Here is a 115,343-nt window from a genome sequence, read left to right as displayed (position 1 = left end):
GTGCGCGCCGGTGCCGTCCGGGTCGGCGACCAGCACCCGCTCGGGGGCGCCGAGCCGGGCCGGCACCCGGATCGGGAAGCGGACCTGCCGCTGGGCCTCGGCGAGCGCGACCGGACGCTGCGCCGGCCACGGCGCCGGGGTGCCGGTGGGCGGCGCGGGCGCGGTGTCGATGACGACGCCGGAGAACCGCAGCAGCCCGGTCACCGCGTCGGCGAGCGCGGCGCGGCCCGGCGGCAGCGCCACCACCAGTAGGGCCACGAGCGCGGCGGCCAGCCAGTACCGCCACCGTCGACGCGGCGGCGCGGCGAGGCGGGCACGGACCCGGGCGGTCACGTCCGGCGGCCCGGACGGCTCCAGCCAGGCGCCCAGGTCGCGCAGTTCCCGCTCCAGGTCATCCACGGCGCACCGCCTCGTGGTCGAGCAGGCCGCGCAGCTTGGCCAGGGCGCGGTGGGCCCGCGACTTCACGGTGCCCCGGGGCAGCCCCAGCACGGTGCCGGTCTCGTCCTCGGTGAGGTCGAGCAGGTACCGGCAGGCGAGCACGTCACGGTCCCGGTCCGGCAACCGGCGCAGCGCCCCGACCAGCGCCGCGCGGCGTTCGGCGGCGAGGACCGCGTCGAGCCCGTCCCCGGCGGTCGCCTCCGTGGCCGGGTCGGCCGCCGCGGCCCGCAGCGCCAGCCCGTCCCGCCGGCCACGTGAGCGGTGCAGGTTCCGGCTCTCGTTCGCCACGATGGCCAGCAGCCAGGACCGGAACGACGCCTCACCCCGCCACCGGGACAACTTCCGGTACGCCTTCACGAACGCCTCCTGAATGACGTCCTCCGCGTCCGACCCGGCGCCGAGCAGCACCGCCGTCCGGTACGCGGACGCGGTGTGCCGGGCGACCAGGAGGTCGTACGCCTCCCGGTCACCGGCGCGTACGCGGGTGACGATCTCGTCGTCGTCCAGGGCAACCTCCACCTCGGTCCACTTCCCTGACACCGCTCGCGCCGCTCGGGTTCCCGCCCGAGTTTGGCCGGCGGCCCGGGCGGAAAGAGTGGCGGGATGAGCTGGGCCAGAAGAGCCGTACCCGCCGCCGTCGCCGCCGTCGCCGCCATGGCGGCCCGGGACCTGCTGCAACGTGACCACGCGCTGCGCCGCAACTTTCCCGTCCTCGGCCGCGCCCGCTACCTGATCGAGTCGATCGGGCCCGAGCTGCGCCAGTACGTGGTGGCCGGCAACGACGAGGAGCGGCCGTTCACCCGCGACCAACGGCGCTGGGTGTACGCCTCGGCGAAGCAGGAGAACAACTACTTCGGGTTCGGCACCGACAACGACATCGAGCACACCCGCGGCTACCCGATCATCAAGCACCGCACGTTCGGGCGGGCCGTGCCGCCGTCCGCGCCGGCCGCCGGGCACGACGTGGCGCTGCCCTGCGCCAAGGTGCTGGGCGCGGCGCGCGGGCGGGCGGGCGCGTTCCGGCCGGAGTCGGTGGTCAACATCTCCGGGATGAGCTTCGGCTCGCTCTCCGGCAACGCGATCGAGGCGTTGAACCGGGGTGCCGCGCTGGCCGGCTGCCTCCAGAACACCGGTGAGGGTGGCCTGTCGCCGTACCACCGCAAGGGCGGTGAGCTGGTCTTCCAGCTCGGCACCGCGTACTTCGGCTGCCGCGACGAGCGCGGCCGGTTCAGCCTGGACCGGCTCAAGGATCTGGTGGCGGACGCGCCGGTGCGGGCGTTGGAGATCAAACTCAGCCAGGGCGCCAAGCCCAGCCTTGGCGGTCTGCTGCCGGCGGCGAAGGTCTCCGCCGAGATCGCCGCCACCCGGGGCATCCCGGCCGGGCAGGACTGCGTCAGCCCGTCGCGGCACGCCGAGTTCTCCGACTGCGACAGTCTGCTGGACTGGGTGGAGCTGCTCGCGGCCGAGACCGGCCTGCCGGTCGGCATCAAGTCGGCGGTCGGCGACCTGGGCTTCTGGGAGGATCTCGCCACGCTGATGCGGGACACCGGCCGGGGCGTCGACTTCGTGACCGTCGACGGCGGCGAGGGCGGCACCGGCGCCGCCCCGCTCATCTTCAGCGACTCGGTGTCGCTGCCGTTCCAGCAGGGCTTCTCCCGCGTCTACCGGACGTTCGCCGAGCGCGGCCTGCACGAGCAGGTGGTCTTCGTCGGCGCGGGCAAGCTCGGCCTGCCGGACAACGCGGTGGTCGCGTTCGCGCTCGGCGCCGACATGGTCAACGTCGGTCGGGAGGCGATGCTGGCGATCGGCTGCATCCAGGCGCAGAAGTGCCACACCGACACCTGCCCGACCGGCGTCGCGACCCAGAACGCCTGGCTGGCCCGGGGCCTGGACCCGGCCCGCAAGTCGGTGCGGGCCGCCAACTACGTGCGGACGCTGCGCCGGGACCTGGTCAAGGTCGCCGAAGCGTGCGGCGTGGAGCATCCCGGCCTGATCGGCACCGACTCGGTCGAGATCGTCGACGGCCGGACCGCCGCCACCCCGCTGGACCAGGTGTACGGCTACCGGCCCGAGTGGGGGTTGCCGTCGGAGGCCGACCGGGCGCAGATCGTCCGGCTGATGACGGCCGAGGCGCCGCGCGGCGGCAGCGCGCCGCCGTCGGCCACCGCGGTCGGCTGACCCGGCGTCGCCCGGCTCAGAGCGCGTCGGCGAGCCGCCCCCGCCAGCCCCCGAGGACCGCCCCGGCATCGGTGTCCAGCACCCGCTCCAGCAGCGTGGCGTAGACGTCCCGGAAGTCGGTGGTGAACTTCAGGTCGCCGTCGTCGAGGTCGGTGAGGCTGGGCGGCTCGCCGTACAGGCCGCCGTCGACCGGCGCGCCCAGCAGCAGCACGTTCGAGGCGGTGCCGTGGTCGGTGCCGTCGGAGGCGTTGGCCCGGACCCGGCGGCCGAACTCCGAGTAGACCGCCACCACCACCTTGCGGCCGGCCTCGGTGCGCGACATCCGGTCGGTGAAGCGGCTCAACGCGCCGTCGAGCTGTCCGAGCAGCACCTGCTGGAGCTGCTTCTCGTCGGCGTGCGTGTCGAAGCCGCCGAGCGAGACGGAGAAGACCCGGGTGACGACCCCCGCCTCGACGCAGCGGGCGACCAGGTCGAGTTGCGCGTCCAGGGAGGCCCGGGCGCCGCCGGTCGCGGTGGCCGACGCGGTCTCCCCGTCGTCCTCGGCGTCCTCGGCCGCCGGCGTGGCCCGGACCTGCCGGACCATCGCGTCCACCGCGCCCAGGTCGGCGAAGCAGGCCGCCGCGCGGGCCCGCGCCGGTGAGTCGTCCGGCGCGACGGCCGCGAGCGCGGTCAGCGTCTCGGCGGCGAGCCGGGGTGGGCTCTCCCGCTCGGTCACCGGCACCGACGCCCCGGCCCCTCGTTCGCCGGCCAGCAGTGGCGGCAGGGCCGGTTCGAACGACACCGCCAGCCGGGGGTCCGCGCCGGCCCGGTCGAGCCAGCGGCCCAGCCAACCCGTGGTGCCGGGCCGGTCCGGCTGGGCGGTGTGCCAGATGTCCATGGACCGGAAGTGGCTCCGGTCCGGCTTCGGGTAGCCGACGCCGCGTACCACCGCGAGCCGTCCCGCGCCGTACGCGCGGTGCAGCCCGGCGAGCGCCGGGTTGAGGCCGGTGCCGTCGTCGAGCCGCAGCACCTCCTCGGCCGAGTACGCCAGGTCGGGCCGGGCGTTCCGGTAGGCGGGGTCGGCGTGGGGCACGACGGTGTTCAGGCCGTCGTTGCCGCCGTACAGCGTGACCAGGACGAGCGTGCGGGCCTGCGGGTCCCGGTCACCGGCGGTGGCGAGCAGGTCGTTCAGGCGGTACGCGGCGGCGCCGCCGGCCAGGGCGCTCGCGCCGACCACGCCACTGGCCACCAGGAACCGCCGTCGGGTCAGGACGTCCACGGATCGCTCCTCTCAACTGACCGCGTACTCGGGGCTGACCAGGCCGGCGACCAGCAGCCGGCGGGGTTGTCCGGCCAGCGGGACCAGGGCGGCCCGGGTGCGGTCGCTCCACCGGTCCACGACCAGCAGTCGCGCCAACGCGTCGGGGCGACCCGCCGGCGGCGCGGCGGCCAGCCGGGCCAGCACCGCCGGATCGGCCGCGCCGGCCACCTGGTCGGCGACCCGCATCCGGGCCTGCAACGACGAGGTGGTCAGCCAGGCCGTGCCGGCCGGCCAGCCGCCGACGCTCGGCGGTCGCAACGGCACCTGGTCCAAAGCGTTGAGCCCGGCCAGCAGCCGGCGCCGGCCCGCCTCCGACAACGTCGCCGGGCGCACCCCGAGCTGCCGGGCCGCGCCGACCAGCCACTCGACGGGTTGCTTGACGAGCGTGTCGCGGGTCTGCGCGAACGCCGGCGCGGTGAAGATCCGGCGCAGCGTGCCGACGGTGTCCGGGCCGGCGAGGTCCGCCGGCGGCGGCACCTGCGCGCCGGCGTAGCGGAACCACAGCCGGCCGGCGACGAACCGGGCGGTCTCCGGGCGGCCGGCGAGCAGCGCCGCGTACGAGCCGGCGTCGAAGGCGGCACGGCTGCCGAGGATCGTCTTCGGCCCGGGGTCGTGCCGCCGGGCCACGAACCGGGCGACGCCGGTACGCCGGTCCACCGTCCAGCCGGTGAGCGCCCGCGCGCCCTCCTTGACGTCGGCCTCGCGGTAGCCGCCGCCGATGCCGAGCGTGAACAGTTCCAGCAGTTCACGGGCCAGGTTCTCGTTCGGCGCCCGCCGGGTGTTCTGCTGGCCGTCGAGCCAGAGGATGAGCGCCGGGTCCCGGACCATGGCGTCGACAAGCGGCGCCAGCGGGCCTCGACCGAACCGTCGAAGCGTCTCCAACTGACGCAGCATCAGCGGCGCCGACCGGACCTTGCGCACGCTCGTGGCCCAGTGCCCGTGCCAGAAGAACAGCAGCTTCTCGTCGCCCTGGTGCTCGGCGGCGATCATCCGCGCCAGCCACCAGGCGGTCAGTGTGTTCACCTGCTCACGACGCTCGCGGTTGACTTGTTGGCGCTGCTCACGGGTGGCGTCCTGGGCGAGCGCCGCCGCCGGGTCGGGGCCGAGCGCGGGCGTCGGGGTGGCCGCCGCGCCCCGGTCCGGCCCGGCGGGGTCGAGCAGCCGGTCGAGGGTGGCGGCGAGTCCGGCCCGCTCGGCGTCGTCCACCTCGTCGGCGGTCGGCCCGAACGTCGCCCGGCGCAACAGGTGCGCCACCGCTTCCCGTTCCCTCATGCCGCCGACGTTAGCGGCGCGGTGTTCGAGGACGGTAAGAATCACGTCCGGGCCGGGTTTGTCACCGGTACGGCGTAGCGTGCCCCGCATGGCTGTCGACACCAGGCCGGCGGTGCGCGCCGGCCGCTTCCGGCTGCTCCCGCTGGCCCTGCTGTTCCTGACCGTCGGCACCTCCGTCGCCGTGGTGATGCCCTTCCTGTCGCTGTTCCTCGACACCGAGGTGCGGGCCGATCCGGTGCGGGTCACCGTGTTCCTGGTCGTCGCGCCGCTGTCCGGGGTGGCGGTGGCGGTGCTGGTGGGGCGGCTGTCGGACCGGTGGCCGATCCGGCGTCGGCTGCTGATCGGCGCGTCGCTGGCCGGGATGGTGGGCGCCGGCCTGATCGCGTTCGTCCGCGACTACTGGGTCCTGATGGTGCTGACCGCGACCGTCATGGCGCTGGCCAACTCGCTGTTCCCGCAGTCGTTCGCCTACACCCGCCAACTGCTCGACCGGGACAGTCCCGGGCGGGCCGCGCTCGGCGTCAGCGTGATGCGTACCGTCTTCTCGCTGTCCTGGGTGGCCGGGCCGCCGCTGGCCGCGATCCTGCTCTCCGTCGGCGGCTTCCGGCTGGTCTACGGCGCGGCCGCGGTCATGTACGCGCTGGCCGCGCTGATCGCCGTGCTCCGGCTGGAGGAGCTGCCGGTGCCGCCGCGACCGGCCCCGGACGAGCCGGCCGCCGGCCCGCCGGGCGCGTCGCGGTGGCGGTTGGCGCTGACGGTGGCGGCCTTCACCATGTTGCAGTGCCCGCTGACGCTCGGCGTGCAGGTGCTGCCGCTGTTCATCGGCCGGGTGCTGCGCGGCGACCCGGCGGACGCGGGCCTCGTGCTGGGCCTCTGCGCCGCGCTGGAGATCCCGCTCATGCTGGGGCTGGGCGCGCTCACCGCGCGGGTCCGGCTCCGGCCGTTGATCCTGGTCGGGGCCGGCTGCGGCGTCGCCTACTACGCGGTCGCCGCCGGGGCGACGAGCGTGCCGGTGCTGCTCGTCGCGCAGCCGGTAAACGCGCTGTTCATCGCCGCGGTCTCCGGGGTCGGCATCTCGTACGTGCAGGATCTGCTGCCGGGCCAGCCCGGCCGGGCCACCACGCTGTTCACCAACACGTTCCCGATCGGCGCGGTGCTCGCCGGCCCGCTGCTGGGGCTCTCCGCGCAGATCGGCTTCCGCTGGGCGTACGCCATGGCGGCGACGTTGTGCGCGGCCGGCACGCTGGTGCTGCTGCTGACCCGGCCCGGGGCCGACGGTCAGCGGCGGTGGGCCAGGACCACGTGGTCGACCAGCTCTCCCGGGTGACCGTCGGGGCCGGTGGCGGTGCGGCGTGCCGCGCCGAGCCGCTCGATCCGCCAGCCGTCCGGGTCGAGGTCGATCGCGGCGAGGATCCGCTCCGGGCTGGCGAACCGCGGGTCGTCGGCGTCGAGCCCGGACCACGGCGGCGGCGCGCCGTGCTCGACGACGAGCAGTCGGCCACCGGGCGCCACCGCCCCGGCCGCCCGGGGCAGCACCTGTTCCCGGGGCAGCACCAGCGGGGACTGGAAGAACTGCGCCGACACCAGGTCGAAGCGGCCGGCCGGGAAGTCCCGGGTCACGTCGTGCCGGGCGGTGGTGATCCGGTCCGCCACGCCGGCGCGCGCGGCCTCGACCGCGAGGCGCTCCAGCGCCACGGTCGAGATGTCCACGGCGGTGACGTGCCAGCCCCGGGTCGCCAGCCAGACCGCGTCGCCGCCCTCGCCGCTGCCCAGGTCGAGCACCGTGCCCGGGGGCAGGTCGGCGGCCACCTCGGCGAGCACCGGGTTGACCCGGCCACTCCAGATCCGGTCCGCCTGCCCGTACCGCTCGTCCCAGAACCGGGCCGGGTCGGTGTCCGCCGGCGGGTCCTGCTGGTGCTGCTGGTGGTGCCCGGTCATGCCTGTCTCCTTCGCCGCCGGGCACGTCGGCGGCCCGGCCCCGCCATCGTGCGCGAGGGCCGGGCCGGCGGCAAGGATCCTTGCCGTTCCGGCAAACGCAGTGGGACGGGGCCGCCGGTTTCCCGACGACCCCGTCCCGTACGCGGACGCGGTCAGGCGATGCTCACGCCGTAGACGCTGAGCGCCTCGGTCACCGGCTGGAAGTAGGTGGTTCCGCCGGAGGAGCAGTCACCGTTGCCGCCGGAGGTCAGGCCGATGGCGCTGCTGCCACTGAACAGCGAGCCGCCGCTGTCGCCCGGCTCGGCGCAGACGTTCGTGCGGATCAGGCCGGAGACGCTGCCCTCGGCGTAGTTCACCGTGGCGTCGAGCGCCTCGACCGTGCCGCCGTGCAGGCCGGTGGTGCTGCCGGAGCGCTGCACCGACTGCCCGACGAACGCGTCGGCCGCGCCGGTGATGGCCTGCGTGCTGCCGTTGTAGAGCGAGACGCTGCTCTCGGCCGCGCCGGCGTTCGTGTGCTGCACGATGCCGTAGTCGTTGCCGGGGAAGCTGCCGGTGCCACCGGTGCCGAGCTGGCTGCTCTGCCCGGAGTCGGCGTACCAGTTGGCGGCGATGGCGGTGCAGTGCCCGGCGGTCAGGAAGTAGTAGGTGCTGCCGCTGCGCACGTTGAAGCCGAGTGAGCAGCGTCCGCCGCCCTGGGCGTAGATGGCCTCGCCGCCGGCCGTCCGGGTGCCGAGCGTGCCGGCCTCACGCTCGATCCGGATGGTGCCGTCGAGCTGCTTCGCGACGGCCTTGACCCGGTCCAGCTTCGCGCCGGTGACGGTGCTGTCGACCGAGACGACCACCTGGTTGGTCGCCGGGTCGGTCCACCAGGCGGTGCCCGGGATGCGGGCGGACTTGTCCAGCGCCGAGGTGGCGCGGGCGAGGTCGTCCGCGCCCCGGGTGACGAGTTTGGGGGTGGCGCCGGCCGCGCGGACCTTCTGGGCGGCGGCGTCGTCGGTCACCGTGACGACCATGGCGCCGGCGGCGTCGGCGTACGTCCCGGCGGAGCGGTCGCCGAGTGCGGCGGCGAGCGCGGTGGCTTTCTCGGGGGTGGCGGACGTCTCGGGTGCGGCGTGTGCGGGAGCGCCGGCCAGTGAGCCGACGATCAGCGCGCCGGCCACGGTGAGGGCGGTGGCGGTACGCCGCGATGACCCGGAGAGTCGCATATGGATACCTCCTGGAGCTGAGCACGGGCGGCCTTTCGGCAGCCCCGGGCAGCCGTTCGGCCGGTGAGGCTCGGCCGATCGGGCTTCGTCGAAGTTGTCACACGTTTGTCATTGATGGCAAGAGTTCCGCTTGCGGCGACTGGCCCCGATCTCAGCACTTGGGTCGGGTAGGACCGATCGACGGCAACTCGGGCGGTTGGCGGCATTCACGCGCGTCCTTACTGGTCAGTAACACGTTTTCGCGCCACCCCGCCGGACTCCCGACCCGGCTCCCCGACCAGATACCGGGACGAGATCGAAACCCGCAAAATCGCGCCGCCCCGGCGCGCACACCCACCCACCCGACGCCGGTTTCCCGGAAAGAGTGGCCATTGCCGCCGGAATGGCCACTCTTTCCGGGAATCTGCGCGTGGTGGGGGTCGGGGTGGGGGCGGGAGGATTAGGGGGGCGGGGGTGGGGGCAGACATTCGTCATCGACCACGGATCCGAGGGGAGCTGACGACATGGCGACGGGTGACATCGACACCTATCAGCAGGACGGGCAGTGGAAGAACCGCCCGGAGGGCAACGAGCGCGCCAGCAGCCGGCACGACACGAAGGCCGAGGCGGAGGCCGCCGGCCGGGAGATGGCGGCCGAGCGCGGCACCGAGCACGTGATCAAGAAGCAGGACGGCACGATCGGAGAGAAGAACACCTACCCGCGCAGCCGCGACCCGCGCGAGATTCCGGGCTGAACCGCCCACGTCACCGCTGGACAGCGCCGGACCCGCTCGGGGACGGCGCTGTCCAGCGTATTGGCATAAAAACTTTTGTGTGGTTCCTACAACGGTCGCCGCTCAGGGTTCGGCGATTACGACATGGCGCGGCCCGCCGGCAGACGGAAGGGTGAGGCAGGCCGGGGGCACCGCCGCCACCCGGCGCACCACCGTGGGTCTACCGAAGGGGACGGTCACGTGTTCACCCGTGTCGCCATCGTCAACCGTGGTGAGGCCGCCATGCGGCTCATCCACGCGGTCCGGGAACTGGCCGCGGAGACCGGCAGCCGGATCGAGACCGTCGCGCTGTACACCGACGTCGACCGCACCGCCACCTTCGTCCGCGAGGCGGACGTCGCCTACGACCTCGGGCCCGCGTCCGCCCGCCCGTACCTCGACCTCAAGGCGCTGGAACGCGCGCTGGTGGAGACCCACGCGGACGCCGCGTGGGTGGGTTGGGGCTTCGTGGCCGAGGACCCGGCCTTCGCCGAGCTGTGCGAGAAGGTCGGTGTCACGTTCGTCGGGCCGAGCGCGGACGCGATGCGCAAGCTCGGTGACAAGATCGGCGCCAAGCTGATCGCCGAGGAGGTCGGCGTGCCGGTCGCGCCGTGGAGCCGCGGCGCGGTGGAGAGCTTGGAGGCAGCCGTCACCGCGGCGGCGCAGATCGGCTACCCGCTGATGCTGAAGGCGACCGCCGGCGGCGGTGGGCGCGGCATCCGGGTGGTCCGCAGCGACGCGGAGCTGACCGACGCGTACGAGCGCACCAGCCAGGAGGCGGCCCGGGCGTTCGGCAGCGGCGTGGTGTTCCTGGAGCGCCTGGTCACCGGCGCCCGCCACGTCGAGGTGCAGGTGATCGCGGACGGGCAGGGCACCGCCTGGGCGCTCGGCGTCCGGGACTGCTCGGTGCAGCGGCGCAACCAGAAGGTGATCGAGGAGTCGGCCTCGCCGCTGCTCGACGCGGCGCAGGTCGCCGAGCTGAAGGCGTCGGCGGAACGGCTGGCGGTCGCGGTCGGCTACCGCGGCGCGGCGACGGTGGAGTTCCTCTACCACCCCGGCGACCGGCTCTTCGCCTTCCTGGAGGTGAACACCCGGCTCCAGGTCGAACACCCGATCACCGAGTCGACCACCGGCTTCGACCTGGTCAAGGCGCAGCTGCACGTGGCCGGCGGGGGCCGGCTCACCGGTGCGCCGCCGGCCGAGCGCGGGCACGCCATCGAGGCGCGGCTCAACGCGGAGGACCCGGACCGGGACTTCGCCCCCTCCCCCGGGCGGATCACCCGCCTGGATCTCCCGGCCGGCCCCGGCATCCGGGTGGACACCGGGGTCAGCGAGGGCGACACCATCCCCGCCGACTTCGACTCCATGATCGCCAAGATCATCGCGTACGGCCGGGACCGGGACGAGGCGCTCGGCCGGCTGCGCCGCGCGATGGCGGACACCACAGTGGTCATCGAGGGCGGGGCGACCAACAAGAGCTTCGTGCTCGACCTGCTCGACCAGCCCGAGGTGATCGACGCCAGCGCGGACACCGGCTGGATCGACCGGGTCCGCGGCGAGGGCCGGCTGGTCGGGCACCGGCACTCCGCGGTGGCGCTGGCCGCCGCCGCGATCGAGGCGTACGAGGAGGACGAGAGCGCCGAGCGGCAGCGACTGCTCTCCACCGCGGCCGGCGGCCGGCCCCAGGTGCAGCACCGCAGCGGCCGGCCGCTGGACCTGAAGCTTCGCGGCGCGAGCTACCGGATGCGGGTGGCCCGGGTCGGCGCGCACCGGTTCCGGGTCGGCATCGAGGCCGGCGGCGACGCGCGTACCGCCGACGTCGAGCTGGACCGCTTCGACCGGCACACCGGGCAGATCGCCGTCAACGGCGTCCGCTACCGCCTGCTCACCGGCACCCACGGGCCGGTCCACCTGGTCGAGGTGGACGGCGTCACGCACCGGATCAGCCGCGACGAGGGCGGCGTGCTGCGCTCCCCGATGCCGGCTCTCGTCGTCGCCACGCCGCTGGAGGTCGGCGCGGAGGTCGAGGCCGGCGCGCCGGTGCTGGTGCTGGAGGCGATGAAGATGGAGACGGTGCTGCGGGCGCCGTTCCGGGCCCGCCTGAAGGAGTGCGCCGTCGCGGTCGGCACCCAGGTGGAGGCCGGCGCGCCGCTGCTGCGCCTGGAGCCGGTCGCCGAGGAGGGCGACGAGGCCGCCGCGCCGGCCGAGGCCGCCGTGGAGCTGGACCTGCCGGACGCGCCCGCGGACGTCCCGGCGCGGACCCGGGTCGAGCGCGGCCAGGAGGACCTGCGCGGGCTGCTGCTCGGCTTCGACGTGGACCCGCACGACGAGCGCCGCGTCCTCGACGACTACCTCGACGCGCGGCGGGCGGCCACCGAGGCCGGGCACCGGCCGCTGGCCGAGGAGCTGGAACTGGTCGACGTCTTCGCCGACCTGGCCGAGCTGAGCCGCAACCGGCCCGGCGGGGACGACGGTCCCGTCGGGCACCTGCACAGCGCCCGCGAGCACTTCCACATCTACCTGCAGAGCCTCGACGTGGAGCGGGCCGGTTCGCCGGAGGCGTTCCGAGCCCGGCTGGCCAAGGCGCTCGGTCACTACGGCGTCACCGAGCTGGACCGCTCCCCCGCGCTCGAGGCCGCGGTGTTCCGGATCTTCCTGGCCCAGCAGCGGGCCACCGTCGACGCCGCCGTGATCGCCGCGCTGCTCCGCTCCTGGCTGCGGGAGCTGCCGCCGGACGAGGCGCTGCGCGAACCCGCCGGCCTCGCGTTGGAGCGGCTGATCGCGGCCACCCAGGTCCGCTTCCCGGTCGTCGCGGACCTGGCCCGGGGCCTGGTGTTCGCCTGGTTCGCCCAGCCGCTGCTGCGTCGCAACCGGGCCCGGGTGTACGCGCGGGTCCGGTCGCACCTGCGTCACCTCGACCGTCAGCCGGACGCGCCGGACCGCGAGGAGCGGGTCGCCGAGATGGTCCGCAGCACCGAGCCGCTGGTCCGGCTGCTCGGTCAGCGGCTGGTTCGGGACAATCTGGACAACGCGACCATGCTGGAGGTGCTGACCCGTCGCTACTACGGCAACAAGGCGCTCACCGGCGTCCGCACCCGTACGGCCGGGGGTTGCGTGTTCGTGGTGGCCGACCGCGCCGAGTCGAGCGTGGTGTCGGCGGCGGTCCGGTTCGACGCGCTCGGCGACGCGCTGCGCGGGCTGGCCGAGGTCGCCGGCGACCGCGACGCGGTCGACGCGGACGTCTACCTGGTCTGGGAGAACCAGCCCGAGGACTTCGACGCCACCGTCGCCGCGCTGCTCGACGTGATCAACGCGCATCCGCTGCCGGACCGGGTGCGCCGGCTCACCACCACGGTGGCCGGGCGCGGCGGCGCGGTGATGCACCACCACTTCACGTTCCGTCCGGACGGGACCGCGATGGCCGAGGAGCGGCTGATCCGGGGCCTGCACCCGTACATCGCGCAGCGGATGCAGTTGGAGCGGCTGCACCGGTTCGACCTGACCCGGCTGCCGTCGCTGGACGAGGAGGTCTACCTCTTCCAGGCGGTCGCCCAGGAGAACCCGACGGACCAGCGGCTCGTCGCGTTCGCCCAGGTCCGGGACCTGACCGAGCTGCGCGAGCAGGACGGCCGGCTGATGGCGCTGCCGACCACCGAGGACGCGGTCACCGCCTGCATCGACTCGATCCGCCGGGCGCAGTCCCGGCGGCCGTCGAAGGTCCGGTTCCCGACCAACCGGATCGTCATCTACGTCTGGCCGCCGAGCGAGCTGACCCGGGAGGAGATGGAGCGGATCGCGGCCCGGGTGCGTCCGACCACGGTCGGCGCGGATCTGGAGGAGATCCTGTTCATCGGGCGGCAGCGGGACCGCCGGACCGGGGAGTTGACCAAGGTCGGCGTGCGGATCGCCTTCGACGTCACCGGGCAGGCCCGGCTCACCGTGGGCGAGCCGCCGACCGAGCCGGTCGAGCCGCTCGACGACTACCGGCTGAAGGTGCTGCGGGCGGCCAGCCGCAACACGGTCTACCCGTACGAGCTGACCGGGCTGCTCGGCGAGTTCACCGAGCACGACCTGGACGCCGAGCACACGCTGGTGCCGGTGGACCGGCCGAAGGGGCGCAACACCGCCGCGATCGTGGCCGGCGTGGTCCGTACGCCGACGCCACGGCACCCGGACGGGGTGACGCGGGTGGTGCTGCTGGGCGACCCGACCAAGTCGCTCGGCGCGCTCTCCGAGCCGGAGTGCCGGCGGGTGATCGCCGCGCTGGACCTGGCACAGCGGATGGGCGTGCCGCTGGAGTGGTACGCGCTCTCCGCCGGTGCCCGGATCTCGATGACCTCGGGCACCGAGAACATGGACTGGGTGGCCGCCGCGCTCAAGCGGATCGTCGAGTTCACCCAGGACGGCGGCGAGATCAACATCGTGGTGGCGGGCATCACCGTCGGTGCCCAGCCGTACTGGAACGCCGAGGCGACGATGCTCATGCACACCAAGGGTGTGCTGGTGATGACGCCGGACTCGGCGATGGTGCTGACCGGCAAGCAGTCGCTGGACTTCTCCGGCGGCGTGTCCGCCGAGGACAACTTCGGCATCGGCGGCTACGACCGGGTGATGGGTCCGAACGGGCAGGCGCAGTACTGGGCGCCGAACCTGCCGGCCGCGCACGAGGTGCTGATGGCGCACTACGACCACACCTACGTGGCGCCTGGTGAGGACGCGCCGCGCCGGGCCACCACCACCGACCCGGCGGACCGGGACGTGTCGACGTTCCCGCACACGGTGGCCGGCAGCGACTTCACCACGGTCGGGGAGATCTTCTCCGCCACCGCGAACCCGGACCGGAAGAAGCCGTTCGACATCCGTACCGTGATGCGGGCCCTCGCGGACCAGGACCACCCGGTGCTGGAGCGGTGGGCGGGCATGGCCGACGCGGAGACCGCTGTGGTGCAGGACGTGCACCTCGGCGGCATCCCGGTGTGCCTGCTCGGCATCGAGTCCCGGTCGGTGCCCCGACACGGTTTCCCGCCCACCGACGGCCCGGACACCTACACCGCCGGCACGCTGTTCCCCCGGTCCTCGAAGAAGGCCGCGCGGGCGATCAACGCGGCCAGCGGCAACCGGCCCCTGGTGGTGCTGGCCAACCTGTCCGGCTTCGACGGCTCGCCGGAGTCGATGCGCAAGCTGCAACTGGAGTACGGCGCGGAGATCGGCCGGGCGATCGTGAACTTCCGCGGCCCGATCGTGTTCTGCGTGATCTCGCGCTACCACGGCGGCGCGTTCGTGGTGTTCTCCAAGGCGCTCAACCCGGCCATGACGGTGCTGGCGATCGAGGGCTCGTTCGCCTCGGTGCTCGGTGGCGCGCCGGCCGCCGCCGTGGTCTTCGCCGGCGAGGTCGCCGCGCGCACCGCCGCCGATCCCCGGGTACGCGAGCTGGAGAGCCGGGTCGGGGCCGCCACCGGCACCGAGCGCGCGACGCTCACCGGGGAGCTGGACGAGCTGCGGTCGTCGGTGCGGGCCGAGAAGTTGGGCGAGGTGGCCGCCGAGTTCGACCGGGTGCACAGCATCCAGCGTGCCGTCGAGGTCGGTTCCGTGGACGCGGTGATCCGCGCCGCCGAGCTGCGGCCCCGGATCATCGAGGCGATCGAGGCGCGGCTGGGCTGACCCACGACGCGCCGACAGCGGCGGACGGGCTCCGGGCCCGTCCGCCGCTTCGCGTGTGGCGGTGCTTGACCGGGCCGAACCGGCCGTGATGTGCTCCACCACGTCAGCTTAATGGAAACGGTTGTCGTTTCCGGAAGTGGAGGAGACATGTCGCTCACCGTGCCGCCCGCCCTGCTCCGCGCCGCCGAGGCCGGTCCCGTGTCCGAGGAGGCGTTCGTCGCCTGCGTCCGCGACTCCCTGCCGTACGCCTGGGAGACCGTCAGCCGGGTGGTCGCCGACCTGGCGACGTCCGACGCCGACTTCACCGACAACGTCGTCCCGCCGCCGGGCGAGACCGAGCGCGGGCAACTGCTGCGCGCGCTCGCCAGCGACGCGATCCGCGCCGGCCTGGAGCGTCACTTCGGAGTGCGGCTGGCGTTCCAGAACTGTCACCGGGTGGCCGCGTTCCGGCCGTCCGCCGCCGGCTCCGAGGCGTACCGCCGGTTCACCTCCAGCCGGGGCCAACTGCTGAACCAGTCCCCCACGCTGCGCAACTGCTGAGCCGCGCACCACGCGGCGGGCCGGCGTGTGCCGTCGGCTCGCCGCGCCGGGTGACACGACCGGTCCCACCGACCGGAACTATCCGTCCCCTCGCTCCGACCAACGACAGGTACACCGATCTTCGAGGGGACAATGTCATGCTCAGCACCACCAGCGGCCGGTTCCGGCGCCCCGCGGCCCTGATCGGCGCGGTCCTGCTGGCCGCGTCCGGCGCCGCCTGCGGGTCGTCCGACGAGTCATCCACGGCGGTCTCGTCGGCGACGCCGACGGCCTCGGCCGACGCGGCGGCCGGGGTGCTCGGCATCCGCGACCCGTGGGTGAAGGCCGCCGACAAGGGCATGACCGCGGCGTTCGGCACGCTGGTCAACGACGGTGACGCCGACGTGACGATCACGAAGGCCGCCACCGAGGTCTCCCCGATGGAGCTGCACGAGATGACCATGAAGGACGGGACGATGGTCATGCAGCCCAAGCAGGGCGGCATCGTGGTCAAGGCGCACTCTCGGGCCACACTGGAGCCCGGCGGCGACCACCTGATGCTGATGGACCTCGCCAAGCCGGTCAGGGCCGGCGACGAGTTGAGCTTCACCCTCACCTTCGCCGACGGCCGCACCCAGACCTTCCGCGCGGTGGCGAAGCCGTTCACCGGCGCTCAGGAGTCCTACGCCCCCGGCCACGGCGACTCCCCGATGCCGGAGATGGACACGAGCCCGCCGGCATGACCGAACGCACCGAGCGAAGCGAGGGCCGTGAGGGCATGCCCAGCGGGCACGGCATGACCGAGGGTTCCTCCACCGGCCGTACGGTGAGTCGGCGTGGCCTGCTCACCGGCGGCGCGCTCACTGTCGGGGGCGCGCTGGCCGGCGGCGTCACGATCGCCGCCGCCCGACCCGATGACCCCGGGGTCCGCCCTGAGCCGGTACCGGTGGCACAGGTCGGCACCGCGGTCGAGCCGTTCCACGGCGCCCGGCAGTCCGGCGTGACCACCGAGCCGCAGGCGCACGCCGCGTTCGTCGCTTTCACCCTGAAACCGGATACCGACCGGGCCGCGATCGGCCGGATGCTGCGCCTGCTCTCCGACGACGCCGCCCGCCTCACCCAGGGCCGCCCGTCGCTGGCCGACACCGAACCGGAACTCGGCCTGCTGCCCGCCCGACTCACCGTCACGTTCGGCTTCGGCCCCGGCCTCTACACCGCCGCCGGGCGCACCGACCGCCGCCCGGCGTCCGTGGCCGAGCTACCCGCCTTCCGCATCGACCGGCTGCAACCCCGCTGGACCGGCGGGGACCTGCTGGTGCAGATCTGCGCCGACGACCCGCTCACCGTCGCCCACGCCCAGCGTGTCCTGATCAAGGACAGCCGGCCGTTCGCCACCGTGCGCTGGGTGCAGCAGGGCTTCCGGCGGGCCGCCGGCGCCGAACCGGGACGCACCCAGCGCAACCTGTTCGGCCAGCTCGACGGCACCGCCAACCCGAAACCCGGCACCCCCGCGGACACCGCCGTGTGGGTCACCGACGGGCCGGCCTGGCTGCACGACTCCACCACCCTCGTGGTGCGGCGGATCAGCATGAACCTGGAGACCTGGGACCTGCTCGGCCGCACCGACCGGGAGATCGCGGTGGGTCGACGACTGGACACCGGCGCGCCGCTGACCAGCACCGCCGAGTATGACGAGCCCGAGTTCGCCGCCCTCGGACCGGACGGGCTCACCGTCATCCCCGACTTCTCCCACCTGACCCGCGCCCATGTCACCGACGACCGACTCAAGCTCCTACGCCGGCCCTACAACTACGACGGCGTACCGACCGCCGACGGGCACGCCGACAGCGGCCTCATCTTCGCCGCATACCAGGCCGACATCACCCGCCAGTTCCTGCCCATTCAGCGCCGCCTCGCCGAACGGGACCTGCTCAACGAGTGGACCACCCCGATCGGCTCCGCCGTGTTCGCCGTACCGCCCGGCTGCCCCGACGGCGGCTGGATCGGCCAACAGGTGCTCGACTGACCACCACCAGGAAGGCTCCCGACCCGATGCGCACCCGATCCGCCGCCGTCGTGGCCCTGGTGTTCGCCGCACTGCTGCTGCCCGCCACGCCGGCCTCGGCGCACAACGCGCTCCAGACGGCCACACCGGCCCAGGACGCCCGACTCACCACCGCGCCGACCTCCGTCACGCTGCGGTTCATCCAGCAACTCAACCCGGAGTTCACCACCATCGTCCTCAGCGACGCCGACCGACGGAAGGTCCCCACCGGCGCACCCGCCGTCGGCGGTACCACCGGCACGATCACCGTCGACCAGCCACTGCCCAACGGCACCTACACCGTCGCCTACCGGGTGGTCTCCGCCGACGGCCACCCCGTGCAGGGCTCGTACCGGTTCACCGTCGCCGACCCGACCACCGGGTCGACCGCACCCGACGCGGCCGGCACGGCCCGCGGCGACACCGCAGCGAGCCCGGCGGCCACCACCGGCGGCGCCGACGACGGACCGCCGGTGGTGCCCCTGGCCGCCGGGGCGGTCGCCGGCCTGGCCGTGCTGGGCGCGTTCGCGCTGCTGACGCGACGCCGCCGCGCCTCCTGACGTCAGCGGCCGGATCCGACCCGGCACCCCGATTCGAAATCAGGTTCCGCACCGTGCATCAGCCCTCGTCGCCCTCGTCCCACCGGTCCGATCCCGCCGTGGCTGCCCCGGCCGCGACGGGCGTCGCCGCGTCCGCAACCGGCCCGGCTGCGACTGCCGACGCACCCAGGGCCAGCAGTCCCGGGGCCGGAGCCGGACCGCTGGGAGGGGGTCCGCATGGCTGGCTCGTTCTGCTACTGGCGACCGGTTCGGCGGTGGCCGTGCTGCTGCTCGCGCTGCGGACCGGTAGCGCGCTCGCTCCCGCGATCCCCGGCCTGCCCGATCCCGGACCGGTCACCACCTGGGCTCTACCGGCGGTACGGCTGCTCGCCGACGGGCTCGGCACGCTCACCGTCGGCTTCGCGGTGACCGCCGCGTTCCTGCTGCCCGGCGACGGCACAAGCGTCTCCGCACACGGCTGGCTGCTGCTGCGCCGCGCCGGCCTGGCCGCGGCCGGCTGGGCCGCGGCCTCCCTGACGCTGCTGGTGCTCACCGTGTCCGACCTGCTCGGCGTGCCGCTCGACCGGCTCGACGCGGTGAGCGTGGTCAGCTTCGGCGTCGACATCACGCAGGGGCGGTCGTTGCTGGTGCAGGCCGGACTGACGGCGGTCGTGGCGGTGGCGGCCCGGGTCGGCGTGTCCCGTCGCACGGCCGCAGTCGCCGCCGGGCTGGCGCTGGTCGGTCTGCTCCCTCCGGCGCTGACGGGCCATGCCGCCGGCGCGGGCAACCACCAGATCGCGGTGTCCAGCCTCGCGCTGCACGTGCTCGCCGCCGCGTTGTGGGCCGGCAGCCTCGCCGCGCTCCTGACCGTCCGTCGCAGCCGGCACCTGCCCGGCGCCGCTGGGCGCTACAGCCGGCTCGCCCTCGCCTGCTTCGTCGCCGTCACGGTCAGCGGCCTGGCCAACGCCGCGGTCCGCCTCGGCGCGGTGGACCAGCTCTGGCAGTCCCGGTACGGCTGGCTGGTGCTCGGCAAGCTGGCCGCGCTCGTGCTGCTCGGCCTGCTCGGCGCCGCCCACCGCACGCGTACCCTGCCAGGTCTGGCCGCCGGGCGGCGCAATGCGTTCGCCCGCCTCGCCGCCGGCGAACTGGTGGTCTTCGCCGCCACCATCGGTCTGGCGGTGGCGCTGTCGCGCAGCCCGGCGCCGGTCCCCGAGCCGGTCGACGCCGACCCGGTGACCGGCATGCTCGGCTTCCCGATGCCGGCCGCGCCCACCGCGGCACACCTGCTCGGGCAGCCGTTGCCCGACCTGCTCCTTCTGACCGTGACCGTGGTCGGCATCGGCGGTTACCTCGCCGGGGTGCGCCGGCTGCGCCGCGGCGGGCACCACTGGCCGGTGGCCCGCACCGCGAGCTGGCTCGGCGGGCTGCTGGTGCTGGCCGCCGCCACCGGCCTCGGCTTCGCCCGCTACGCCTACGTGCTGTTCAGCGCGCACATGGCCCAGCACATGGTGCTGTCCATGCTGGTGCCGATCCTGCTGGTCGGCGGCGCCCCGGTCACGCTCGCGCTGCGGGCACTGCGCCGTCCGACCGAACCAGGCGTACGCGGCGCCCGGGAGTGGCTGCTGCGCGCCCTGCACAGCCGCCCCACCCGGCTGCTCACCCATCCGCTGGTGGCGCTCGGCAGCTACACCACCGGTCTGTTCGGCCTCTACTTCAGCGACCTGCTCGGCACGCTGATGCGCTCCCACCTCGGGCACCTGGCCATGCTGGGGCACTTCGTGGCATCCGGCTACCTGCTGTTCTGGGTACTCATCGGCACCGATCCGGGCCGACCCCGGCTCCCCCACCCCGTCCTCGTGCCCATCCACCTGTGCTCGATGATGGCGCACGGCTTCTTCGGGCTCGCGCTGATGCAGACCACCACCGTCATCGCCCCGGACTGGTACCTCGGTGTGCACCCCGACTGGGCCGCGTCACCGCTGGAGGACCAGAGGCTGGGCGCCGGCATCGCCTGGGCGTTCGGCGAGATCCCGGCCGCCGTCGTCATGATCCTGCTGGTCCGGCAGTGGATCCGGGCCGACCGGCGCGAGCAGCGCCGCCTCGACCGGGCCGCGGACCGGGCCGAGGCGACCGGCGCGGAGGACGACCTGGCCCGCTACAACGCAATCCTCGCCGCCGCGCGCGAGCCTGACCGGAACTGATCGGAACACCGGCGGGAACTTCCGCGCGACCCGGCCCGACCATTCACCCGGGAGGCGGAAACCGCGCACCACGGCACGGCTCGACGGGCAGCGGGCCGGCCATTCCCCGTTCCTCGTTCCGATCGGAGTTGCCCACGTGTCCCTGACCGAACTGCCCGGCGACCGCGCGCCGGCTTCCCCCACCGCGCCAGCCGGGCCGGCCCGACCGGCGCGTCGGCCCACGCCGCTGACCGCACTGCTGACCCGCCTGCACTTCTACGCCGGCATCCTCGTCGCGCCGTTCCTGCTGGTCGCCGCGCTCACCGGGCTGGCCTACACGCTCACCCCGCAGCTCGACGACGCGTTCTACGGTGACAAGCTCACCGTCTCCACCGTCGGCGAGCAGCCCCGACCGCTCGCCGAGCAGATCGCCGCCGCCCGTGCCGTGCACCCCGACGGCACGCTCACCGGGGTGCAGCCCGGTCAGGGCGACCGGACCACCCGGGTGGTGTTCGCCCGCGACGACCTCGGCGACCGGCAGCACACCGTCTACGTGGACCCGTACACCGCCCGGGTGTCCGGCCGGTTGACCACCTGGTTCGGCTCGACGCCGGCCACCACCTGGCTGGACGACCTGCACCGCAACCTGCACCTGGGTGATGTCGGCCGGCACTACTCGGAGATCGCGGCGAGCTGGCTGTGGGTGCTGGCGCTGGGTGGCGTGGTGCTGTGGTGGCGTCGGCGCGCCGCCGGCCGGGCCCGCGTCCGGCACCTGCTGGTACCCGACCTGTCCGCCGGCCGGGGCGTGCGGCGCACCCGAGGCTGGCACGCCACGACCGGCGTCTGGCTCTCCGTCGGCCTGCTGTTCCTCTCCGCCACCGGCCTGACCTGGTCACGCTACGCCGGGGCGAACTTCGGCGCCGGCCTGGACGCGCTGCGTGCCGGTGCCCCCGAGATCTCCACCGCACTCGCCGGCCCGCCACCGGCCGCCGGTGGCGGACACCAGCACGGCGGGTCGTCCGTCGCCCCGGCGGCGGACCCGGCGATCTACGACCGGGTGCTGGGCAGTGCCCGCGCCGCCGGCCTGTCCGGGCCGCTCGCGATCACCCCCGCGGCTGAGGACGGCACCGCGTGGACGGTCGCGCAGACCGACGACGTGTGGCCGGTCGGCTACGACCGGGTCGCCGTCGACCCGGTCAGCGGCGCGGTCACCGCCCGCAGCGACTTCGCCGACTGGCCGGTCCTGGCGAAGCTCAGCAAACTCGGCATCCAGGCCCACATGGGCCGGCTCTTCGGGCCGGTCAACCAGGCTCTGCTCGCCGCGCTCGCGCTCGGTCTGCTCTGCGTCGTCGTCTGGGGGTACCGAATGTGGTGGCAGCGCCGCCCCACCCGCACCGACCGCCGGACCCCGCTGGGCGCGCCGCCGACCCGTGGGGCGGTACGCGGGGTGCGCCGGGGAGCGCTGCTGGTCGGGGTGCCGGTGGTGGTGGCGCTCGGCTGGGCGCTGCCCTGGTTCGGCGGCCCGCTGCTCGGCTTCCTCGTCCTCGACGGCGTGCTCGGGCTGCTCCGCCGGCGGCGCCCGGCCACGGTGCCGAGCGGGTCCTGAGGCCGCGCGACCGCCGATCCACGAACCGTCCGGCGGGCCGGTGCCACTGCCGGTCCAGCCGGGGCCGCCGTGCGGGTCGGCGCCGGTCAGCCGTGGCCGCGCACCAGGGGCAGGAACACCTCGTCCACGATCTCGACAAGCACCTCGTCGGGGACCGAGGGGATGCCGCGCATCGCGTACTCGGCGCGGAGCAGCATCATCGGCGCCGTCGCCACCCGGGGCCGGACGGCCGCCGCCGGCGCCTCGCCCCGGGCCGCGGCCCGGTCCAGCATGCCGAGCCACGCGCGGTCCATGGTGTCCGCGCCGGAGCGCTCCCGCATCAGGGTGAGCAGCTCCGGGTCGTCGGCCGCGGCGGCGAGCAGGCCGCGCAGGATCGTCCCGTGCGGCGAGGACCACGTCTCGTTGGCCCGGCGGAGCATCTCCAGCGCGTCGCCGCGCAACGTTCCGGTGTCCGGGTTCGGCATGGCGGCGTCGGACAGGTGGCGGTACGCCGCGATGCCCAGCGCCGCCCGGTGCGGCCACCGGCGGTAGATGGCGTTCTTGTTGGTCCCGGCGCGGGCGGCGACCCGGTCCATCGTCATCCCCGAGTATCCGGATTCGCGCAGTTCCGCTGCGGCGGCGTGCAGGATCGCCCGTTCCAGTTCCTCGCCCCGGCGCCTCGTGCCCATGGCTTGCAGGGTACTCGACGTACCCTGTAGGGTACGCGGCGTACCTTATGAGCGGGGAGGAAACGCGGGATGCGCGTCTTCGGCATGAACTACGACACCGGCTTCGTGAGCGCCGGGTCCACCACCCACGAACCCTTCGACCCGGAGACCGTACGGCGCGACCTGCGGGTCATCCGGGACGAACTGCACTGCGACGCGGTGCGGATCACCGGCGGCGTCCAGGACCGGCTGGAGCTGACCGCGCGCCTGGCGGCCGAAACGGGGCTGGAGGTGTGGTACTGCCCGTTCACCAACGGCCTGGACCGCGCCGGGCTCATGGCGTTCCTGCTCGACGGCGCCGAACGGGCCGAGCGGCTGCGACGTGAGGGCGCCACCGTCGTCTACCTCACCGGCTCCGAGATCTCCATGTTCACCGAGGGCTTCCTGCCCGGCCGCGACCTGACCGAGCGCCTGGCGCTGTTCACCGATCCGATGCGGATGCGGGAGGCGGTCCCGGTCGCGCGGGCCGCGGTGCGCGACTTCTTCGCCGACGTGCTTCCCGCGGTGCGCGAGCGGTTCGGTGGCCCGGTCGGATACGCCTCGATCCCCCTCGAAGGCGTCGACTGGACCCCGTTCGACATCATCGCCAGCGACGCCGGCTACCGCGACGCCACGAACGCGGCGGCGTTTCCGCAGAGCCTCGCGGCGGCGGTGGGCCAGGGCAAGCCGTACGCCGCCACGGAGTTCGGCTGCTGCACGTACCGGGGCGCCGCCGACGTCGCGGGCGCGACGGAACCGGTCACCTACGACGAGCACGGCCGGGCGGCGAAGCTCACCGCGACGCTGGAGCGCGACGAGGAGGGCCAGGCCCGCTACCTCGTCGACCTGCTGCGCGACTACGAGGCGGGCGGGGTGGAGGCGGCCTTCGTCTACACGTTCGCGAACCGGCACCTGCCCACCACCGGGGACCCGGAGCACGACTTCGACCTGGCGGCCCGGGGCATCGTGCGGGTGCTGCCGGACGGCTCGTGGACACCCAAGGCCGCCTTCCACGCCCTCGCCGAGTACGGCCGCGCCCGCGCGTCGAACCGGTCGGCCGGCTAGGCGTCCGCCCCGACGGCGGGCCCGCGCCGTCGGGGCGGAACTGGCAGTGTGGACGGATGACGGACATCGAGGCCCGCCTGCCCCACCCCTTCTACCAGGACGCCGACGGCGTCAACCGGCCGCCCGGCCCACGCAAGCACCCCGACTACGCCCGGTTCGCCGCCGGCTCTCCGGTGGTGCCCATCGTCCGCCGGGTCGGCGGCGAACCGGTGCCGGCGCTGCTGATCTGCCGGTACGCCGACGTGCGCGAGGTGCTGCGCCGGCAGGACGTCTTCTCCCGGGCCGCCGCCGCGTACGCCGACGAGGTCGACGTGTCCGGCACCATGCTCGGCATGGACGGGGCCGAGCACGCCCGGGTGCGCGGCACCGTGAAGGACGCGTTCACCAGGCCGGCCGTCGACGGGCTGCGCGACGCGGTCCGGACCGCGGCCGAGGAGCGGCTCAGCGCGATGGTGGTCCGGGGCGCTCCGGCGGACCTGGTCCGCGACTTCGCCGTCCCGTTCGCGCTGGACGTGATCTGTGACCTGCTCGGCCTGCCGGCCGACGACCGGATGCGGTTCCGCCGGTGGGGCGACATGTTCCTCGGCGCCGGCGACCTGAGCCGCGAGGAGGCCGCCCGGTCCGCCGAGGAGATGGGCGGCTACCTGTGGGAGCAGCTCGAACAGCGACGCGACCGACCCGGCGACGACCTGCTCGGCCGGATCGCGACCGTCGCCGCCGACCAGCCGGTGGACGTCCAGATCAAGCTGCCGATCTCGCTCGTGGTGGGCGGCTGGGAGACCACGGCCAGCTCGATCGCCACGTTCGTCCACGTGCTCCAGACCGAGCCGTACGGGCCGGCCGGCACCGGTTGGGCGCATCTTGTCGCGCACCCCGAACGGCTGGACGGCGCGGTCGCCGAGCTGGAGCGGCTGCACTCCACCGCGAACGGCGACGAGATGCCGCGGCGGGTGATGGCGGACGTGACGCTGCCCAGCGGCGCCCGACTGGCGGCGGGCGACATCGTGGTCCCCTCGCACGACGCCGCCAACCGCGACCCGGCGGTGTTCCCCGACCCGGAACGGATGGACTTCGACCGCGCACCCACGCCGCACCTGTCCTTCGGGCACGGCGCGCACTACTGCATCGGGGCCCACCTGGGCGCGCTGGAGGTGCGCACCGCGCTCGGCCTGCTGCTGCGGGAGCTGCCCGGCCTGCGCCTCGCGGTGCCGCCGGACGAGGTGCCGTGGAAGCCGGGCCACGCCATCCTCGGCCCGGTCGGGCTGCCGGTCACCTGGTAGCCGGCCCGCCCGCGACGCCGCCGACCGGCTCGGGAGCGCCCGGCGACATCGTGGTCACCGCGCCCGGCCGCTCGCGGTCGAGGTGCAGGCGCAGCAGCAGCCAGCCCAGCGACACGCCGCCGATGAACAGGTACGCGGCCTGCGTGCCGAACGTGTCCCAGCAGGTGTGCAACGTGACCGCCGCGGCGAAGGTCAGCAGGAACGCGGCGAGCCGGCGGCCGCCGGGCGCGGCGGCGAGGGCGAACAACGCGCCGGCCGTGAGCCCGGTCCAGGACAGGTGCGCGGCCGGCGCGGTGAGACCGCGGATCAGCAGTGTCTGCTCGACCGCGCCGAGGTTGCCCTGCGACCCGACCAGCGCGGTGAACGCGTAACCCATCGTCTCCAGCGCGGCGAATCCGGCGCCGGAGGCCACGCCGATCACCAGCCCCTCCCCCGGCGACCGGTGCCGCCGCCACAGCAGCAGGACACCGACCGGCACGATGAGCTTCGCGGTCTCCTCGATCAGGCCGACGAGGACCATCGGCAGCACGCCGAGCCGGTGCAACGTGTCGTACTCCAGCCAGCCGGCCGCGACGACACCGATCACCCCGCCGAGGAACGCGGCGAGGCCGACGATCGCGCCCGGGACCCGCCAGCGGCCGGACCGGCCCTCGGCGAACGTGAGGAACGTGGCCGGCGCGATCGCGGCGCCGAGCACGATGAGCGCGGGTACGAAGTTGATGTTCCGGGTGCCGATCAGGGTCTCCAGCACCAGCAGGAACAGTCCGACGCCGACCAGCAGGACCAGGAGCCACGCCCAGCGGCGTCCGAGATTCGCCATGCCGCCACTATCGTCCCCGGCTCCGGGGAGCGCCAACCGCGGGCGGCGTCCGTCCGGCATCGTGGACAGTGAGACGCAGCCGACACGCCCGACGCGACATCTGGTGTTGCCCGCCGGCCATCACCGCCATATATGGTGTCCCCGCAGCTGGTTCGGCCGCGCCTTCCAGGCACGGCCGAGGCAAGAGGGAACCCGGTGGAAGTCCGGGACTGCCCCGCAGCGGTGAGTGGGAACGACCGCCGTCATCAGCACTGGGCCACCGGCCTGGGAAGCGACGGCCAGTAGGCGACCTCGTGTCACGCCCGCGAGTCCGAAGACCTGCCAGCGCGCCGTGCGCTGCCGCGCGCGGCGGTCGACGGTCGCGCGGGACGACCTACGCCAGCAGCCGGGCCGGTCCTGCGTGCCGTGCCCGTTGGCGTTCTCCCGCCGGCCGAGACCATCGGTGACAGCGAGGGAGAGGTCATGACGGTCGTGCAGGAGAGTCCCCGGTCCGGTGCCACCGGGCCGGAGCAGCGCCGGCTGGCGATGCGGGTCCGCAAGCGGGACGGCGACACCGAACCGGTCGACGTCAACCGGATCGTCCGGGCGGTCGAGCGCTGGGTCGCCGACCTGGCCGAGGTCGATCCGCTGCGGGTCGCCACCCGGACCATCAGCGGGCTCTACGACGGGGCGAGCACCGCGGAGCTGGACCGGTTGTCGATCCAGACCGCGGCGGAGCTGATCGGCGAGGAGCCGCAATATTCCCGGTTGGCCGCCCGGCTGCTGGCCGCGTACGTGGACGAGGAGGTTCGCGGGCAGCAGGTGACGCGCTTCAGCGAGTCGATCCGGTACGCGCACGGGCTGGGGCTGGTCGGCGACGACACCGCCGCGTTCGTGGCCCGCCACGCCGACGAGCTGGACGACGCCGTGGACCCGGCCGGTGACCTGCGGTTCGAGTACTTCGGCCTGCGCACGGTGGCGGACCGTTACCTGCTGCGACACCCGGAGTCGCGGCTGGTGGTGGAGACGCCGCAGTACTGGCTGCTGCGGGTGGCCTGCGGGCTGTCGCACACCCCGGCCGAGGCGGTCGCGCTCTACCGGCTGATGTCCAGCCTGGCCTACCTGCCCAGCTCCCCCACGCTGTTCAACTCGGGCACCCGGCACACCCAGATGTCGTCGTGCTTCCTGGTGGACTCGCCCCGCGACGAGCTGGACTCCATCTACGAGCGCTACCACCAGGTGGCGAAGCTGTCGAAGTTCTCCGGCGGCATCGGCATCTCCTGGTCCCGGGTGCGCGGCCGGGGCGCGCTGATCCGGGGCACGAACGGGCGGTCGAACGGCATCGTGCCGTTCCTCAAGACGCTCGACGCCGGGGTGGCGGCGGTGAACCAGGGCGGCCGGCGCAAGGGCGCGGCCTGCGTCTACCTGGAGCCGTGGCACCCGGACGTGGAGGAGTTCCTGGAGCTGCGGGACAACACCGGCGAGGAGTCCCGGCGGACCCACAACCTCAACCTGGCCAACTGGATCCCGGACGAGTTCATGCGCCGGGTCGAGGCGGACGAGGACTGGTCGCTGATCGACCCGTCCGACGCGCCGGAACTGCCCGACCTGTACGGCGAGGCGTTCGACGCCGCGTACCGGGCGGCCGAGAAGAAGGCGGTCCGCACGGTCCGGGCCCGCGACCTGTACGGGCGGATGATGCGCACGCTCGCGCAGACCGGCAACGGGTGGATGACGTTCAAGGACGCCGCGAACCGGCTGTCCAACCAGACCGGCGAGCCGGGCAACGTGATCCACCTGTCCAACCTGTGCACCGAGATCCTGGAGGTCAACGACGACGCCGAGACGGCGGTGTGCAACCTCGGTTCGGTGAACCTCGGCGCGCACGTCACCGCCGACGGGGTCGACTGGGAGAAGCTGCGGGCCACGGTGCGTACCGCTGTGGTGTTCCTGGACCGGGTGATCGACATCAACTACTACCCGGCCGCGCAGGCGGCGGCGTCGAATCCGCGCTGGCGGCCGGTCGGGCTGGGACTGATGGGCCTCCAGGACGCGTTCTTCACGCTGCGCCTGCCGTTCGACTCACCGGCGGCGCGGGAGCTGTCCACCCGGGTGCAGGAGGAGATCCTGCTGACCGCGCTGGAGACCTCCGCCGGGCTGGCCGAGCAGTTCGGGCCGCATCCCGCGTACCCGCGGACCCGGGCCGCGAAGGGCGACCTGCACCCGGACCTGTGGGGCGCGACGCCGACCCAGGTCGACAGGTGGGCGGCGTTGCGGGCGCGGATCGCCGCGTCCGGGCTGCGCAACTCGCTGCTGGTGGCCATCGCGCCGACGGCCACCATCGCCTCGATCGCCGGCTGCTACGAGTGCGTCGAGCCGCAGGTGTCGAACCTGTTCAAGCGGGAGACCATGTCCGGCGAGTTCCTCCAGGTCAACACGTACCTGGTGCGGGAGCTGAAGGCGCGTGGCCTGTGGACGCCGCAGGTCCGCGACCGGATCAAGCGGGCCGAGGGCTCGGTGCAGGGTGTCACCGAGCTGCCCGCCGAGGTGCGGGAACTGTTCCGGACCGCGTGGGAGCTGCCGCAGCGGGCGCTGATCGACCTGGCCGCCGCGCGGGCGCCCTACGTCGACCAGTCGCAGTCGCTGAACCTGTTCCTGGGCGCGCCGACCATCGGCAAGCTCTCCTCGATGTACCGGTACGCCTGGCGGTCCGGTTTGAAGACCACCTACTACCTGCGGTCGCGTCCGGCGACCCGGATCCAGCAGGCCACCGTGGCCCCGGTGCCCGCCCCGGCGCCCGCCCGCGACGACGAGGCGCTCGCCTGCTCCCTGGAGAACCCCGAGAGTTGCGAGGCCTGCCAGTGACCACGGTGCCCGAGAACCGCCCGATGCTGCTCGACCCGGGCATGGACCTGACCCTGCGGCCGATGCGCTACCCGCACTTCTTCGACCGGTTCCGCGACGCCATCCGCAACACCTGGACCGTCGAGGAGGTGGACCTGCACGCCGACCTGGCCGACCTGGAGCGGCTCTCGCCGGCCGAGCGGCACCTGGTGTCGCGGCTGGTCGCGTTCTTCGCCACCGGCGACACCATCGTCGCCAACAACCTGGTGCTCAACCTCTACCAGCACGTCAACTCGCCGGAGGGGCGGCTCTACCTGTCCCGCCAGCTCTTCGAGGAGGCGGTGCACGTCCAGTTCTACCTCAACCTGCTGGACACGTACGTGCCGGACGAGCGGGAGCGGTTCGCCGCGTTCGCGGCGGTGGAGAACATCCCGTCGATCGCCCGCAAGGCGGAGTTCTGCTTCCGTTGGATCGACTCGATCCACGAGCTGCGGGAGCTGCGCACCCGCTCCGACCGGCGGGCGTTCCTGCTCAACCTCATCTGCTTCGCCGCGTGCATCGAGGGGCTGTTCTTCTACGGCGCGTTCGCCTACGTCTACTTCCTGCGGTCACGGGGGCTGCTCAACGGGTTGGCCTCCGGCACCAACTGGGTGTTCCGGGACGAGTCGATGCACATGGCGTTCGCGTTCGACGTGGTGGAGACCGTCCGCGCCGAGGAGCCGGAGCTGTTCGACGCCGAGCTGGAACGGCAGGTCCGGGACATGCTCGCCGAGGCGGTGGAGTGCGAGGCGCAGTTCGCCGAGGACCTGCTCGACCAGGGCGTCTCCGGGATGTCGCCGGCCGACATGCGCGGCTACCTGCAACACGTGGCGGACCGGCGGCTGGCGGCGCTGGGCCTCGCGCCGATGTACGGCAGCGGCAACCCGTTCGCGTTCATGGAGTTGCAGGACGTGCAGGAGCTGTCGAACTTCTTCGAGCGGCGGGTGTCGGCGTACCAGGTCGGGGTGACCGGCAGCGTCACGTTCGACGACGACTTCTGACCCCGGTCCCCGTCCCGGCCGCCGTCCGCGGCCGGGACGGGACCGTCCCCGGATACGCGCATGCGCGTATCGCCCGCGGCGCCCCCGATCCGCACAGTTGTCTGCGCCGATCCCCACCCGGGCGTCGGCGGACGAGGGGGGAACCGCACCATGAAACGGATACGTCGACGGCTGCGGCCGTTGCTGGCGGCGGCACTGGCCACTGTGGTCGGGGTGGCGTTCGCCGCCGTGCTGCCGGCCGCGCCGGCCGCGGCGAGTTACGGCTCCACGGTCACCGTCACGGCGAACGAGATGCACACCACGGAGTGCCTGGACCGGGTCTGGCTGGTCGTCTGCGACCCGCCGGAGCTGTTCGGCGTCGCGATCATCACGCAGGACGACGGCCAGCAGCAACGCTGTGAGATGGCGCTGCCGGCGGCCGCCGGCACGGACATCGTCGGCGACCGCACGGTCTGCGCCGGGCGGTCGGTAACCGGCAACTTCCGGGTCAACTTCGAGCTGTGGGAGGACGACTCCACCGAGGGCGGCAGCCGCGAGCAGGCCGACCTCAACCCGGGCACGGCGAAGGACTGGGCCACCACGAACCTGCTCGGCGGCCGGGCCGGGGTGTCCCGGTGGACCACCAGCGGCGGGCCGTCCCGGGCGATCTTCACGGTGACGGTCGCGGCCCGACCGACGAGCATCGCCATCTCGTCGCCGTCGCCGACCGGCACGCCGCGCGAGTTCGACCCGCGGCTCGGCGAGCGGCTGATGATCAGCGGATCGCTGTCGGTGCCGTCGGCGCTGCGGTTCACCGTCACCTCGCAGGCGACCGGGGCGTCGATCGTGCTGGCCGAGGCGCCGTTCTACGGCGGCGCGTTCAACGTCGACTGGGACGGCCGCTGGTCCGACGGGTCGTACGCGGCCGTGGGCGGGTACACGATCACGGTCGTCGACCCGGTCGACGCCGGCTCGGCCCGGACCACCCAGGCCCGGGTCATCCAGCGGGTCGGGCTGGCGTTCACCGGCATGACCAGCCAGCCGGCCACGAACTGGCAGTACCGCAGCGGCCCGATCGTGGTGAGCGCGGTGGCGACGGCCGCCGGCACGTTCCGGATGCGGGTGACGCGTGGCGGCGTCGAGGTGTTCCGCAGCGCCGACCAGCGCCGCGCCGCCGGCCCGATCTCGTTCTCCTGGACCGGCCGGCACGCCGACGGCTCCTGGGCCACGCCCGGCAGCTACGTGTTCACGCTGGAGGGCACCGCCGACGACGGGCGGGCGTTCCCGGCCGCCTGGCGTACCGTGCCGGTCAGCGACCCGCCGCCCGGCCTGGAGGTGTACGCGCTGGCCGAGCCGGGCGTCCCGGCGGTCAACCCGCAGGCGGCGCCCGGCACGTCGATCCGCGCCAAGGTGGTCGCCACCGACCACACCGCCCGACCGGCGGCCCGGATCACCGTGGAGATGAGCCCGGCCGGCTGGATCGGCCGGCCGGTGACGCTCGCGCCCCGCGTGGTGAAGACCTGCGAGCAGACCGACGAGTGCCAGGCGGTGATCCCGTCGGACATCCTGGCCGGCGCGGCGGTCGCCTACCGGGTGACCGCCAGCGAGGCGGACGGGGTGCCGGAGGCCCGCACCGCGACGGCGGACTGGCGGATCACCGACCTGAACCCGCCGGCGCCGTCGCAGACGCCGGAGGTGACCCTGGTGCCGCTGTGGCGGGCCAGCGTGCCGGCGGTGGTGGACGGCAACGGGCGGGTGAACACCCGGCCGCTGAACCAGAGCATCGACGTGGCGTACGCGCCGGGCACCGGCTACGACACCACCACACTGGACGGCGCGCGGCAGTTCGGCAACGCGGTGGACGACAACGCGTGGCAGTTGCTGGGCATCCGGTCGCGGGTGTTCCCCAGCTCGATCGGCACGCACTGGTCCCAGGTGGGAATCTGGGTGCAGAACGTGCCGGTCGAGGTGACGGTCAGCCCGGACGGCGACGCGTTGTGCCGGCGCGGCGCGTTCAGCCCGGTCAGCTTCGCCGAGACCAACGGCGTACTGCACACCGTCAACTGCCGGGACAACGCCTCCGGCTCGGTGTTCAGCGCCGACTCGCCGATCGTGGGCTGGCACGAGCTGCACCACAGCGCCTACCACGAGGGCGACGAGTACTGCTGCGACGGCGGCTACTGGTACGGCGAGGGGAAGAACACCTACCACTCGTTGACGGACTGCCGGCGGGGCGGGTCGGCCGCGGGCACCTGCAACGAGATCACCGACGGCGTGACCCCGACCGGTTGGTGGCGCAGCGACGGCCCGATGGCCGACGTCATGATCGACAATTCGGTCGAGCGGGCCGACGACATCCGGGCCGCCGAGGCGACCTTCGCACGATGCGGGAGAGGGCAATGCTGAACCGACGTCTCCGTACCCTGGTGGTGGCCGCGCTGGCGCTGCCGTTCCTGGGCGCCGTGGCGGTCGCCTCGCAGGCCGCGCCCACGGCGGCCGGCGCGGCGCCGGTGGTGCCGGCGCCGACCGTCGACCCGGCGAACCCGACCACCGGCACCCACCTGCGGCTCGGGCTGCGCGTGTCGGCGCGGGCCGCCGCGCCGACCCTGCTGGAGATCGACCGGGGCTTCGCCTCGTCGCTGCGCGACTCCGGCGGGCCGTTCCAGCTCGTGGTGCGCGACGCCGCCGGGGCGGTGCTGGACACGCTGGCGCTCGACGACCCGCTCGCGGTCCGGGTGTACGACAGCAAGCGCAACGCGCACGACACGCCCCGGGTCAAGGAGGCGGACGTGGTGGTGGACCTGCCCGTCGCCGACACCGCGGCCGTGGTGGACGTGATCCTGGCCGACCGGCGGGTCGGCCAGTTCGAGATCGGGTCGCTGATCCGGGCCTGCCAGGGCGCGTCGCTGCCCTGCGCCACCAGCTAGGACCGCCGGCCGGGCACCTCCAGGATGCCGAGTTCGACCGCCTTCATGACGGTGGCGACCGGCCCGGAGGTGCCCAGCTTGCGGTGCACGTGTTCCAGGTGCTTGCGGACCGTGCCGGCGGCCAGGCCCAGCCGGCGGGCGGTGGCCGGCACGGTCAGCCCGTCGGCGATGCCGCGCAGCACCTCCACCTCCCGCCCGGTGAGCGTCGCGCCACCGGGGAGGGCGACGCCGGCGGGCAGGCAGGCCCGCCGGTGCACCGGGATCAGCGCCGGTTGCAGGCGGGTGAGCAGGTCCATCTCGCGCGCGTCGAAGGCGCGGTCGCGGTTGAACTGGTACCAGCGCAGCACCGGGGTGGGCGCGACCACCACTGTGACGGTGTGCGCGCCGATGCCACGCGGGGCGAGCACCTCGCGGTAGAGCGCGTGCTGCCGCCACTGCCGTTCCGACAGCACGTCGGTCACCTGCGCCGGCTCCCCCGGGTACCGGTGCGAGCGGCGGACCGTCGGCGCGAACAGCGGATGGTCGGTCACCTGGTGGTGCATCCGGTGAACCAGCGCCCGGTCCACCGGCCGGTCGGCGGCGAGGTCGGGCAGGCGCAGCGTGGCCAGGTCGAGTTCGGCGTAGGTGGACAGCTCGCTGTCGAGCCGGCGGGCGACGGCGGCCAGCACGGTGTCGACGAGCGCGGCGCCGCGCAGCGCCCCGATCCCGGTCGCCGTCTCGCGTATCCACGTCTGGTCCGCCGTGGCGGTGGGAAGCGTCACGAGCGAGACCTTAGGAGCCGGGCCGGGATTCCCACGTCGCCAACCCGACACCCAACACCGAAGGAGGGGGCCCCGCTTAACGCATTCTGCATAAGCGGGGCCCCCTCCTAACACCTGCCTACTTGAGGAAGCGGTCGAGCGCCGCCTCCATGGTGCCGCTGTCCGGCGCCGCGTACGACTTCATCGTCACCTTGTTGTAGGAGATGAAGCTCGGGCAGCGGGCGGCCGGCGCGGTCACGGTGCCGCCGTCGCCGATCTTCTCGCCGGTCTTCGCCGCGTGGAACGTCAGCGTGTACCGCGAGGAGATGTAGTCGACCGTGACGGCCTTGCCGTCGCTGGCCTTGTACTGGCACTTCTTCGGCGTGCCCTCGCTGCCGTCGACCATCTTGAGGCAGCCGATCACCGACACGGTGGCGAAGTCCGCCGACTTGGCGTAGTACGGCTTCTCCGAGCTGAAGGACTTCTGCGACCAGTACGACGGCCGGTCCGGGGAGTTCGAGAAGACGTACGCCTTCGCGTTCGCCGGGCTGGTGTACGGGGCGGCGTTGAGGATCGCCCCGCCGTCGCAGACCGCGGACATCTCGCTGGAGTAGCGGGCGGTCAGCGCGTCGTTGTTGGACGGCTCGTCCGGCCCGGTCGACTCCGGCGCGGACTCGGTCGGGCCGGGCGTCGTGGCGCCGGGGCCGGGAGTCGTGCTGCCGGACGCGATCGGCGTCGGGTCGTCCTTGTCGTCCCCGCCGAACGCGACGTAGGCGAGCCCGCCGCCGCAGCACAGCAGCGTCAGCGTCACCGCACCGGCGGCGAGACCGACGATCAGGCCCTTCTTCGACTTGGCCGGCGGCGGGACCGGCGCGAACGGCGCCGGCGGGGGATAGCCGGGCTGCCCCTGGTACGGCGCACCCGGCTGGGCGCCGAACGGCGCGCCGGAGGCCGGCTGCGTGCCGTAGGGCGCGCCGGACGCGGGCGGCGTGCCGTACGGGGCACCCGACGCCGGCTGCTGGCCGTAGGGCGCGCCGGAGGCCGGCTGCTGGCCGTAGGGCGCGTTGGGGTCGGGCTGGTTGCCCCACGCTCCGGCGTTCGGGTCCGGATAACCTCCGTAGGGAGGGTGATTGTCACTCATCTGAGGTTCTTCCACCTGTCGTCCGTGGTTCCGGCGATCAACCACCCCGCAGCGTAATGACGGGTGCAAATCCGCGATCACCGAAGTTCGATCGGTCTTCACCACCGGTGCCGGGTCCGTTCCGGTGCGTGCCCGCCGCGGTGCGCGGCCCGTCCGGCGACCGCACCCCACCCGGCCGGATCCGTTGCGGCACAACGGATGTCGGCGTCGGGGCCGGTCACCCGAGGGATGCGAAAATGTGACACACGCTACATCGGTAATGCGCTCAGTGTGGGACGGGCACCGTGTCCCGGGCCAGCGCCAGCGCACCGTACAACGCCGAGTCGTCGGCGAAGCGGGAACGCACCACGTCGGGCGGGTGCGGCAGCGCCTCGGTCAGCCGGTCGACGAGCATCCGCCGGATCAGCGCGCTGCGCGTCACGCCGCCGACCAGCACGATCCGCTGCGGATCGAGCAGCAGGCAGCAGGTCACCAGCGTCCGGGCCGCCTCGTCGACGCGGGCGGCCAACGCGTCGCGCGCCGCGCCCGGCGTCTCGGCGGCGGCGGTGAGCCCGGCCGCCCCGTCCGGCACGCCGAGGTCGGCGGCGAGCCGGTCCAGCGCCCGGCCGGAGAAGTCCAGCTCCAGCATCGTCCCCGGCCAGGGCGCGCCGGCCACCGCGTACCCGATCTCGCCGGCCGCGCCGCGATGGCCCGGCAGCACCGCGCCGCCGACCGTCACGGCCGCCGCGATCCCGGTGCCGATGCCCACCACCAGCCCGGGGTCGACGCCGCGCAGCGCGCCCAGCCGCAGCTCGGCCAGCGCGGCGGCGTTCAGGTCGTTGTCCACCGCGACCCGGGGCACGTCCAGCGCGTCGCGGACCGCGTCGGCCAGCCGCAGCCGTTCCCAGCCGGGCACGTTGGGCGCCAGGTCGATGCCGTCCGGGCGGACCACGCCGGGCGACGCCACGCCCGCGGCGGCGAGCGGGCCGCCGACCTCGCCGACCAGGTCCCCGGCGAGCTTCAGCGCCCGGGACAGCGCCTGCGGCGCGCCCTGCTCGGCGTGCGTGGGCACCCGGCGGTGGGCCAGCAGCCGGCCGTCGGCGTCGGACACCCCGACCGCCATCTTCGTGCCGCCGAAGTCGATGCCGAGCAGCAGCCCCGGCGTGCGCGTGCCGGTGCCGGTGCCGGACGGATCGGACAGTCGCACGGTCATCGCGCCCCCAGCTCGGCGGCCACGGCGTCCAGCATGTCGTCCGCCTGACGCAGCAACGCCCGCACGGCGCTCAGCCGGTCGGCGACCGGGTCGAGCGCGGCGGAGAGCGCCCCCACCTGGGTCCGGACCGCGCGGGCGCCCGGACCGTCGGCCTGCGCCCGCTGGAGCACCAGCTCCGGCCGGACCGCGGCGGCGATGAGGTCGGCGACCGCCGTGTCGTCGAGCGCGCCGGTGATCCCGTCGGCGGCGGCGCGGACACCGTCCGGGGTCCAGGTGTCCGGCCCGCCGTCGCGCACCAGCCGGCCGACGAGCGAGTGCGCGGCCCGGAACGGCACGCCGTGGCGGGTCAACGCGTCCGCCGCCGCGGTGGTGGTCGCGCCGGAGGCGACGATCTCCTCCCGGCTGGGCGGGCTCAGCGGCGCGATCTCGGCGAGGAAGCCGCCGACCAGCGTGAAGAACCGCTCGGCGCGGTCGTTGCTCTCCCAGAGCCGCACCTGGACGTCGGTGGTGGCGTTGTTGGAGTCCTCCCACCAGGCGGCGCCCACGTTGTTGAGCACCGACGCGGCGTCCGCCGCGGCCTGCCCGGCGTACGAGACGAGGTGCTCCAGCACCACCGGGTTGCGCTTCTGCGGCATGATGCTGCTGCCCTGGGTGAAGTCCCCCGGTGTGGTGACCCACTGCCAGCTCAGCCAGTCCATCAGCGTGCGGGCCAGCCGGGCGCCGGTGGCCAGCGCCCGCGCGTTGAGCGTGCCGACCCGGACCAGGTGGTCGGCGCCGGCCACCGCCTCGTACGAGTTGGTGACCAGGCCGGCGAAGCCGAGCAGCTCGGCCACCCGGGCCGGGTCGATGTCCAGGTCGGTGCCGGCGAACGCGCAGGAGCCCAGCGGCGAGACGTTGAGCTGGTCGATCACGTCGGCGTACGCGGCGGCCTGGCTGACCAGCGCCTCGGCGTAGCCGGCCAGCGCGTGCCCGATGGTGGTGGGCTGGGCCGGGCGGCGGTGGGTGTAGCCGGTGATCACCACGTCGGCGTACCGGTCGGCCTGGGCCAGCGCGGTGCGGCCGGTGTCCAGCACCCGCTGGAGCACCTCGACGAGCTGGTCGCGCAGCAGCATCCGGAACACGCCGGCGTCCAGGTCGTTGCGGCTGCGGGCGAGCTGCACGTCCAGCTCGGAGGTGGGGATGCCGCACGCCGCCGCGAGCCGCTTCTCCAGCAGGTAGTAGGTGTCCTCGAAGCTGCCGTCGTACGCCGGCAGGGCGGTGGTGTCGGCGCGCAGCTCGGCCAGGCCGCGCAGCAGCCGGGCCCCCCGGTCGGCGGGGATCAGCCGCTGCTCGGTCAGCATCACCACGTGCGCCTGGCTGGCGCGCACCATGGCCGGGTAGAGGTGCCCGACGTGGTGGTCGTAGGTCGGGGCCAGGTGGTGGCGCTGGTAGGTGGTCAGCGTGCTCATCGGGTTTCCTTCCGGTTCGCGGTCAGGCCGAGCAGCCGCTCGGCGTTCCCGGCGAAGATCGCGCGCAGGTGGTCCTCGGACAGGCCCAGCTCGTGGCAGACGCGGAGCTGGTCGTCGAGGTAGCGGGTGACGTAGCCGCGCGGGAACCAGGACGAGTCGCTGCCGTAGACGATGCGCTGCGGGCCGATCGTCTCGTAGGCGCGGCGGAACAGGTCCTCCAGCGTGAGCCGGTACGGCATCCAGCGCACCCACTGGTTCGAGCCGGACGTGTCGATGGAGATGTTGGGGCAGCCCCAGGCGGCGAAGAACAGCTCCTGCACGTGCTGGACGCCGAAGTGCGGCACCACCACGTTCAGCTCGGGGAACCGGCGGGCCATCCGGACCAGCTCGTCCGGGCCGCCGTACCGGCCGACGGGCAGGCCGCCGGCGCTGCCGTAATGACCGATGTGGATCAGCACGGGCACGCCGAGTCGCTGGGCGGTGACCCAGAGCGGATCGAGGTCGGCGTGGTCGAGCGGGCCGCGCAGCAGCGGCGCGAACAGCTTCAGCCCGCGCAGCCCCCGCTCGGTGACCGCACGCTCCAGCTCGGCCGCCGCGTCCGCGCCGTAGGGGTCGTGGTGGGCGAGGCCGAGCAGCAGGTCGGGGTGCCGGTCGATCACGTCGGCGAGCGCGTCGTTGCCGCCGCCGGTGACGAAGACCGCCCGGCGCACCCGCACCGCGCGCAGTTCCTCGGCCCACCGGTCCGCCTCGTCCTGCCAGCGTTCGGCGGGCGGCTCCGGGTCGGGGAAGCTCCAGGCCCGACGCCACTGCCGGGCGTACGGCGCGGACCCGGCGGCCCGCACCTCGCGTTCGTGCGGGCCGCCCGGGTGCATCCCGGCGGCGTCCTCGCAGGCGTGGATCGTCTCGTCGGCGCCGATGCGGAAGTGCAGGTGGAAGTCGACGACGTCAAGTCCCCGGTCGACTGTCACACGTCCTCCTGGGGTAGCGGGTCGGCGGTGGGCGGGGCCGGCAGCGGGGCGGCCACCCAGGCGGCCACGATCTCGCGCAGCCGCGCGCCGGCCGTGGCGCGCACCGTCCGGCCGGCCTGCTCGCTGGCCCGTGACACGTGCCCGGACCAGCCCTGCCACGGGTCGGGCCGCGACTCGACGAGCACGTACGGGTGGGTCACCGGCAGCTTCGGGCGCGGCGGCAGGTCGGTGGCGGCGGCCAGGCGTACCGTCTGCGGCGCGAAGCCGAGCACGCCGGACGTCTCGTACGCGCCGCCGTGCCCGCGGGCGACCACGTCGCCGTAGAGCGCGCCGGTCTCCGCCGGGGTGACCAGTTGGAACCAGTTGACCAGCAGCAGACTGGCGGTGCGCCGCCCGGAGACCCACTCCATGGCGGCCCGCACGGTGGACATGTTGGCGTCGTGGCCGTTGACCACCAGCAGCCGGGGGAAACCGGCCGCCACGATGCCCTCGATCACGTCGGCGAGGTAGCCGACCGCGATCTCCGGCCGGATCGCCACCGTGCCGGGCCAGGGGCGGGTCTGGCCGGGGCAGGCCGCGTACGCGACCGGCGGGAACAGCACGCCGCGCGGGCCGGGCCCGGGCGCGGCGCTCTCGGCGGCGAAGCCCTCGGCGAGGATGAGGTCGGCGCCGAGCGGCAGGTGCGGCCCGTGCCACTCGACGGCGCCGACCGGCAGCACCGCGAAGTCCGCCGCCGCGACGACGTCGGCCAGTTCGCCGCCGGGGACCTCGGCGGCGGGCAGCAGCCCGCCGCCGGCCGGCCACAGCTCGGTCACGCCGTCCACTTCGTCGCCTCCCGGGCGGCCCGGCCGCCGTTCTGCAGGCGGCCGGAGACCACCATCACCACGAAGATCAACACAACCTGGAGCATGCCGTACGCGGCGGCGGTGCCGACCTCGAACGAGTACATCCGGTTGTTGATCTCCACGGAGATCGGCGCGGTCTCCGACGTGTAGATGAGCACCGAGGCGACGAACTCGCCGACGCCGTTGACGAACGCGAGCAGCGCGCCGGCCAGCACGCCCGGCAGCATCAGCCGCAGCGTGACCGTGCCGAACGCCCGCGCCCAGGACGCACCGAGGTTGCGGGCGGCCTCCTCCAGCGACGGGTCGAGCTGGGCCAGCGTGGCCGAGCTGGACCGGAACACCAGCGGCAGGAACCGCACGAAGTACGCCAGCGGCATGATCCAGAACGTGCCGATCAGCACCTGGCCGAAACTGAACGCGTTGCCGGTGCTGAACGCCGAGATCAGGTTGATCGCCACCACCGTGCCGGGCAGCGCCCAGGCCAACATGACCGCGACGTCGAGCAGGCCACGGCCGCGGAAGTCGAGCCGGCGCACCGCGTACGCGATGAGCACGCCGACCACGACGCAGCCGACGGTGGCCAGCAGGCTCATCTGGAGCGAGTTGACGATCGGCCGGTACGCGTCCGGGTCGGAGAAGATGGTGACGAAGTTCTGCGTGGTGTAGCCGGACGGGATCACCTCGGTGGTCCACGTCCCGTCCTCGGAGAACGCCACCAGCGCGATGGTCGCCACCGGGGCGAGCAGCACCACCACGGCGAGCAGCGAGGCGGCCAGCGCCAGCCAGCGGGCGAACGGGTTGGTCAGCTCGCGGCGGTGGCTGGCCACGCCCTTGGACTGGGAACGGTAGCTGCGCCGCCCCTCGTACCAGCGCATGCCGAGCAGGAACAGCACCGACACCACCGCGAGCACCGACGCGTAGGTCGAGGCCATCGGCAGGTCGCCGTTGGTGCGGTTGATGTAGATCTGCATGGTCATCGTGCGGTCCACCCCGAACAGCAGCGGAGCGGTGTACGACGCCAGCGACGTCATGAAGACCAGCAGCGACGCGGAGACCAGCGCCGGGGTGAGCATCGGCAGCAGCACGGTCCGCCACACCCGCACCCGGCCGGCGCCCAGGTTGTAGGCGGCCTCCTCCACCGACGGGTCCATGCCCATGAGCGCGGCGGACGTGGCCAGGTAGAAGAACGGGTACATGGTGAACGTGTGCACCACCAGCACGCCGGCGATACCGCTGAACGGCAGCACCGGGTTCTCGGTGCCGAGGAGCTGTTGCAGCGCCCGGGGCAGGATGCCGGTCTCGCTGTAGAGGAGCTGGAACGAGATCGCCCCGATCAGCGGCGGCAGCGCCGCCGGCACCAGGATGATCGCCTCGATGAGCCGCCGGCCGGGGAACGAGAACCGCTTCAGCAGGAACGCCATGGCCACGCCGACGACGCCGCACAGGAACACGCTCGCGGCGCTGATCATCAGCGAGGTGAGCAGCGCGGAGCGGGCCACGCCGTCGCCGGTGAGGAAGCTGGCCCAGTTCTCCGGGCCGTCCACCCCGACGCTCTCGCCGAACGTGGCGAGCATCGGCTGCACCACGTAACCGAAGAGGACCAGCGCCAGCGGGAACACCAGCAGGTACGGGAACCAGCGCGAGTTGGCGTTGAGCTGCGGGCGGCGGGACCGCCGGCCGCCCGGAGGCGTCGGGTCCTCGGTGATCGGCGGGACGGTGGCCGCGCTCGGGGTCGCGGGGATGGTGCTCATGCACCCACCACCCACATCCGCTCCGGCGGCAGGCGCAGCCCGACCTGGTCGCCCACGGCCAGCCCGGCCGGGACGTCGATCGCGGCCACCTGCACCGGCTCGCCGGCCACGTCGACCAGCAGGTTGGTGGCCATGCCGGTGAACTCCAGCTCGGTGACCCGGCCGGGCAGCGCGCCCTCGTCGGTGGCCGAACCGAGCGTGATGTGCTCGGGGCGCACGCTGACCAGCGCGGTGCCGCCCTCGCGGAGCCCGTGCTCGGCGGGCGCGGCGACCGGGACCTCCCAGCCGCCGGGCAGCGCCACGGTCACGCGCTCCGGGCCGGCGGTCACCACCGGCAGGCTGAGCACGTTGCTGCGGCCGATGAACCGGGCCACGAACGAGGTGGCCGGCCGGTGGTAGATCTCCTGCGGCGTGCCGACCTGCCGGACCCGGCCGGACTCCATCACCGCGATCCGGTCCGACATGGCCATCGCCTCGGCCTGGTCGTGGGTGACGTAGAGCGCGGTGGTGCCGGACTCCTTCTGGATCCGGCGGATCTCGACCCGGGTCTCCTCGCGCAGCTTGGCGTCGAGGTTGGACAGCGGCTCGTCGAGCAGCAGCGTGCGCGGCCGGATCACCAGCGCCCGGGCCAACGCGACGCGCTGCTGCTGGCCGCCGGAGAGCTGGTCGATGCGGCGGTCGCCGTACCCGGCGAGGTGGACCTGCCCGAGCGCCTCGTCGATGCGACGCTTCGCCTCGGCCCGGCCGACCTTGCGGATCTTCAGGCCGTACGCGACGTTCTGGGCGACGCTCAGGTGCGGGAAGAGCGCATAGTTCTGGAACACCATGCCGGTGTCGCGCTTGTTCGGCGGCCGGTTGGTGACGTCCTCGGTGCCGAACCGGATCCGGCCCGAGCTGGGGAAGTAGAAGCCGGCGACCATGCGCAGGGTGGTGGTCTTGCCGCAGCCGCTCGGGCCGAGCAGGGTGAAGAACTCCCCCGCGCCGATGCGGAGGTCGACGTCGTCGACCGCCGCGGTGTCGCCGGCACGCGGGAAGCGCTTGCTCACCGACTCCAGCGTGACATCGATCATGATGTCTCTCCTTGCGTCCGGTAACCGGATCGGACCGGTGACGGGGTGGGTGGTGGTACGGGACGGCGACGGCGGGACGCCGGGTGCGCGCGGCACCCGGCGTCCCGGCCGGTCAGCCCTTGTTCTTGATCTGGCTGTTCCAGTGGTTGATCCACTCGGTCTCGTTCTTGCCGATCACGTCCCAGTCGACGTCCAGCGGCTTGAGGTTGAGCTGGGCCAGCCACTCCGGCTTCTCCGCGATGTCCACGGCCGGGATCTGGTAGTAGTCCTTGGCCAGCTCGGCGCGGAGCGAGTCGTCGAAGAGGAACTCCAGGAACTTCTGCGCGCCCTCGCTGTTGCCGCCCTTGACCTGGGCCAGACCGTCGACCAGCACCGGGGCGCCGGAGCTCGGCATCACGTAGCCGAACGGCATGTTGGCCTGGTTGGCCTGGAGCAGGATGTCCTGGAGGTTCCAGGCGCTCAGCGTGCCCTGCTGACGGGACAGCTTGAGGTACAGGTCGGTGGGGTTGGCGGCGTACGCGCCGGTGTTGGCGTCGAGCTTCTTCAGCCAGTCGTAGCCGGGCTGCGGGTTGCTGCCGTCCGGCGACTGCCGCACGATCATCGCGGAGTAGATCGACCGCATGGTGCCGGACGCGGCCACGTCCCGGATGATGATCTTGTCCTTGAACTCCGGCTTCAGCAGGTCGTCCCAGTCCTTCGGGGCCTGCTCCGGGGTGAGCGCCTTGTTGTTGTACATGATGACCTCGGGCAGCAGGATCTCGCCGAACCACCGGCCCTGCGGGTCCTTGTACTTCTCGTCCATCTTGTCGGCGAACGACGGCTTCCAGCCGGTGAGCAGGTCCTCGGACGCGCCCGACGCGAGACCCTGCTGGGTGCCGCCCCACCAGACGTCGGCCTGCGGGTTGGCCTTCTCCGCCCGGACCCGCTCCAGGATCTCCTGGGCGCCCAGGTTGAGCACCTCGACCTTGCCCTTGTACTCGGGGTACTTGGCGGTGAACTTGTCGACGACGAAGGTGGTCACCTTCTTGTCGCGGGCCGAGTAGATCGTCAGCTTCTCGGCCTCGCCGGAGCCGGAGCCGGAGTCACCGGAGCCGCCGCCGCAGGCGGTGCCGGCGGCGAGGACGGTGGCGAGCGCACCGGCGAGCAGGAGTCGACGTCTCATGGGGTACCTCCGAGGGGTGTTGTGGGGGGTGGAGCGGTCAGGGAGCGGGTAGCAGGGTGGACAGGCCGGACGCGGCGGCCGACAGCGCGTAGCTGACCGCGCCGTGCAGCACCGCCTGGTCGCCGAGGACCGCGCGGCGGACCTCGGTCGGGCTGGGCGCACCGGCGGACACCAGCGTCTGGAGCCGGTCCACGGCGGCGTCGTCGAGATCGGCCGCGGCGCCGCTGAGCAGCACCCGGCCCGGGTCGATCACGCAGGCGCAGGAGACGATGAGCCGGGCCCAGGCGGTGAGCACCTCGGCCAGGTACGCGCCGGCCCGCTCGTCGGTGGCGGCCAGCTCGACGAGCGCCCGTACCGGCGCGGCCGGCCGGCGGCCCGGGGCCAGGGCCACCACCCGCTCGGCGATGGCGCCGGCCGACCAGCGGGCCTCGAACGGGCCGATGCCGTCGTGCCCCCGGTCGGCCGGGTCGAGCGGCAGGAAGCCCACCTCGCCGGCCGCGCCGCCGGAGCCGCGACGGACCTGCCCGTCCAGCACCAGCCCGGCGCCGATACCGTCGGCGACGTGCAGCAGGAGCAGGTCGGCGACGTCGGTCCCGGCGCCGGCCGCGTGCTCACCGGCGGCCATCAGGTTCACGTCGTTGTCGACCACCACCGGCACGCCGAGCCGCCGCTGCACCGACTCCCCCACCGGGCGCGCCTCGACCAGCCCGACCGAGGGGGCGAGCCGGACCGCGCCGCCGGTGGAGACGCCGGGCGCGGCGATGGCCACGCCCCGCAGCGCGGGCAGCCCGTCGCCGGCCAGTTCCGGCACGGCGGTGCAGATCAGGTCGACGATGTCGCCGGTACGCCGCACCGTGCGGTGGGCGATGACGGCGCCGTCGCTGTCGGCGATCTCGCAGCTGATCCGGGCCGGTTCCAGCGCGACGGCGGCGACCAGCTCGGCGCGGGGGTTGAACTCGAGGATGGCGCGGGGACGGCCGGCGCGGGAGGCGCCGGGGCCGCGCTCGATCAGGTAGCCCTCGGCAATCAGGTCCCGCACCAGCGGGGTGAGCGTGGCGGGGCTCAGCCCGGTCAGCTCGGTCAGCTCGGCACGGGACAGCACCCGGGCGGAGCGGGCCGCGGAGATCACGCTGCTGCGCTTGATCTCCTTGGACCGCTCCCGGCTCACCGGGCTCGTCGGTGGGGTCACCACGTCTGTCACACTTCCTTCCTACGGCGAACGAACTATTGCGTCAAGTCACGATCTGGTCTCGCGGGCTCGGCACCCCGACCCGCGAACTGGACAAATGGCAGCGATGAACGCGTCCGGACGGGGCCGGTTCCGCCGATGCCACCACCTCGGCACCCACGATCAACCCGCCTTTAGTTCGCGTCACGAAGAAATGCCGTCGCGCCCTTCTCGTGAGCGCCGTGATGACCCTGCCATTGAGGACAGTCACCCTTCCGGCCGGGGCGTCGACCAGCCGCCGGCAACTCTCCGGCGCCCGGCGCCTGTCGAGCTGAGAGCAGAAACGACTCACCGGCCGCGCCCTCGACCGAACCCCTGTGGGTGCACCTGTTGTCGCTCCCGCGACAACAAACGCACCCAGAGCCCTCACTCGTCGCCGCCCCCGCAGCGCGAGACGGGGCGGGGCGGTCCGCAAGTCACCTACAGTCGGGCCATGCGGACCGACACGGCCGGGACAGCCGAACCAGCGGCAGGTTCACGTCAGGCGCGGCGGACCGTCGGGCGCGCGCCCGTCCGGGCCGTCTACCCCGGCACGTTCGATCCCGTCACGCCCGGACACCTGGACGTGGTGGACCGGGCGCGCGGCCTCTTCGACGAGGTGGTCGTGCTCGTCGCGGTCAACGGGGACAAACAGCCGGGCAGCGGCGAGGAGCAGCGGGCCGCCGCCGTCCGGGCCGCCCTACCGGCCGGGTGGACCACGGTCACCGTGGCGGCGTGGCGCGGGTTGACCGCCGACTACTGCCGTCGCCACGGCGCGGAAGTCATCGTTCGCGGCGTGCGGAACGCCACCGACCTCCAGGCCGAACAGCGGCTCGCCGGGATGAACCAGTCGTTGGGCGTCCCCACCGTCTTCCTGCCGACACGGCCCGAACTGGCCGCCACATCGTCCACGGCAGCGCGCACGCGAGGAACGGCACCCGCGTAGCCGGCCCTCGCCTCGCCCCGTCTTCGCGGAAGCTGGACTTCAGCTTCCACCGTCTGAGACGTCTGGGGATCTTGGAAGAAAACGGCCCCGATCGTCCTGCTCGAAGGTGAGCAACGCGAAGCCGCTGCTGTCCGCCAGGTGTGCGCCGGCCTCGAAGCGCAGCACCTGGATGCTGACGCTCGACAGGCGGCTCAACTCGACCAGGTGGTCGAGTTGTTCACGCAGCACGTCCGGGCCACCGACCTCGGTCCCCAGCGACGCCTCGAAGAGGATGGCATGCATCCGCAGCGGCGTCGGCTGCCGACGCCGGATCGCGCCCGCCGAGGTCCGGTGCCGGCGGTCGCGCGTACCCTGCTCGCCGACATCACCCGGCGCGACCCGGCGGCGGCCGACGTCGCCCGGCTCGCGGCGCTCGTCGGCCTGACCCGCTGAGCGTCGTCGCGCGGCGGTGACCGAGCGTGTACCGAGTTCCGGAACCGTCGGCCGGCCCACCACCCCGACCACCCCTTAATGGCGTTCGTCCATATTGACGGATATCACCGGCAGCGGCAGACTCCCGACCACCACCACCCCCTGATCCCGCTCCGGGAGGGCGCCATGAACCGTCCCCACCTGCCGCTGAGGCGTACGGCCGCACGACTGGCCGCGCTCGCCGCGGCCACCGCCGGCGTGCTGCTCGCCGTCACCGCGCCCGCCAACGCCGCCGTGCCCGCCGGGCGCTACGTGGCGCTCGGCGACTCGTACACCGCCGGCCCGCTGATCCCCACCCAGGTCGACCTGAACTGCCTGCGGTCGAACCGCAACTACCCGACGCTCGTCGCCGCGTCCGCCGGGTCGTCGTCGTTCGCGGACGTGAGCTGCTCCGGCGCCACCACCGACGACATCCTGTACGGCGGCGACGGCCAGCTCGGCATCAACCTGCCGCCGCAGCTCAACGCCGTCACGTCGGCCACGGCGCTGGTGACGGTGCAGATCGGCGGCAACGACATCGGGTTCTCCGGGATCATCAGCGACTGCGCGGAGGCGAGCGTGAGCAGCCCGCTCGGCTCGCCGTGCAAGAACCGGTTCACCGCCGGCGGCACCGACCAGCTCCGGGCCCGGATCGCCGCCACCGTGCCGAAGGTGACCAGCGTGCTGCGCTCGGTCCGGCAGGCCGCGCCGAACGCGCGGGTCGTGGTGCTCGGCTACCCGGCGATCCTGCCCGACAGCGGGTACGGCTGCTGGCCGGTGGTGCCGATCGCCTACCAGGACGTGCCGTACCTGCGCGGGGTGGAGAAGGCGCTGAACAGCATGCTGGCCGACACCGCGGCGGCCAACGGCGCGAGCTACGCCGACGTCTACACCCCGTCGATCGGCAAGGACGCGTGCAAGAGCAGCGGCACCCGCTGGGTGGAGGGCCTGGTGCCGCAGAACGCGGCCGCGCCGTTCCACCCGAACGCCCGGGGCGAGCAGGGCATGGCCACCGCGCTGCTGGCCCACCTGAACTGAGTCGCGCCACCCGTCGAGCCGGTCCCGCCAGCGTGGCGGGGCCGGCTCGTCGCCGCTCGACGAACCCCGACCGCTGGCGAATATTTTCGCCCGGAAGAGTAGGGGCGAAGGGTATCGACAGGACGGCCCGCGCCGGGATAGCGTGCCCGCACTCACATCCGTCGATCGATCGGATGCCGAGCGCCGTCGCCCGAAGGAGCGCCATGCCCACGTCCCGATCCGTCCGTCTGCGGCGCCGAGGTCTGCTCGGCATCCCGGCCCTGGTGACCGCCGCGCTGACCATGGTCGCCCGTCCCGACGCGGCCGTCGCCGCGCCGAAGGCCGAGTGCCTGGCCGACCTGCTCCAGGAGCGGTGATGGCCACCATTCCCTGGCTGGTGGACGTGCTGCGGGTCGCCGGCGTGCAGGTCGTCGTGGAGGGCGACTGGCTCAACCGGGCCCGCCCCGGCTCGTTCGACCCGATCGGCGTGCTGTGGCACCACACCGCGGCCACCTCCAGCGCCACCAACCCGCACCCGGCGCTCAACATCTGCATCAACGGTCGTCCCGACCTGGCCGGCCCGCTCTGCCAGGCGCTCGTCGACTACCACGGCGTGTTCCACGTGATCTCCGCCGGCCGGTGCAACCACGCCGGTGTCAGCGGCGGCAGCGGGCCGATCCCGGCCGGCGACGGCAACACCCTGATGATCGGGTGGGAGATCGACTACAACGGCGTGGACCAGCGGATGACCACCGCGCAGTACACCGCCAGCGTCGCCGCCACCGCCGCCGTGCTCACCCGGCTCGGCAAGGACTCCAGCTACGCCCGTGGGCACCGGGAGACCAGCACCACCGGCAAGATCGACCCGTCCTTCATCGACCTGAACACGATGCGGGCCGACGTCGCGGCGAAGATGTCCGGCGGTGCTGGCGGCTGGTCCGCGATCGTGGACAACGCGACCGCCGGCCGATTCTCGGCCAGCGGCAACTGGGGCGTCTCGTCGTTCTCCGGGCAGCGCTACGGCGCCGACTACCGCTACGCCGACCCGGTCGCCGCCAGCGACGCCGCCTGGTACAAGTTCAACGTCCCGCGCACCGGCAACTACCGGGTCGAGGCGTGGTGGCCGGCGAACGCGGGCTACAACGCCTCGACGCCGTACGTCGTGGCCACCACCACCGGCAACCGGACCGTCTACGTCGACCAGCGGGCGACCGGCGGGCAGTGGCGCAGCCTCGGCACGTTCACGCTGGCCGCCGGTGACACCGACCGGGTGGCGGTGAGCCGGTGGAGTTCCGCCGCCGGCCTGATCATCGCCGACGCGGTCCGGCTCACCGAGGTCTGACCGGGTCGCCTGCCGGGGCGGCGGCCTCGAACCGTTCGCGGGTGAGGAACGCCAACTGGGCGCGCTTGCCCGGCAGGTCGATCTCGTCGACCAGTTCGAAGCCCTCGGTGCGCAGTCGACGCAGCGCGGCCTCGTTGCGCACGTCCGGCTCGGCCACCACCCGCCGGGCGGCCGGGTCGCGCAGCAGGAACCGGATCAGCGCCGGGACGACGGCCGAGGTGAGGCCGCGCGCGTACCGCCGGGGTGGGTTGAGCAGCAGGTGCATGCCGACGTCGCCGGGGCGGACCGGGTAGCGCTCCCCCACCGGGTCCGCCTCCGGCCGGTAGGTCTGGAACAGGCCGACCGGCTCGTCGTCCAGCATGATCAGGTACGCGTGGTGGGTGTCCAACCCGTCCAGGAACGCGTAGACCTCGCGCACCTCGTCGCGGGTGTGCGCGCCCATCCCCCAGAACCGGTTGCGGGGCAACGTGACCCAGCCGTGCAGCAGCTCGGCGTGAAGGTCCGGGCGCACCGGCGCCAACGCCAGCGCGCCGAGGTCGGGGTCGCGCTCCAGCGGGATCGTCATGGTGTCGTCCTTCGGCAGAGGGTCGGCGGGCACCGGGATCAGCGTCCCGGCGGCCCAGTGCGGAAACTGGTCGGTGAAGTGCGGATGGCCGGGCCGCCCGGACGCGCCGAACGGGACGATCCAGCGGCTGGCCGCCCGGTCGGTCAGGTCCCAGACGTAGCGGGCGACCGGGCCCCGCCAGCAGGTGTCGGAGACGCCGGGCACACCGGACGTGGCCAGCACGCAGTCGGTGTCCCCGCCGAGCGCGGCTCGCTCCCGCATCGCCGTCACGGCGGCCGAGGTCCCGGCGGCCACGCCCAGGTGCAGCGGGTGCGGCAGGTGCCGGCGACCCCACGGCTCGGGCGGCGGCCCGGCGGCCACCTCGACCAGCGCGTCGACGCCCAGCGACACGACGTCGACGCCGGGCTCCTCGACGAGGTGGTCCAGGGCCAGGCCGATCCGGGTCGCCGGGTCGGTCCAGGGGGTGAACAGCTCGTCGTACCCGGACGGCTCGTGCAACGCCCGCAGCGACGGGTGGGCGATCAACCGGCGGGCGAGCGCGGCCCGCCAGGCCGCGTACGCCCCGGCGTCGGGCGAGTCGGCCGCCATCTCGCGGTTCCAGGCCAGCAGCCGGTCGCACAGCGCGCGGGCCGGCGCGCCGAGCCCGACGGCGTCGAGCCGGCGCAGCAGCCGGTACGTCGGGGTCACCGGGAGGCGGGCGTCGGTGTGCACTGTGGACGCCTCGACGCCGTCGGCGAGCAGGGCGCGGATCCGCCGGGCGCGGTGCGGCGGCGCGAAGTCGACCCCGTGCGCGGCGACGTCCGGGCGGCGGTCGTTGGCGCAGACCGCGACGCCGTCGCCCGCCCGGCTCGCGTGAGCGGCACCACCTGTCGCCACCGTCTCGTCCACCATCGGCAGGTGGTCGCCACGCCAGTGCAGTCGCGGGTCCCAGCCGGGCACGGGCTCGCGGCGGCAGCGGTCGTCGCGCACCGGGACCAGGCCGGCGACCAGGCGACGGACCGTGCCGCCGGAGTCAGCGACGAGCACGCTGTTGACCGGCTCGACCCAGGCGCGCAGCGCGTCCGCGACGTCGGCGGCGTGGCGGGCGCGCAGCAGCGGCAGCAGCGCCTCGAACCCGAGGCGGGCCTCGACGCGGCTCGGCGTGCGCAGGCTGAGCGCCTCGCCGGTGACCCGGTCGTGGTCGACGACCGGGCCGCGCGGCGTCTCCACGATCTCGACGCGTTCGGCGGGACCGCCGCGCACCTCGATCTCCTCGACATGCCGCGCGACCGGCACCCAACCGGCGGCGTCGCGCGCGAGCAGCCGGTCGCCGTCGCGGCGGAGCTGTTCGCGGTAGACGTCCTGGTAGTCGGCCATCGCGTTGGTGACGGCCCAGGCGACCCCGCCGGCATGCCCGAAGTGCGGCAACCCGGGTACGCCGGGAAAGGCCAGCCCGACCACGTCGAACTCCGGGCAGGCGAGCCGGATCTGCTGGTAGACGCCGGGTAGTTCGAGCAGCCGGTGTGGGTCACCGGCGATCAGCGGGCCGCGTCCGGTGGCCGGGTCGGCGGGCAGCGCCCAGGCGTTGCTGCCGGCGGACGACGGCCCCTCCACCGCGAACCGGCCGACCGCGTCCGGGCCGAGCGTGCGGGCGACGTGCGCGTGCCAGAGCTTGTTCGGGAACGTGGCGAACAGCGCGTGCTGAACCAGGAACACGCCGAGCGGCGTCCACGGCCGCCACGGCTCCGGCGCGCTGCCGGTGGCGGCGAACTCGGGCGCGGCGGCGGCCCCCTCGGCGAGCCCGTCGTTGACGCCGTCGACGTACGCCGCGACCCACCGGCGGGTGGCCCTGTCGAGTCGGTCGTGGCAGCGGCGGGCGGTGTCGTCCAGGCGGGCGCGCCTGGCGAACCGGTCCCAGGGCAGCTCCGCCGCGCCGACGTGGGCGGCGAGCCGGCCCTCGGCCCGCCACCGTTCGACGCTGAGCTGCCAGGCCCGGTCGTCCGCGGTGACGCGGCCCTGGAGGTACGCGAGCGCGTCCACGTCGTCGGCCCACAGCTGCGGTACGCCCCACCGGTCGCGTTCGACACGCATCCGACCACCCCTCCTTGATAGTTAGGTGAGCCTAACCTAATCTGACTGCCGCGTGGCCGTCGCCGCGCCCCTGTCCGCACGACCACCGGGAAGCCGCATGAGTTCGACCGCCAGCGCCGCGCGCGCCCACCTGTTCCACACCGGATCCGTCGAGCGGTACCGGGACGTGCTGACCCGAGGCGTCGAACGGGTCGCCCGCCGGGTCGCCGAGGTGGACCGGCCGGGCACCGGCGTCCGACCCGAGGCGCTCGCGCCGCTGGTCGGCGGCATCGACCTGGACCGGCCGCTGGGCGACACCGACGCCGCCCTGGACGAGCTGCACGACGTCTGGCTGCGCGACGCGGTCTGGTTCCACCACCCGCGCTACCTGGCCCACCTGAACTGCCCGGTGGTCATCCCGGCGCTGCTCGGCGAGGCGGTGCTCAGCGCCGTCAACTCCTCGCTGGACACCTGGGACCAGAGCGTCGGCGCGACGCTGATGGAGCGCCGGCTGATCGACTGGACGGCCGGCCGGATCGGCCTCGGCGCCACCGCCGACGGGGTGTTCACCAGCGGCGGCACCCAGTCGAACCTCCAGGCGATGCTGCTGGCCCGGGAGGAGGCGTACCGGCGGGAGGTCGGCGCGGCCGCCGTCCGGCCGGCCCGACCGGAGGTGCTGGCCCGGCTGCGCGTCGTCACCTCGACGGCCGGTCACTTCAGCGTGCAGAAGGCCGCCAAGCTGCTCGGCCTCGCCGCCGACGCGGTGCTCACCGTGCCCACCGACGCCGGCCGCCGGATGCGCACCGACGAGCTGGCCCGCACCATCGACCGCTGCCGGCGCGACGGACAGGTGGTGATGGCGGTCGTCGCCACCGCCGGCACCACCGACTTCGGCACCATCGACCCGCTGCCGGAGATCGCCGACATCTGCACCGCCGCCGGCGTCTGGCTGCACGTGGACGCCGCGTACGGGTGCGGGTTGCTGGTCTCCCCCACCCGCCGGCACCTGCTCGACGGCATCGAGCGGGCCGCCTCGGTGACCGTCGACTACCACAAGTCGTTCTTCCAGCCGGTCAGCTCCAGCGCGCTGCTGGTGCGCGACGGCCGGACGCTGCGGCACGCCACCTGGCACGCCGACTACCTCAACCCGGCCCGCGCGGCCGAGCAGGGCATCCCGAACCAGGTGGACAAGAGTCTCCAGACCACCCGGCGCTTCGACGCGGGCAAGCTGTGGCTGACGCTACGCATCATGGGACCGGACGCGATCGGCGCGCTGTTCGACCGCGTCGTCGACCTGGCCGCCGACGCCTGGCGGCACCTCGACGCCGATCCCCGCTTCGAGGTGGCGGCGCCCGCCCAGTTGAGCACCGTGGTCTTCCGGTACGTGCCACCCGACGCGCCGCCGTACCTGGTGGACGAGGCGAACCTGCACGCCCGCGAGGCGCTCGCCGCCTCCGGCGCGGCGCTGGTCGCCGGCACGAAGGTCGACGGCGCGCACTGGCTGAAGCTGACGCTGCTGAACCCGGAGACCACAGTGGACGACGTGCTCGCGGTGCGCGACCTGGTCGCCGAGCACGCCGCCTGGTACGCCCGCCACGCCACCTCGCTGGCCCCGGTCGGCTGAGGAGAGACATGTCGGACTTCATCGCCATCGGCCTGGGCCCGTACAACCTCGGTCTGGCCTGCCTGACCGCGCCGCTCGACGACCTGGACGGGCTGTTCCTGGAGGCCCGCGCCGACGTCGACTGGCATCCCGGGATGCTGCTCGAATCGGCGCGGTTGCAGACGCCGTTCCTGGCCGACCTGGTCACGCTCGCGGACCCGACCTCGCCGTACTCGTTCCTGAGCTACCTGAAGGAGACCGGCCGGCTGTATCCGTTCTACATCCGGGAGAGCTTCTTCCCGCTGCGCGCCGAGTACAGCGCCTACTGCCGCTGGGCCGCCGGCAAGCTGCCGAACCTGCGCTTCCGGCACACCGTCACCCGGGTCGAGCACGACGGCGACCGGTATGTGGTGCACGCGGACACGCCGGACGGGCCGGTCACCCACCGGGCCCGGCACCTGGTGCTGGGCACCGGCACCCCGCCGCACCTGCCACCGGCGTGTCAGGGCCTGGGCGGCGACCTGATCCACACCTCGCGCTACCGGGAGCACCGGGCGGCGCTGCGGGCCAAGCGCAGCATCACCGTCGTCGGCAGCGGCCAGAGCGCCGCCGAGATCTACCACGACCTGCTCGTTGACATCGACACCTACGGCTACCAGCTCACCTGGGTGACCCGCTCGCCGCGGTTCTTCCCCCTCGAATACACCAAGCTGACGCTGGAGATGACGTCACCGGACTACGTGGACTACTTCCACGCGCTGCCGGAGGCCACCCGCTACCGGCTGGAAGGCGAGCAGAAGCCGCTGTTCAAGGGCGTCAACGCCGACCTGATCAACGACATCTACGACATGCTCTACGCCAGGAGCCTGGACGGCCCGGCCCCGACCCGGCTGCTCACCAACACCGAACTGGTCGACGCCGCGTACGCCGACGGGAGCTACCGGCTCGGGCTGCGCCACACCGAGCAGGACCGCGCGTTCACGCTGGACACCGAGGGCCTGGTGCTGGCCACCGGCTACCGCCACCGGCTGCCGGACTTCCTCGCGCCGGTGCGCGACCGGCTGCGCTTCGACACGCACGGCCGCCTCGACGTGGCCCGCAACTACAGCGTCGACCACACCGGGCGGGGCGTGTTCCTCCAGAACGGCGGCACCCACACGCACAGCATCACCTCGCCCGACCTGGGCATGGGCGCGTACCGCAACTCGTGGATCATCCGGGAGCTGACCGGGCGGGAGCACTACCCGATCGAGAAGGCCATCGCGTTCCAGGAGTTCGGGGTGCCCTCTTGAGCGTGTTCACGCGCATCGACGCGCGACTCGGACTGTTCGCGCTGCGCCCGCTGGACCCGGACGCCGACGCGCCGCTGCTGCACCGCTGGGTCACCCATCCGAAGTCGGCGTTCTGGCTGATGCAGGACGCCGACGAGGCCGGCGTCGCCGAGGAGTACCGGCGGATCGCCGCCCACCCGCACCACGACGCGTACCTCGGATCCTGGCGCGGCCGGCCCGCGTTCCTGGCCGAACGGTACGACCCGGCCCGGGTGGAGCTGGTCGGGCTCTACCACCCGCAGTCCGGCGACGTCGGCATGCACTTCCTCTGCGCGCCCACCGACGCGCCCGCGCACGGCTTCACCCGCGCCGTCATCACCACGGTCCTGGCCTGGCTCTTCGCCGACCCGGCCACCCGCCGGGTGGTGGTGGAACCGGACGTGCGCAACCACGCCGTGCACGCGCTCAACGCCGCCGTCGGCTTCACCGTCGTCGGCGAGATCCGCAAACCGGAGAAGGACGCGCTGCTCAGCGTCGTCACCCGGGACCAGTTCCACGACGCCACCGAAGGAGACCCGCCGGCGTGAACCCGATCGCATCCGTCGACCACCTGACCCCCTCGGCGTGGGCGACCGCCAACCGGCTGCTGGTCCGCAAGGCGCTCGCCGAGTTCGCCCACGAACGCCTGATCACCCCCGAACCGGCCGGCGACGGGTGGTGGACCGTGCGCTCCGACGACGGCGCCGTGGCGTACCGGTTCGCCGCCGAGCGGCTCGCGCTCGACCACTGGCACGTCGACGCCGCCAGCATCACCCGGCACCGCGACGGCCGGGAGCTGCCGCCGGACGCGGTCGACCTCTGCCTGGAGCTGCGCGGCGCGCTCGGCCTCACCGACGCGGTCCTGCCGGTCTACCTGGAGGAGATCACCTCCACGCTCGCGGGCACCGCGTACAAGCTGGACCGGCCGGCGGTCACCGCCGCCGCGCTGGCCGCCGCCGACTTCCAGGCCGTCGAGACCGGCATGACCGAGGGCCACCCGTGCTTCGTGGCCAACAACGGGCGGCTCGGCTTCGGCATCCACGACCATCATCGGTACGCCCCGGAGGCCGCCGCCCCTCTCCGGCTGCTCTGGCTCGCCGCGCACCGCGACCACACCACGTTCACCAGCGCCGACGACCTGGACTACGACACGCTGGTCCGGGCCGAGCTGGGCGCGGAGACGCTCGCCCGGTTCGCCGCCACGCTGACCGGGCTCGGTCTCGACCCGGTCGACTACCTGCTCGTCCCGGTGCACCCGTGGCAGTGGTGGCACCGGCTCGCCGTCACGTTCGCCGGTGAGGTGGCCGCACGCCGGCTGGTCTGCCTCGGCGAAGGGCCCGACGAGCACCTGGCCCAGCAGTCCGTCCGCACGTTCTTCAACGTCACCGACCCGACGAAGCACTACGTCAAGACCGCGCTGTCGGTGCTGAACATGGGCTTCATGCGCGGGCTGTCCGCCGCGTACATGGAGGCGACGCCGGCCATCAACGACTGGCTGGCCGCGCTGGTCGCCGACGACCCGGTGTTCACCCGCGCCGGGCTGACCATCCTGCGGGAGCGCGCCGCGATCGGCTACCGGCACCGGCAGTACGAGGCGGCGACCGCGCCGGGGTCGCCGTACCGGAAGATGCTGGCCGCGCTCTGGCGGGAGAGCCCGGTGCCCGCCCTGGCGCCGGGCCGGCGACTGGCCACCATGGCGTCGCTGCTGCACGCCGACCGGGACGGCCGCCCGTTGGCCGGCGCGCTGATCGCGGCCTCCGGGCTGCCGCCGGCCGACTGGCTGCGCCGCTACCTGGACGCCTACCTGGTGCCGCTGCTGCACAGCCTGTACGCCTACGACCTGGCGTTCATGCCGCACGGCGAGAACGTCATCCTGGTGCTCGACAGCGGCGTGGTGGAGCGGGTGGTGTTCAAGGACATCGCCGAGGAGATCGTGGTCATGGACCCGGACGCCGACCTGCCGGAGCGGGTCCGCCGGGTGCGGGCGACGGTGCCGGACGACGAGAAGATCCTGGCCATCTTCACCGACGTGTTCGACTGCTTCCTGCGGCACCTGAGCGCCACCCTGCACACCGCCGGCGTGCTCGATCAGGACGACTTCTGGCGCACCGTCGCCGAGTGCGCCACCGGGTACGCCACGACGGTCCCGCACCTGGCCGAGCGGATGCGCCGGCACGACCTGTTCGCGCCGGAGTTCCCGCTGTCCTGCCTCAACCGGCTCCAGCTCCGGAACAACCAGCAGATGGTGGACCTGACCGACCCGTCCGCGGCGCTCCAGTTCGCCGGCACGCTGACCAACCCGATCGCCCGCTTCGCTGCTGCCACGCCGGGCCGACCCGGCTAGTCCGGCGGGCGGGGTGTGGCGCGTGTGCGGTCGACGGTCAGGCGACGGACCCGGCCGTACCGCGCCACCGGGTCCGGCGGGTCCGGGCGGGCCGGCGGGGCCGGGCACAGTCGGGTCAGGTCGGCGGTGGCCTCGGTCAGCAGTTCGGCGGCAGGGCCCCGGCGAGTTGGCCGCCCTGTTCCGGCTGATCGGCATGACCGTCTGGGACGCGAACGAGGTGGACGAGTGGGCCCGGCAGGCAGGCGCGGGCATACCGCAGAGTGCCTACCAACTTGATGGCGTGAATGACTCGCACCATGGGCCGGACTGAACCGTCTACGCCATCAAGTTCGTAGGCACGTCGGTCAGCCGTCCTCACGAGCAGAGTCCCGTGGCACGCACGCGCCACCCCACCGCTGCGCGCCCTGGCCGGGTGACCCGCCGGCGGCTCGCCCGCGGCGGGCTGGACGCGGTGCGCCTGCCGCGCTGGTATGGCAGTCACACCCGTTCGAGCATGCCGGCAGCCTCCAGGTCGGCCAGGAACGAGCGCACGTCGGCGACCGCCCGCTCCCGCTCGACCTCGACCCGGCCGACCAGCGCCTCGGCCAGTTGGGCGGTGGTGGCGCCGGCCACCAGGTACGGCCACAACGCGGTGCCGGCGCGGTCCAGCGCGAAGTAGACGGACCGCCCGACGTCCAGCAGCACCGTCTCGTCGCCGTTGGTCCGCCACGCCACCCGGTCGCCGCGAACCCGGTACAACACGGACGGTTCGCTGGTCATCTCGGCGCCTCCAGATCGGGTCGTCCCTCGGTGGCCGACAGGCCGGCCAACCACACCTGCTGCACCAGCGCCGCCGTGCGGGAGTCGAACCGCCAGCGCGACCACTCCCGACGCAACGCCGCCACGTCGACGAGCGAGTCGTCGACGCCGCTGCCGTCCCAGGCGCGTACCAGCTCGCGGGTGGCCGTCCGGAGGAACACCTCGTCGAAGGTGGCCTTGCGGCGCGGCGCGATGATCACCGGCGGCAGCGCGGCGTCGGCGATCGCCGCGAGCAGCTCCTGGCGCGACGGGGACCGCAGCCGGCCGTGGCGGGCGGCCAGCGCGGCGGCGAACCGCTCGTCCAGCAGCGGCGCCACGGCCAGCACGTCGTGGTCGGCGGCGATCGCGGCCAGGCTGACCCGGGTCATGCTGAGGTCCCGGCGCCGCAGGTGCCAGGCGATCCGGGCGGCCAGCCGGTGCGGCTCGGCGCGCTGCTCGGCGGCGAACGCGCGACGTGCCTGCCGGGCCACCTCCGGGCGCAGCCAGGGCAGCAGCTCCGGGCGCCGGGCGCGCAGCCCGGTCCGGAGCCGGCCGAGCCGGGCGAGCCGGGCGCGCAGCGAGGCGGGACGCCGCCGCCAGCCGGCGAGGATCTGGTCGCCGCCGACGCCGGTGAGCAGCGCGCCGCCGCGAGCCAGCTCCACGATCGGCAGGTGCAGGTGCCGGTCCGGCGGGTGCACCTGCCCGTACCGGGTCAGCAGCCGCCGGGCGACCGGCCCGACCAGGTCCAGGTCGTCACCGGCCTGGAGGATCTGCCACTGCCGGGTCAGGTCCAGCTCCGCGATGATCTTGGCTTGCCAGGGCGTCTCCTGCGCGCCGGGCGCGTCGGTGAACCGCCAGGTGACCGGCACCGGATCGGGCAGCCCCTCACGCCGCGCCACCCGGGCGGCGAGGGCCAGCACCAGCGAGGAGTTCAGCCCGCCGGAGAAGCTGACCAGACAGGGCGGCCGGTGCAGCGCCGGCAGCACGGCCCGTTCCAGGGCCACCAGCGGCGGCAACGCCGGATCGGACCGGGCAGCCGGCGCGGGCGCGGCCGGGTCCAGGCCCAGCACGACGCCGTACGCCACGTCGCGGGCGGTGGGACGCGGAATGAGGTCAGTCACGGCTGCGCACCCCTCTGCGCCGGCCCAGCCACAGCGCGCGGTCGACGATCCAGGCGGCGAGCGGCAGCAGTACCGCGACGGCGAGCGATCCGGCGACCCGGCCCCGGTCGCCGCCGGCGAGCGCGGCCCGCAAGGTGGGCACGCCGCCGGCAGCCGGAGTTCCGGGTCCGGCGACCGGCGCCTCGACGCTCCTCATGCGCGCCTCCTCCCGGCGTGGCACCCGACCGGTCAGCGACGGTCGCGGGGTACGGGGACCGGCCGACCGGGGCCGGCATCGTCGCCTGACTCCGGTCGGCCGGCCGTCTGCGCCCGGCCGGGTGCAACGGCTCGGACAGGCAGACGTTAGGGCCGGGCGACGGCACCGGCCGGGACGCCCGAACAGTCAGGTACCCGACAGTTCCGCCTGTCGCGTTGCGTCACCACATTGCCGTTTTCTTCCGATCTGGCGGGTCCTTCGGCGGGGAACTGACGTGGCGCGCCGATGACGTGTTGCCAGCCGGTGAATCGATTCGACTCCTCGCGTCGCGCCCGTGTTCGCAAACCGATCAGTGCGTTACGGAAAGTGGATCGGCTGTCTTGTTCGGCGTGTCGCGGGCGGTCGGTACCTGCGTGTCGGCCGTTGCCCTCCGGCAAGTGACCCGTTCAATGAGGCGTAAGAGCGCCGGACCGGTGCAGCGGGAGGTGACACGTGGCCGTGCAGCAGTCGACGGGCCGGCCGGAGCCGGCCGGAGCCGGCCTGGTGGAGACGGACGACCCCGAGCACGCGCACCACCTCATCGCACGGCGGTACGGCGACCACCGGGTCCGGATCTCCGGGCCACGGGACCGCTTCCGCTACCGTCGTTCCACCGTGACCGCGGACGAGCTGGAGATCGACGAGCTGCGGTACACGCTGGGGACCTGCACCGCCACGCCCCCCTATCCCGGCTTCGCCGCGGTGACCGTGACGCACGGCCGGTACGGCTTCCACACCCCCGACGAGGAGCTACGCCTGGTCCCGGGCACGACCGGCCGCTATCCGAACGATCCCGCCACCCTGGTCTCCGACGATGTGGCGGCCTTCGTCGTCCGGCTGCCGATGCCCCGGATCGCGACGGTCGCCGCCACCCGCACCGGGCTGCCCGCCGCCGCGTTCCGCTTCACCGCGCTCGCGCCACTGTCGCCCACGATGGCGACGCTGTGGCGGTCCACCGCGGCGTTCCTCCGGAACCAGCTCACCGACGACGCCATCCTGGCCAGCCCGCTGACCCGGGCCGGCCTGGTGGACCTGGCCGCCGCCACCGCGCTGGCGGTGTTCCCGAACACCACCATGACGGTGTCCTACCTGCCCGCCCCGCCGGCCGTCCGCCCGGCGTCGGTGCGCCGGGCCGCCGAGTTCATCGAGGCACACGCCGCGCGTCCGCTGACCCTGACGCAGATCGCGGCGGCCTGCGACGTCGGCCCACGCGCGTTACAGGCCGCGTTCCGGAAGCACCACGGGCAGAGCCCGATGGCGTTCCTGCGCGCGGTCCGACTCCGCCGGGCACACCGGGACCTGACGCAGGCCCGACCGGGACAGACCGTGGCCGGCACCGCCCGCGACTGGGGCTGGGCCCACCCCGGGCGGTTCGCGAGCGCGTACCGCGAGACGTACGGCTGCCACCCCGGCGACACGCTGCGCGCGGCGGGAGTGAACACGCCGCCGGAGCGGGAGCGGTGACGGACGACCGTCCCGCACGGCGCTTCGAGCTGTCCACCCGGGATCCGGACGTCGCCCGCCGGGCCATCGCCGAGGCGTGCGGCGAGCACCGCCCGCACTTCCAGGGCACCCGACGCGACTTCCACTTCGCGTGGCGGGGCGTGCAGGCCGGACCGCTCGGCCTCACCCGGGCCGCGCACTCCATGGACGCCCGGGCGGAGACCGGGCCGTACCCCGACTTCCTGGCCGTGCACGTGACCCGGGGCCGATGCCGGTTCGTCGACGGTGACGACGAGCTGCTGGTTCCCGCCGGCGGTGTCGGCCGGTATCCGCTGCGCCGGTCGGTGCTGTACTGGACCGACCCGGTGTCCACCACGGTCCGGCTGCCGATGGACCTGGTGGCGCGCGTCGCGGCCACCCGGGCGCAACCGGCCCCGCACACGTTCCGCTTCCTCGGCCTCGCGCCGGTGTCGCCGGCCGCGGCCCGGGCCTGGGCGCACCTGTCCGCGTTCCTGTGCCGGATGGCCGCCATCGGCGACGACGGCCTCGACCAGCCGCTGATCCAGGGGTCGCTGGCCGACCTGACCGCGGCCACCGCACTCACCGTCTTCCCGAACACCACCATGACCAGCAGCTACGTTCCGCAGCCCCGCCGGGTCGCGCCCTCGGTCGTCCGGCGGGCGCAGGCGTACCTGGACGAGCACGCCGCCGCACCGGTCACCGTGGCGCAGGTCGCCGCCGCCTGCGGCGTCGGACCGCGCGGACTCCAGGCCGCCTTCCAACGGCACCTCGGCTACAGCCCGCTCACCTACCTCCGTCAGGTCCGCCTCGCCCGCGCCCACCACGACCTGCTCGCCGCCGACCCGGCCGGCGGCGAGACGGTCGCCGGCATCGCCCGCCGCTGGGGCTGGACCAGCCCCGGCCGGTTCGCCGCCGCCTACCGCGACGCGTACGGCCGGCAACCGCGCGAGACGCTGCGCGAGTGACGCCGACGACCCGTTGCGGATCGGGCGCTCACGCGTTCTTCCCGGAAGGGCCCGACCGGACGGAGACACGGATCATGACTACCGGAGGGGGCACCGTCCCGGTGCGACGGTTCGAACTGGTGACCCGGGACCCGGATCTCGCCCACCACACGATCGCCGACGCGTACGCCGAACACCGGCCCCGCTTCGCCGGCTCCCGTCAGGGCTTCCGCTTCGCGCTGCGCACCGTGCAGGCCGGTTCGCTCGGGCTGGACCGGATCGTGCACTCCATGGACGCGCGGGCGCGCACCGGGCCGTACCCCGATTTCATGACCGTGCACGTGCTGCGCGGCCGGTTCCGGTTCGCCGACGGCGACGAGGAGCTGGTGGCCCCGGCCGGCGCGGTCGCCCGCTATCCGCTGCGCCCGTCGGTGCTGGGCTGGACCGACGTGGTCGGCACCATGATCCGGCTGCCGCACGAGCAGGTGGCGCACGTCGCGACGACCCGGACGGAGACCACGGCGGCCGACTTCCGGTTCCTCGGCCTCGCGCCGGTGTCGGCGGCCACGTCTCGGGCCTGGACCCAGCTCTCCGCATACCTGCACGGGTTGGGCGACGACGCGCTCGAACAGCCGATCCTGCGGGCGTCGCTGGCCGACCTGGCGGCGGCCACCGCGCTCACCGTGTTCCCGAACACCACCATGAACGCCGGCTACCTGCCGCAACCGCGCCGGATGACACCGGCCGTGGTGCGGCGGGCGCGGGCCTGGCTGGACGAGCACGCCGCCGAGCCGGTCACCGTGGCCGAGGTCGCCGCCGCCTGCGGCGTCGGAGCGCGCGGGTTGCAGGCCGCGTTCCAGCGGCACGACGGCCGGAGCCCGACCGCCTACCTGCGCCGGGTGCGGTTGGAGCGGGCGCACCGGGACCTGCTCGCCGCCGAGCCGGGCGGCGGCGAGACGGTCGCCGGCATCGCCCGCCGCTGGGGTTGGACCAGCCCCGGCCGGTTCGCCGCCGCCTACCGCGACGCGTACGGCCGGCCGCCGCGCGAGACGCTACGCGGGTGACCGGTCAGCACTCGGCCCGACCGGCCCGCCAGTAGCCCATGAACGCCACCGCCCGACGGTCGAGCCCTCGATCGGTGACCAGGTGCCGGCGCAGCCCCCGGATCACCGCGGCCTCGCCGGCCAGCCAGGCGTAGAGCGGGGCGTCGGCCGGCCGCTCCGGCACCTCCCAGAGGACGTCCCGGTCGACGTCCACCTCGGCCGGCGGCGGGCCGGCCGGCGACGCGGGCGGCGGCAACAGCCGGGCGGCGAGCGCGGTCACCGCCTCGGTGAGCCGGCTGCCGTGCGGGGCGCCGCCCCGGGGCAGCCAGGTCACCGTCACGCCGGCCGGGACGCGACCCGGCAGCACGTCCCCCGCCGTCGGCACCTCCACCACGGCATGGCCGTGCGCGTCGGCCGGCAGCCGGTCCAGGATCGCGCAGATCGCCGGCGCGGCGGTCTCGTCGCCGGCCAGCAGCAGCGTCGCGCCGGCCGGCGGGCGGAACTCGACGCCGCCGTGCCCGCCCGGCCAGCCCGCGTCCGGACCGACGAGCGCGAGCCGGTCACCGAGGCGGGCGCGACGGGCCCACCGGGTGGCCGGGCCGCCGTCGCCGTGCAGCGCCACGTCCACGTCGATCTCGTACGCCGCCGGCCGGGCCGCCCGGACCGTGTAGGTGCGGATCGGGCTGCGTTCCTCCGGCGGCAGGTCCCGCCACCGCTGGTACCAGTCCGGTCCCGCGGGCAGTTCCGCCGCGCCGCCGTCCACCAGCGGCAGCGCCAGCTTGATCCGCTGGTCGTAGCCGTTGTCGGCGAACCGGTCCAGGTCCGGTCCGGTGAACGTGACGCGCAGGAACGACGGGCCGAGCCGGCGCAGCGCGCGGACCTCGACGGTGAACACGCGCCACGGCGCGGCGGCCAGGGTGCTGGTCATGGTGACGTCCTCTCGGGCTCAGCGGGCGCCGGCGGCGGCGCGGGAGCGCCACAGCAGCCAGACGAAGTAGGGGGTGCCGATCAGTGCGGTGACCAGGCCGGCGGGGACCTGCGCCGGGGCGATGACGGTGCGGCCGAGCGTGTCGGCGAGGCTGACCAGCGTGGCGCCGAGCAGCACCGCCACCGGCAGCACGCGGGTGTGCCGGCCGCCGACAAGCGCCCGCGCGGCGTGCGGCGCGACCAGGCCGACGAAGCCGATCACGCCGACCGCCGACACGGCGGTGGCGGTGAGCAGCGCGGCCAGGCCGAGCGCGACCAGCCGGGCGCGTTCCAGCCGGACGCCGAGCACCCGGGGCGTGTCGTCGTCGAGCGCCAGCAGGTCCAGTTCCCGGCGTACCGCGGCCACCACCGGCACGGCGACCAGCAGGGCCAGCGCCACCGGCAGCACCTGCGGCGCGGTCCGCCCGTAGGTGGAGCCGGACAGCCAGGTCAGCGCCTTGCCGGTGTTCCACGGGTCGGAGGAGACCACGATGAACGTGATGACCGCGGCGCCGCCCTGCCAGACCGCGAAGCCGATCAGGACGAGCCGGTCGGAGTTCAGCCCGCGCCGCCGCGCCAGCCCGTAGACCAGCGCGAACGCGGCCACCGCGCCGAGTCCGGCCGCGCCGGAGAGCGCGAGCACGCCGGCCGTCGGGGCGAACGTCAGCAGCGCCACCGCGCCGATCCCCGCGCCGCCGGTGATGCCGAGGATGCCCGGCTCCGCGAGCGGGTTGCGGCAGACCGCCTGCACGGTGGTGCCGGCCAGGGCGAGGGCCGCGCCGGCCAGCAGCGCCGCCGTGACGCGCGGCCAGCGCGCGTCCAGCACGAAGGTGTACGCCGGCCCGGTGCGCCCCCGGAGCCAGTTGACGATGTCGCCGAGCAGCACCCACGTGTCCCCGGCGAGCATGCCCACCACCAGCGCCGCGACGACCGCGACCGCGCAGACCGTGACGACAGTGCTGTGCACGGCGCGGGAGCGGACGGCGGCGTGGCCGCCCGGGGGTTGCCGGGTGGGCCCGGCGTCGCGGTGCCGGCGGGCCAGCCAGACCAGCAGCACCGCGCCGAACAGCGTGGTGACCACGCCGGTGGGCACCTCCACCCCGGCCTGCCCGCCGAGCACGGCCCGCAGCAGCACGTCGGAGCCGAGCACGATGATCACGCCGACCAGGCCGGCCAGCGGCAGCAGCACCCGGTGCCGGTGCACCTCGGGCACCCACCGGCCGAGCAGTCGGACGATCACCGGCGCGCCGAGCCCGACGAAGCCGATCGGGCCGGCGAGGGTGACCGCCGCGGCGGAGAGCAGCACCGCGAGCAGCACCACGACGAGCCGGGTCCGGCGCACGTCCAGCCCGAGCACCGTGGCGGTGTCGTCGCCGAGGGCGAGCAGGTCCAGCCGGTGCCCGAGCGCGACCAGCAGCAGCCCGGCGACCACGATCACCGGGCCGAGCTGGGTGACCGCCACCAGGTCGCCCTGCACGAGCGAGCCGTTGCCCCAGGCGAACAGCCCGATGGTGGCCTGCTCGAACAGCAGCAGGAGCAGCATGGTGAGCGAGGCGAGCGCCATCGCGGTGGCCGAGCCGGCGAGGATCAGCCGGGTGGTCGCGGCCTGGCCGCCGGCGGACAGCAGCATCACCAGCGCGGCGGCGGCCAGCCCGCCGCAGAACGCCAGTCCGCCGGCGGGCAGCGCCGGCAGCGCGATGCCGAACGCGGCGGTGGTCACGATCGCCAGGTGCGCGCCGGCGTTCACGGCGAGCGTGTCCGGCGAGGCGAGCGGGTTGCGGGTGGTGGACTGGAGCGCCGCGCCGGCGAACCCGAGCGCCACGCCGACCGCCAGACCGGTGAGCAGGCGCGGCAGCCGGGAGGCGACAAGCACCCGGGCGGTCTCGTCGTCCGCGCCGGTGAGCAGCCGGAGCAGGTCGAGCGCGCCCACCGACGACGTGCCCTGGGTGAGGTGCACCGCGGTGACCGCGACCAGCAGCGCGGCGGCGAGCAGGAACGCGCCGGCGACCCGGCGGCGGGCCGGCGGCGGCCCGACCGGGGCCGGCCGGGTGGCCGGCTCCGGTACGACGGTGGCGATCATCGGGCTCAGGCCGTGTAGACGGCGACGAGCTGGTCGACGTACTGCTTCGCGGACAGGGTGCCGCCGAACGTCCAGATGCCGTTCGGCATCTTGTGCAGCTTGTTCTGCTGCACGAACGGCAGGGAGCGCCAGATCGCGTTGCCGGCGAGGCCGCCGGCGAAGACGTCCTGACCGTCCGAGGCGTTGTAGAAGAAGTGCAGGTCCTGTCCCTTGAGGACGGTGAGCCCTTCGACGTCGGTCTGGCCCAGGCCCCACATCTCGTCGGTCTTGCCGGTCCAGGCGTTCTTCAGACCGAGTTGGATGCCGAGCTGGGAGACGAGCGCGCCCTGACCGAACATCCGGATGGAGACCGTGCTGCCCTCCTTCCAGCCGTCGGCGAAGGCGAACTGTCGGCCGGCCGCGCCGGCGTCGGCGATCTTCTTCCGCCCGTCGGCGAGCGTGGCGTCGAAGTCGGCGAGCAGCTTCTCGGCCTGCGCGGTGCGTCCGGTGGCGGTGGCGATCATGGTGAGGTCGGACCGCATCCGGGCGAGGTTGTCGGCGGCGTCGCTGCCCTTGGTGACCAGCACCGGAACGTATTTCTCCAGTTGGGTGACGATCGCGGCGCCGCGCTCGGCCTCCATCACCACCAGGTCCGGCTGGAGCGCCACGATGGCGTCGACGCTCGGCTCGCCCCGGGTGCCGACGTCCTTGACGCCCGGGTCGAGCGGGGCGGCGGTGACCCAGGTGGCGTACCCCTTGGGGTCGGCCACGCCGACCGGCATCACGCCGAGGCCGACGAGCATCTCCACCTCGCCCCACTCCAGGCCGACCACCTTGGCGGCCGGGTTCTTCAGCGTGATCGCCTTGCCGCGGCTGTCGGTGACGGTGACCGGGCCGGTGGCGGTGGCGTCGGAGGGGGACGGTGCGGCGGCGGGCGTCTCGGTGGTGCCGCAGCCGGCGATCAGCAGCGCGGTCGCGGCGGCGGCCAGCAGGGTCAGACGGGTACGCAACATGGGTTTCTCTTCTGTCGTCAGGACTTGTGGTGTTTGCCCACTGGGCGGGTGGAGAGCAGGCCGGTGACCGGGTCGGCGGTCACCTCGACGCGGATGCCGTACGCCTCGGTGAGCGCCGCCTCGGTGAACACCTCGCGCGGGGTCCCGGCGCCACGTACTCGACCGGAGTGCAGCAGCACGACGTGGTCGGCGACGGCGGCGGCCTGGTTGAGGTCGTGCAGCACCACGCCGACGGCCACGCCGGCGGTGTCGGCGAGGTCGCGCACCAGGTCGAGGATCTCCACCTGGTAGCGCAGGTCGAGGAACGTGGTCGGCTCGTCCAGCAGCAGCACGGCGGTGTCCTGGGCCAGGCAGGTGGCCAGCCAGACCCGCTGGAGTTCACCGCCGGACAACGCGTCGACGGGTCGGTCGGCCATGGCGGCCACGCCGGTCACCGTCATGGCCCGGTCGATCGCGGCCGGGCCGTCCGGGTCGCCGGCCCGCCACCGCTGCCGGTACGGGTGCCGGCCGTAGCCGACCACGTCCCGGACGGTGACGCCGCTCGGGGTGGGGCGGCTCTGCGCCAGCAGCGTGACCCGGCGGGCGAAGTCGCGCGCCGACAGCGCGCGGGCCGGGGTGCCGTCGGCGAGCACGATCTCGCCGTGCTGGAGCGGGTGCAGCCGGGCCAGCCCGCGCAGCAGCGTGGACTTGCCGCTGCCGTTCGGCCCGACCAACGCGGTCACCGCCGCCGGTCGCAGCGTGATGGCCGCGTCGTGCACCACGGTGGTGCCGTGGTAGCCCAGGTGCAGCGCACTGCCCCGCAGGCCGTCGGCCCGCACCGTTCCGCTCGTCACAAAGGTTAGGCTAACCTAACCACTGATCACCCTGTCAAGCCGCCCTCGGATTTCACGTCGACGCACCTCGGCAGCCAGCGTCGATCTTGCGGTTGCGGCCCGAGACCCGTACCTCTTGCCGGGATTGTCGGGGCGGCAACCGCAAGATCGACGACGCGGGTGGCCGGAGCGGACCTACAGGGAGACGGTGCGGCCGCCGAGCGTGACGACCAGGCGGCCGTCGGCGGCGAAGGACCAGCCCAGGGCGCCGGCGTAGGTGGCGCAGCGGGAGCCGTTGGCGCCGGACCAGAACTGGTTCGAGCCGTCCACGTTGCCGATCGTCTTGTCGGTCGACCCGCTGCCGCTGCGGCAGGACGTGTTGGTGCGGAAGACCGAGGTGCCCGCGTCGAACGAGAAGTTGCGCTCGGTGTTGTCGATGCTCAGGTTGTTGGAGATCGTCATCGAGCCCGGGTTCCGGTTGTAGGTGAACCCGTGCTTGCCGTTGCGGTACGCGATGGTGCGCCGGACGGTGTGGTTGACCGCGATGTCCTCGCCGCCGAGCTTGAAGCCATTGCGGTCACCGTTGCCGTTCTGCGTGCCGTTGCTCAGCGTGCCGTTGTTGTAGGAGAGGGAGTCCTCGATGGTCACCGGGCCGATCGCGCCGGTGTCGGTCTTGGTGTACAGGTCCCAGCCGTCGTCGATGTTGTTATGGGACACCGCGTACCGGAAGACGTTGCCGGTGCCGACGGTGAGCTTGGCGGCGAACCCGTCGGCGTCCTCGCCGTCGGAGTCGGCGTTGTCGTGCGACTCGACGCTGACCATGAGGTTGTTGGCCGGCCACTGGTCACGCGGGGTGCTGGAGGCGATCCGGGACAGTTGCAGGCCGCTGTCGCGGTTGAACCGGGTCACCGTGCGCTCGATGACGTTGTTGCTGCCGCCGACGAAGATGCCGTTGTCACCGGCGCGTTCCACCACGATCCCCCGCACGTGCCACCAGGACGCGTTCAGCGCGAGACCCCGGTTGGCGGGGTCCTCGGTCATCGCGGAGAAGTTGAGGATCGGCGTCTCGCCCGGGTACGCGTACAGGTTCTTGCGGGCGCTCGCGGTGCCGTTGTTGCCGGCGGCGATGGTGACGGTCTGGGCCAGGTTGTAGGTGCCGCCCCGCAGATAGATCGTGCCGCCCGCGCCGACCCGGGTGATCGCGGCGGCGATCGTGGTGGGGTTGGCCTGGGTGCCGGCCGCGCCGGCGGTGCCGTTCGGCGCGGCGTACACCGCGCCGCTGGTCGGCGGTGGCGTGGTGGGCGACGGTGGCGGGGTGGTGGGCGAGGGCGGCGGGGTGGTGGGCGAGGGCGGCGGGGTCGTCGGCCCGGGCGGCGGGGTGAGCGTCCCCCCGGGGTCGGTGGGGATCGCCCCGCCGCAGAGGACGCCGTTGACCGCGAACGAGGCGGGGACCGGGTTGCTGGTGTTGTTCCAGCCGCCGTTGAAGCCGAACGACGTGGTCGCGTTCGTGCCGAGGCTGCCGTTGTAGCTGACGTTGGCGGCCCGGACCGACGCGCCGGTCTGGGTGATGTCGGCGCCCCAGGCCTGGCTGACGGTCTGGCCGCCACTGAAGTTCCAGGTGACGGTCCAGCCGTTCAGCGGGTCGCCGAGGTTGGTGAGGTTGACGTTCGCGGTGAAGCCGCCGGACCACTGCGCGGTCACCGCGTAGTCGACCCGGCAGCCGGCGGCGGCCTGGGCGGGGTTCGCGCCCATCGCCAGGCCGCCGGTGGCGAGCGCGGCCGCCGCGATCGTGGACGTCCACAACGCCGCACGGCGCTGTCGGTTGATCATGGGATTCTCCTGCGGGTGGTGGTTCGGTGCCGCGCCGGCGTCGACACCGATGCCCGGTCGGTGCCGTCGGCGGGGCTTCCTGCTGCCCGGACGCCCGTGTGCTCGACGGGCCCGTCACGCCTCCCGCTGTGAAAGCGCTTTCAGCGCATCCTACTGACGCATGTCGATGTGGTCAATCTCCGCCCCGACACTGAACGATCCGGCCGCGCCGGCCGTACCCATCCCCGACAGGGACATCGTCCGGAACCGCGATGCCGGAGCGGGCACGAGAGGCGATTCCTGCGTCTCACTTCGCACCGCGGAGCGGCGGCACGGCACACGCCGCGCCGGCCCTCCAGGTCAACCAAAGGAGAGGTGCATGGCCAGGGGTACGCGCAACAACGCGGTCCTGAAACTCGGTGGGGTGGGCGTCCTCGCGGCGCTCCTGCTCGCCGGCGGACTGCAACTGGCGTCCGCCGACGAGAACGGCGGCTCGGCCGCACCGGCCGCCGCGGCACAGACCGTGAACTGCCCGACGGTTCGCGACAAGCTGCCCGCGGTGCCGGCGGCGGCGAACGCCGAGGTGGAACGGGAACTGGCCAACCTGGACCAGGAGATCGCCCGGCAGAACGAGCGGCTGGCCCGGCTCGCGGTCAAGCCCGAGGGCGGCCCGAACTTCGTCAACAACGCCATCCTCGGCCCGCTGAAGAACAAGCGCACCGCCGCGCTCGACCGGATCGAGATCGCCTTCAACCGGATCGGCGCGCAGCGCCCGAACCTGGACGCGCTGGCCGGCTGCGGACTCAACGCCGCCGGCGTGCCGAGCGCCGTCAACGGCGGTGCCGGTCAGGGCGGCGCGACCGGCGGACAGAACGGGGCCGGCGGACAGAACGGGGCCGGCGGACAGAACGGTGGGGGCGGACAGAACGGTGGGGCGGCGGCCGGGGTGGCCCGGACCGTGAACTGCCCCGGGGTGCGGCTCCCCGCCGTCCCCGCGGCGGCGGCGGCGCAGGTGCGGGCCGAACTGGCCACACTGGACAACCAGATCGCCGAGGCGAACGCCCGTCTGGCCCGGCTCGCGGTCCGGCCCGAGGGCGGGCCGGCGTTCATCGACAACGCCATCCTCGGCCCGCTGAAGAGCAAGCGTGGCGCCGCGCTCGACCGCATCGAGATCGCCTTCAACCGGGTCGGCGCGCCACGCCCGAACCTGGACGCGCTGGCCGCCTGCGGACTGAACTGAGGTGATTGCCGGGGCCCCTTCCTATCGCCTGGGCGATAGGAAGGGGCCCCGGCAAACCCGCGCGGCTAGCCCTCGGCGGGGGCGTCGTGCGCCCGGAGCGTCGCGCGCACCACGGCACGGACCCCGCCGGCGACCAACAGGCCGAAGCCGGTGGCCATCAACGGCAGCCCGACCCCGAACGGCAGGTCCGCGATCCAGTTGATGCTGCCGCGCTCCCGAAACTCGGCGAAGCTCGCCGCGACCACGGCCAGCGCGAACGTCAGCGCGCCGACGGCCGCCGTCAACGCGGTCAGCGCGGCGCCCGGGTACGCCCGCGCCCAACCGCCGGCCACCAGCGCCACCAGCAGCCAGGCCAGCGTCAACAGGGTCCAGCCGCCGCCGGTGCTCAACGACGCGTACGCCCAGCCGGAGAAGGACCAGGAGTAGCCGGCCGAGACGCGGAACCACGGCGACAGATAGCCCACGGTGGCCACCAGCGCGCCGAGCACGACCACGGCGTCCGGCGCGAACGATGGCCTGGTGTCCTGCGTCGTCACGCCGGCCACGGTAGCCGACGCCGGCCACCACCGGTGACGGCCCGGGGTGGTGCCTGCGGTACCCGGACCGGGCAGCAGGCGGGATTCCGGACCGGCCGCGACCGGTCGAGGCTGGAAGCCGTAACCGAAGCCGTGACGAGGAGTTCCCATGACCCGCCGAACCGTTCCGCTCGCCGCCGGCGCGCTGGCCGTGCTGACCGCCACCGCCCTGGGCGTGCCCGCCGCGTCCGCCGCGCCCACCCGGGCCGAGCGACCCGACGTCCTCCAGCAGCACCTCGACCGGCTGGTCGCGGAACACCGCTTCCCCGGCGCGCTGGCCTCGGTGCGCGGCGCCGACGGCCGGGTGCGCGACCGCACCGCCGGGGTCGGCGACCTGCGGACCGGCCGCGAGGTGCCCACCGACGGCCGGGTGCGCATCGGCAGCAACACCAAGACCTTCACCGCGGTGGTCGTCCTGCAGCTCGTCGGCGAGGGCCGGATCGACCTGGACGCCACCGTCGAGCGTTACCTGCCCGGCCTGGTGCGGGGCCACGGCAACGACGGGCGGCGGATCACGGTACGCCAACTGCTCCAGCAGACCAGCGGCCTGCCCGACTACGACGACGTGCTGTTCACCGAGGAGCAGGACCTGGTCGACCGGGCCCACGCGTACCTCGAACCGCGGCGGCTGGTGGACGCGGCGCTCACCCGGCCGCGCCGCTTCGCCCCGGGCACGAGCTGGGAGTACAGCAACACCAACTACGTCCTGGCCGGTCTGATCGTCGAGCGGGTCACCGAACGCCCGATCGGTGAGGAGATCACCCGGCGGATCATCGAGCCGCTGCGACTGCGGAACACCTCCTGGCCGGGGGTCGGCGACCAGCGCCTCACCGGCCGGCACCCGCAGGGCTACGTGGCGGTCGCGCCGGGCGCGCCGTGGATCGACGTGACCGAGATGGACCCGTCCTTCGGCTGGGCCGCCGGGCAGCTCGTCTCGACACCGGGCGACCTGCGCACGTTCTTCGAGGCGCTGCTGGCCGGCCGGCTGCTGCGACCGGCGCAGCAGGCGGCCATGATGCGCACGGTCGACGCGCCCGGGTTCGAGCCCACCGGGGTCTGGGCGTACGGCCTGGGCATCGCCCGGCACGACCTGCCGTGCGGCGGCCACGCCTGGGGACACGGCGGCGACATCCAGGGCTTCGAGACGCGCAACCTGGCCACCACGGACGGCCGCGGCGCGGTGGTCGCGGTGACCGGGCTGCCGACGTCGCTGGAGATGGTCGAGGCGGTCTCCGACAGCGTCGACGCGGCGCTCTGCGCCCGCTGACCTCGTACCGCGTCCCGGCCGGCGCGTCGCTCAGGCGGCGTGCCGGCCGTCGTTCAGGTAGCGCAGCACGGCGGTGACCCGACGGTCGGCCCGGTCGTCCGGCGGAAGCTCAAGCTTCGCGAAGATGCTGCGGATGTGCTTGTGCACCGCGCCCTCGGTGACGAACAGCCGCTCGGCGATCGCGGTGTTGCCGAGCCCCTCCGCCATCAGCGCCAGCACCTCCTGCTCGCGCGGCGACAACCGGGCCAGCCCGTCGTCGGCGCGGCGGTTGCGGGCAAGCAACTGCCCGACCACCTCCGGGTCGATGACGCTGCCGCCGGCCGCGACCCGGTGCAGCGCGCCGAGGAACTCCTCGACCCGCCCGACGCGTTCCTTGAGCAGGTACCCGAGGCCGGTGGCGCCGACCGAGAACAGCTCGGTGGCGAACGCCTGCTCGACGTACGCGGACAGCACCAGCACCGCGAGGCCGGGCCGGCGGCGACGCGCCTCGACCGCGGCGACGATGCCCTCGTCGGTGTGGGTCGGCGGCATCCGCACGTCGACGATCGCCACGTCCGGCGCGTGGGCGTCCACCGCGGTCAGGAACCCGTCCGGGTCGCCGGCGGTGGCCACCACGTCCAGCTCCTCGGCCCGCAGCAGCAGCGCCAACCCCTCGCGCAGCAGCGCGTCGTCCTCGGCGATCACGATCCGCATGGCAGCTCCACGTGCATTCTCGTCGGTCCTCCGGGCGGGCTGGTCAGCGTCATCCGGCCGTCGTACGCCTCGACCCGCCGCCGGACGCCGGTCAGGCCGGAGCCCCGCGCCTCGTCCGCGTCGCCGTGGCCGTCGTCGGAGACGGTCACCAGCAGGCGGTCCCGCTCGCGGCGCACCGTGACGTCCACCGCGCCCGCGCTGCTGTGCCGGACCACGTTGGTCAGCGCCTCGGCCACCACGAAGTAGGCGGTGGCCTCGACCGCGACCGCGCACCGCACCGGGACGTCGACGGTGAGCCGGCACGGCACCGCGCACCCGCCGGCCAGGCCGGCCAGCGCGCCGGCGAGCCCCCGGTCGTCCAGCACCGGCGGCAGGATGCCCCGCACGACCGTCCGCAGCTCGCCGAGCGCCTGCTCCGCCGCCTGCTGGGCCCGTTCGAGGATCTCGTCGGCGCGGGCCGGGTCCCGTCGGACGGCCCGCCGCGCGGCGCCCAGCAACACGTTCACCGCCACCAGCCGGTTCTGCGTGCCGTCGTGCAGCGACCGTTCGATGCGGCGCAGCTCCACCGCGTGCGCGTCCAGTGCGGCGGCCCGGGTGGCGGTGAGTTCGGCGACCCGCAGCGACAGGTCGACCCCGGGCGGCGGGGCGAGCAGCCGACGGCCCGGCCGGGCCTGGGCGCGCGCCAGCGCCGGGCCGAACGCGACGGCGGCGACCAGCCACGCCACCCCGGCCAGCCCGACCAGGAGCGCGTCGGGCAGCCCGTCGATCCGCCACCAGACGATCCCCGGCGCGCCGTCCTCGGGGCGCAGCAGCCGGAACCAGAGCGGAAACGTCAGGTCCTGCACGGCGTGCAGCGGCAGCGCGAGACCCAGCAGCCCGGTGCCGAGGCCGAACACGGCGTGCAGCGCCACCCAGCCGAACTCCCGGCGGACCACCGGGTCACGCAGCGCCGTACGCGGGTCGGCCGGGGACGGCCCGACCTCCGGGAGCGGAGCGCCCAGGCGGGACAACCGCGCGCGTTCCCGGTCGGCCACCGCGCGCGCCGCCCGCACCGCGCCGGGGACCGCCCGCGGCCCGAGGCCGACCAGGCCGGCGACCGCGACGACGAGCACCCGGAGCAGCGCGCCCCAGGCCAGCAACGCGGTGCCGGACCCGCCGGCGAGGTGCGCCCACGCGTCCGCCGAGGCGCGGACCCGCCTGCGCACGTACCCCATCGGTCCCACCCCCGCGCGCCACGATAGGTCACGGCGGGAGCGGCCGGCAGCGCCGGCGGCGGAACGTGGCGCCTGCGGTACCGCTCAGGTCGCGTCGTGCAGGCGACCGTCGCGCATCGCCACGATCCGGTCGGCGGCGGCGAGATGGTCGCGGTCGTGGGTGACCAGCACCGTGGCGGTGCCCCGCTCGCGGGTGAGCCGACCGATCAGGTCGATGACGGCGGCGCCCCGCTCGTGGTCGAGCGCGCTCGTCGGCTCGTCGACGAGCAGGACGACCGGATCGTTCATCAGGGCGCGGGCGATGTTGACCCGCTGGCGCTGGCCGCCGGAGAGCTGGTGCGGGCGCCGGCCGGCCTGGGCGGCGAGCCCGACCGCGTCGAGCAGCTCCCGCGCCCGGTCCCGGGCCCCGGCCGGCGACCGGCCGGCGAGGGTGGCCATCACCTGGAGCTGCTCGGCGGCGGTCAGCGACGGCAGCAGGTTGGGCTGCTGGAAGACGATGCCGATCGCGCGCCGGCGCAGCGCGGCGAGCGCGCCGCGGCCCATCCCGGTGGTGGCGACGCCGTCGACGTGGACGGCGCCGGCGTCCGGGGTAACGAGCGTGGCGGCGACCGCGAGCAGGCTGGACTTGCCCGACCCGGACGGGCCGACCACGGCGGTCAGGTCGCCCTTCGCGACCGAGAGCGTCACGTGGTCGAGCGCGGTGAGCCGGTTCTCCCCGTCCGGGTAGGTGAGCGTGACGTCGGTCAGGTCGAGGCTCATCGGGCGCTCCCCAGTGCGGTGAGCGGGTCGACGGCGGTGATGCGGCGCACGGACAGGGCGGCGCCGAGCATGCCGAGCACGATCATCACGGTGGCCGGGACGGCGACGGTGGCGGGCGTCAGCACGAACGGCACCTCCGAGCCGGAGAGCAGCACGCCGAGCCCGGCGGCCAGGCCGGTGCCGAGCGCGGTGCCGCCGACCAGCAGGACGCCGGCCTGCCCGAGCGCGTCGACGAGCAGCGCGGCGGTGGAGGCGCCGAGGGCCTTCAGGACCGCGACGTCGCCGCTGCGCTGGATCGTCCACACCGTGAAGAAGGCGCCGATGACCAGCGCGGAGATGGCGAACAGGAAGCCGCGCATGAGTTGGAGCGAACCGTTCTCCGAGCGGTAGGAGCCGATCGCGGTCAGCGAGTCGCCGGTGCGGACGGTCCGGGTGCCGGCGGCCCGGTCGGTGGTGGCCACGTCCACGCCGGCGGCGGTGCGCAGCGCGATCACGGTGGCGGTGTCCGCGTCGGCGTCGCCGGTCCGCCGCCACGAGTCGAGGCTGGTCCACACCACCGGGGTGTGGCTGAAGGAGGCGTCCCCGCGGACCGCCGCCACGGTCAGCTCCCGGCCGGCCACGGTGAGGCGGTCGCCGACGCGCAGGCCCAGGCCGGTGGCGGCCGGGGTGGACAGCACCGCGGTGTGGTCGTCGAGGTCGCCGGGGGCGAGGCGGGAGCCGGCCCGGACGCCGAACACGGAGACGGCGGCGCTGCGGCCACCGGCGGTGACCCGGGTGGTGCCGATGCCCAGCGGCTCGGCGGCGGTGACGCCGGGCGTGTCGGCCCAGCGCTGCCACTGCCGTCGCGTGACCGTCGAGTCGGCGTACGACGGCTGCGGGCCGCCGAAGGCGATCCGGTCGGCGGGCAGGCCGGTGATCGCGGAGGTGTTCTGCCGGCCCAGCCCGGCGGTCAGGCCGGACAGCAGGCCGACCAGCAGGGTGATCAGCACGATGACGGTTCCCATCAGGGCGAAGCGCCCCTTGGCGAACCTGAGGTCTCTCCAGGCGACGAACACGGGCTACGCGGTCCTTTCGACGGACGGGGTGGTCGCTCCCACGGTCGTCGTCGGAGGCCGGCCCGGGCATCCGACGGTGGACGGCACTTCCCGGGCGGAACGGCGGTGGGCCGGTTACCCCTTTCGACAGATCCCCGCCGACCTGCGCCTCCTCTAGGCTGGAAGGGCCGTGACCACCGTTCCCGCCCTCACCTCCACCGCCCGCGTGCTGGCCTGGTGCCTGCACCTGCTGGTGGGTCTCCTCTTCGCGCTCGCCGGCCTCCGGGCCGTCGTCACCGGGCAGCCGCACGCGCCGGTGATCGCCGCGGTCGCGGCGGCGGGCCTGCTGACGTACGCGGCGGGGGCGCTGCGGCCCGGCGTCCACCGCTCCCGACGGGCCGCCGGCTGGTGGCTGGCGGCGGTCGGCGTCGGGTGGCTGGCGCTGACCGTGCTGACCGTGGACGGGCTGTGGCTCGCGTTCCCGCTCTACCTGCTGCAACTGCACCTGCTGTCCCGGCGCGCCGGACCGGTCGCCGTCGCGGTGACCGCCGTGGTGGCCGTCGTCGCCTTCGCCGCCCATCGCGGCGCGGTCAGCGTGGCCGGCACGGTCGGGCCGGTGCTCGGCGCCGCGGTCGCGGTGGCGGTGGTCCGGGGCTACCAGGCGCTCTACCGGGAGAGCGAGCGCCGCCGGCGGCTGATCGAGGAGCTGACCGCCACCCGCGCCGACCTGGCCCGGGCGCAGCACGAGGCCGGGGTGGCGGCGGAACGCGAGCGGCTGGCCGCCGAGATCCACGACACGCTGGCGCAGGGCCTGACCAGCATCCAGTTGCTGCTGCGCGCCGCCGGCCGGGTGCTGCCGGACCGGCCGGACACCGCCGCCCGCCACGTCGAGCAGGCCCGGCAGGCGGCGGCGGACAATCTCGCCGAGGCCCGGCGCTTCGTCGCCGCGCTCACCCCACCGGCGTTGGACGACACCACGCTGGCCGACGCGCTGCGACGCCTCTGCGCCACCACCGGCGCCCGGCACCGGCTCGCCGCCCGGTTCGCGGTCACCGGGGCCCCGGTCCCGCTGCCGACCGCGTACGAGGTCGCGCTGCTGCGCGTCGCCCAGGCGGCGCTGGCCAACACCGTGCGTCACGCCCGGGCCACCACCGTCGAGGTGACGCTCGGCTACCGCGCCGACCGGGTGATCCTGGACGTGACCGACGACGGCGGCGGTTTCGACCCTGAGCGGCTGCCCGGTCCGGGGCCCGACGGCGGTGGGTTCGGCCTCGCCGCGATGCGGGCGCGGACCCGCGCGCTCGGCGGCGCGCTGACCGTGGCCGCCGCGCCCGGCCGCGGCGCCACCGTGTCGGCCCGGCTCCCCCGCATCCCGTCCGGCGGGCGGCCGTGACCGGCGCGCCGGTCCGGCTGCTGATCGCCGACGACCACCCGGTCGTCCGGGCCGGCCTGCGCGCCGTGCTGGAGACCGAGCCGGGCCTGGTCGTGGTGGCCGAGGCGGCCACCGCCGAGGAGGCGGTGGCCCGCGCCGCCGGCGGCGACGTCGACGTGGTGCTGATGGACCTGCGCTTCGGCGTCGGCCCGAGCGGGGTCGAGGCGACCGCCGCCATCACCGCCCGACCGCACGCGCCGCGGGTGCTGATCGTCACGACCTACGACAGCGACGCGGACACGCTGCCCGCGATCGAGGCCGGCGCGACCGGCTACCTGCTCAAGGACGCCTCACCGGACGAACTGGCCGCCGCCGTGCGGGCCGCCGCCGCCGGCCGTACCGCGCTGGCTCCGGCCGTCGCGGACCGGCTGGTGAACCGGCTGCGGACGCCGGACACGGCGCTGACCCGGCGGGAGACGGAGGTGCTCGGCCTGGTCGCGGATGGGCTGTCCAACCAGGCCGTCGGCCGTCGCCTGCACCTGACCGAGGGCACGGTCAAGTCGCACCTGTCGCGCATCTACACCAAGCTGCGCGTCGACTCCCGCACCGCGGCGGTCGCCGCCGCCGTCGACCTCGGCATCCTCCGCCGCTGACCGGCCGCGCGGTGCCGCGACCGGCCGGCGGCGCCGGTCAGGCGTCCCGGCGGCGCAGCAGGACCAGGGCGGCGCCGAACAGGACGACCAGCCAGGCCGCGAGGACGGCCGCCCCGGCGCCCGGGGAGAGCAGGTCACCGCTCCCGCCCACGCTCATGAACGCCTGCCCGGCGTTCGACGGCAGGTACGGCGAGATCCGCTCCGACCAGCTCTCCGGCAGCAGCGACACCACTCCCGGCACGACCAGCAGCAGCGCGACCACGCTGGTCAGGGCGCCAGCGGTGGTGCGCAGCAGCGAGCCGAGCGCCGCGCCGAGCACACCGACGGCGGCGAGGTAGCCGGCCGTGCCGAGCACCGCGCGCAGCACGCCGTCGTCGGAGAGGGAGATGCCCTGGTCGCCGAGGATCGCCTGTCCGCCGAGGAAGGTGAGCAGCGTGGTGGGCACCAGCACGGCCAGCACGACGCCGGCCAGCACGACGACCTTGCCGGCGAGCACGGGCCAGCGGGTCGGCACCGCGGCGAGAGACGAGCGGATCATTCCGGTGCCGTACTCGCCGGCGGCCAGCAGCACGCCGAGCGTGCCGACGAGCAGTTGGGCGAGGTTGACGCCGCCGAGGCTGGCGCCGAGCGGGTCGAGCGACGACGGCCCGCCGGGCGGCGCCGGCGTGCCCGGCTCGATCGTGGCGTCGGCCAGGAACGTCGAGAAGCCGAGCCCCAGCGCGGCGAACACCACCACGGTCGCGGCCAGCATGATCAGCGACGAGCGCAGGGACCGGAACTTGATCCATTCGCTGCGGACCACCCGGGGGACGGTGATCCGGGCGTCGGTCGGCACGGTGGTGGTGGGTGGGGCCGCGGTGGTCATCGGTCAGCTCCTTCGGTGGCGCCGACGTACTCGACGGCGTCGCGGGTCATGGTCATGAACGCCTCTTCGAGCGACGCCTCGGTGGGGGTCAGCTCGTGCAGGGTGAGCCCGGCGGCGGCGGCCCGGTCGCCGATCGCCTCGGGGCGCAGTCCGCTGACGTCCAGCACGCCGGGCTCGCCGCCGGTGATGGTGACGTCCGGGCCGGCCAGCAGGTCGCGCAGCGCCGTGGCCTGGGGTGAGCGCACCCGTACGGTGCCGCGGGAGGCCCGGCGGGTGAACTCGGCGAGCGACACGTCGGCGATCAGCCGGCCCCGGCCGACCACGATCAGATGCTCGGCGGTCTGGGCCATCTCGCTCATCAGGTGCGAGGAGACGAAGACCGTCCGGCCCTCGGCGGCGAGGCCCCTGAGCAGGCCGCGGATCCACCGGATGCCGTCCGGGTCGAGGCCGTTGACCGGCTCGTCGAGCATCACCACCGCCGGGTCGCCGAGCAGCGCGCCGGCGATGCCCAGCCGCTGACCCATGCCGAGTGAGAACCCGCCGGCCCGCCGGCCGGCCACCTCACGCAGCCCGACCAGGTCGATCACCTCGTCGACGCGGCGGCGGCCGAGGCCGTGCGTGGCGGCCACGGCGAGCAGATGGTTGCGGGCGGACCGGCCGGTGTGCACCGCCTTGGCCTCCAGCAGCGCGCCGACCTGGCGCAGCGGGTCCCGGTGCTCGACGTAGCGGCGGCCGTTGACCCGTACGGTCCCGGCGGTCGGCGCGTCCAGGCCGAGGATCATCCGCATGGTGGTGGACTTGCCGGCGCCGTTGGGACCGAGGAAACCGGTCACCACGCCGGGCCGGACGGTGAAGGTCAGGGCGTCGACGGCGAGCTTGTCGCCGTACCGTTTGCTCAGGTCGTGGGCTTCGATCATGTGCTCAACCCTGGCCCGCGCACCCCGGCCGGCGCGTCGGCCGGACGCGGACACCTGCGCGTACCGCGAACGCGGTACGTCAGCGGTCCGGCTACCGCGCCGGTGGGTCGGCCCGGACCAGGCCGCTCTGGTAGGCGATCACCACCAGCTGGGCCCGGTCCCGGGCATCGAGCTTGGCCATCGCGCGGTTGACGTGGGTCTTGGCGGTCAGCGGGGAGACCACCAGCCGCTGGGCGATCTGCTCGTTGCTCAGCCCGGCGGCGACCAGCGTGACCACCTCGCGTTCCCGTTCGGTGAGCACCCGCAGCCGCTCCGGCGTGGCCCCGGGCCGCGGGTCGGGCTGGGCCAGGAACCGGGCGATCAGCCCACGGGTCGCCTTCGGGGACAGCAGCGCCTCCCCGGCCGCGACGGTACGGATCGCGTCGAGCAGCTCGGCCGGTTCCACGCCCTTGCCCAGGAAGCCGCTGGCGCCGGCGCGCAGCGCCTCGAAGACGTACTCGTCGACCTCGAACGTGGTCAGGATCAGCACCCGTACGCCGGCCAGGTCCTCGTCGGCGGTGATCTCCCGGGTGGCGGCCAGGCCGTCGAGGTCGGGCATCCGGACGTCCATCAGCACCACGTCGGCGCGGGTGGCGCGGGCCCGTTCGACCGCCTCGCGCCCGGTGGCGGCCTCCCCCACCACGCACAGGTCCGGCGCGGAGTCGACGAGCGCGCGGAAGCCGGCGCGGATGAGGGTCTGGTCGTCGGCGAGCAGCACCCGGACGGTCATGCCACCTCCTGCGGCATCGGGGCGGGCAGTTCGGCGCGGACCCGGAAGCCGCCGCCGGGCCCGGCGCCGGCGTGGAACGCGCCGCCCACCGCCTCGGCCCGCTCCCGCATCCCGAGCAGGCCGAGACCGGTTCCCTGGTCGCCGGTTCCGCTCGGGCCGGGCCCGTCGTCGCGGATCTCCACCACCACGCCGGCGCCGGTGTACGTGACACCGACCGTGACGGCCGCGCCGGGCGCGTGCCGGTGGGCGTTGGTCAGCGACTCCTGGACGATCCGGTAGGCCGCCACGTCGACCGTGCTGGGCAGCGGCCGGGGCCGGCCGGTCAGGGTCCAGCGCACCGGCTGGACGGCGGCGAAGCCGTCGACGAGGGCGTCGAGGCGGCCCAGGCCGGGCGTCGGCTCGGTCGGCGCGTCCGGCTCGCCGCGCCGGAGCAGGCCGAGCAGGGTGGCCAGCTCGTCCAGCACGGTGCGGGTCGCGGACCGGACGTGCCCGAGCGCCTCCTCGGCCGCGTCCGGCCGCTCCCGCAGCAGGTGCCCGGCCACCCCGGCCTGCACGTTGATCAGCGCGATCTGGTGGGCCACCACGTCGTGCAGCTCCCGGGCGATCCGGAGCCGTTCCTCCACCACCCGGCGGCGGGCCTCCTCCTCGCGGGTCCGCTCGGCCCGCCGCGCCCGCTCCTCCAGCACCGCCACGTAGGCCCGCCGGCTGCGGACCGCGTCGCCGGCCGCCACCGCGACGCCGAACCAGAGCAGCAGCACCACGACCGCCGGGTCCAGCCAGCCGACCCCGAGCGCGACGACCGCGCCGCCGCCGAGCACCAGGCCGCTCGCCGCGCCGGCCGCCACCGCGGTCCGCCGGTCGGTCCGGGTCGCCACCGTGTACGCGGCCAGCGCCACGGTCAGCACGAACGGCCCCCGCGCCTGTTGCACCAGCAGCGCGGTGGCCGCCGTGGCGGTGACCAGCGCGAGCACCGGCAACGGGTGGCGGCGGCGCAGCACCAGCGCACCGCAGCCGGCCAGCGCGAGCAGCACCGCGCCGACGGTCAGCGGGTCGCGCGGGGGCCCGCCGGGCGGGTTCACCGGGAGCAGGCTGACCACGAACAGCAGCGCGGCCAGCAGCGCATCGGTCACGGTCGGGTGGGCCCGGGCCACCCGACGCCACCGCGCGACGCGTCCCATGCGGTCACCGTACGACACCGCTCGGGCGGACGCCCCGACGGGACGGATCCCGCCGGGGCGCCCGCCCGGCGGTCACTCCGCCGCCCGGTCGGCGCCGAAGTACTCGGGTCGGCTGACCCAGGCGTCGCTGACGAACATCACGCCGGGCCGCTGGGCCAGGATGTCGCGCAGCCCGGTGACCACCGGCTCGGCGCGGCCCGGCGGGAGCACGGCGATGACCATGACGAGTCCGGCCCGGTCGTTGAAGAGCAGCCGCCCCTCGTGGGTGCCGTGGTGGCCGAAGCCGGAGACGCCGCTCAGGCTGGTCCAGCCGCTCACCCCGGAGGCGTGCAGCAGGGTGCGGACCGCGTCGGCGTCGTCGGCGCGCGTGACGACCTCCACCTTGACCATGCGGGTCAGTCCCAGTTCGTTCATGCCGTGTACTCCTTCTCCGTCGCGGGCGCCGGGTGGCGCGCGGGCGGCTCGGTGGTGGGTGCGGTGACGTGGCGCGGGGCGGGCAGCGCCCGCCACGATCCACCCGGCGCGGGCTCGGACCACGCGCCGGTGCCGGGATCGACGACGGTCAGCGACAGCCACCCGCCGTCGACCAGGTGGCGCAGCCCGGGGTTGCGGCCCAGCACCGCGTCGACCAGGTGGTGCGGGGCGCGGATCACCGCGAGCAGCCGCAGCGGCTCGTGGGCCGGCCGCGTGCCGTCGGCGACCGACTGGAGCGGCAGGCCGAGGCGCAGGTCGCCGCCGGATCCGGAGAGGACGCCGAGCGCGTCGCCGAGCACGGTGTGCACGGTCTTGGTGCCCGCGCCGAGCCGCTGCGGGTCGACGGTGGAGAAGTAGTACTGGAGGTTGATCCAGGCGGCCACCACGAGCGGACCGGTCATGATCGCCTCCAGCGCAGCCGCGTCCCGGTCGCCGGTCCAGTCGTAGGAGTGCAGGAACGTCCGGCAGCCGAGATCGACGCCGGCGGTCAGCTCGCGGGGCGCGGCGATGAACGCGGCGTTGCCGGCCAGCGCCCACTCCGGGCGGACCTGCGCCCAGTCCCCGGCCCGCCGGGGCAGGCGGCGCGGACGCGGCCGGCCGGGCAGTCGCGCGGCCCGTTCCGCGCGCAGCCGCGCGCCCGCCCCGGCCAGCCGGCCGGTGAGTTCCTCGACCGCCGGTCGCAGCCCGGCGGGCACGGCGTCCATGTCGAACAGCCGCACCTCGTCGGTGACGGTGTCGTGCTCGCCGGCCAGCACGTGCGTGCCGTCGGGCAGATGGATGCCCCGGTCGGTGAGGGCCGCGCGCACCTCGGGCCGGTTGAGCATCCCGGCGACGAGACGGGCGCTCACCCCGCCCCGGTTGCCGCCGCAGGCGCCGCAGTCCAGCGCGGCGGCGTACGGGTTGTTGGCGCTGGTGGCGCCGTGCCCGCAGAGCAGCACCAGCGGCGCGAAGCCGGCGGTGAGCCCGATGGTGCGTAGCGTCGCCTCGGCGTAGTAGACCTGTTCGTCGAGGCTCATGGCGGTGGTCAGGTCGGCGACGGTCGGTGCGGTGTGGTCGGCGGGCGGCACGAACCGGCCCGGCGCGGCGGCCCGCAGGAGCAGGGCGGCGGTGGCGAGCACGCCGGCGACCTCGACGAAGGCGAACGCGCCGACCGGGTTCGCCTTGGCGGCGGCGTAGGCGCGTCGCCAGGCCTGCCGCGAGCGGGCCGCGCGGCCGGCCCGCGCCGCCTCGACGGTGGCCACCGGTCGCATCAGGACCGGGCAGCGGTCCCGCCCGCGCCGGGCGCCGGCGGTCACGGTACGCACGGGCAGGCCGAAGAAGCCGGCGAAGCCGTACGTGTCGACCGGCCCGGTCGCCTCCAGGTGGCGGCGCAGGCCCTCGCTGCGCACGTCGATGCAGAACACCGCCTGGGTGAGCGTCGGGGCGTCGACGGCCGGCCGGTCCGCGCCCCGGTCCAGCCGGTACCGCAGCCGACGCCGGTACGCGTGCTCGGCGGCGGCGAGCCACACCTCGGACTGCCGGGACGGGGTCAACTGGCAGGCCACGTCCCGCAGCGTGGCCACGGTCTCCCCGGGCAGGCAGGCAAGCATGGCGACGTCGACGTCGAGCGCGCCGGCGAGTCGGGCGAGCGCCTCCGGGGTGATCCCGGCGGACCTGGGGAGCGTGGCGGGTGTCGCGGCGGCGATCGAGTCCAGCACCGGGGGCAGCTCGAGGTGGCGCTGGGCGGCGGCGCCGGCGAGCGCGTACTCGTAGGTGAGGCGCACGGCGAGCAGGTCCAGCGGGCTCAGCGCCGGCCCCTGCCCGGGGTTGGCCTGGGCCCAGCGGGCGTGCCCGGCCCAGCCGGGCAGCCGGAGCAGGGACCGGGACAGGTAGGTGGACCAGGCCGCCGGCGGCACCCCCATCGCGCGCAGGAGCACCGCGACGGCCTGCTCGGGCGCCTCGGGCAGGGCGTCGACGAGCGTCGCGAGGCCGGTGACACCCCACCGGGCCAGTGCCGGGTCGGCGCCGGCCATCCGCCGCCAGCGCGCCCAGCAGCCCGCGTCCGTCGGGCCGGGGACCGGCCAGAGCGCCGCCGGGCGTCCGCTGTGTGCCGCGCACCAGGCGGCCACCAGGTCGTCGACGTCCACGGTGGTCCGGGTGCCCAGCGCCCGGTCGACCGTCTCGGCGAGGGTGTGCGGTCCGGCCTCGCCCGGGGTGCGGGGGCGGGGCCGCGCGGGCAGCTCGGCGAGCCGGCGCCGCGCGACCGCGAGCAGGTCGGCCGGTGGGGGCGGCCCGTCGTGCACCGGCTGGCTCAGTACGGCCACCTGGAGGTCGGTGACGTCGATCCGCCGGTGGCCGAGCAGGACCGCACCGGCGACGCGCGGTGGTGGCGGGAGCACGGCGGCGAGGTCGGCCGGGGTGATCCGGCCGTCGCGCAGCCGCTGCCGGTACTCGGCGGCCGGCAGGTGGGTCCGCGTGCCGGCGAGGTCCCGCAGCTCGGCGGTGGCCCGGGCGAACGGCACACGTTCCCGGCCGGCGAGCGGGTTCACCGCGACGAAGGCGTCCAATGGTCCGACGGCGCCGACGTGGTCGGCGGCGGCGGTCGCCGCGGCGACGACCCGCGCGCCGTCCGAGCGGTCGAGCAGGCCGGGGCGCGGCACGGTGAGCGCCGCGGGGGTCGGCCCGTCGGGCGGGGCCGTCCGGCGGGCCCGCGGGATGGCGGCGCCGTCGTGCCAGGCCCACCACCAGAGCGTGGCGCTCGGCCGGCGGCGCAGCACGGTCCCGGCGACGGCCACCACGGCGAGCACGCACGCCACGGCGCCGACGCCGAGCAGGCTCGTCCCGGTCGGCAGCGCCAGCCAGCCCTCGACCGCCCGCCCGGCGACGAGATGCCCGCCGGCCAGCGCCGCCACGGTGACGGTGAGGGCAGCGGCGGTACGGGCCGGCAGCGCGCGGTCGGCGAGGGCGGACCACACGGCGGCCAGCGCGGCGGCGGCGACCAGCGCGGCGCTGAGCGCACCGGTCGCGGTGGTGCCGAGCAGCAGCTCGGTGGCGAGCACGGTGACGATCACCGTCGCGGCGGCGAGGACGCGGGGCCGGGTGGGCGGCGGGCCTTCCGGCCGGGGCGTGCCGGCGGCTCGGGCCTGCGCCTGGAGTGTGCCGCCGGCGGAGAGGAACGCGTACGCCTTGTAGACGGCGTGCCCGACCAGGTGCACGGCGGCCAGCCCGAACGCGCCGAGCCCGCACTGGGCGAGCATGAACCCCATCTGCGCGACGGTGGACCGGGCGAGGGTGCCCTTGACGTCGGTGCGCACCGCGGCGAACAGCAGCCCGGAGACGGCGGTGGCGAGGCCGACGAGCACCATCGCCGGCATCATCCCGGGCGCGGCGGTGACCACCGATGCCAGTGTGATCATGAGGAACCCGGCCACGTTGACCATTCCGGCGTGCAGGAACGCCGAGACCGGGGTCGGCGCGTCCAGGGTGGACGGCAGCCAGCGGTGCGCCGGCACCTGCGCGGACCGGACCATGGCGGCCACCAGCAGCAGCACGCCGGCGGTGGCGAGCAGCCACCCGGGCCGCGCGCCGGCGGTGGCGCGCACCGCGTCCAGGTCGGCGTCACCGGCGGGCGTGACCAGCAGCGCGAGGCCGGCGACCAGGGCGGCGTCGCCGACGAGGAACAGTCGCCGGGTCCGGCGGGCGGCGGCCCGCACCCTGGGCTGGTCCCGGTAGTGGCCGATGAGGCCGACCAGCAGGTGCCCGGCCGCGATCCAGCCGACGGCCAACTGCACCAGGCTGGGCGCGGTGGCCATCACCAGCGTCGCGGTGGTGGCCGCCGCCACCCGGGCCTGGAGCGCGCGGGCGCCCGGCTCGCCGTCGAGGTAGCGGCGCGCGTAGCCGGCGACGACGGCGGCCAGCCCGCAGACGAGCAGCACGAACAGCGCGGTGAACCGGTCGACGCGGACGCCGACGGAGAACGCCGGCCCGAGCGCGTCGACGCGGACGAGCACGCCCGGTACGGCCGGGTCGGCCGCCACCCGGACCAGCAGCGCGGTGGCCGCCACCGCGCTGAGACCGAGCAACGCGCCCACCACCCGGGCGGCCCGGCGCGGGTCGGGCACCACCAACGCGCCGAGCACCGCCGACGCGGGCCCGATCAGGACTCCCAGGACCAGAGCGACGTCCATCGCCACCTCCTTCAGACAAGCGCACTCTATTACACGATTTCTAATTCGTGTATCGTGAGACGCACGACAGTGGCTCGTCACGAGGAGCAGTGATGGACATGACCGGATCGCCGCCGCAGGGATGGCCCGTCAGCCCGAGCTTCGCCCTCGCCCGGCTGCGGGCGGGACACCACCGGTTCCGGGTGGGTGCGGCGCCCAGGCCGTTCGCTCCGGCCGGCGCCCCGGTGGCGGCGGTCCTCTCCTGCGCCGATCCGCAGCCGGAAGCGGTGACGGTGTTCGGCGGCGCCGACGTGTTCGCGGTCCGCGCCGCCGGCCTGAGTACCGGACCCTCGGTGCGGGGCAGCCTGGAGTACGCGGTCGGTCACCTCGGCACACCGCTGGTGGTGGTGCTCGGCCACGCCGCCTGTTCACTGCCGCACGGCAGCGGACCCGAACGGGTGCGCGCCACGCTCGCCGCGCTGCGCCGGCACTCCCCCCTGCTCGACCAGGCGGTCCGCGCCGGCCGTTGCGGCCTGCACGGCATGGTCTGGCACGACGCGGAGCTGACCCTCGTCGAGGTGCGTCCCAGCGCCCCGCCACCGGTCCGGCGCGTCGGGCGCCTACGGCCGCCGAATCGGGCCGGGGCCCGGCTGGCCTGAACCGGGGACGGCGCTCAGGGGTTGCAGCGCGGGCAGGACCCGGGGTCGGCCGCGCCGGCCACCGGACGACGCTCGCGGTACGGGCACCGGGCACATCCGGAGATCCGCACCGCCACGTGCGGGGTGGGCGTGCGGCAGGCCCGGCAGGGCAGGCCGCCCTCCGTGCCGAGCGGGCCGAACCCGGGCGCGGCGCACGCCGGGCAGGCGGTGGCGAGCCGACGGGCCAGGCCCAGCCCGGCGGCGGCGATCACCCGCATCCGGGTCGGGTTGACGTGGGCCCGCAGGTCCGCCGCGAGCACGGCGTCGCCGTCCACGCTGTCGGCGGCTGCCCGACGCAGCGCGGCGAACACGTCGCCGTGCCGGCGCAGACCCTTCTCCGGCCGGCCCGCGCCCCGCGCCGGCCGGACGACGACGGCGTGGTGCGGGAAGCCGACCCGGCGCAGGAAGGCCACCACCACGGCCCGGTCCCGACCGTCGGTGGTGAGCTGCGCGTGGTTGGTCTCCAGGCTGACCACGGACTCCACCACGGTCAGGCCGGAGCGGTCGTCGACCAGGGCGACGTACTCCACGTCGGCCGGCACGCCGGGCAGCGTCGGGTGCGGACCGAACGCCCCCTCGCTGGCCAGGCCGACCGGGCACCCGGTGGCGGACATCCCGAGCCGCGCCTTGCGCAGCACGGTCTCCCGCGCGGTGCCGGGTCGGGGCACCTCACCGGTGAACGTGCCGAGCGCGTCGGTGTCCACCGCCGCCACCCGCAGGCCCAGGCCCAGCCGGCGGCGCAGCGGCGGGCGCAGCGCCCACTGCTTGCCGTGCAGGGTCGCCAGCGCCGCCGTCACACCACGGAACGGGGAGCCCTCCACTCCCCGGACCCTACTCGGCAGCGGAAATGAAATTCCTGATTCTCGCTACGTGCCGGCTCGGCCGAGCGCGTCGATCAGGCCGGCCAGCAGCGCCACCCGCGGCACCACCGAGTCGAGATCGAGCCACTCCCCCGGGCTGTGGTCGGCGCCGCCGACCGGGCCGAGCCCGTCCAGCACCGTCGCGCCGGCCTCCGCCAGCAGGTTCGCGTCGGCGCAGCCACCGGTCGCGGTGTGCGACACCGGTACGCCGAGCCCGGCGCCCACCTTCGCGGCCAGCTCGGCCAGCCGACGCCCGGCCGGGTCCGGCTCCCACGGCGGGGTCGGCGCCTGCACGGCCAGCTCGGCGTGCACGCCGGAGACGAGCGGCGCGGCGACCAGCCGGCGGATCTCGGCCAGCGCGGCCTCGTACTCGCCGGTGCGCCAGGCGCGCAGGTCGACGAGCATCCGGGCCCGGTCGGCGACCACGTTGGGCCGGCCGCCGGCCTCCAACGCGCCGACGTTCACCGTCACCCCGGGCCAGCGGCCGTTGAGCTGGTCCAGCGCCACGGTCAGCCGGGCGGCGGCGAGCAGCGCGTTGGCGCCGCGCTCCGGTTCGATGCCGGCGTGCGCGGCCCGCCCGCGCAGCGTCACCGCCAGGTCGGCGACGCCCTTGCGGGCGGAGACCAGGTCGCCGTTGTCACGGGCGCACTCCAGGCAGAGCGCCACGTCGGCCTCGGCCCCGAGGGTACGCAGCAGCGGCCGGCTGCCCACCGACCCGATCTCCTCGTCCGGCGTGCAGACCAGCACCAGTTCGCCGTAGCGGTGCCGGTCCAGCGTGGCGAGCACCTCGACGGCGGCGAGTCCGGCGAGCACGCCGCCCTTGTCGTCGCTGACCCCCGGCCCGTACGCCCGGCCGTCCTGCACCCGGAACGGGCGGGCGGCGGCGGTGCCCGGCGGGAACACGGTGTCCAGGTGGCCGGCGAGCAGGATCCGGCGGGTGCCGGTACCCCGGCGGCGGGCGACCAGCACGTCGCCGAGTGGCCGGCCGGCCGGGTCGGCGACCGGTGCCCGCTCGACGGACAGCCCGGCGCCGAGGCACCAGCCCTGCACCAGATCGGCGACCTCCCGCAGCCCGTCGACCTGGCCGGAGCCGGAGTCGACAGCGACCAGTCGGGCGAGCCGGTCGTGGTACGCGGTGAGCCGGTCACCGGCGGCGCGCAGCAGCGGGTCCACGTCAGAGCACCTTGTCGAGGAAGGCGCGGGTGCGCTCGTGGCGGGGTCGGCCGAGCACCTCGTCCGGCGGGCCGGCCTCGACCACCACGCCGTCGTCGAGGAACGCGACCTGGTCGGCGACCTCACGGGCGAAGCCCATCTCGTGCGTCACCACCACCATGGTCATGCCATCGGCGGCGAGCCCCTTCATCACGTCCAGCACCTCGCCGACGAGTTCCGGGTCGAGCGCGGAGGTGGGCTCGTCGAAGAGCATCAGTTTCGGGCGCATGGCCAGCGCCCGGGCGATCGCCACCCGCTGCTGCTGGCCGCCGGAGAGCTGGCTCGGGTAGTGGTCCGCGCGCTCGGCCAGCCCGACGCGGTCGAGCAGGCGCATCGCCTCGGCGCGGGCGCGCTCGCGCGGCGTACGCAGCACCCGCACCGGCGCCTCGGTGACGTTGCCGAGCGCGGTGAGGTGCGGGAACAGGTTGAACCGCTGGAACACCATGCCGATGTCCCGGCGGCGCACGGCCACCTCGCGCGCCTTCAACTCGTGCAGCTTGTCGCCCTGGCGGCGGTAGCCGACCAGCTCGCCGTCGACCGAGAGCTGCCCGCCGTCGATGCGTTCCAGGTGGTTGACGCAGCGCAGGAACGTCGACTTGCCGGAGCCGGAGGGGCCGAGCAGGCAGGCCACCTCGCCGGCGGCCACGGTCAGGTCGATGCCCTTGAGCACCTCGACCGGGCCGAACCGTTTGGTCACGCCCTCGGCACGGACCATCGCCGTCATCGCACGCCTCCCCGGGCGAAGCCGCGGCCGAACCGGCGCTCGATCAGCCACTGGCCGACGGAGAGGAGGCTGACCAGGGCGAGGTACCAGATCGCCGCCACCAGGAGCAGCGGGATCACCTTGTAGTTGTTCTGGTAGACGCTCTGCACGGCGGTCATCAGGTCCCGTCCGGCGATGATCGACACGAGCGCCGTCGACTTGAGCATGGTGATGGTCTCGTTGCCCATCGGCGGGATGATCACGCGCATGGCCTGGGGCAGCACCACCCGGCGCAGGGTGAGCGTGGGGCCCATGCCGAGCGCGGCGGCGGCCTCGGTCTGCCCGTCGTCGACGGCCAGGATGCCGCCGCGGATCACCTCGGCCGCGTACGCCATCTCGTTGAGCGACAGCGCGAGCACGGCGGCGACGGTGCCGGTGATCACCACGCTGGTGGGGCGGTCGAACAGCACGGTGCCGGTGAACGGCACGGTGAGCGTGATCCGGGGGAACAGCGCGCCGAGGAACCCGAAGAAGATGATCTGCACCAGCAGCGGGGTGCCGCGGAAGACCCAGATGAACGTCCACGAGACGCCGCGCAGCACCGGGTTGTCGGAGAGCCGCAGCACGGCGAGCAGGCCGCCGCCGGCGGTACCGAGCAGCATGGCGAGCAGCGTGAGCCAGAGCGTGGTGACCACGCCGTCGAGCACGTAGTCCTGGAACAGGTAGTGGGCCACGGTGCGGGGTTCGAGGTTGGGGCTGGTCAGCAGCGCCCGCAGGAACATCGCGGCCAGCCCGGCCACGACCAGCGCGGTGAGCCAGCGGCCGTAGTGGCGGACGGGGACGACCCGTACCGTCGGGGGTTCGGTGGTGGTCATCGTGGGAGTGCCTCCGGCAGGGGGTGCGGCGGTCGCCGGGCGCCTTCGGGCCCGCCCTCACGGAGTCGAAAGGGCGCCCGGCGACCGCGGTTCGGGGGGCGGCGGTCCGCCGGGGGTCAGTCGATGGCCTGGTCGACGGTGGCCTTGTCGATCGCGATCGGGGTCTGCTTCCAGCGGGCCAGGATCTTGCCGTAGGTGCCGTCGTCGATCAGGGACTGCACAGCGGCCCGGTACGCCTCGGCCAGCTCCTTGTTCGCCTTGAGGAATCCGAAGCCGTTCGGGCTGGCCAGCCAGCCGTTGGGCGAGGACGGGTCGTCGACCAGCTCGGCCTTGCCGGCGAGCGAGCCGGCGGTCTCCACCAGGTTGACCCGGGTGGCGGCGACCACCTGCACGTTGCCGGCGATCAGCGCCTGCACCGCCTGCGGGTTCTCCGGGTACTCCTTGATCGCCAGCGGCCGGCCGGCGCAGCTCTCCTTGGCGTAGGCCGCCAGGTTCTTCGCCTGGTTGCTGGCCTTCTGCACGGCGACCGTCCGGCCGCAGAGGTCGGCCACCGTCTTCACGCCGAGCGGGTTGCCGGCGGCGACCAGGAACCCGGTGCCGGAGGCGGAGTAGTCGACGAACGTGGCGACCTGCTGGCGTTCCTTCTTGTCGGTGATGCCACCGGCGATGGCGTCGTACTTGGCGGCCTGGAGGCCGGGCACCAGGCCGTCGAACGGCTGCTGGGTGAAGGTGGCCTTGAGGCCGAGCCGGGCCGAGGCGGCCTGGAACAGGTCGGGGTCGAGGCCGACGAACTGGTCGGTGCGGCCCTCCACCTTGAAGTCGACGAACGGCTGGTAGGGGGCGTTGGTGGCGACCGTGACGGTGCCGCGACCGCGGACGTCGGACGGGACCTTGGCCGCGACGGCCTTGTCGGTCTCGATCGGTCCGACACCGTCGATGGTGACCGAGACGGGCGTGATCTCGTCGGTGGCGCCGCCGGTGGCGGTGCCACCGCAGGCGGCGGTGGCGGCGAGCAAGGCCGTGGTCACGCCGAGCAGGGCGAGGGAACGGATGCGCATGGGGAGTCCTTCCGGGGGCCGGATCAGCCAGCCCCCGGACTGTAACTCACGTTACGATCTCGGTGGGGTTACAGTTTTTTGTAACGGACGTTTCAGTGGTCACCGAACGCCTGCTGCGCCCCCTCCATCGCCTTCAGCCGCGCGCCGGCCGCCGGGCCGAGCCTGTCGATCAGCGCCGCGACCAGCGTCTCCACCAACGCCAGCGTGGGCACGAAGCTGTCGTACGGCGACGGCGAGTCGACCCGGGCGGGCAGCACCACCTCGGCCAGCCCGGCCACCGGCGACAGCCACCGGTCGGTGAACAGCACCACCCGGGCGCCCCGCGCGGTCACCTCCCGGGCCAGCGCCAGCGTCGGCTCCTCGTACCGACGGAAGTCGAAGAGCACGACGAGATCCCGCTTGCCGACGTCGACGAGCAGGTCGGCGCGGGCCACCGGGCCGGGCGGCAGCAGCCGGCTGTTGCCGCGCACCTGCATCAGGTGCAGCACCAGGTAGCTGGCCACCAGTGCGGAGAACCGACCACCGGCCGCGGTGACCCGGAACTGCTGGTCGGCGAGGAGCCGCACGGCCGCGTCCAACTCCCCCCGGGGCAGGTCGGCGAGCGTGCCGGCCACCGCCGCCGGCAGCGTCGCCGCGGCCCGGGGCAACGCGCCCTCCGGGGGCGCCCCGCCGTGCTCGGCGGCCCGGTAGGCGGTCAGCGGCGAGGTCTCCCGCTCCGCCAACTCGTCGCGCAGCGCCCGCTGGAACTCCGGGTACCCGCCGAACCCGAGCCGGGACAGCAGCCGCAGCACGGTCGGCGCGCTCACCTCGGCGCGTTCGGCGAGCGCGGCCACCGTGCCCAGGCCGGCGGACGGGTAGGCGGCGAGCAGCGTGCGGGCGACCCGGCGCTCGGCCGGGCTGCACTCGCCGAGTCGCCCACGGATCAGCGCCGCGACGCCCACCACGTGCGGATCGTCGACAGTTTCGGAGTTCGGCACGAGCAGAGCGTAACGGCCCACCGATCGGTGGGCGGGCGTCGCCCGCCCGCCCACGAACCCGTTCCGGTCAGGACTTCGTGATCGCGCAGGCGTAGTCGGCGGCGCCGGAGCCGGCGTACGCCTCCAGGTCGAGGTGGTAGGTGGCCGAGCCGGCGGCGGTCCGGGTCAGCGTGACCGACTCGTCCGCCCCGGCGCCGTCGTTCACCGACCGGGTCAGCGTGCTGCCGGTGGCGCTGAGCAGGTACAGGTCCGCGTCGTAGGCGGACGGCACCGCGCAGTTCACGGTCAGCGTCTGTCCACTGCCGAGCGTGAGCGAGAAGTAGTCCCGGTCGGCGGTGCTCTCCATGTCCCCGGTGACGGTGGCCGGGTAGGTCAGTCCGGAGATGTCGTTCGCGGCGGTCCGGGAGTCGTTCGGCTCCACCTCGGCGTAGGACGACCCGCCCGACGGCGGCGGGGTGGACGAGCAGTCGGTCACCGGCGTGCCGCTGTAGAGGCTGCTGTCCGGTACGCCGGCGCGCACGCTGCGCAGGTAGTAGCCGCAGGTGGGCCGGTTGGCGAAGTCGTAGCTCTGCCCGTTGGTCAGCTTCCAGATCTTGACGCCGGTGTACGTCAGCGGCTGCCCGGACACCGCCACCTCGGGCTGGTGGTCGCCGAGCACCACGTACGCGCTCGGGCCACTGAGCGTGGCCCGGCCGGCCCGGTCCACGTAGAGCGACGCGCCCTCCTCGACCCCGACGCCCCACGCCTTGCCGCCGGTGACCAGCCCGTCCTTGACCGCCCGGGCCACGAACGCGATGGTCCGGCCCATCCGGTCCCGGGTGACGAAGTGCGAGTCGTTGATCGTGCCGGCGTAGTTCGGCCAGCGGAACATGCCGGTGGTGAACGTCAACGACCTGTCGTACGGGTTGGCCAGCGCGGTCGCCGAGGTGGCGCTCGCGGCGCAGGCGTCGTAGACCACGTCGCTGTTGACGTGGTGCCCGGCGCTGCCACCGCCGACGCCGCCGCCCTTGGCCACCACCGACTCCACCGACGCCTCCAGCGCGGTGCCCTTCCAGGCCACGTAACGGCACTGGTCACCACCGGCGAAGTAGACGAACTCGGCGTTGCGGATGTCCGTGTTGACCTGGCTGTTGTTGCCGTCCGCGGTGGCGGTCAGGGTGAGCGTGGTGCAGGAGTTGACGCCGGCCAGCGGCGTGATCACGTCGCACTCGGGGGTGCCGGAGCCGGAGCCGGCGATGACCACCACGTCGATCGCGCCGGTGCCGCCGCGGATCGCGTCGATCGCCCTGGTCATGGTGGCGGTGACGATGCCGCCGGAGCCGTTCATGGTGTACGCCGGGCCGGACCAGCTCGCCCGGCTGGCGTCCGTGGCGCTGCCCTGGCGTACCCGGGTGACCTGGGCGTGCGCGGCGGTGACGCCGAGCGGGGCGACGGTGAGCAGCGCGGCGACGGCCGCCGTCACGGTGAGTCGGCGAGAGTTGCGGGAAGGGGACATGGGCACCTCCGAGGGGCCACGAAGCGATGAAACAGAAGTTACATCCATTAAGTTCACTGCTCAATACGTAACTTCTGTTACATCGATGTGACGGCGGCGCCGGACCCACGGTCCGACGCCGCCGCGCCCGCGTCAGGCCGGTCGGATGCCGACCACCACGTCGGTGAACGTGGTGGCCGTCGCGCCCCGCCAGGCCGCGAAGCCGGCGCCCCGGGTCAGCCGCGCCACCCACGTCGGGTCCTTCTCGTACGACGTGCCGCCGACCGTCACGCACCCGGCACGAGCGGCCAGCCCGTCCTCCACCAGCCCGACCATGGCGTAGTCGTAGAAGACGTCCTCGGACGGCGTCGCGGTGCACGCACCGGCGGCCGGCCGGACGCGCGGCTTGCCGGCGGCCGGCACCAGCCGCCACCGCGGCGCGTCGTACGCGTCCCCGGCGGTGAGCCGGCTCCACCGCACGCCCTCGATCCCCCACACCCCGCCGTGGTCGGTGACCCGGGCCCGGCGCAGGTCCAGCACGCCGACCCCGCGCTGCCCGAGCACCCGCAGCGACTGCCGCCGGCCGCCGACGCCGGTCACCTCCAGCGCGGTGTTCTCGTCCAGGCCGAACACCCGCTGGTGCCCGGTGTCCGAGGCGAGGCGGATCGACCGCGCCTCCCGCCCCCGGCGGGAGAAGTGCGTGTCGACAAGCCCGGCGGTGAAGAACCCGAACCCGCCGCGCGGCAGGTAGCCGAGCACGTCCGGGTCGTCGAAGTAGCCCGGCTTCGCGCCGTCACGCAGCCCCGGCTCGGTCGCACCGCCGGTGATCATGTCCCGGCCCGCCATGATCTGCGCGCCCGCGCTGGTGCCGGCGACCACCGCGCCGCCGCGCAGCTTGCGCCGGATCGCGGCCAGCGCCGCGCTGTCCCGCTGCGCCGCACCCCGGGTCATCGTGGTGACGTAGCGGTACTGGTCGCCGCCGCCGAGGAAGAACCCGGTCATCGACTCGATCCGCCGGACCACCGCCGGATCGTCGGCGGCGCCCGGGTGGTCCAGGTCGATCGGGATCCACCGGGCGTCGGCCACCCCGTAGGAGCGGAACAGGTCCGCGTAGTACTCGCCGTTGCAGACGCTGTTGTTGCAGTCCGGCGTGCCGGCGTCGGGATCCTCGGCGGGCACCGGAGCGCCCGCGGTGAGGATGCCGATCCGGGCCTTTCCGGGGCCGCCGGCCAGCCGGACGATGTCGTCGTAGATCTCCCGGTTGTCGTCGGCGAGCGCGCCACCGACCAGCACCAGACTGCCGCCATGGCGGTGCGGGTGGGACGCGGTGGCCGAGGCCGGGACCGCGGCGACCGGCACACTGAGCGCGACCGCCGCGCAGGCGCCGACCCCCAGGGTCAGCAGGCGGTTCAAGGGCATGGTTGCTCCTCACAGAACCGTGAGGGCGGGCCGCGAGCAGAGCGTACGGCATCCATGCCGCAGCGACAATGTTGAGAGCGCTAACATCGTTGCTCGTTGATCTCACCCGCCAACGAAGCGTTGACAGCCGACTATGTAAACGCCACGCTAAGGGCGATTGTTAGCGTTAACTTGGTCGTCATCTCCGTCGGAGGAGGATCGATGGACCCCACCACCACCCGTCGTCGCCTGACGGTCGCACTCGCCCCCCTGGCCCTGCTGGTCGCCGTGACCGCGTCCGTGCTCGCCCCGGACGCGTCCCCGGCGCGCGCCGCCGGCACCGGCCCCTGCGACATCTACGCCGCCGGCGGCACGCCCTGCGTGGCCGCGCACAGCACCACCCGCGCGCTGTACGGCGCCTACGCCGGGCCGCTCTACCAGCTGCGCCGGGCGTCCGACAACACCACCCGCGACGTCGCCCCGCTCGCCGCCGGCGACGTGGCGAACGCCGCCACCCAGGATGCGTTCTGCGCCAACACGAGCTGCCTGATCAGCGTCATCTACGACCAGTCCGGCCGCGGCAACCACCTGACCCAGGCCCCGCCCGGCGGGTTCTCCGGCCCGGCGGCCGGCGGCTACGACAACCTCGCCGACGCCACCCTCGCCCCGGTCACGCTGAACGGCCGCAAGGCGTACGGGGTGTTCGTGGCGCCCGGCACCGGCTACCGCGACAACACCACGAACGGCATCGCCAAGGGCGACCAACCCGAGGGCATGTACGCCATCTTCGACGGCACCCACTACAACGGCGGCTGCTGCTTCGACTACGGCAACGCCGAAACCAACAGCCGCGACAACGGCAACGGCACCATGGAAGCCATCTACTTCGGCAACATCAAGGTCTGGGGCTACGGCACCGGCAACGGCCCCTGGATCATGGCGGACCTGGAGAACGGCCTCTTCTCCGGCGTCAATCCCGGCTACAACGCCAACGACCCGTCGGTGAGCCACCGGTTCCTGACCGCGATCGTCAAGGGCGAGCCGAACCACTGGGCCATCCGGGGCGGCAACGCGCAGTCCGGCGGGCTGTCCACGTACTACAACGGGCCCCGCCCCAACGCGCCCGGCTACAACCCGATGAAGAAGGAGGGCGCGATCATCCTCGGCATCGGCGGCGACAACAGCCACGGCTCCGCCGGCACGTTCTACGAGGGCGTGATGACCTCCGGCTACCCGACCGACGCCACCGAGAACGCGGTCCAGGCCAACATCACCGCCGCCGGCTACGCGGCGGCCACCGGCGGCAGCCGGCAGAACGTGGAGATCGTCGGCGGCCAGTCGGGCCGCTGCGTCGACGTGCCGAACGGCAGCACCGCCAACGGCACCCAGGTGCAGCTCTGGGACTGCTGGGGCGGCACCATGCAGCGCTGGACCTACACCGCCGCCCGGCAACTCCAGGTGTACGGCAACAAGTGCCTCGACGCCGAGGCGTCCGGGACCACCGCCGGCACCCGGGCCATCATCTGGGACTGCAACGGCCAGGCCAACCAGCAGTGGAACCTCAACGGCAACGGCACCATCAGCAGCGCCCAGTCCGGGCTCTGCCTCGACGCCACCAGCCAGGGCACCGCGAACGGCACCAAGGTCGCGCTCTGGACCTGCAACGGCGGCGCCAACCAGCAGTGGAACCTGCGCAACTGATCCGGCGGCCGGGCGGGCGACGGCCCGCCCGGCCGACCCCGTACTCCCGTCCCGGAGGCTTCGCATGCCCGCTCCCCTCATGAACCGCCGGCTGCTCCTGCAGGCGACCGGCGCGACCGCCGTCGCGGCCACCGCCGGCGCCGCCGTCGGTTCCCTCACCGGCGGTGGCGCGGCCGGCGCGGCGCTGGCCCCGGCCCGCCCGGACATCGGCGTCTCCGCGTACGCGTTCGACCCCGGCCAGGTACGGCTGACCGCGAGCCGCTGGCTGGACAACCAGAACCGCACGCTGGCCTACCTGCGTTTCGTCGACGTCAACCGGCTGCTCTACAACTTCCGCGCCAACCACCGGCTCTCCACCGCCGGGGCCGCCGCCAACGGTGGCTGGGACGCGCCGAACTTCCCGTTCCGCACCCACATGCAGGGCCACTTCCTGACCGCCTGGGCGCAGGCCTGGGCGGTGACCGGCGACACCACCTGCCGGGACAAGGCGGTCACCATGGTCGCCGAGCTGGCGAAGTGCCAGGCCAACAACGGCGCGGCCGGCTTCAGCGCCGGCTACCTGTCCGGCTTCGGAGAGTCCGACTTCGCCGCGCTGGAGGCCCGGACGCTGAGCAACGGCAACGTGCCGTACTACTGCGTCCACAAGACGCTGGCCGGCCTGCTCGACGTGTGGCGCCTGATCGGCAGCACCCAGGCCCGCGACGTGCTGCTGGCGCTCGCCGGCTGGGTCGACCAGCGCACCGGCCGGCTCACCTCGGCCCAGATGCAGGCCATGCTCGGCACCGAGTTCGGCGGCATGAACGCGGTGCTCACCGACCTCTACCAGCAGACCGGCGACGCCCGATGGCTGACCACGGCGCAGCGCTTCGACCACGCCGCGGTGTTCAACCCGCTCGCGTCGAACTCCGACCAGCTCAACGGACTGCACGCGAACACCCAGGTGCCGAAGTGGATCGGCGCGGCCCGGGAGTACAAGGCCACCGGCACCACCCGCTACCGCGACATCGCGACCAACGCCTGGACCATCACCGTCGGCGCGCACACGTACGCCATCGGCGGCAACAGCCAGGCCGAGCACTTCCGCGCGCCCAACGCCATCGCCGGCTACCTGCGCAACGACACCTGCGAGGCGTGCAACACCTACAACATGCTCAAGCTGACCCGGGAGCTGTGGCAGCTCGACCCCGACCGGGTCGGATACGTCGACTTCTACGAGCGGGCGCTGCTCAACCACATGATCGGCCAGCAGAACCCGGCCGACAGCCACGGCCACGTCACGTACTTCACCCCGCTGAACCCGGGCGGTCGACGCGGGGTCGGCCCGGCCTGGGGCGGCGGCACCTGGAGCACCGACTACAACTCCTTCTGGTGCTGCCAGGGCACCGGGCTGGAGACCAACACCAACCTGGCCGACGGCATCTACTACCACAACGGCACCACGCTGACCGTCAACCTGTTCCTGCCCTCGGTGCTCACCTGGAGCCAGCGCGGCATCACGGTCACCCAGAGCACCTCGTACCCGGTCTCGGACACCACGACGCTCACCGTCACCGGCTCGGTGGCCGGGTCGTGGACGATGCGGATCCGGATCCCGTCGTGGACCACCGGAGCGACCGTCAGCGTCAACGGCACGGCGCAGGGCATCGCCACCACGCCCGGCAGCTACGCCGTGCTGACCCGCGACTGGGCCGCCGGGGACGTGGTCACGGTCCGCCTGCCGATGCGCGTGACCACGATGGCCGCCAACGACGACGCGGCGGTCCAGGCGGTCATGTACGGGCCGGTGGTGCTCTCCGGCAACTACGGCAACGCCACGCTGAGCGCGCTGCCGACGCTGGACGTCGCCTCGGTCACCCGGACCGGGGGCGGCTCGCTGGCGTTCACCGCCACCGCGAACGGCGCCGCCGTCAACCTCGGACCGTTCTACGACGCGCACGGGTTCAACTACACGGTCTACTGGCGGGCCGGCACGGGCGGCGGCGGTGGCGGCGAGGCGAGCTTCCGGCTGGCCAACGTCGCCAGCGGGCTCGTGCTGGGCATCCAGAACATGTCCACCGCCGACGGCGGGCTGGCCCTCCAGTGGGGCGACACCGGCACCGCCGACCACGACTGGCAGCTCCTGGTCGACGGGTCGGCGCTGAAACTCCGCAACGTCAACAGCGGCAAGGTGCTCGGTGTGGAGAACATGTCCACCACCGACAACGCGCGGATCCTCCAGTGGGCCGACAACGGCACCGCCGACCACCTCTGGACCGTGGTCGACGTCGGCGACGGCACCCACAAGCTGCGCAACGTCAACAGCGGCAAGCTGCTCGGCATCTCCGGCGGCTCGACCGCGCAGGGCGCGACGGCGGTGCAGGATCCGGACAACGGCGGCGCGGACAACCAGTGGCGTTTCCTGCCCAACGGCGCCCGGCGGCTCCAGAACCTCGGCAGCGGGCTCGTGCTCGGCGTGCAGGACATGTCCACCGCCGACGGCGGACTGGTCATCCAGTGGGGCGACTCCGGCACCGCCGACCACCTCTGGACCGCGCTCGTGGACACCGGCGGCTACCTGCGGCTGCGCAACTCGAACAGCGGCCGGGTGCTCGGCGTCGAGGGCGGCTCCTCCGCCGCCGGCGCGCGGATCGTCCAGTGGGCCGACAACGGCGCCGCCGACCACCGCTGGCGGCTGCGCCACGGCGGGAACGGCTACTTCCGGATCCAGTGCGCGAACGGCGGTCGGGTGCTCGGCCTGAGCGGCGGCTCCGGCAGCCAGGGGGCACAGGCCGTGCTCGGCGACGACTCCGGCGCCGCGCACCAGCGCTGGCGCTTCGTCTGAGACTCGGGGTACGCGGCGCCCCGCCCCGCGTACCTCCGTGGTGACGCCGTCGCCGCCGGGCCGGGCGACCCGGCGGCGACGGCTCCGCCCCGCCGCGCGGGCCGGCTGATCGGACGCGCCCGGCGGACGCCCCGGCGCGACGCGGGGCCGGGGTGGGCCGAGAACCGCTCAGCGCAGCGGGGGCGAGGCTCAGCGCACCGGGGGTGGGCCGACGCTGCGGCGCGGGACCAGCGCCGGCGCGATGGTCTGCCGCAGCGGCCCGACACTGGCGGACTCGATCTGGGTCAGCAGCAGATCGAGGCTCGCCCGGGCCACCGCCCCGAAGTCGGGCCGCACGGTGGTCAGCGGCGGGATGAAGTAGGCCGCCTCGGGCACGTCGTCGAAACCGACCACGCTGATGTCGTCCGGCACCCGCCGGCCGTGCTCGTGCAACGCCCGCAGCACACCGAGCGCCAGGTGGTCGTTGGCGGTGAAGACGGCGGTGACCTCCGGCATCCGGGCCAGCATCTGACCGCACCGGTAGCCCGCCGCAGCCGACCAGTCCGCCGGGACCAGCGGCGGCACCTCGGCGCCGGCGAGCCGCAGTGCCTCGCGCCAGCCCTCGATCCGGCCGGCGCTGTCGAACCAGTCCGACGGGCCGGACACGTGCCAGACCGTGCGGTGCCCGGCGTCGAGCAGGTGCTGGGTGGCGGCCCGGGCACCGGCCACCTGGTCCACCGTCACCAGCGGGATCGGCCGGCGCGGATCGCCGTCGACGGTCACCAGCGGCACGTCGTGGGGCAGCCGTTCCAGTGCCTCGCCGGCCGACTCGACCGGCGCGATCACCACGATGCCGGCCACCCGGTGCGCGAGGTGACGCTCCACCGCGGCCGAGATGGACCGGTGGTCGAGGTCGCTGACGCTGCCGACGCTGACCGCGAAGCCGGCCTCGGCGGCGGTCTGCTCCAGCGCGGCCAGCAGCGAGGCCGGACCGTAGAGCGTGGTGTTCTGCGCTACCACGCCGATCACCTGGGATCGGCCGGTGACCAGCGCGCGGGCCGCGCGGTTGGGTCGGTAGCCGAGTTCGGTGATCGCCGCCTGGACCCGCAGTCGGGTCTGCTCCCGCACGTTGGGATGCCCGTTCAACACCCGGGAGACCGTCTGGTGCGAGACGCCGGCGAGGCGTGCCACGTCCGTCATCGCAGGACCGCGCACGGCCACCTCACTTTCGCCACTGCCCACGTGGCCGAACCGGGTCGACGTCGACCGGCCGGCCCGGGTGGCGACAGTCTACGCCAGTTGTCCCACCGGTCACGGTACGGTCGATCCACCGTTCGCGTCATCCTGTCGGATTATCGGAGAATTGACGACGAGCCCATTCTCCATTCCTGGCGACCACGGGGAAGCCGCAGCTCCGGACCGGTCGGAGGACCGGGGTGGGGCATTTCCGGCGAGTGCCGGCACCCCACCCCGGGCAATTCTCCGACGCGTCGGGCGCGGAAAATGGTGACCCGCGTCACGGCGACCGAACCGGTTTCCGGTGCAGAACTGCCGGCCCGGTCAGAATCCGCGGGCGAGCCGGTAGTACGCCTGGTTCCAGCGCAGCTCGTCGGCGAAGCGGTGCGCCTCGGTGTCGCCGTCGATGACCACCAGCTCGGTACGCGTCATCGCGGCCAGATCGCGCAGCTCCTCCACACCCACCGCCTGGGAGAGCACGGTGTGGTGCGGCGCGCCCGCCGTGATCCACGCCTCCGCCGAACCGGACAGGTCCGGCCGGGGCCGCCAGACCGCGCGGGCCACCGGCAGCCGGCGCAACGGCTGCGGCGGCGGCACCACGTCGACCACGTTGGCCACCAGCCGGAACCGCTCCCCCATGTCGGCCATGCCGAGCACCACCGCCGGGCCGGACGCTGCGTTGAAGACCAGCCGGACCGGGTCCTCCCGCCCACCGATGCCCAGCGGGTGCACCTCCGCCGTCGGCACGTCCGCGGCGATGCTCGGGCACACCTCCAGCATGTGCGCGCCGAGCACCAGCTCGTGCCCGAACGTCAGGTCGTAGGTGTAGTCCTCCATGAAGGACGTGCCGCCCTCGACGCCGACGGCCATCGCCTTCAGCGTCCGGACCAGCACGGAGGTCTTCCAGTCCCCTTCCCCGCCGAAGCCGTACCCCTCGGCCATCAGCCGCTGCACCGCGATGCCGGGAAGCTGGCGCAGGCCGCCCAGGTCCTCGAAGTTCGTGGTGAACGCGCGGAAGCCGCCGGTGTCCAGGAACGCGCGCAGACCCAACTCCTGGCGGGCGGCGTAGCGCAGCGAGTCGTGCCGGTCACCGCCGGGACGCAGCGCGGCGTCCACCCGGTAGGTGTCGTCGTACTCCTTGACCAGGTCGTCCACCTGCGCGTCGGCGACCGCGTCGACCGCGTCGACCAGATCGTTCACGCCGTAGGTGTTGACCGAGACGCCGAACCGCAGCTCCGCCTCGACCTTGTCCCCCTCGGTCACCGCGACGTCGCGCATGTTGTCGCCGAACCGGGCCAGCCGCAGCGTCCGCATCGACGACCAGCCGACCGCCGCGCGGGCCCAGGCCCCCACCCGGCCGACCACCCGCGGGTCGGTGACGTGGCCGGCGATCGTCTTGCGGGCCACCCCGAGCCGGGTCTGGATGTACCCGAACTCGCGGTCGCCGTGCGCGGCCTGGTTCAGGTTCATGAAGTCCATGTCGATGGTGTCCCACGGCAGCGCCACGTTGGCCTGCGTGTGCAGGTGCAGCAGCGGCGTCTGCAGCGCGTCCAGCCCGGCGATCCACATCTTCGCCGGCGAGAACGTGTGCATCCAGGCGATCACCCCGACCGCGCCCTGCACGGCCGCGTCCCGGCACACGGCCAGGATGTCCGCGCTGGAGGTCAGGACCGGCTTCCAGCACACCCGGACCGGGATGTCCGGCGAGGCGTCCAACCGGGCGGCGATCTCCCGGGACTGGTCGGCGACCTGCCGGAGCGTGTCCTCGCCGTAGAGGCCCTGGCTGCCGGTGAGGAACCAGACCTCGGGCTGGGGGTGAGTTGCCATGTTGTTGCCTTCCGCGCTAGGAGCCGTCACTTGAACCGGATGCCGATGAGGCGCTGGAGGAGGATGAACGCGAAGAGCAGCCCGCCGATCACGATCTTCGTCCACCAGGAGTTGAGGCTGCCGTCGAACGTGATCAGCGTCTGGATGACGCCGAGCACCAGCACGCCGAGAACGGTGCCGAAGACGTAGCCGGACCCGCCGGTGAGGACGGTCCCGCCGATCACGACCGCGGCGATCACGTCCAGCTCCATGCCGACGGCGATCAACGGCGCGCCGGAGAGCGTGTAGAACGACAGCAGGATGCCGCCGATCGCCGAGCACAGCCCGCTGATGGTGTAGACGGCGATCCGGGTGCGTCCGACCGGCAGGCCCATCAGCAGCGCCGACTGCGCGTTGCCGCCGACCGCGTACACGTTGCGGCCGAACCGGGTGTACGCCAGCACGTACGCGGCCACCAGGACCACCGCGAACGCGATCAGCACACTTATCGACACGAAGTTCCCGGCCGGATTGCCGATGCGCTCCTGGGACATGCCGGTCCAGAAGCCGTCGGTGATGGAGATCGAGGCGCCGCTGATGAACGTGCACATGCCCCGGGCGAAGAACATCCCGGCGAGCGTGACGATGAACGGTTGGATGTCGAAGAAGTGGATCGCGCAGCCCATCAGGAACCCCAGGATCGGGCCGATGAGCAACGCGATCACGAGCACCAGGGCCGCCGGCATGCCGTCGCGCAGCAGCGCGGCCGACACCATCGCGGTCATCGCGACCACCGCGCCCACGGACAGGTCGATGCCGCCGGTGAGGATGACGAACGTCATGCCGACCGCGACCACGAGCACGAAACCGTTATCGATGAAGACGTTGAAGATGACCTGGACATTGGAGAAGGCGCGGTACTGGGACACCCCGATGCCGTACATGACCAGCAACAGCGTGAGGGTGGCCAGGACGGGGACGTGCCGCCGGGACAGGCTGGGCCGCCAGGACCGGCCGGTGGTCAACGACGTGCTGGTCATGCCGGCACCTGCTCCTTCTCCCGCTGCGGGGTCGCCGGGCCGGGCTCGACGCCGCGCCGGCGGCGACGGAACCGGGCCCGGAACGCCGGGGCCTGCACGAGGCAGACGGCGATGACGACGACGGCCTTGAACAGCAGCGACGTCTGCGGCGAAATGTTCATGGCGTACACCGTGGTGGTCAGCGTCTGGATGATCAGCGCGCCGAGGACGGTGCCGCTGAGCGAGAACCGGCCACCGGCCAGTGAGGTGCCGCCGATGACCACCGCGAGGATCGCGTCGAGTTCGATCCAGAGCCCGGCGGCGTTGCCGTCCGCGCTGGACACGTTAGCGGTGACCATGAAGCCGGCGATCGCGGCGCACGCGGCGCTGACCACGTAGACGAGGAAGACGATCCGCCGGGACCGGATGCCGGCCAGCCGGCTGGCCTCGGCGTTGCCGCCGACCGACTCGACGATCAGCCCGAGCGCGGTACGCCGGGTGAACGCGGCCACCAGCAACGCCGCGGCGAGCGCGATCAGGATGGCCAGCGGCAGCGTCAGGAAGTGCCCGAGCCCGATGGCCCGGTAGGGCTCGGAGTTGATCGTGATGATCTGGCCCTCGGTGACGAGCTGGGCGATTCCCCGGCCGGCCACCATGAGGATCAGCGTGGCGATGATGGGCTGGATGCCGATCACCGCGACCAGCACCCCGTTCCACGCGCCGAGCACCAGCGCGACGCCGAACGCCAGCGCCAGCGCGGTGAGCACCGTGGACGGGCTGTTCGGGTCGGCCGCCTCACTGATGTGCAGGCAGGCGATCGCGCCGCTGATGGCGCAGAGCGAGCCGACGGACAGGTCGATGCCACCGGTGGCGATGACCAGGGTCATCCCGAGCGCGACGAGGATCAGCGGCGCGCTCAACCGGAGGATGTCGATCGGGGTGCCGTACAGGTGGCCGCTCTTGACCTCCACGGCGAGAAAGCCGGGCCGGTAGACCGTGTTCGCGAGGATCATGACCACGAGCACCAGGGCCGGCCAGAACAGGCGGTGCCCGGTCAGCGGGCGGAGGCGGTCGGTGAGGGTGTTCATCGGTTCACCTCCTCCCGGGGGGTTCCGCTGGCGATGGTGCGCATGACGCGGTCCGCGTCGAGCGTGTCGTCGTTGGTGAGCTGGGCGACCATCTCACGGTCCCGCATGACGGCGACCCGGTGGCTCAGGCGCAGCACCTCCTCCAGTTCGGCGGAGATGAACAGCACCGCCATGCCGCCGTCGGAGAGCTGCACCACCAGTTTCTGGATCTCGGCCTTGGCGCCGATGTCGATGCCGCGGGTGGGCTCATCGAGGATGAGCAGGCGCGGCTCGGTGATGAGCCAACGCGCCAGCAGCACCTTCTGCTGGTTGCCGCCGGAGAGGTTGCGCACCGGCAGCTCCGGGTTCGCCGGCCGGATGCTGAGCGCCTGGACGTACTTCTGGACCAGCTCGTCCTGCCGGCGACGCGGGATCGGCCGCAGCCAGCCGCGGGCGGCCTGCATCGCCAGGATCATGTTCTCCCGGACCGACAGCTCCGGAACGATGCCCTCCGCGCGGCGGTTCTCCGAGCAGAAGCCGATGCCCCGGTCGATGGCCTGGATCGGGGTACGCAGCGGCGCCCGGCCGCCGTCGACGAGGACCTGACCGTGGTCGGCGCGGTCGGCGCCGAAGAGCAGCCGGGCCACCTCGGTGCGGCCGGAGCCGAGCAGGCCGGCCAGGCCGACCACCTCACCGGCGTGGATGCGCAGGCTGAACGGGGCGACCGCCCCGCGGCGGCCCAGCTCCGTGGCGTCCACCAGCGGAGCTCGCCCGTCCGGCGCGACGGTGGCGCGTTTCTGCTGCTCGTCGAGGCGCTCCAGCACGTCCAGCTCCTGGCCGATCATCTTCTCCACCAGGCTGAACTGGGGCAGCTCCTCGGTGCGGTACTCCCCCACCAGGGTGCCGTTGCGCAGCACCGTGATGCGGTCGGCGATGCCGTAGACCTGGTCGAGGAAGTGCGTGACGAACAGGATCGCGATCCCCTCGTCCCGGAGCTGGCGCATGATCCGGAAGAGCTGGGCGACCTCGCCGGCGTCCAGGCTGGAGGTTGGTTCGTCGAGGATGAGCACCCGGGCCCGCACGTCGATGGCCCGGGCGATGGCGACCATCTGCTGCACGGCGAGCGAGTACGTGCCGAGCGGCGCGGCGACGTCCAGGTCGAGGTCGAGCCGGGCCAGGAGCGCCCGGGCCCGGCGACGCATCTCGCCCCAGCGCACGGCGCCCAGCCGGCGGGGCTCTCGGCCGATGGAGATGTTCTCCGCCACCGACAGGTTCGTGCAGAGGTTGACCTCCTGGTAGACGGTGCTGACACCGGCCGCGGCGGCCTGCATCGGACCGGAGAAGGACACCTGCTCACCGGCGAGCGTGACGGTGCCGGCGTCGGTGCCGTAGACGCCGGTCAACACCTTGATCAGGGTCGACTTGCCGGCGCCGTTCTCGCCCATGAGGGCGTGGACCTCGCCCGGGAACAGCCGGAAGTCGACGTCGTGGAGCGCGCGCACCCCGGGGAAGGTCTTGCTGATTCCGGTCATGGTCAGGACCGGACGGTCACCCGTCATGCCATCGGACCTCTTCTGAAACGGTGGTGGCACGGGGGCCGCCGTCGGTGCGACGGCGGCCCCCGGTGTGGGGCTCAGTACTTGCGGTTGGGCAGCGCTTCCTTCGCCGTCTCCTGCGTGAAGGTGGTCTCCTCGGTCTCGATCCGGGGCGGCACCTCCTCGCCGGCCTTGACCTTCTTGGCCAGGTCCATCAGCTGCGGGCCGAGCAGCGGGCTGCACTCGGCGATGAAGTTGAACTTGCCGTCCGCGAGCGCCTGCATGCCGTCCTTCACCGCGTCCACGGTGATGATGGTGATGTCCTTGCCGGGCACCTTGCCGGCCGCGGTGATCGCCTCGAGCGCGCCCAGGCCCATGTCGTCGTTGTGCGCGAAGAGCACGTCGATCTTCGGGTTGGCCTTCAGGAACTGCTCCATGACCTGCTTGCCGCCGGCGCGGGTGAAGTCGCCGGACTGCGACGCGACGATCTTCAGGTTGGGGTTGGCCGCGATGGCCTCGCCGAAGCCCTTCTTCCGGTCGTTCGCCGGCGCCGAGCCGGTCGTGCCCTGAAGCTCGACGATGTTGACCGGACCGGTGGCCGCCTTCTTCTGCTCCACCAGCCACTCACCGGCGAGTCGGCCCTCCTTGACGAAGTCCGAGCCGAGGAACGTCTTGTAGAGCGACTTGTCGGCCGAGTCGACCGCGCGGTCGGTCAGGATCACCGGGATCTTGGCGTCCTTGGCCTCCTTGAGCACGGTGTCCCAGCCGGACTCCACCACCGGCGAGAAGGCGATGACGTCGACCTTCTGCTGGATGAAGTTCCGGATCGCCTTGATCTGGTTCTCCTGCTTCTGCTGCGCGTCATCGAACTTCAGCTCGATGCCGGCCTGACCCGCCGCCTCCTTGATCGAGGTGGTGTTGGCGGTCCGCCAGCCGCTCTCCGCGCCGACCTGGGAGAAGCCCAGGACGAGCTTGTCACTGCCGCCGCTGCCGGAATCGCCGCCGGTGTCGCTGTTGCCGCAGGCGACCATGCCGCCGGCGAGCAGCACGCCGGTCAGGACCGCGATCACCGTACGGGCCGTACTCCTGGTTCGCATCGTTCTCCTCGGGGTGGGGGGATCCGGGCGCGCGACCGGCGGGGCCGGGGCGACCGGTTGTGGTGGTGGGATGAGGTGGTGCTGGTCCGGGTCACCCGGCGGGCGGGCGCTGGCCGTACACGTTCTGGTAGCGGTCGTGGAGCGAGTCGACGTCGGCCGACGCGATCGGCAGCGGCGGCCCGAGCGCGCGGGCCAGGTGCGCGGTGCGGGCGACGTCCTCGCACATCACCGCCGCCTTGACCGCCGCGCGGGCGTCCCGGCCGATGCTGAACACGCCGTGGTTGCGCATGAGCACCGCGGGCGAGCGGTGCCCGGACAGCGTGCTGACGATGCCCTTGCCGATGTCGTCGCCGCCGATCAGCGCGAACGGACCGACCGGGATCTCGCCGCCGAACTCGTCGGCCTGCGCGGTCAACCAGCACGGGATCGCCTCGCCCCGGGCCGCCCACGCGGTGGCGTAGCCGCTGTGCGTGTGCACGACGCCGCCGACCTCGGGCATCGCGCGGTAGACGTAGGCGTGCGCGGCGGTGTCGCTGGACGGCGAGCCGGCGCCGTCGACCACGACCCCGTTGAGGTCGCAGACCACCATGGTGTCGGCGGTCAGGTCGTCGTAGTCCACGCCGCTCGGCTTGATCACCATCAGGTCCTGGCCGGGGACGCGCGCGGAGACGTTGCCGGCCGTCCAGGCCACCAGCCGGTAGCGGGTCAACTCGCCGTGCAGGCGGGCCACCGTCTCGCGGAGCGCGGTCACCTGCCGGGCGATGTCGGGGTTCATCCGACCACCTCCAGGGCGGGGTCGGCGGGCGTCCCGGCGGCGTCCACCGCCGCGTTCCGGATCGCCCGCAGGCGGAGCATGACGTCGTTCGCGCCGCGACCGAAGTGGTCGTGCAGCGCCCGGTACTCGGCGTAGAGCGCGTCGTACGCCCGCACGTTCTCCGGGATCGGCCGGTAGACGGCCTCGTCCACCCGCCCCATGGCCGCTGACGCCTCGTGGATCGACGGGTACGCCCCGGCGGCGACCGCCGCGTGGATGGCCGACCCGAGCGCCGGCCCCTGTGCGGAGCCGATGATGCCCAGCGGCCGGTTGGTGACGTCGGCGTAGATCTGCATCAGCAGGCGGTTCGAGGTGAGCCCGCCGGCCACCACCAGGTCGTCGACCGGCACGCCCGCCTCGGCGAACGCCTCCACGATCATCCGGGTGCCGTACGCGGTGGCCTCCAGCAGCGCGCGGTAGACGTCCGGCGGCCGGGTGGCCAGCGTCAGCCCGACGACCAGCCCGCTGAGGTCGTGGTTGACCAGCAGCGAGCGGTTGCCGTTCCACCAGTCCAGCGCCACCAGCCCGTGCGCGCCGACCGGCTGGGCGGCGGCCAGCTCGGTGAGCCGCTCGTGCGAGTCGAGGCCGGCCGGGGCGGCGTGCCGCACGAACCAGCCGAAGATGTCCCCCACGCCGCTCTGCCCGGCCTCGAAGCCCCAGGCGCCCGGGCTGATGCCGCCGTCGACCACGCCGCACATGCCGGGGACCTCGGCGGGGTGGGTGCCGTTGAGCACGTGGCAGGTGGAGGTGCCCATGATCGCCACCAGCCGGCCCGGGCGCAGCGCCTGCGCGGACGCGGCGGTGACGTGCGCGTCGACGTTGCCGACCGCGACCGCGATGCCCTCGGGCAGCCCGGTCCAGGCGGCGGCGCGGGCGCTCAGCACGCCGGCCCGGTCGCCCAGCGGCAGCAGTGGGCCGTCCAGCTTGGCCACGAAGTCGGGGAAGCCCGGGTCGAGCGCGGCGAGGTACTCCGGCGACGGGTAGCGGCCGTCCTGCCGGATTCCCTTGTAGCCGGCGGTGCAGACGTTACGCGTCTGGACGCCGCACAGCTCCCAGACGATCCAGTCGGCCGCCTCGATGAAGCACTCGGCCCGCCGGTAGACCTCGGGGTCCTCGGCCAGGATCTGCAACCCCTTGGCGAACTGCCACTCGGCGGAGATCTTGCCGCCGTAGCGGCCGATCCACGGCTCGCCGCGCTCGTGCGCGAGGGCGTTGATCCGGTCGGCCTGCGGCTGCGCGGCGTGGTGCTTCCACAGCTTGACCCAGGCGTGCGGCCGGTGGCGCAGTTCCGGGACCTCGCACAGCGGCGTGCCGTCGGCGAGCGTCGGCAGCACGGTGCAGGCGGTGAAGTCGGTGCCGATGCCGACCACCCGGGCCGGGTCCACCCCGGCGGCGGCCAGCGCGGCCGGCACCGCCTCGCGCAGCACGTCGCGGTAGTTGTCCGGGTCCTGCAGGGCCCAGTCCGGGGGCAGCGCCGGGCCGCCGTCGGGCAGGGCCGTCTCGATCACCCCGTGCCGGTACTCGTGCACCGCGGTGCCGAGCTCGGCACCGTCCCGGACCCGCACCACGAGCGCCCGCCCGGACAGCGTGCCGAAATCGACCCCGACCACGTACCGGTCGGTCGCCTCCACGTCGCTCATCTACACCTCCACCGCGTCACGGAGTTAGTGTTAGCGCTCACATATACATCCGTCAAGACACCTCCGCGCAACGGCTGCGTAACGGAGCCGACAGCGACGCCCCGCCCTCCGCCGTCGGCGCGGGGACCGGCCCGCCCAGGCCGACCGGAGATCCACCACGGACGCCGGCGAGCGGCGGCCGACACCCGGACGGAGCGCATTGTTAGCGACAACAATCAATGTTCAAAAGTCGATGAACGAGCAGAGCGGGCAGCGACCCGCAGGGATGTCCGGAGACGCGGCGCGACGCCCCGTAGAGGGGCTCTCAACGGCTCGTTTCCGGCCCGACCGGCGACCTGGGGGCCGCCCGGGCGACCATGCCGCGACAGGCACCATGATTTACACAGTTTGATGTCAGCGATAACATTTCTGCCCTCGCCGTGCCACGGCGCACACCCCGGACGGGACGACCCGGCAGCGCCCCGCGAGGGACGGCCGGGCCGCGACGAGTGGTCGATCCGGTCGGGCGCCGGCGCGGCCGTGGACCGTTGACATCGGACGCGGAACGACACGACGGATGCCGGCCGGCCGCCGCGGGCGTGCACGACGGCGACCGGATGGCCGGCCGGACGGCGCACCCCCGTCCGGCCGGCCGCTCACCGGCTGCCCGCGGCCCGGCGCTTGTTCCAGATGTCGAACGCCACCGCGGCGAGCAGCACCAGCCCCTTCACCACCGACTGGATCGACTGGTCGATGCCCATGAGCTGCATACCGTTGCTCATCACCGCCATGATCAGGCCACCCACCATCGCGCCGACCACGGTGCCCACCCCGCCGGTGACCGCCGCGCCGCCGATGAAGGCCGCCGCGATCGCGTCCAGCTCGAACATGTTGCCCGCCGCCGGCTGGGCCCCGTTGGAGCGCGACGAGTAGATCACGCCGGCCACCGCGGAGAGGAAGCCCATGTTCACGAAGACCCAGAAGTTGACCGTCTTCACCCGCACGCCGGACAGCGTCGCCGCCGGCAGGTTGCCGCCGATCGCGTAGACCTGGCGACCGAAGACGGTACGGCGGGTGAGCAGGCCGTAGACGAGCACCAGCACGGCCAGGACGATCAGCACGATCGGCAGGCCCCGGGCGTGCGCGAGCTGCCAGGCGAACCACATGACGACGGCGCCGACCACCGCCACCCGCAGCACGAAGAGCGGGAACGACTCCACCGGCTGCTCGTGGCGGACCCGGGCCAGCCGGGTCCGGAACACGCTCGCCGCGTACCCCACGACCGCGAAGACGCCGATGAACAGCGTGAACGCGTCGAAGCCCTGCCCGCCGAGCAGGCCGTTGAGGAAGCCCGCAGCGACCCGCTGGTACTCGGCCGGGAACGGCGACAGCGAGATGTTGTCAAGCACCCGCAGCGTCAGGCCACGGAACAACAGCATGCCGGCCAGCGTGACGATGAACGCCGGAATGCCGGCGTACGCGACCCAGAGACCGTGCCAGGCGCCCACCGCGACACCCACGGCGAGCGCGGCGAGGATGCCGACCCACCACGGCATGCCCTCCCGGATCACCAGCACGGCCGAGACCGCGCCGGTCAGCGCCACCACCGACCCGACGGACAGGTCGATGTGCCCACCGATGATCACGATGACCATGCCGATCGCGAGCACCAGGATGTAGGAGTACTGAAGAACGATGTTGGTGAGGTTGCCGGGGCTCAGCGAGACGCCGTCGGTGAGGATCGCGAACAGCGCGACGATCACCACCAGGGCGATGTAGATGCCGCTCTGCCGCAGGTTGCCGAGGATCAGCGTCCGCGGGTCACTGGTCCCGGTCTTCAGGGTGGCGGCCGCACCGGTGTCGGGCGCGTCGACCTTCGGGGAGGTGGCGGGCTTCGTGCTGGTCATCCGACGAGATCCCTGTCCTTGGTCATGAGTTCCATCAGGTTCTCCTGGGTGGCGTCGCCCACCGGCACCTCGCCGGTGATCCGGCCGGCCGCCAGGGTGTAGATGCGGTCGCACATGCCGAGCAGCTCGGGCAGCTCGGAGGAGATGATGACGACGGCCTTGCCGTCCGCCACCAGGCGGTTGACGATCGTGTAGATCTCGAATTTCGCCCCGACGTCGATGCCCCGGGTCGGCTCGTCGAGGATCAGCACGTCCGGGTCGGTGAACAGCCACTTCGCCAGCACGACCTTCTGCTGGTTGCCGCCGGAGAGCTTGCCCACCACCGACATGACGCTCGGCGCCTTGATGTTCATGTCGCGCCGGCCCCGCTCGGCGATCGTGATCTCCTCGTTGCCGTCGATCCAGCCGTTGCGCGCGAGCTTGCCGAGCGCGGCGGCCGAGATGTTGCCCCGCACGTCGTCGATCAGGTTGAGGCCGTAGTGCTTGCGGTCCTCGGTCGCGTACGCGATGCCGGCGGCGATCGCCTCGGCCACCGTGCGGGCCCGCACCTGGCGGCCGTTGACGAAGACCCGGCCGGTGATGTCCCGGCCGTAGGCGTGGCCGAACACGCTCATCGCCAGCTCGGTGCGGCCGGCGCCCATCAGGCCGGCGATGCCGACCACCTCGCCCGCGCGGACCGTGAGTGAGGCGTGGTCCACCACCAGCCGGTCCTGGGTCGGGTGGCGCACGGTCCAGTCCTCGATCCGCAGCACCTCCGCGCCGGGCGTCGACGTCCGGGTCGGATAGAACGCCGCGAGGTCGCGACCGACCATGCCGCGGATGATCCGGTCCTGGGTCGCCGTGCCGTCGCTCATGTCCAGCGTCTCGACCGTGCGGCCGTCCCGGATCACGGTCGTCGAGTCCGCGACCGCGGTGATCTCGCCCAGCTTGTGCGAGATCATGATGCAGGTGATGCCCTGGTCGCGGAGCCGCCGCAGCAGGTCCAGCAGGTGCGCCGAGTCGACGTCGTTGAGCGCCGCGGTCGGCTCGTCCAGGATGAGCAGCCGCACCTTCTTGGACAGCGCCTTGGCGATCTCCACCAACTGTTGCTTGCCCACCCCGAGCTGGATCACCGGGGTCACCGGGTTCTCGTGCAGCCCGACCGAGCGCAGCAGCGCCGCGGCCTCCGCGTTCGTCCGGTGCCAGTCGATCAGCCCGGCGCGGCCACGGCGCTCGTTGCCGAGGAAGATGTTCTCGGCGATCGACAGGTACGGCACCAGCGCCAGCTCCTGGTGGATGATGACGATGCCGTGGGACTCGCTGTCCCGGATGCCCCGGAACCCGACCGGCTCGCCGTCGAGGACGATCTGCCCGTCGTAGCTGCCGGTCGGGTACACCCCGGACAGCACCTTCATCAGGGTGGACTTGCCGGCGCCGTTCTCGCCGCAGATCGCGTGGATCTCGCCACGCCGGACGGCGAGCGAGACGTCCTGGAGCGCGGCCACTCCGGGAAAGGTCTTCGTGATGTTCCGCATTTCGAGGATGTGATCGCTCATGGAAACCGTCCTGCTCGTGGCCGTCGCGTCGGTGCGCCGGCGGGCCCGGCGACGCGGTGCGTCACCGGGCCCGCCGGAGAGCGGCTCAGCCGGCCCGGCCGGCGGCGACCTCCTGGGCGGTCAGGTAGCCGGAGTCGATCAGCGCCGACTTGATGTCGTCCTTGTAGACGGTCTGCACCGGCAGCAGGAACGCGGGCACGACCTTGACGCCGTTGTCGTACGCCTTGGTGTCGTTCGCCTTGGGCTCCTGCTTCTTCAGGAACGCCTCGGCGGCGACCACGGCCTGGTCGGCGAGCAGGCGGGTGTCCTTGAAGACGGTCGAGCTCTGCACGCCGTCGTTGATGAGCTTGACGGAGGCGACCTCGGCGTCCTGGCCGGTGACCACCGGCATCTTCTTGGCCCCGCCGCGGTAGCCGGCGTTCTGCAGGGCGGTGATGATGCCCCGGGACAGGCCGTCGAACGGCGACAGCACGCCGTCGACCTTGCTGCCGTCGTTGTAGCTGGAGGTGAGCAGGTCCTCCATGCGCTTCTGCGCGGTCTCCTGCTGCCAGCGCAGGATGGCCACCTGCTCGATCTTCGTCTGGCCGGACTTCACCTTCAGCGTGCCGGCGTCGAAGTACGGCTTGAGCGTGTCCATCGCGCCGCTGAAGAAGAAGTGCGCGTTGTTGTCGTCGAGCGAGCCGGCGAACAGCTCCACGTTGAACGGGCCGGTCGCGGTGCCCTTCGAGCCGTCCTTGTTCTGCAGCCCGAGCCCGACCAGCAGCGCGTTGGCCTGCGCCACGCCGACCTTGTAGTTGTCGAAGCTGACGTAGAAGTCGACGTTCGGGCTGTTGCGGATGAGCCGGTCGTAGGAGATGACCGGGATCTTCGCCGCCGCGGCGGCCTGGAGCTGCCCGCTGAGCGCCGTGCCGTCGATCGGCGCGATCACCAGCACGTCCGCGCCCTGCGTGATCATCTGGTCGATCTGCTGCGACTGGGTGGGGATCTCGTCGCCGGCGTACTGCAGGTCGACCTTGTAGCCCTTGGCCTGGAGCTTCTCCTTCACCGAGTTGCCGTCGGCGATCCACCGCTCCGAGGTCTGGGTCGGCATCGAGACGCCGATGGTCAGGTCGCCGGGCTTGGCCGAGCTGGTGTCCCCGCCGCCACCCGCGCCCTCACCACTGCATGCGGCCAGGCTGACGGCGATCGCGACGCCACCGAGCGCGGCCAGAAATCGTCTGCGCACGAGCTTCCTCTCCCCTGCGTACTCACGGACCCACGGATAACCCTCCCCGGAGTGTTAACGCTCACAAGATTCACCGTCAACCGATGACGGGAAATGCGCATGTCTCGGTCTCGTAACAAGGCTCGGCTAAGGCCGGCGGGTGGCCGGCGGCGCGACGACGGATCGTCGCGCCGCCGACGACGGGCTCAGAGGGCGGCGCAGGTCGGGGTCAGCCCCGACGCGCTGCCGGTGCCCTGGAACCCGAACTCGGTGCTCTGTCCGGCCCCGAGCTGGCCGTTGTAGTCCACATTCGCGAACCGCACCGTGCCGGTGCTACCACTGGCGGTCGCACTCCACGTGTTCGTCACACTCGCCCCACCCGGCAACGTCAGACTCACCGTCCAACTGCGCGTACCAGCCGAACCCGCCGTCACCTTCACCGTCGCCACGAACCCACCGGTCCACGAGTTCAGCGACACCGACGCCGAACACGCACCCGGCACCGGCGGCGCCGGCGTCGTCGGACTCGGCGGCGGCGTCGTCGGGCTCGGCGGCGGGGTGGTCGGGCTCGGCGGCGGCGTGGTCGGGCTCGGCGGCGGGGTGGTCGCCCCGGTGCCGTCGAAGCCGAGGAACCGCACCGCCTGGGCGGCGTCGAACGGAATCGAGTGGCCGTAGCCCTGGAAGCTGACCGCCTCGACCGGCGGCGTCCCACCGGTGCCGCCGTAGCGGGTCCGGGTGGCGCTGGCCTGCGGGTAGTCCGTCATGCTCGGGGTCTGCGAGACGCCCAGCACGTTCGTCCACTGCTTGATCTGCTCGCCGAAGTTGACGTAGCTCAGCGTGGTGTCCGTGGTGCCGTGCCAGATCTGCATGCGGGGACGCCGGCCGGTGTAGCCGGGGTACGCGTTGCGGACCAGGTCACCCCACTGCTGCGGGGTCTTGGTGATCCGCCCGCCGGAGCACTCGCTGTTCCACTCCGAGCCGTTGGTGGTGGCGAAGCAGCCGAACGGCACGCCCGACGAGCTGACCCCGGCGTGGAAGACGTCCGGGTACACGCCGGCCATCACGTTGGTCATCATGGCGCCGGACGACGCGCCGGCGACGCCGATGCGGGCCGGATCGACCGGGTAGCGGCCCATCACGTAGTCGATCATCGACTTGAGACCGACCGGGTCGCTGCCGCCACCGCGCCGCAGCGCCTGCGGCGACGACACGTCCCAGCACTTGCTGCTGCGGGTCACCGACGGGTAGATCACGATGAACCCGTAGCGGTCGGCCAGCGGGCTGTAGCCGGAGCCGGTGTGCATGGCCGGACCGCTGCCGGTGCAGTAGTGCAGGACCAGCAGCAGGGCCGGCCGGGCCGGGAGCCGGTCCGGCACGTACAGGTGCATTTGCAGGTTTGTCGGGTTGGTGCCGAAGTTCGTCACCTGGGTGAGCGCGGCGGCGGACGCCGGGCCGGCGGCGCTGACGACGGCGACCGCCGTCGTCAGCGCGGTCGCCAGCACGGCCGCGAACAGCGCGATCTTCGCTCTCATCGACGGTTCCTCCAAGGCGGGGGGACGGGAGGGAGGCCGTCGGCCCGACCCGCGACGCGCGCGGGCCGGGCCGACGACGGGCTCAGAGGGCGGCGCAGGTCGGGGTCAGCCCCGACGCGCTGCCGGTGCCCTGGAACCCGAACTCGGTGCTCTGTCCGGCCCCGAGCTGGCCGTTGTAGTCCACATTCGCGAACCGCACCGTGCCGGTGCCACCACTGGCGGTCGCACTCCACGTGTTCGTCACACTCGCCCCACCCGGCAACGTCAGACTCACCGTCCAACTGCGCGTACCAGCCGAACCCGCCGTCACCTTCACCGTCGCCACGAACCCACCGGTCCACGAGTTCAGCGACACCGACGCCGAACACGCACCCGGCACCGGCGGCGCCGGCGTCGTCGGACTCGGCGGCGGCGT

Annotated in this window: 95 protein-coding genes, 1 pseudogene and 1 riboswitch (1 of these 97 running past the window's edge); of the genes and pseudogenes, 35 read left to right on the top strand and 61 right to left on the bottom strand. The window is 73.8% G+C overall.

What is annotated here, in order from left to right:
- Window positions 1–399: the 5' portion of a hypothetical protein gene (locus tag C8054_RS14545; RefSeq protein ID WP_107157338.1), read on the bottom strand. The gene continues 309 nt to the left of window position 1, outside the view; the window shows 399 of its 708 coding nt (coding positions 1–399); it begins with the start codon at window positions 397–399; its stop codon lies beyond the left edge, outside the window.
- Window positions 392–958, bottom strand: a complete 567-nt coding sequence (locus C8054_RS14540; protein ID WP_233219639.1) for an RNA polymerase sigma factor — start codon at window positions 956–958, stop codon at window positions 392–394. The genes C8054_RS14545 and C8054_RS14540 overlap by 8 nt, the downstream gene beginning before the upstream one ends.
- Before the next feature lie 84 nt (window positions 959–1,042).
- Between C8054_RS14540 and C8054_RS14535 the strand changes: the two genes are divergently transcribed.
- Window positions 1,043–2,617 carry an FMN-binding glutamate synthase family protein gene (locus tag C8054_RS14535; RefSeq protein ID WP_107157336.1) on the top strand — a complete coding sequence of 525 codons (1,575 nt, stop codon included), beginning with the start codon at window positions 1,043–1,045 and terminating at the stop codon, window positions 2,615–2,617.
- A 16-nt stretch (window positions 2,618–2,633) separates the two neighbouring features.
- Here C8054_RS14535 and C8054_RS14530 read toward each other — a convergent pair whose 3' ends face one another.
- Both C8054_RS14530 and C8054_RS14525 read right to left on the bottom strand, forming a co-directional pair.
- Window positions 2,634–3,875, bottom strand: a complete 1,242-nt coding sequence (locus C8054_RS14530; protein ID WP_107157335.1) for a DUF1501 domain-containing protein — start codon at window positions 3,873–3,875, stop codon at window positions 2,634–2,636.
- Between the two features lie 12 nt (window positions 3,876–3,887).
- Window positions 3,888–5,189: a DUF1800 family protein gene (locus C8054_RS14525; RefSeq protein ID WP_107157334.1), complete on the bottom strand. Its 1,302-nt coding sequence runs from the start codon at window positions 5,187–5,189 to the stop codon at window positions 3,888–3,890.
- An 88-nt stretch (window positions 5,190–5,277) separates the two neighbouring features.
- Between C8054_RS14525 and C8054_RS14520 the strand changes: the two genes are divergently transcribed.
- Window positions 5,278–6,516: a sugar efflux transporter gene (locus tag C8054_RS14520; protein WP_233219638.1), complete on the top strand. Its 1,239-nt coding sequence runs from the start codon at window positions 5,278–5,280 to the stop codon at window positions 6,514–6,516.
- On the opposite strand, the gene C8054_RS14515 is transcribed toward C8054_RS14520, so the two are convergent.
- Together C8054_RS14515 and C8054_RS14510 are read right to left on the bottom strand one after the other, a co-directional pair.
- On the bottom strand, window positions 6,468–7,127 hold the full coding sequence (locus C8054_RS14515; protein WP_107157332.1) for a bifunctional 2-polyprenyl-6-hydroxyphenol methylase/3-demethylubiquinol 3-O-methyltransferase UbiG: 660 nt from the start codon (window positions 7,125–7,127) through the stop codon (window positions 6,468–6,470). The two genes, C8054_RS14520 and C8054_RS14515, sit on opposite strands and share 49 nt — an antisense overlap.
- A gap of 152 nt (window positions 7,128–7,279) precedes the next feature.
- Window positions 7,280–8,332 (bottom strand): S1 family peptidase, encoded by a 1,053-nt coding sequence (locus C8054_RS14510; protein ID WP_107157331.1) that lies wholly within the window; start codon window positions 8,330–8,332, stop codon window positions 7,280–7,282.
- A 503-nt stretch (window positions 8,333–8,835) separates the two neighbouring features.
- On the opposite strand from C8054_RS14510, the gene C8054_RS14505 reads away from it, so the two are divergent.
- The 8 genes from C8054_RS14505 to C8054_RS14470 all read left to right on the top strand — a co-directional run bounded on the left by C8054_RS14505 (window position 8,836) and on the right by C8054_RS14470 (window position 21,633).
- A complete protein-coding gene (locus C8054_RS14505; RefSeq protein WP_107157330.1) occupies window positions 8,836–9,066 on the top strand; it encodes a DUF2188 domain-containing protein in 231 nt (76 codons plus the stop codon).
- A gap of 219 nt (window positions 9,067–9,285) precedes the next feature.
- Window positions 9,286–14,745, top strand: a complete 5,460-nt coding sequence (locus C8054_RS14500; RefSeq protein WP_107157329.1) for a carboxyl transferase domain-containing protein — start codon at window positions 9,286–9,288, stop codon at window positions 14,743–14,745.
- Window positions 14,746–14,892: 147 nt separating this feature from the next.
- Window positions 14,893–15,285 (top strand): SCO5389 family protein, encoded by a 393-nt coding sequence (locus C8054_RS14495; RefSeq protein WP_107157328.1) that lies wholly within the window; start codon window positions 14,893–14,895, stop codon window positions 15,283–15,285.
- A 137-nt stretch (window positions 15,286–15,422) separates the two neighbouring features.
- Window positions 15,423–16,007, top strand: coding sequence for a copper chaperone PCu(A)C (locus C8054_RS14490; RefSeq protein WP_107157327.1), 585 nt, complete (start codon window positions 15,423–15,425; stop codon window positions 16,005–16,007).
- Window positions 16,008–16,060: 53 nt separating this feature from the next.
- On the top strand, window positions 16,061–17,290 hold the full coding sequence (locus C8054_RS14485; RefSeq protein WP_107157382.1) for a Dyp-type peroxidase: 1,230 nt from the start codon (window positions 16,061–16,063) through the stop codon (window positions 17,288–17,290).
- A gap of 26 nt (window positions 17,291–17,316) precedes the next feature.
- The gene (locus C8054_RS14480) at window positions 17,317–17,868 is read left to right on the top strand and encodes a copper resistance CopC family protein (protein WP_107157326.1); all 552 of its coding nucleotides are present in this window, start codon (window positions 17,317–17,319) and stop codon (window positions 17,866–17,868) included.
- Window positions 17,869–18,122: 254 nt separating this feature from the next.
- Window positions 18,123–20,048 carry a bifunctional copper resistance protein CopD/cytochrome c oxidase assembly protein gene (locus C8054_RS14475; protein WP_233219637.1) on the top strand — a complete coding sequence of 642 codons (1,926 nt, stop codon included), beginning with the start codon at window positions 18,123–18,125 and terminating at the stop codon, window positions 20,046–20,048.
- 136 nt (window positions 20,049–20,184) lie between these two features.
- On the top strand, window positions 20,185–21,633 hold the full coding sequence (locus tag C8054_RS14470; RefSeq protein WP_107157325.1) for a PepSY domain-containing protein: 1,449 nt from the start codon (window positions 20,185–20,187) through the stop codon (window positions 21,631–21,633).
- An 86-nt stretch (window positions 21,634–21,719) separates the two neighbouring features.
- On the opposite strand, the gene C8054_RS14465 is transcribed toward C8054_RS14470, so the two are convergent.
- Entirely contained in the window at window positions 21,720–22,301 is a 582-nt protein-coding gene (locus C8054_RS14465; RefSeq protein ID WP_107157324.1) for a TetR/AcrR family transcriptional regulator, read from the bottom strand.
- Between the two features lie 69 nt (window positions 22,302–22,370).
- Here C8054_RS14465 and C8054_RS14460 point away from each other — a divergent pair, with 69 nt between their 5' ends.
- Together C8054_RS14460 and C8054_RS14455 are read left to right on the top strand one after the other, a co-directional pair.
- Window positions 22,371–23,384, top strand: a complete 1,014-nt coding sequence (locus C8054_RS14460; protein ID WP_107157323.1) for a hypothetical protein — start codon at window positions 22,371–22,373, stop codon at window positions 23,382–23,384.
- A 56-nt stretch (window positions 23,385–23,440) separates the two neighbouring features.
- The gene (locus tag C8054_RS14455; protein ID WP_107157322.1) at window positions 23,441–24,664 is read left to right on the top strand and encodes a cytochrome P450; all 1,224 of its coding nucleotides are present in this window, start codon (window positions 23,441–23,443) and stop codon (window positions 24,662–24,664) included.
- Here the strand turns inward: C8054_RS14455 and C8054_RS14450 are convergent.
- Window positions 24,654–25,484 carry a PrsW family intramembrane metalloprotease gene (locus C8054_RS14450; protein WP_107157321.1) on the bottom strand — a complete coding sequence of 277 codons (831 nt, stop codon included), beginning with the start codon at window positions 25,482–25,484 and terminating at the stop codon, window positions 24,654–24,656. The genes C8054_RS14455 and C8054_RS14450 overlap by 11 nt on opposite strands.
- 131 nt (window positions 25,485–25,615) lie before the next feature.
- Window positions 25,616–25,825, top strand: a riboswitch (cobalamin riboswitch).
- A 121-nt stretch (window positions 25,826–25,946) separates the two neighbouring features.
- On the opposite strand from C8054_RS14450, the gene C8054_RS14445 reads away from it, so the two are divergent.
- The 4 genes from C8054_RS14445 (at window position 25,947) to C8054_RS14430 (ending at window position 32,253) form a co-directional block, all read left to right on the top strand.
- The gene (locus C8054_RS14445; protein WP_107157320.1) at window positions 25,947–28,328 is read left to right on the top strand and encodes a ribonucleoside-diphosphate reductase subunit alpha; all 2,382 of its coding nucleotides are present in this window, start codon (window positions 25,947–25,949) and stop codon (window positions 28,326–28,328) included.
- A 23-nt stretch (window positions 28,329–28,351) separates the two neighbouring features.
- Window positions 28,352–29,347: a ribonucleotide-diphosphate reductase subunit beta gene (locus tag C8054_RS14440; RefSeq protein WP_107157380.1), complete on the top strand. Its 996-nt coding sequence runs from the start codon at window positions 28,352–28,354 to the stop codon at window positions 29,345–29,347.
- A 150-nt stretch (window positions 29,348–29,497) separates the two neighbouring features.
- Window positions 29,498–31,732 (top strand): hypothetical protein, encoded by a 2,235-nt coding sequence (locus C8054_RS14435; protein ID WP_107157319.1) that lies wholly within the window; start codon window positions 29,498–29,500, stop codon window positions 31,730–31,732.
- Complete coding sequence (locus tag C8054_RS14430) at window positions 31,726–32,253, top strand: hypothetical protein (protein ID WP_107157318.1); 528 nt, start codon at window positions 31,726–31,728, stop codon at window positions 32,251–32,253. Before C8054_RS14435 ends, C8054_RS14430 begins: the two co-directional genes overlap by 7 nt.
- Here C8054_RS14430 and C8054_RS14425 read toward each other — a convergent pair.
- The 10 genes from C8054_RS14425 to C8054_RS14380 form a co-directional block, all read right to left on the bottom strand.
- Window positions 32,250–33,014, bottom strand: a complete 765-nt coding sequence (locus tag C8054_RS14425; protein ID WP_107157317.1) for a helix-turn-helix transcriptional regulator — start codon at window positions 33,012–33,014, stop codon at window positions 32,250–32,252. The genes C8054_RS14430 and C8054_RS14425 overlap by 4 nt on opposite strands.
- A 118-nt stretch (window positions 33,015–33,132) precedes the next feature.
- Entirely contained in the window at window positions 33,133–34,134 is a 1,002-nt protein-coding gene (locus C8054_RS14420) for a hypothetical protein (RefSeq protein WP_107157316.1), read from the bottom strand.
- A gap of 265 nt (window positions 34,135–34,399) precedes the next feature.
- Window positions 34,400–35,326, bottom strand: coding sequence for an ROK family protein (locus tag C8054_RS14415; protein WP_107157315.1), 927 nt, complete (start codon window positions 35,324–35,326; stop codon window positions 34,400–34,402).
- Window positions 35,323–36,774, bottom strand: a complete 1,452-nt coding sequence (locus C8054_RS14410; protein WP_107157314.1) for an argininosuccinate lyase — start codon at window positions 36,772–36,774, stop codon at window positions 35,323–35,325. The genes C8054_RS14415 and C8054_RS14410 overlap by 4 nt, the downstream gene beginning before the upstream one ends.
- A complete protein-coding gene (locus tag C8054_RS14405; protein WP_199199755.1) occupies window positions 36,771–37,742 on the bottom strand; it encodes an amidohydrolase family protein in 972 nt (323 codons plus the stop codon). Before C8054_RS14405 ends, C8054_RS14410 begins: the two co-directional genes overlap by 4 nt.
- Complete coding sequence (locus C8054_RS14400; RefSeq protein WP_233219636.1) at window positions 37,739–38,557, bottom strand: creatininase family protein; 819 nt, start codon at window positions 38,555–38,557, stop codon at window positions 37,739–37,741. The genes C8054_RS14405 and C8054_RS14400 overlap by 4 nt, the downstream gene beginning before the upstream one ends.
- On the bottom strand, window positions 38,554–40,338 hold the full coding sequence (locus C8054_RS14395; protein ID WP_107157312.1) for an iron ABC transporter permease: 1,785 nt from the start codon (window positions 40,336–40,338) through the stop codon (window positions 38,554–38,556). The genes C8054_RS14400 and C8054_RS14395 overlap by 4 nt, the downstream gene beginning before the upstream one ends.
- Entirely contained in the window at window positions 40,335–41,408 is a 1,074-nt protein-coding gene (locus C8054_RS14390; RefSeq protein ID WP_107157311.1) for an ABC transporter ATP-binding protein, read from the bottom strand. The genes C8054_RS14395 and C8054_RS14390 overlap by 4 nt, the downstream gene beginning before the upstream one ends.
- 112 nt (window positions 41,409–41,520) lie before the next feature.
- The gene (locus C8054_RS14385; protein ID WP_107157310.1) at window positions 41,521–42,570 is read right to left on the bottom strand and encodes an extracellular solute-binding protein; all 1,050 of its coding nucleotides are present in this window, start codon (window positions 42,568–42,570) and stop codon (window positions 41,521–41,523) included.
- A 37-nt stretch (window positions 42,571–42,607) separates the two neighbouring features.
- Complete coding sequence (locus tag C8054_RS14380) at window positions 42,608–43,771, bottom strand: ROK family protein (protein ID WP_107157309.1); 1,164 nt, start codon at window positions 43,769–43,771, stop codon at window positions 42,608–42,610.
- A gap of 460 nt (window positions 43,772–44,231) precedes the next feature.
- Here C8054_RS14380 and coaD point away from each other — a divergent pair, with 460 nt between their 5' ends.
- The gene (coaD, locus tag C8054_RS14375) at window positions 44,232–44,723 is read left to right on the top strand and encodes a pantetheine-phosphate adenylyltransferase (protein WP_107157308.1); all 492 of its coding nucleotides are present in this window, start codon (window positions 44,232–44,234) and stop codon (window positions 44,721–44,723) included.
- A gap of 39 nt (window positions 44,724–44,762) precedes the next feature.
- Here the strand turns inward: coaD and C8054_RS14370 are convergent, their stop codons facing one another.
- Complete coding sequence (locus C8054_RS14370; protein WP_233219646.1) at window positions 44,763–45,011, bottom strand: Scr1 family TA system antitoxin-like transcriptional regulator; 249 nt, start codon at window positions 45,009–45,011, stop codon at window positions 44,763–44,765.
- Here C8054_RS14370 and C8054_RS14365 point away from each other — a divergent pair.
- The 4 genes from C8054_RS14365 (at window position 45,000) to C8054_RS14355 (ending at window position 47,532) form a co-directional block, all read left to right on the top strand.
- Window positions 45,000–45,155: a hypothetical protein gene (locus C8054_RS14365; protein ID WP_233219648.1), complete on the top strand. Its 156-nt coding sequence runs from the start codon at window positions 45,000–45,002 to the stop codon at window positions 45,153–45,155. The two genes, C8054_RS14370 and C8054_RS14365, sit on opposite strands and share 12 nt — an antisense overlap.
- Before the next feature lie 165 nt (window positions 45,156–45,320).
- The gene (locus C8054_RS14360; RefSeq protein WP_107157306.1) at window positions 45,321–46,211 is read left to right on the top strand and encodes an SGNH/GDSL hydrolase family protein; all 891 of its coding nucleotides are present in this window, start codon (window positions 45,321–45,323) and stop codon (window positions 46,209–46,211) included.
- A 203-nt stretch (window positions 46,212–46,414) separates the two neighbouring features.
- Window positions 46,415–46,567 carry a hypothetical protein gene (locus C8054_RS32290; protein WP_199199754.1) on the top strand — a complete coding sequence of 51 codons (153 nt, stop codon included), beginning with the start codon at window positions 46,415–46,417 and terminating at the stop codon, window positions 46,565–46,567.
- Complete coding sequence (locus tag C8054_RS14355; RefSeq protein ID WP_107157305.1) at window positions 46,567–47,532, top strand: N-acetylmuramoyl-L-alanine amidase; 966 nt, start codon at window positions 46,567–46,569, stop codon at window positions 47,530–47,532. Before C8054_RS32290 ends, C8054_RS14355 begins: the two co-directional genes overlap by 1 nt.
- Here C8054_RS14355 and C8054_RS32755 read toward each other — a convergent pair.
- A complete protein-coding gene (locus C8054_RS32755) occupies window positions 47,519–48,097 on the bottom strand; it encodes a GNAT family N-acetyltransferase (protein WP_233219645.1) in 579 nt (192 codons plus the stop codon). The genes C8054_RS14355 and C8054_RS32755 overlap by 14 nt on opposite strands.
- A gap of 33 nt (window positions 48,098–48,130) precedes the next feature.
- Window positions 48,131–50,167 (bottom strand): annotated as a pseudogene (locus C8054_RS14350) (penicillin acylase family protein); the annotation flags it as partial.
- A 97-nt stretch (window positions 50,168–50,264) separates the two neighbouring features.
- Between C8054_RS14350 and C8054_RS14345 the strand changes: the two are divergent.
- The 4 genes from C8054_RS14345 to C8054_RS14330 are packed head-to-tail and all read left to right on the top strand — an operon-like array spanning window position 50,265 to window position 55,403.
- Window positions 50,265–51,770: an aspartate aminotransferase family protein gene (locus C8054_RS14345; RefSeq protein ID WP_107157303.1), complete on the top strand. Its 1,506-nt coding sequence runs from the start codon at window positions 50,265–50,267 to the stop codon at window positions 51,768–51,770.
- Between the two features lie 8 nt (window positions 51,771–51,778).
- On the top strand, window positions 51,779–53,041 hold the full coding sequence (locus C8054_RS14340; protein WP_107157302.1) for a lysine N(6)-hydroxylase/L-ornithine N(5)-oxygenase family protein: 1,263 nt from the start codon (window positions 51,779–51,781) through the stop codon (window positions 53,039–53,041).
- On the top strand, window positions 53,038–53,607 hold the full coding sequence (locus tag C8054_RS14335; protein WP_107157301.1) for a GNAT family N-acetyltransferase: 570 nt from the start codon (window positions 53,038–53,040) through the stop codon (window positions 53,605–53,607). Before C8054_RS14340 ends, C8054_RS14335 begins: the two co-directional genes overlap by 4 nt.
- Complete coding sequence (locus C8054_RS14330; protein ID WP_107157300.1) at window positions 53,604–55,403, top strand: IucA/IucC family siderophore biosynthesis protein; 1,800 nt, start codon at window positions 53,604–53,606, stop codon at window positions 55,401–55,403. Before C8054_RS14335 ends, C8054_RS14330 begins: the two co-directional genes overlap by 4 nt.
- Window positions 55,404–55,880: 477 nt before the next feature.
- Here C8054_RS14330 and C8054_RS14320 read toward each other — a convergent pair whose 3' ends face one another.
- Genes C8054_RS14320 through C8054_RS32030 form a run of 3 tightly spaced genes read right to left on the bottom strand, consistent with a single transcriptional unit; the run spans window position 55,881 to window position 57,497 of the window.
- A complete protein-coding gene (locus tag C8054_RS14320) occupies window positions 55,881–56,162 on the bottom strand; it encodes a PqqD family protein (RefSeq protein ID WP_107157298.1) in 282 nt (93 codons plus the stop codon).
- Window positions 56,159–57,301, bottom strand: coding sequence for an asparagine synthase-related protein (locus C8054_RS14315; RefSeq protein WP_158273851.1), 1,143 nt, complete (start codon window positions 57,299–57,301; stop codon window positions 56,159–56,161). Before C8054_RS14315 ends, C8054_RS14320 begins: the two co-directional genes overlap by 4 nt.
- Complete coding sequence (locus C8054_RS32030; protein WP_158273850.1) at window positions 57,294–57,497, bottom strand: hypothetical protein; 204 nt, start codon at window positions 57,495–57,497, stop codon at window positions 57,294–57,296. Before C8054_RS32030 ends, C8054_RS14315 begins: the two co-directional genes overlap by 8 nt.
- 498 nt (window positions 57,498–57,995) lie before the next feature.
- On the opposite strand from C8054_RS32030, the gene C8054_RS14310 reads away from it, so the two are divergent.
- From C8054_RS14310 to C8054_RS14300, 3 genes are all read left to right on the top strand, one after another.
- Window positions 57,996–59,000: an AraC family transcriptional regulator gene (locus C8054_RS14310; RefSeq protein WP_158273849.1), complete on the top strand. Its 1,005-nt coding sequence runs from the start codon at window positions 57,996–57,998 to the stop codon at window positions 58,998–59,000.
- Window positions 58,997–59,965, top strand: a complete 969-nt coding sequence (locus C8054_RS32025; protein WP_158273848.1) for an AraC family transcriptional regulator — start codon at window positions 58,997–58,999, stop codon at window positions 59,963–59,965. The genes C8054_RS14310 and C8054_RS32025 overlap by 4 nt, the downstream gene beginning before the upstream one ends.
- Before the next feature lie 74 nt (window positions 59,966–60,039).
- Window positions 60,040–61,008 carry an AraC family transcriptional regulator gene (locus tag C8054_RS14300; protein ID WP_107157295.1) on the top strand — a complete coding sequence of 323 codons (969 nt, stop codon included), beginning with the start codon at window positions 60,040–60,042 and terminating at the stop codon, window positions 61,006–61,008.
- A gap of 4 nt (window positions 61,009–61,012) precedes the next feature.
- Here C8054_RS14300 and C8054_RS14295 read toward each other — a convergent pair whose 3' ends face one another.
- From C8054_RS14295 to C8054_RS14275, 5 genes are all read right to left on the bottom strand, one after another.
- Entirely contained in the window at window positions 61,013–61,915 is a 903-nt protein-coding gene (locus C8054_RS14295) for a siderophore-interacting protein (RefSeq protein ID WP_107157294.1), read from the bottom strand.
- Between the two features lie 18 nt (window positions 61,916–61,933).
- Entirely contained in the window at window positions 61,934–64,033 is a 2,100-nt protein-coding gene (locus tag C8054_RS14290) for an iron ABC transporter permease (protein ID WP_107157293.1), read from the bottom strand.
- 5 nt (window positions 64,034–64,038) lie between these two features.
- On the bottom strand, window positions 64,039–65,025 hold the full coding sequence (locus C8054_RS14285; protein ID WP_107157292.1) for an ABC transporter substrate-binding protein: 987 nt from the start codon (window positions 65,023–65,025) through the stop codon (window positions 64,039–64,041).
- A 17-nt stretch (window positions 65,026–65,042) separates the two neighbouring features.
- The gene (locus tag C8054_RS14280) at window positions 65,043–65,843 is read right to left on the bottom strand and encodes an ABC transporter ATP-binding protein (protein WP_107157291.1); all 801 of its coding nucleotides are present in this window, start codon (window positions 65,841–65,843) and stop codon (window positions 65,043–65,045) included.
- A 189-nt stretch (window positions 65,844–66,032) separates the two neighbouring features.
- Window positions 66,033–67,667 carry a cellulose-binding domain-containing protein gene (locus tag C8054_RS14275; protein WP_107157290.1) on the bottom strand — a complete coding sequence of 545 codons (1,635 nt, stop codon included), beginning with the start codon at window positions 67,665–67,667 and terminating at the stop codon, window positions 66,033–66,035.
- 358 nt (window positions 67,668–68,025) lie between these two features.
- Here C8054_RS14275 and C8054_RS14270 point away from each other — a divergent pair, with 358 nt between their 5' ends.
- Window positions 68,026–68,886, top strand: a complete 861-nt coding sequence (locus C8054_RS14270; RefSeq protein WP_107157289.1) for a hypothetical protein — start codon at window positions 68,026–68,028, stop codon at window positions 68,884–68,886.
- 65 nt (window positions 68,887–68,951) lie between these two features.
- Here C8054_RS14270 and C8054_RS14265 read toward each other — a convergent pair whose 3' ends face one another.
- Complete coding sequence (locus C8054_RS14265) at window positions 68,952–69,422, bottom strand: hypothetical protein (RefSeq protein WP_107157378.1); 471 nt, start codon at window positions 69,420–69,422, stop codon at window positions 68,952–68,954.
- A 148-nt stretch (window positions 69,423–69,570) separates the two neighbouring features.
- Between C8054_RS14265 and C8054_RS14260 the strand changes: the two genes are divergently transcribed.
- Window positions 69,571–70,728 (top strand): serine hydrolase, encoded by a 1,158-nt coding sequence (locus C8054_RS14260; RefSeq protein ID WP_107157288.1) that lies wholly within the window; start codon window positions 69,571–69,573, stop codon window positions 70,726–70,728.
- Window positions 70,729–70,758: 30 nt separating this feature from the next.
- Here C8054_RS14260 and C8054_RS14255 read toward each other — a convergent pair whose 3' ends face one another.
- The 4 genes from C8054_RS14255 to C8054_RS14240 all read right to left on the bottom strand — a co-directional run bounded on the left by C8054_RS14255 (window position 70,759) and on the right by C8054_RS14240 (window position 74,398).
- Window positions 70,759–71,421, bottom strand: a complete 663-nt coding sequence (locus C8054_RS14255; protein WP_107157287.1) for a response regulator transcription factor — start codon at window positions 71,419–71,421, stop codon at window positions 70,759–70,761.
- Window positions 71,409–72,635, bottom strand: a complete 1,227-nt coding sequence (locus C8054_RS14250; RefSeq protein WP_107157286.1) for a sensor histidine kinase — start codon at window positions 72,633–72,635, stop codon at window positions 71,409–71,411. Before C8054_RS14250 ends, C8054_RS14255 begins: the two co-directional genes overlap by 13 nt.
- A gap of 84 nt (window positions 72,636–72,719) precedes the next feature.
- Window positions 72,720–73,394, bottom strand: a complete 675-nt coding sequence (locus C8054_RS14245) for an ABC transporter ATP-binding protein (protein WP_107157285.1) — start codon at window positions 73,392–73,394, stop codon at window positions 72,720–72,722.
- Window positions 73,391–74,398, bottom strand: a complete 1,008-nt coding sequence (locus C8054_RS14240) for an ABC transporter permease (RefSeq protein WP_233219635.1) — start codon at window positions 74,396–74,398, stop codon at window positions 73,391–73,393. The genes C8054_RS14245 and C8054_RS14240 overlap by 4 nt, the downstream gene beginning before the upstream one ends.
- 220 nt (window positions 74,399–74,618) lie before the next feature.
- On the opposite strand from C8054_RS14240, the gene C8054_RS14235 reads away from it, so the two are divergent.
- Both C8054_RS14235 and C8054_RS14230 read left to right on the top strand, forming a co-directional pair.
- Window positions 74,619–75,821, top strand: a complete 1,203-nt coding sequence (locus C8054_RS14235) for a sensor histidine kinase (RefSeq protein WP_107157283.1) — start codon at window positions 74,619–74,621, stop codon at window positions 75,819–75,821.
- Entirely contained in the window at window positions 75,818–76,453 is a 636-nt protein-coding gene (locus tag C8054_RS14230; protein WP_107157282.1) for a response regulator transcription factor, read from the top strand. Before C8054_RS14235 ends, C8054_RS14230 begins: the two co-directional genes overlap by 4 nt.
- Before the next feature lie 37 nt (window positions 76,454–76,490).
- Here C8054_RS14230 and C8054_RS14225 read toward each other — a convergent pair whose 3' ends face one another.
- The 6 genes from C8054_RS14225 to C8054_RS14200 form a co-directional block, all read right to left on the bottom strand.
- Complete coding sequence (locus C8054_RS14225) at window positions 76,491–77,318, bottom strand: ABC transporter permease subunit (RefSeq protein ID WP_107157281.1); 828 nt, start codon at window positions 77,316–77,318, stop codon at window positions 76,491–76,493.
- On the bottom strand, window positions 77,315–78,235 hold the full coding sequence (locus C8054_RS14220) for an ABC transporter ATP-binding protein (protein WP_107157280.1): 921 nt from the start codon (window positions 78,233–78,235) through the stop codon (window positions 77,315–77,317). The genes C8054_RS14225 and C8054_RS14220 overlap by 4 nt, the downstream gene beginning before the upstream one ends.
- Before the next feature lie 91 nt (window positions 78,236–78,326).
- Window positions 78,327–79,004, bottom strand: coding sequence for a response regulator transcription factor (locus C8054_RS14215; RefSeq protein WP_107157279.1), 678 nt, complete (start codon window positions 79,002–79,004; stop codon window positions 78,327–78,329).
- Window positions 79,001–80,182, bottom strand: a complete 1,182-nt coding sequence (locus tag C8054_RS14210) for a sensor histidine kinase (RefSeq protein WP_107157377.1) — start codon at window positions 80,180–80,182, stop codon at window positions 79,001–79,003. The genes C8054_RS14215 and C8054_RS14210 overlap by 4 nt, the downstream gene beginning before the upstream one ends.
- A 72-nt stretch (window positions 80,183–80,254) precedes the next feature.
- Window positions 80,255–80,596 (bottom strand): DUF190 domain-containing protein, encoded by a 342-nt coding sequence (locus tag C8054_RS14205; RefSeq protein ID WP_107157278.1) that lies wholly within the window; start codon window positions 80,594–80,596, stop codon window positions 80,255–80,257.
- Complete coding sequence (locus C8054_RS14200; protein WP_107157277.1) at window positions 80,593–84,822, bottom strand: putative inorganic carbon transporter subunit DabA; 4,230 nt, start codon at window positions 84,820–84,822, stop codon at window positions 80,593–80,595. The genes C8054_RS14205 and C8054_RS14200 overlap by 4 nt, the downstream gene beginning before the upstream one ends.
- Before the next feature lie 92 nt (window positions 84,823–84,914).
- Between C8054_RS14200 and C8054_RS14195 the strand changes: the two genes are divergently transcribed.
- On the top strand, window positions 84,915–85,460 hold the full coding sequence (locus tag C8054_RS14195; protein ID WP_107157276.1) for a carbonic anhydrase: 546 nt from the start codon (window positions 84,915–84,917) through the stop codon (window positions 85,458–85,460).
- A gap of 14 nt (window positions 85,461–85,474) precedes the next feature.
- Here the strand turns inward: C8054_RS14195 and C8054_RS14190 are convergent, their stop codons facing one another.
- From C8054_RS14190 to C8054_RS14155, 8 genes are all read right to left on the bottom strand, one after another.
- A complete protein-coding gene (locus C8054_RS14190; RefSeq protein WP_107157275.1) occupies window positions 85,475–86,320 on the bottom strand; it encodes a DUF6671 family protein in 846 nt (281 codons plus the stop codon).
- 45 nt (window positions 86,321–86,365) lie between these two features.
- Window positions 86,366–87,532: a M20/M25/M40 family metallo-hydrolase gene (locus C8054_RS14185; RefSeq protein ID WP_107157274.1), complete on the bottom strand. Its 1,167-nt coding sequence runs from the start codon at window positions 87,530–87,532 to the stop codon at window positions 86,366–86,368.
- Window position 87,533: 1 nt separating this feature from the next.
- Entirely contained in the window at window positions 87,534–88,295 is a 762-nt protein-coding gene (locus tag C8054_RS14180) for an amino acid ABC transporter ATP-binding protein (RefSeq protein WP_107157273.1), read from the bottom strand.
- Window positions 88,292–89,149 (bottom strand): amino acid ABC transporter permease, encoded by an 858-nt coding sequence (locus C8054_RS14175; protein ID WP_107157272.1) that lies wholly within the window; start codon window positions 89,147–89,149, stop codon window positions 88,292–88,294. The genes C8054_RS14180 and C8054_RS14175 overlap by 4 nt, the downstream gene beginning before the upstream one ends.
- 116 nt (window positions 89,150–89,265) lie before the next feature.
- Window positions 89,266–90,207 carry a transporter substrate-binding domain-containing protein gene (locus C8054_RS14170; protein ID WP_107157271.1) on the bottom strand — a complete coding sequence of 314 codons (942 nt, stop codon included), beginning with the start codon at window positions 90,205–90,207 and terminating at the stop codon, window positions 89,266–89,268.
- A gap of 92 nt (window positions 90,208–90,299) precedes the next feature.
- Window positions 90,300–91,184: a MurR/RpiR family transcriptional regulator gene (locus C8054_RS14165; protein ID WP_233219634.1), complete on the bottom strand. Its 885-nt coding sequence runs from the start codon at window positions 91,182–91,184 to the stop codon at window positions 90,300–90,302.
- A gap of 67 nt (window positions 91,185–91,251) precedes the next feature.
- The gene (locus C8054_RS14160; RefSeq protein WP_107157269.1) at window positions 91,252–92,679 is read right to left on the bottom strand and encodes a hypothetical protein; all 1,428 of its coding nucleotides are present in this window, start codon (window positions 92,677–92,679) and stop codon (window positions 91,252–91,254) included.
- Between the two features lie 132 nt (window positions 92,680–92,811).
- On the bottom strand, window positions 92,812–94,077 hold the full coding sequence (locus tag C8054_RS14155; RefSeq protein WP_199199751.1) for a cyanophycinase: 1,266 nt from the start codon (window positions 94,075–94,077) through the stop codon (window positions 92,812–92,814).
- Window positions 94,078–94,278: 201 nt separating this feature from the next.
- On the opposite strand from C8054_RS14155, the gene C8054_RS14150 reads away from it, so the two are divergent.
- Together C8054_RS14150 and C8054_RS14145 are read left to right on the top strand one after the other, a co-directional pair.
- Window positions 94,279–95,757, top strand: a complete 1,479-nt coding sequence (locus C8054_RS14150; RefSeq protein ID WP_107157268.1) for an arabinofuranosidase catalytic domain-containing protein — start codon at window positions 94,279–94,281, stop codon at window positions 95,755–95,757.
- A 64-nt stretch (window positions 95,758–95,821) separates the two neighbouring features.
- Window positions 95,822–98,578, top strand: coding sequence for a beta-L-arabinofuranosidase domain-containing protein (locus tag C8054_RS14145; RefSeq protein ID WP_107157267.1), 2,757 nt, complete (start codon window positions 95,822–95,824; stop codon window positions 98,576–98,578).
- Window positions 98,579–98,767: 189 nt separating this feature from the next.
- On the opposite strand, the gene C8054_RS14140 is transcribed toward C8054_RS14145, so the two are convergent.
- The 13 genes from C8054_RS14140 to C8054_RS14080 form a co-directional block, all read right to left on the bottom strand.
- Entirely contained in the window at window positions 98,768–99,757 is a 990-nt protein-coding gene (locus C8054_RS14140) for a LacI family DNA-binding transcriptional regulator (protein ID WP_199199750.1), read from the bottom strand.
- A gap of 360 nt (window positions 99,758–100,117) precedes the next feature.
- Window positions 100,118–101,620 carry an L-arabinose isomerase gene (araA, locus tag C8054_RS14135; RefSeq protein WP_107157266.1) on the bottom strand — a complete coding sequence of 501 codons (1,503 nt, stop codon included), beginning with the start codon at window positions 101,618–101,620 and terminating at the stop codon, window positions 100,118–100,120.
- 26 nt (window positions 101,621–101,646) lie between these two features.
- A complete protein-coding gene (yjfF, locus tag C8054_RS14130; protein ID WP_107157265.1) occupies window positions 101,647–102,639 on the bottom strand; it encodes a galactofuranose ABC transporter, permease protein YjfF in 993 nt (330 codons plus the stop codon).
- Window positions 102,636–103,706, bottom strand: coding sequence for an ABC transporter permease (locus C8054_RS14125; RefSeq protein ID WP_107157264.1), 1,071 nt, complete (start codon window positions 103,704–103,706; stop codon window positions 102,636–102,638). Before C8054_RS14125 ends, yjfF begins: the two co-directional genes overlap by 4 nt.
- Window positions 103,703–105,244, bottom strand: coding sequence for a sugar ABC transporter ATP-binding protein (locus tag C8054_RS14120; protein WP_107157263.1), 1,542 nt, complete (start codon window positions 105,242–105,244; stop codon window positions 103,703–103,705). The genes C8054_RS14125 and C8054_RS14120 overlap by 4 nt, the downstream gene beginning before the upstream one ends.
- 74 nt (window positions 105,245–105,318) lie before the next feature.
- Window positions 105,319–106,317, bottom strand: coding sequence for an ABC transporter substrate-binding protein (locus C8054_RS14115; RefSeq protein ID WP_107157262.1), 999 nt, complete (start codon window positions 106,315–106,317; stop codon window positions 105,319–105,321).
- A 91-nt stretch (window positions 106,318–106,408) separates the two neighbouring features.
- On the bottom strand, window positions 106,409–107,092 hold the full coding sequence (locus C8054_RS14110; protein WP_199199749.1) for an L-ribulose-5-phosphate 4-epimerase: 684 nt from the start codon (window positions 107,090–107,092) through the stop codon (window positions 106,409–106,411).
- Window positions 107,089–108,771, bottom strand: coding sequence for a ribulokinase (gene araB / locus C8054_RS14105; protein ID WP_107157261.1), 1,683 nt, complete (start codon window positions 108,769–108,771; stop codon window positions 107,089–107,091). Before araB ends, C8054_RS14110 begins: the two co-directional genes overlap by 4 nt.
- Window positions 108,772–109,406: 635 nt before the next feature.
- Entirely contained in the window at window positions 109,407–110,657 is a 1,251-nt protein-coding gene (gene mmsB / locus C8054_RS14100) for a multiple monosaccharide ABC transporter permease (protein ID WP_107157260.1), read from the bottom strand.
- Window positions 110,654–112,192, bottom strand: a complete 1,539-nt coding sequence (mmsA, locus tag C8054_RS14095; RefSeq protein ID WP_107157259.1) for a multiple monosaccharide ABC transporter ATP-binding protein — start codon at window positions 112,190–112,192, stop codon at window positions 110,654–110,656. Before mmsA ends, mmsB begins: the two co-directional genes overlap by 4 nt.
- Before the next feature lie 85 nt (window positions 112,193–112,277).
- On the bottom strand, window positions 112,278–113,417 hold the full coding sequence (chvE, locus tag C8054_RS14090) for a multiple monosaccharide ABC transporter substrate-binding protein (RefSeq protein WP_107157258.1): 1,140 nt from the start codon (window positions 113,415–113,417) through the stop codon (window positions 112,278–112,280).
- A 185-nt stretch (window positions 113,418–113,602) separates the two neighbouring features.
- Window positions 113,603–114,928: a PHB depolymerase family esterase gene (locus tag C8054_RS14085; RefSeq protein ID WP_107157257.1), complete on the bottom strand. Its 1,326-nt coding sequence runs from the start codon at window positions 114,926–114,928 to the stop codon at window positions 113,603–113,605.
- An 82-nt stretch (window positions 114,929–115,010) separates the two neighbouring features.
- Window positions 115,011–115,343 (bottom strand): cellulose binding domain-containing protein (locus tag C8054_RS14080; RefSeq protein WP_199199748.1); only part of this gene is annotated, 333 nt, incomplete at its 5' end.

Origin of the sequence: Micromonospora sp. RP3T, from assembly GCF_003027925.1 — a bacterium.
Classification (GTDB): domain Bacteria; phylum Actinomycetota; class Actinomycetes; order Mycobacteriales; family Micromonosporaceae; genus Micromonospora.
The sequence above is the reverse complement of the archived record's forward strand: the minus strand, read 5'-3'. Positions and strand labels throughout refer to the sequence as shown.

Bases quoted from the DNA above. Each gene is read 5' to 3' on its own strand.
- C8054_RS14535 (WP_107157336.1), top strand. From the start codon at position 1,043: ATGAGCTGGGCCAGAAGAGCCGTACCCGCCGCCGTCGCCGCCGTCGCC.
- C8054_RS14525 (WP_107157334.1), bottom strand. From the start codon at position 5,189: ATGAGGGAACGGGAAGCGGTGGCGCACCTGTTGCGCCGGGCGACGTTC.
- C8054_RS14520 (WP_233219638.1), top strand. From the start codon at position 5,278: ATGGCTGTCGACACCAGGCCGGCGGTGCGCGCCGGCCGCTTCCGGCTG.
- C8054_RS14515 (WP_107157332.1), bottom strand. From the start codon at position 7,127: ATGACCGGGCACCACCAGCAGCACCAGCAGGACCCGCCGGCGGACACC.
- C8054_RS14510 (WP_107157331.1), bottom strand. From the start codon at position 8,332: ATGCGACTCTCCGGGTCATCGCGGCGTACCGCCACCGCCCTCACCGTG.
- C8054_RS14505 (WP_107157330.1), top strand. From the start codon at position 8,836: ATGGCGACGGGTGACATCGACACCTATCAGCAGGACGGGCAGTGGAAG.
- C8054_RS14495 (WP_107157328.1), top strand. From the start codon at position 14,893: ATGTCGCTCACCGTGCCGCCCGCCCTGCTCCGCGCCGCCGAGGCCGGT.
- C8054_RS14490 (WP_107157327.1), top strand. From the start codon at position 15,423: ATGCTCAGCACCACCAGCGGCCGGTTCCGGCGCCCCGCGGCCCTGATC.
- C8054_RS14485 (WP_107157382.1), top strand. From the start codon at position 16,061: ATGACCGAGGGTTCCTCCACCGGCCGTACGGTGAGTCGGCGTGGCCTG.
- C8054_RS14480 (WP_107157326.1), top strand. From the start codon at position 17,317: ATGCGCACCCGATCCGCCGCCGTCGTGGCCCTGGTGTTCGCCGCACTG.
- C8054_RS14465 (WP_107157324.1), bottom strand. From the start codon at position 22,301: ATGGGCACGAGGCGCCGGGGCGAGGAACTGGAACGGGCGATCCTGCAC.
- C8054_RS14460 (WP_107157323.1), top strand. From the start codon at position 22,371: ATGCGCGTCTTCGGCATGAACTACGACACCGGCTTCGTGAGCGCCGGG.
- C8054_RS14455 (WP_107157322.1), top strand. From the start codon at position 23,441: ATGACGGACATCGAGGCCCGCCTGCCCCACCCCTTCTACCAGGACGCC.
- C8054_RS14450 (WP_107157321.1), bottom strand. From the start codon at position 25,484: ATGGCGAATCTCGGACGCCGCTGGGCGTGGCTCCTGGTCCTGCTGGTC.
- C8054_RS14445 (WP_107157320.1), top strand. From the start codon at position 25,947: ATGACGGTCGTGCAGGAGAGTCCCCGGTCCGGTGCCACCGGGCCGGAG.
- C8054_RS14440 (WP_107157380.1), top strand. From the start codon at position 28,352: ATGCTGCTCGACCCGGGCATGGACCTGACCCTGCGGCCGATGCGCTAC.
- C8054_RS14435 (WP_107157319.1), top strand. From the start codon at position 29,498: ATGAAACGGATACGTCGACGGCTGCGGCCGTTGCTGGCGGCGGCACTG.
- C8054_RS14430 (WP_107157318.1), top strand. From the start codon at position 31,726: ATGCTGAACCGACGTCTCCGTACCCTGGTGGTGGCCGCGCTGGCGCTG.
- C8054_RS14420 (WP_107157316.1), bottom strand. From the start codon at position 34,134: ATGAGTGACAATCACCCTCCCTACGGAGGTTATCCGGACCCGAACGCC.
- C8054_RS14415 (WP_107157315.1), bottom strand. From the start codon at position 35,326: ATGACCGTGCGACTGTCCGATCCGTCCGGCACCGGCACCGGCACGCGC.
- C8054_RS14410 (WP_107157314.1), bottom strand. From the start codon at position 36,774: ATGAGCACGCTGACCACCTACCAGCGCCACCACCTGGCCCCGACCTAC.
- C8054_RS14395 (WP_107157312.1), bottom strand. From the start codon at position 40,338: ATGAGCACCATCCCCGCGACCCCGAGCGCGGCCACCGTCCCGCCGATC.
- C8054_RS14390 (WP_107157311.1), bottom strand. From the start codon at position 41,408: ATGATCGATGTCACGCTGGAGTCGGTGAGCAAGCGCTTCCCGCGTGCC.
- C8054_RS14385 (WP_107157310.1), bottom strand. From the start codon at position 42,570: ATGAGACGTCGACTCCTGCTCGCCGGTGCGCTCGCCACCGTCCTCGCC.
- coaD (WP_107157308.1), top strand. From the start codon at position 44,232: ATGCGGACCGACACGGCCGGGACAGCCGAACCAGCGGCAGGTTCACGT.
- C8054_RS14365 (WP_233219648.1), top strand. From the start codon at position 45,000: ATGCATCCGCAGCGGCGTCGGCTGCCGACGCCGGATCGCGCCCGCCGA.
- C8054_RS14360 (WP_107157306.1), top strand. From the start codon at position 45,321: ATGAACCGTCCCCACCTGCCGCTGAGGCGTACGGCCGCACGACTGGCC.
- C8054_RS32290 (WP_199199754.1), top strand. From the start codon at position 46,415: ATGCCCACGTCCCGATCCGTCCGTCTGCGGCGCCGAGGTCTGCTCGGC.
- C8054_RS14355 (WP_107157305.1), top strand. From the start codon at position 46,567: ATGGCCACCATTCCCTGGCTGGTGGACGTGCTGCGGGTCGCCGGCGTG.
- C8054_RS32755 (WP_233219645.1), bottom strand. From the start codon at position 48,097: ATGACGATCCCGCTGGAGCGCGACCCCGACCTCGGCGCGCTGGCGTTG.
- C8054_RS14345 (WP_107157303.1), top strand. From the start codon at position 50,265: ATGAGTTCGACCGCCAGCGCCGCGCGCGCCCACCTGTTCCACACCGGA.
- C8054_RS14340 (WP_107157302.1), top strand. From the start codon at position 51,779: ATGTCGGACTTCATCGCCATCGGCCTGGGCCCGTACAACCTCGGTCTG.
- C8054_RS14320 (WP_107157298.1), bottom strand. From the start codon at position 56,162: ATGACCAGCGAACCGTCCGTGTTGTACCGGGTTCGCGGCGACCGGGTG.
- C8054_RS32030 (WP_158273850.1), bottom strand. From the start codon at position 57,497: ATGAGGAGCGTCGAGGCGCCGGTCGCCGGACCCGGAACTCCGGCTGCC.
- C8054_RS14300 (WP_107157295.1), top strand. From the start codon at position 60,040: ATGACTACCGGAGGGGGCACCGTCCCGGTGCGACGGTTCGAACTGGTG.
- C8054_RS14295 (WP_107157294.1), bottom strand. From the start codon at position 61,915: ATGACCAGCACCCTGGCCGCCGCGCCGTGGCGCGTGTTCACCGTCGAG.
- C8054_RS14290 (WP_107157293.1), bottom strand. From the start codon at position 64,033: ATGATCGCCACCGTCGTACCGGAGCCGGCCACCCGGCCGGCCCCGGTC.
- C8054_RS14285 (WP_107157292.1), bottom strand. From the start codon at position 65,025: ATGTTGCGTACCCGTCTGACCCTGCTGGCCGCCGCCGCGACCGCGCTG.
- C8054_RS14275 (WP_107157290.1), bottom strand. From the start codon at position 67,667: ATGATCAACCGACAGCGCCGTGCGGCGTTGTGGACGTCCACGATCGCG.
- C8054_RS14270 (WP_107157289.1), top strand. From the start codon at position 68,026: ATGGCCAGGGGTACGCGCAACAACGCGGTCCTGAAACTCGGTGGGGTG.
- C8054_RS14260 (WP_107157288.1), top strand. From the start codon at position 69,571: ATGACCCGCCGAACCGTTCCGCTCGCCGCCGGCGCGCTGGCCGTGCTG.
- C8054_RS14255 (WP_107157287.1), bottom strand. From the start codon at position 71,421: ATGCGGATCGTGATCGCCGAGGACGACGCGCTGCTGCGCGAGGGGTTG.
- C8054_RS14250 (WP_107157286.1), bottom strand. From the start codon at position 72,635: ATGGGGTACGTGCGCAGGCGGGTCCGCGCCTCGGCGGACGCGTGGGCG.
- C8054_RS14245 (WP_107157285.1), bottom strand. From the start codon at position 73,394: ATGAGCCTCGACCTGACCGACGTCACGCTCACCTACCCGGACGGGGAG.
- C8054_RS14240 (WP_233219635.1), bottom strand. From the start codon at position 74,398: ATGGGAACCGTCATCGTGCTGATCACCCTGCTGGTCGGCCTGCTGTCC.
- C8054_RS14225 (WP_107157281.1), bottom strand. From the start codon at position 77,318: ATGACCACCGCGGCCCCACCCACCACCACCGTGCCGACCGACGCCCGG.
- C8054_RS14220 (WP_107157280.1), bottom strand. From the start codon at position 78,235: ATGATCGAAGCCCACGACCTGAGCAAACGGTACGGCGACAAGCTCGCC.
- C8054_RS14215 (WP_107157279.1), bottom strand. From the start codon at position 79,004: ATGACCGTCCGGGTGCTGCTCGCCGACGACCAGACCCTCATCCGCGCC.
- C8054_RS14210 (WP_107157377.1), bottom strand. From the start codon at position 80,182: ATGGGACGCGTCGCGCGGTGGCGTCGGGTGGCCCGGGCCCACCCGACC.
- C8054_RS14205 (WP_107157278.1), bottom strand. From the start codon at position 80,596: ATGAACGAACTGGGACTGACCCGCATGGTCAAGGTGGAGGTCGTCACG.
- C8054_RS14200 (WP_107157277.1), bottom strand. From the start codon at position 84,822: ATGGACGTCGCTCTGGTCCTGGGAGTCCTGATCGGGCCCGCGTCGGCG.
- C8054_RS14195 (WP_107157276.1), top strand. From the start codon at position 84,915: ATGGACATGACCGGATCGCCGCCGCAGGGATGGCCCGTCAGCCCGAGC.
- C8054_RS14180 (WP_107157273.1), bottom strand. From the start codon at position 88,295: ATGACGGCGATGGTCCGTGCCGAGGGCGTGACCAAACGGTTCGGCCCG.
- C8054_RS14175 (WP_107157272.1), bottom strand. From the start codon at position 89,149: ATGACCACCACCGAACCCCCGACGGTACGGGTCGTCCCCGTCCGCCAC.
- C8054_RS14170 (WP_107157271.1), bottom strand. From the start codon at position 90,207: ATGCGCATCCGTTCCCTCGCCCTGCTCGGCGTGACCACGGCCTTGCTC.
- C8054_RS14160 (WP_107157269.1), bottom strand. From the start codon at position 92,679: ATGTCCCCTTCCCGCAACTCTCGCCGACTCACCGTGACGGCGGCCGTC.
- C8054_RS14155 (WP_199199751.1), bottom strand. From the start codon at position 94,077: ATGCCCTTGAACCGCCTGCTGACCCTGGGGGTCGGCGCCTGCGCGGCG.
- C8054_RS14150 (WP_107157268.1), top strand. From the start codon at position 94,279: ATGGACCCCACCACCACCCGTCGTCGCCTGACGGTCGCACTCGCCCCC.
- C8054_RS14145 (WP_107157267.1), top strand. From the start codon at position 95,822: ATGCCCGCTCCCCTCATGAACCGCCGGCTGCTCCTGCAGGCGACCGGC.
- C8054_RS14140 (WP_199199750.1), bottom strand. From the start codon at position 99,757: ATGACGGACGTGGCACGCCTCGCCGGCGTCTCGCACCAGACGGTCTCC.
- araA (WP_107157266.1), bottom strand. From the start codon at position 101,620: ATGGCAACTCACCCCCAGCCCGAGGTCTGGTTCCTCACCGGCAGCCAG.
- yjfF (WP_107157265.1), bottom strand. From the start codon at position 102,639: ATGACCAGCACGTCGTTGACCACCGGCCGGTCCTGGCGGCCCAGCCTG.
- C8054_RS14125 (WP_107157264.1), bottom strand. From the start codon at position 103,706: ATGAACACCCTCACCGACCGCCTCCGCCCGCTGACCGGGCACCGCCTG.
- C8054_RS14120 (WP_107157263.1), bottom strand. From the start codon at position 105,244: ATGACGGGTGACCGTCCGGTCCTGACCATGACCGGAATCAGCAAGACC.
- C8054_RS14115 (WP_107157262.1), bottom strand. From the start codon at position 106,317: ATGCGAACCAGGAGTACGGCCCGTACGGTGATCGCGGTCCTGACCGGC.
- C8054_RS14110 (WP_199199749.1), bottom strand. From the start codon at position 107,092: ATGAACCCCGACATCGCCCGGCAGGTGACCGCGCTCCGCGAGACGGTG.
- araB (WP_107157261.1), bottom strand. From the start codon at position 108,771: ATGAGCGACGTGGAGGCGACCGACCGGTACGTGGTCGGGGTCGATTTC.
- mmsB (WP_107157260.1), bottom strand. From the start codon at position 110,657: ATGACCAGCACGAAGCCCGCCACCTCCCCGAAGGTCGACGCGCCCGAC.
- mmsA (WP_107157259.1), bottom strand. From the start codon at position 112,192: ATGAGCGATCACATCCTCGAAATGCGGAACATCACGAAGACCTTTCCC.
- C8054_RS14085 (WP_107157257.1), bottom strand. From the start codon at position 114,928: ATGAGAGCGAAGATCGCGCTGTTCGCGGCCGTGCTGGCGACCGCGCTG.